This is a genomic window from Leifsonia psychrotolerans (genome assembly GCF_013410665.1).
GTDB classification, from domain to species: domain Bacteria; phylum Actinomycetota; class Actinomycetes; order Actinomycetales; family Microbacteriaceae; genus Cryobacterium; species Cryobacterium psychrotolerans_A.
This window is the reverse complement of the sequence record NZ_JACCFM010000001.1, coordinates 400027-515369: the sequence shown is the minus strand read 5'-3', so window position 1 is coordinate 515369 and position 115343 is coordinate 400027. Positions and strand designations below refer to the sequence as shown.

Annotated in this window: 95 protein-coding genes and 1 pseudogene (1 of these 96 running past the window's edge); 37 read left to right on the top strand and 59 right to left on the bottom strand. The window is 64.3% G+C overall.

Going from position 1 to position 115343, the window contains the following annotated elements; genetic code table 11:
• The 4 genes from HNR05_RS02300 to HNR05_RS02285 form a co-directional block, all read right to left on the bottom strand.
• A protein-coding gene (locus HNR05_RS02300) for a choice-of-anchor Q domain-containing protein (RefSeq protein ID WP_179580464.1) crosses the window boundary here: on the bottom strand, window positions 1-1457 show its 5' portion. It extends 142 nt beyond the left edge of the window; only the first 1457 of its 1599 coding nucleotides appear in the window; its start codon is at window positions 1455-1457; its stop codon lies beyond the left edge, outside the window.
• A 182-nt stretch (window positions 1458-1639) separates the two neighbouring features.
• Window positions 1640-3244 (bottom strand): choice-of-anchor Q domain-containing protein, encoded by a 1605-nt coding sequence (locus HNR05_RS02295; RefSeq protein WP_179577554.1) that lies wholly within the window; start codon window positions 3242-3244, stop codon window positions 1640-1642.
• A 220-nt stretch (window positions 3245-3464) separates the two neighbouring features.
• A complete protein-coding gene (locus HNR05_RS02290; RefSeq protein WP_179577553.1) occupies window positions 3465-5372 on the bottom strand; it encodes an FAD-dependent monooxygenase in 1908 nt (635 codons plus the stop codon).
• A gap of 205 nt (window positions 5373-5577) precedes the next feature.
• The gene (locus tag HNR05_RS02285) at window positions 5578-6570 is read right to left on the bottom strand and encodes a substrate-binding domain-containing protein (RefSeq protein ID WP_179577552.1); all 993 of its coding nucleotides are present in this window, start codon (window positions 6568-6570) and stop codon (window positions 5578-5580) included.
• A 190-nt stretch (window positions 6571-6760) separates the two neighbouring features.
• Between HNR05_RS02285 and HNR05_RS02280 the strand changes: the two genes are divergently transcribed.
• Genes HNR05_RS02280 through HNR05_RS02265 form a run of 4 tightly spaced genes read left to right on the top strand, consistent with a single transcriptional unit; the run spans window position 6761 to window position 11150 of the window.
• Window positions 6761-8440 carry an amidohydrolase family protein gene (locus HNR05_RS02280; protein ID WP_218868788.1) on the top strand — a complete coding sequence of 560 codons (1680 nt, stop codon included), beginning with the start codon at window positions 6761-6763 and terminating at the stop codon, window positions 8438-8440.
• A gap of 46 nt (window positions 8441-8486) precedes the next feature.
• Complete coding sequence (locus HNR05_RS02275; protein ID WP_179577551.1) at window positions 8487-9392, top strand: ABC transporter substrate-binding protein; 906 nt, start codon at window positions 8487-8489, stop codon at window positions 9390-9392.
• An 11-nt stretch (window positions 9393-9403) separates the two neighbouring features.
• Window positions 9404-10390, top strand: a complete 987-nt coding sequence (locus HNR05_RS02270) for an amino acid ABC transporter permease (RefSeq protein WP_179577550.1) — start codon at window positions 9404-9406, stop codon at window positions 10388-10390.
• Window positions 10383-11150 carry an amino acid ABC transporter ATP-binding protein gene (locus tag HNR05_RS02265; protein ID WP_281369781.1) on the top strand — a complete coding sequence of 256 codons (768 nt, stop codon included), beginning with the start codon at window positions 10383-10385 and terminating at the stop codon, window positions 11148-11150. Before HNR05_RS02270 ends, HNR05_RS02265 begins: the two co-directional genes overlap by 8 nt.
• A gap of 134 nt (window positions 11151-11284) precedes the next feature.
• Here HNR05_RS02265 and HNR05_RS02260 read toward each other — a convergent pair whose 3' ends face one another.
• The 4 genes from HNR05_RS02260 to ectB form a co-directional block, all read right to left on the bottom strand.
• A complete protein-coding gene (locus HNR05_RS02260) occupies window positions 11285-12874 on the bottom strand; it encodes an HNH endonuclease signature motif containing protein (RefSeq protein ID WP_179577549.1) in 1590 nt (529 codons plus the stop codon).
• 82 nt (window positions 12875-12956) lie between these two features.
• Window positions 12957-13883 carry a pseudouridine synthase gene (locus tag HNR05_RS02255; protein ID WP_179577548.1) on the bottom strand — a complete coding sequence of 309 codons (927 nt, stop codon included), beginning with the start codon at window positions 13881-13883 and terminating at the stop codon, window positions 12957-12959.
• A gap of 18 nt (window positions 13884-13901) precedes the next feature.
• Window positions 13902-15383: a leucyl aminopeptidase gene (locus HNR05_RS02250; protein WP_179577547.1), complete on the bottom strand. Its 1482-nt coding sequence runs from the start codon at window positions 15381-15383 to the stop codon at window positions 13902-13904.
• 25 nt (window positions 15384-15408) lie between these two features.
• A complete protein-coding gene (gene ectB, locus HNR05_RS02245) occupies window positions 15409-16674 on the bottom strand; it encodes a diaminobutyrate--2-oxoglutarate transaminase (RefSeq protein ID WP_179577546.1) in 1266 nt (421 codons plus the stop codon).
• A gap of 277 nt (window positions 16675-16951) precedes the next feature.
• Between ectB and HNR05_RS02240 the strand changes: the two genes are divergently transcribed.
• Window positions 16952-18484 (top strand): DHA2 family efflux MFS transporter permease subunit, encoded by a 1533-nt coding sequence (locus HNR05_RS02240; RefSeq protein WP_179577545.1) that lies wholly within the window; start codon window positions 16952-16954, stop codon window positions 18482-18484.
• A gap of 282 nt (window positions 18485-18766) precedes the next feature.
• Here HNR05_RS02240 and arfB read toward each other — a convergent pair whose 3' ends face one another.
• From arfB to rimK, 5 genes are all read right to left on the bottom strand, one after another.
• A complete protein-coding gene (arfB, locus tag HNR05_RS02235; RefSeq protein ID WP_179577544.1) occupies window positions 18767-19189 on the bottom strand; it encodes an alternative ribosome rescue aminoacyl-tRNA hydrolase ArfB in 423 nt (140 codons plus the stop codon).
• A 49-nt stretch (window positions 19190-19238) separates the two neighbouring features.
• Entirely contained in the window at window positions 19239-20009 is a 771-nt protein-coding gene (locus HNR05_RS02230) for a hypothetical protein (protein WP_179577543.1), read from the bottom strand.
• A 65-nt stretch (window positions 20010-20074) separates the two neighbouring features.
• Window positions 20075-21724, bottom strand: a complete 1650-nt coding sequence (locus HNR05_RS02225) for a DHA2 family efflux MFS transporter permease subunit (RefSeq protein WP_179577542.1) — start codon at window positions 21722-21724, stop codon at window positions 20075-20077.
• Between the two features lie 147 nt (window positions 21725-21871).
• Window positions 21872-22231, bottom strand: coding sequence for a hypothetical protein (locus tag HNR05_RS02220; RefSeq protein WP_179577541.1), 360 nt, complete (start codon window positions 22229-22231; stop codon window positions 21872-21874).
• 39 nt (window positions 22232-22270) lie between these two features.
• The gene (gene rimK / locus HNR05_RS02215; protein ID WP_179577540.1) at window positions 22271-23461 is read right to left on the bottom strand and encodes a 30S ribosomal protein S6--L-glutamate ligase; all 1191 of its coding nucleotides are present in this window, start codon (window positions 23459-23461) and stop codon (window positions 22271-22273) included.
• 25 nt (window positions 23462-23486) lie between these two features.
• On the opposite strand from rimK, the gene HNR05_RS02210 reads away from it, so the two are divergent.
• Together HNR05_RS02210 and HNR05_RS02205 are read left to right on the top strand one after the other, a co-directional pair.
• Entirely contained in the window at window positions 23487-23984 is a 498-nt protein-coding gene (locus HNR05_RS02210; protein ID WP_179577539.1) for a putative ATP-dependent zinc protease, read from the top strand.
• 134 nt (window positions 23985-24118) lie between these two features.
• Window positions 24119-24547, top strand: a complete 429-nt coding sequence (locus HNR05_RS02205) for a pyridoxamine 5'-phosphate oxidase family protein (protein WP_179577538.1) — start codon at window positions 24119-24121, stop codon at window positions 24545-24547.
• Window positions 24548-24553: 6 nt separating this feature from the next.
• Here the strand turns inward: HNR05_RS02205 and HNR05_RS02200 are convergent, their stop codons facing one another.
• Window positions 24554-25411: a universal stress protein gene (locus HNR05_RS02200; RefSeq protein WP_179577537.1), complete on the bottom strand. Its 858-nt coding sequence runs from the start codon at window positions 25409-25411 to the stop codon at window positions 24554-24556.
• Between the two features lie 158 nt (window positions 25412-25569).
• Between HNR05_RS02200 and HNR05_RS02195 the strand changes: the two genes are divergently transcribed.
• The gene (locus HNR05_RS02195) at window positions 25570-27309 is read left to right on the top strand and encodes a sensor histidine kinase (RefSeq protein WP_179577536.1); all 1740 of its coding nucleotides are present in this window, start codon (window positions 25570-25572) and stop codon (window positions 27307-27309) included.
• Entirely contained in the window at window positions 27306-27971 is a 666-nt protein-coding gene (locus tag HNR05_RS02190; protein WP_179577535.1) for a response regulator, read from the top strand. The genes HNR05_RS02195 and HNR05_RS02190 overlap by 4 nt, the downstream gene beginning before the upstream one ends.
• On the opposite strand, the gene HNR05_RS02185 is transcribed toward HNR05_RS02190, so the two are convergent.
• The gene (locus HNR05_RS02185) at window positions 27968-28492 is read right to left on the bottom strand and encodes a universal stress protein (protein WP_179577534.1); all 525 of its coding nucleotides are present in this window, start codon (window positions 28490-28492) and stop codon (window positions 27968-27970) included. The genes HNR05_RS02190 and HNR05_RS02185 overlap by 4 nt on opposite strands.
• Window positions 28493-28590: 98 nt before the next feature.
• Between HNR05_RS02185 and HNR05_RS02180 the strand changes: the two genes are divergently transcribed.
• Window positions 28591-29127, top strand: a complete 537-nt coding sequence (locus HNR05_RS02180) for a nucleoside 2-deoxyribosyltransferase (RefSeq protein ID WP_179577533.1) — start codon at window positions 28591-28593, stop codon at window positions 29125-29127.
• 44 nt (window positions 29128-29171) lie between these two features.
• Here HNR05_RS02180 and HNR05_RS02175 read toward each other — a convergent pair whose 3' ends face one another.
• The 6 genes from HNR05_RS02175 to HNR05_RS02150 form a co-directional block, all read right to left on the bottom strand.
• Window positions 29172-31520, bottom strand: coding sequence for a cellulase family glycosylhydrolase (locus tag HNR05_RS02175; RefSeq protein ID WP_179577532.1), 2349 nt, complete (start codon window positions 31518-31520; stop codon window positions 29172-29174).
• A gap of 138 nt (window positions 31521-31658) precedes the next feature.
• Window positions 31659-31868: a DUF8691 family protein gene (locus tag HNR05_RS02170; protein WP_179577531.1), complete on the bottom strand. Its 210-nt coding sequence runs from the start codon at window positions 31866-31868 to the stop codon at window positions 31659-31661.
• A 131-nt stretch (window positions 31869-31999) separates the two neighbouring features.
• Window positions 32000-34558, bottom strand: coding sequence for a LuxR C-terminal-related transcriptional regulator (locus HNR05_RS02165; protein ID WP_179577530.1), 2559 nt, complete (start codon window positions 34556-34558; stop codon window positions 32000-32002).
• A 96-nt stretch (window positions 34559-34654) separates the two neighbouring features.
• Complete coding sequence (locus HNR05_RS02160) at window positions 34655-35857, bottom strand: hypothetical protein (RefSeq protein WP_179577529.1); 1203 nt, start codon at window positions 35855-35857, stop codon at window positions 34655-34657.
• A 63-nt stretch (window positions 35858-35920) separates the two neighbouring features.
• Window positions 35921-36352, bottom strand: a complete 432-nt coding sequence (locus HNR05_RS02155) for a DUF6325 family protein (RefSeq protein WP_179577528.1) — start codon at window positions 36350-36352, stop codon at window positions 35921-35923.
• A gap of 102 nt (window positions 36353-36454) precedes the next feature.
• The gene (locus HNR05_RS02150; protein WP_179577527.1) at window positions 36455-37042 is read right to left on the bottom strand and encodes a MarR family winged helix-turn-helix transcriptional regulator; all 588 of its coding nucleotides are present in this window, start codon (window positions 37040-37042) and stop codon (window positions 36455-36457) included.
• Between the two features lie 126 nt (window positions 37043-37168).
• Here HNR05_RS02150 and HNR05_RS17865 point away from each other — a divergent pair.
• Window positions 37169-37345, top strand: a pseudogene (locus HNR05_RS17865) (NAD-binding protein); the annotation flags it as partial.
• Window positions 37346-37484: 139 nt separating this feature from the next.
• Here HNR05_RS17865 and HNR05_RS02140 read toward each other — a convergent pair.
• Window positions 37485-40943 (bottom strand): family 78 glycoside hydrolase catalytic domain, encoded by a 3459-nt coding sequence (locus tag HNR05_RS02140; RefSeq protein WP_179577525.1) that lies wholly within the window; start codon window positions 40941-40943, stop codon window positions 37485-37487.
• A gap of 198 nt (window positions 40944-41141) precedes the next feature.
• Between HNR05_RS02140 and HNR05_RS02135 the strand changes: the two genes are divergently transcribed.
• Complete coding sequence (locus tag HNR05_RS02135) at window positions 41142-41351, top strand: hypothetical protein (RefSeq protein WP_179577524.1); 210 nt, start codon at window positions 41142-41144, stop codon at window positions 41349-41351.
• A gap of 435 nt (window positions 41352-41786) precedes the next feature.
• On the opposite strand, the gene HNR05_RS02130 is transcribed toward HNR05_RS02135, so the two are convergent.
• On the bottom strand, window positions 41787-42800 hold the full coding sequence (locus tag HNR05_RS02130) for a LysR family transcriptional regulator (protein WP_179577523.1): 1014 nt from the start codon (window positions 42798-42800) through the stop codon (window positions 41787-41789).
• 77 nt (window positions 42801-42877) lie between these two features.
• Here HNR05_RS02130 and HNR05_RS02125 point away from each other — a divergent pair, with 77 nt between their 5' ends.
• Window positions 42878-44617 (top strand): L-aspartate oxidase, encoded by a 1740-nt coding sequence (locus HNR05_RS02125; protein ID WP_179577522.1) that lies wholly within the window; start codon window positions 42878-42880, stop codon window positions 44615-44617.
• Between the two features lie 81 nt (window positions 44618-44698).
• Here HNR05_RS02125 and HNR05_RS02120 read toward each other — a convergent pair whose 3' ends face one another.
• A complete protein-coding gene (locus HNR05_RS02120) occupies window positions 44699-46048 on the bottom strand; it encodes a flavin monoamine oxidase family protein (RefSeq protein ID WP_179577521.1) in 1350 nt (449 codons plus the stop codon).
• A 324-nt stretch (window positions 46049-46372) separates the two neighbouring features.
• Here HNR05_RS02120 and HNR05_RS02115 point away from each other — a divergent pair, with 324 nt between their 5' ends.
• Genes HNR05_RS02115 through HNR05_RS02105 form a run of 3 tightly spaced genes read left to right on the top strand, consistent with a single transcriptional unit; the run spans window position 46373 to window position 49955 of the window.
• Complete coding sequence (locus HNR05_RS02115) at window positions 46373-46753, top strand: ArsR/SmtB family transcription factor (RefSeq protein ID WP_179577520.1); 381 nt, start codon at window positions 46373-46375, stop codon at window positions 46751-46753.
• Window positions 46750-48429 carry a SulP family inorganic anion transporter gene (locus tag HNR05_RS02110; protein WP_179577519.1) on the top strand — a complete coding sequence of 560 codons (1680 nt, stop codon included), beginning with the start codon at window positions 46750-46752 and terminating at the stop codon, window positions 48427-48429. The genes HNR05_RS02115 and HNR05_RS02110 overlap by 4 nt, the downstream gene beginning before the upstream one ends.
• Window positions 48426-49955: a multicopper oxidase family protein gene (locus HNR05_RS02105; protein ID WP_179577518.1), complete on the top strand. Its 1530-nt coding sequence runs from the start codon at window positions 48426-48428 to the stop codon at window positions 49953-49955. Before HNR05_RS02110 ends, HNR05_RS02105 begins: the two co-directional genes overlap by 4 nt.
• A 224-nt stretch (window positions 49956-50179) precedes the next feature.
• On the opposite strand, the gene HNR05_RS02100 is transcribed toward HNR05_RS02105, so the two are convergent.
• The 7 genes from HNR05_RS02100 to HNR05_RS02070 all read right to left on the bottom strand — a co-directional run bounded on the left by HNR05_RS02100 (window position 50180) and on the right by HNR05_RS02070 (window position 57924).
• Window positions 50180-51667 (bottom strand): chlorohydrolase family protein, encoded by a 1488-nt coding sequence (locus tag HNR05_RS02100; RefSeq protein WP_179577517.1) that lies wholly within the window; start codon window positions 51665-51667, stop codon window positions 50180-50182.
• Window positions 51664-52485, bottom strand: a complete 822-nt coding sequence (locus tag HNR05_RS02095) for an ATP-binding cassette domain-containing protein (RefSeq protein ID WP_179577516.1) — start codon at window positions 52483-52485, stop codon at window positions 51664-51666. Before HNR05_RS02095 ends, HNR05_RS02100 begins: the two co-directional genes overlap by 4 nt.
• Entirely contained in the window at window positions 52482-53339 is an 858-nt protein-coding gene (locus HNR05_RS02090) for an ABC transporter ATP-binding protein (protein WP_179577515.1), read from the bottom strand. Before HNR05_RS02090 ends, HNR05_RS02095 begins: the two co-directional genes overlap by 4 nt.
• Complete coding sequence (locus HNR05_RS02085) at window positions 53339-54220, bottom strand: ABC transporter permease (protein WP_218868787.1); 882 nt, start codon at window positions 54218-54220, stop codon at window positions 53339-53341. Before HNR05_RS02085 ends, HNR05_RS02090 begins: the two co-directional genes overlap by 1 nt.
• A complete protein-coding gene (locus tag HNR05_RS02080) occupies window positions 54217-55167 on the bottom strand; it encodes an ABC transporter permease (RefSeq protein ID WP_179577514.1) in 951 nt (316 codons plus the stop codon). Before HNR05_RS02080 ends, HNR05_RS02085 begins: the two co-directional genes overlap by 4 nt.
• 3 nt (window positions 55168-55170) lie before the next feature.
• On the bottom strand, window positions 55171-56808 hold the full coding sequence (locus tag HNR05_RS02075) for an ABC transporter substrate-binding protein (protein WP_179577513.1): 1638 nt from the start codon (window positions 56806-56808) through the stop codon (window positions 55171-55173).
• Window positions 56809-56871: 63 nt separating this feature from the next.
• Window positions 56872-57924: an amidohydrolase family protein gene (locus tag HNR05_RS02070; RefSeq protein ID WP_343062423.1), complete on the bottom strand. Its 1053-nt coding sequence runs from the start codon at window positions 57922-57924 to the stop codon at window positions 56872-56874.
• Window positions 57925-58017: 93 nt separating this feature from the next.
• On the opposite strand from HNR05_RS02070, the gene HNR05_RS02065 reads away from it, so the two are divergent.
• Entirely contained in the window at window positions 58018-58704 is a 687-nt protein-coding gene (locus HNR05_RS02065; RefSeq protein ID WP_179577511.1) for a FadR/GntR family transcriptional regulator, read from the top strand.
• Complete coding sequence (locus HNR05_RS02060) at window positions 58691-59908, top strand: MFS transporter (RefSeq protein ID WP_179577510.1); 1218 nt, start codon at window positions 58691-58693, stop codon at window positions 59906-59908. Before HNR05_RS02065 ends, HNR05_RS02060 begins: the two co-directional genes overlap by 14 nt.
• A 212-nt stretch (window positions 59909-60120) precedes the next feature.
• On the opposite strand, the gene HNR05_RS02055 is transcribed toward HNR05_RS02060, so the two are convergent.
• Window positions 60121-60561 carry a hypothetical protein gene (locus tag HNR05_RS02055; protein WP_179577509.1) on the bottom strand — a complete coding sequence of 147 codons (441 nt, stop codon included), beginning with the start codon at window positions 60559-60561 and terminating at the stop codon, window positions 60121-60123.
• A gap of 519 nt (window positions 60562-61080) precedes the next feature.
• On the opposite strand from HNR05_RS02055, the gene HNR05_RS02050 reads away from it, so the two are divergent.
• The 3 genes from HNR05_RS02050 to HNR05_RS02040 all read left to right on the top strand — a co-directional run bounded on the left by HNR05_RS02050 (window position 61081) and on the right by HNR05_RS02040 (window position 64123).
• Window positions 61081-61404 (top strand): PNPOx family protein, encoded by a 324-nt coding sequence (locus tag HNR05_RS02050; protein WP_179577508.1) that lies wholly within the window; start codon window positions 61081-61083, stop codon window positions 61402-61404.
• Between the two features lie 237 nt (window positions 61405-61641).
• Complete coding sequence (locus HNR05_RS02045; RefSeq protein WP_179577507.1) at window positions 61642-63018, top strand: NAD-dependent succinate-semialdehyde dehydrogenase; 1377 nt, start codon at window positions 61642-61644, stop codon at window positions 63016-63018.
• Between the two features lie 58 nt (window positions 63019-63076).
• Window positions 63077-64123 (top strand): ketopantoate reductase family protein, encoded by a 1047-nt coding sequence (locus tag HNR05_RS02040; protein WP_179577506.1) that lies wholly within the window; start codon window positions 63077-63079, stop codon window positions 64121-64123.
• 103 nt (window positions 64124-64226) lie between these two features.
• On the opposite strand, the gene HNR05_RS02035 is transcribed toward HNR05_RS02040, so the two are convergent.
• From HNR05_RS02035 to HNR05_RS02015, 5 genes are all read right to left on the bottom strand, one after another.
• Window positions 64227-66686 carry a plasma-membrane proton-efflux P-type ATPase gene (locus HNR05_RS02035; protein ID WP_179577505.1) on the bottom strand — a complete coding sequence of 820 codons (2460 nt, stop codon included), beginning with the start codon at window positions 66684-66686 and terminating at the stop codon, window positions 64227-64229.
• Window positions 66687-66698: 12 nt separating this feature from the next.
• Complete coding sequence (locus tag HNR05_RS02030; protein WP_179577504.1) at window positions 66699-69089, bottom strand: phosphoketolase family protein; 2391 nt, start codon at window positions 69087-69089, stop codon at window positions 66699-66701.
• A gap of 107 nt (window positions 69090-69196) precedes the next feature.
• Window positions 69197-71572: a glycoside hydrolase family 65 protein gene (locus tag HNR05_RS02025; protein WP_179577503.1), complete on the bottom strand. Its 2376-nt coding sequence runs from the start codon at window positions 71570-71572 to the stop codon at window positions 69197-69199.
• Window positions 71569-72366 carry an HAD family hydrolase gene (locus HNR05_RS02020; RefSeq protein WP_179577502.1) on the bottom strand — a complete coding sequence of 266 codons (798 nt, stop codon included), beginning with the start codon at window positions 72364-72366 and terminating at the stop codon, window positions 71569-71571. The genes HNR05_RS02025 and HNR05_RS02020 overlap by 4 nt, the downstream gene beginning before the upstream one ends.
• Before the next feature lie 157 nt (window positions 72367-72523).
• The gene (locus tag HNR05_RS02015; protein ID WP_179577501.1) at window positions 72524-73948 is read right to left on the bottom strand and encodes a cryptochrome/photolyase family protein; all 1425 of its coding nucleotides are present in this window, start codon (window positions 73946-73948) and stop codon (window positions 72524-72526) included.
• A 177-nt stretch (window positions 73949-74125) separates the two neighbouring features.
• Here HNR05_RS02015 and HNR05_RS02010 point away from each other — a divergent pair, with 177 nt between their 5' ends.
• The 6 genes from HNR05_RS02010 (at window position 74126) to HNR05_RS01985 (ending at window position 78184) form a co-directional block, all read left to right on the top strand.
• The gene (locus HNR05_RS02010; RefSeq protein ID WP_218868786.1) at window positions 74126-75451 is read left to right on the top strand and encodes a DUF2254 family protein; all 1326 of its coding nucleotides are present in this window, start codon (window positions 74126-74128) and stop codon (window positions 75449-75451) included.
• Window positions 75452-75504: 53 nt separating this feature from the next.
• On the top strand, window positions 75505-75738 hold the full coding sequence (locus HNR05_RS02005; RefSeq protein ID WP_179577499.1) for a hypothetical protein: 234 nt from the start codon (window positions 75505-75507) through the stop codon (window positions 75736-75738).
• Between the two features lie 127 nt (window positions 75739-75865).
• Window positions 75866-76219 (top strand): PadR family transcriptional regulator, encoded by a 354-nt coding sequence (locus tag HNR05_RS02000; RefSeq protein WP_179577498.1) that lies wholly within the window; start codon window positions 75866-75868, stop codon window positions 76217-76219.
• A 2-nt stretch (window positions 76220-76221) separates the two neighbouring features.
• Window positions 76222-76590: a DUF1048 domain-containing protein gene (locus tag HNR05_RS01995; RefSeq protein WP_179577497.1), complete on the top strand. Its 369-nt coding sequence runs from the start codon at window positions 76222-76224 to the stop codon at window positions 76588-76590.
• Window positions 76587-77423 (top strand): ABC transporter ATP-binding protein, encoded by an 837-nt coding sequence (locus HNR05_RS01990; RefSeq protein WP_179577496.1) that lies wholly within the window; start codon window positions 76587-76589, stop codon window positions 77421-77423. The genes HNR05_RS01995 and HNR05_RS01990 overlap by 4 nt, the downstream gene beginning before the upstream one ends.
• Entirely contained in the window at window positions 77420-78184 is a 765-nt protein-coding gene (locus HNR05_RS01985) for an ABC transporter permease (RefSeq protein WP_179577495.1), read from the top strand. The genes HNR05_RS01990 and HNR05_RS01985 overlap by 4 nt, the downstream gene beginning before the upstream one ends.
• 54 nt (window positions 78185-78238) lie before the next feature.
• On the opposite strand, the gene HNR05_RS01980 is transcribed toward HNR05_RS01985, so the two are convergent.
• The gene (locus HNR05_RS01980; RefSeq protein WP_179577494.1) at window positions 78239-78910 is read right to left on the bottom strand and encodes a GAP family protein; all 672 of its coding nucleotides are present in this window, start codon (window positions 78908-78910) and stop codon (window positions 78239-78241) included.
• 165 nt (window positions 78911-79075) lie between these two features.
• On the opposite strand from HNR05_RS01980, the gene HNR05_RS01975 reads away from it, so the two are divergent.
• Together HNR05_RS01975 and HNR05_RS01970 are read left to right on the top strand one after the other, a co-directional pair.
• Window positions 79076-79339, top strand: a complete 264-nt coding sequence (locus HNR05_RS01975) for a hypothetical protein (RefSeq protein ID WP_179577493.1) — start codon at window positions 79076-79078, stop codon at window positions 79337-79339.
• Between the two features lie 253 nt (window positions 79340-79592).
• Window positions 79593-81767 carry a beta-glucosidase gene (locus HNR05_RS01970; protein WP_179577492.1) on the top strand — a complete coding sequence of 725 codons (2175 nt, stop codon included), beginning with the start codon at window positions 79593-79595 and terminating at the stop codon, window positions 81765-81767.
• Window positions 81768-81789: 22 nt separating this feature from the next.
• On the opposite strand, the gene HNR05_RS01965 is transcribed toward HNR05_RS01970, so the two are convergent.
• The 6 genes from HNR05_RS01965 to HNR05_RS01940 all read right to left on the bottom strand — a co-directional run bounded on the left by HNR05_RS01965 (window position 81790) and on the right by HNR05_RS01940 (window position 89267).
• Window positions 81790-83268, bottom strand: a complete 1479-nt coding sequence (locus tag HNR05_RS01965) for an MGDG synthase family glycosyltransferase (protein WP_179577491.1) — start codon at window positions 83266-83268, stop codon at window positions 81790-81792.
• 63 nt (window positions 83269-83331) lie between these two features.
• Window positions 83332-84042 (bottom strand): class F sortase, encoded by a 711-nt coding sequence (locus HNR05_RS01960; protein ID WP_179577490.1) that lies wholly within the window; start codon window positions 84040-84042, stop codon window positions 83332-83334.
• Between the two features lie 10 nt (window positions 84043-84052).
• Window positions 84053-84997, bottom strand: coding sequence for a DUF4397 domain-containing protein (locus tag HNR05_RS01955; protein ID WP_179577489.1), 945 nt, complete (start codon window positions 84995-84997; stop codon window positions 84053-84055).
• A gap of 14 nt (window positions 84998-85011) precedes the next feature.
• Window positions 85012-85887, bottom strand: coding sequence for an isocitrate lyase/PEP mutase family protein (locus HNR05_RS01950; protein ID WP_218868952.1), 876 nt, complete (start codon window positions 85885-85887; stop codon window positions 85012-85014).
• 273 nt (window positions 85888-86160) lie between these two features.
• A complete protein-coding gene (locus tag HNR05_RS01945) occupies window positions 86161-87897 on the bottom strand; it encodes an HNH endonuclease signature motif containing protein (protein ID WP_179577487.1) in 1737 nt (578 codons plus the stop codon).
• A gap of 992 nt (window positions 87898-88889) precedes the next feature.
• A complete protein-coding gene (locus HNR05_RS01940; RefSeq protein WP_179577486.1) occupies window positions 88890-89267 on the bottom strand; it encodes a VOC family protein in 378 nt (125 codons plus the stop codon).
• 164 nt (window positions 89268-89431) lie between these two features.
• On the opposite strand from HNR05_RS01940, the gene HNR05_RS01935 reads away from it, so the two are divergent.
• From HNR05_RS01935 to HNR05_RS01910, 6 genes are all read left to right on the top strand, one after another.
• Complete coding sequence (locus HNR05_RS01935; protein WP_179577485.1) at window positions 89432-89830, top strand: VOC family protein; 399 nt, start codon at window positions 89432-89434, stop codon at window positions 89828-89830.
• A complete protein-coding gene (locus HNR05_RS01930; protein WP_179577484.1) occupies window positions 89827-90198 on the top strand; it encodes a DUF1801 domain-containing protein in 372 nt (123 codons plus the stop codon). Before HNR05_RS01935 ends, HNR05_RS01930 begins: the two co-directional genes overlap by 4 nt.
• A 74-nt stretch (window positions 90199-90272) precedes the next feature.
• Window positions 90273-90836, top strand: coding sequence for a dihydrofolate reductase family protein (locus HNR05_RS01925; RefSeq protein WP_179577483.1), 564 nt, complete (start codon window positions 90273-90275; stop codon window positions 90834-90836).
• 91 nt (window positions 90837-90927) lie between these two features.
• A complete protein-coding gene (locus HNR05_RS01920) occupies window positions 90928-93339 on the top strand; it encodes a heavy metal translocating P-type ATPase (protein ID WP_179577482.1) in 2412 nt (803 codons plus the stop codon).
• A gap of 72 nt (window positions 93340-93411) precedes the next feature.
• Entirely contained in the window at window positions 93412-94335 is a 924-nt protein-coding gene (locus HNR05_RS01915) for a DMT family protein (protein WP_179577481.1), read from the top strand.
• A gap of 150 nt (window positions 94336-94485) precedes the next feature.
• Window positions 94486-94935 (top strand): iron chaperone, encoded by a 450-nt coding sequence (locus tag HNR05_RS01910; protein WP_179577480.1) that lies wholly within the window; start codon window positions 94486-94488, stop codon window positions 94933-94935.
• 7 nt (window positions 94936-94942) lie between these two features.
• On the opposite strand, the gene HNR05_RS01905 is transcribed toward HNR05_RS01910, so the two are convergent.
• Window positions 94943-96655 (bottom strand): AarF/UbiB family protein, encoded by a 1713-nt coding sequence (locus HNR05_RS01905; protein WP_179577479.1) that lies wholly within the window; start codon window positions 96653-96655, stop codon window positions 94943-94945.
• Between the two features lie 4 nt (window positions 96656-96659).
• A complete protein-coding gene (locus HNR05_RS01900) occupies window positions 96660-97205 on the bottom strand; it encodes a PadR family transcriptional regulator (protein WP_179577478.1) in 546 nt (181 codons plus the stop codon).
• Between the two features lie 95 nt (window positions 97206-97300).
• Here HNR05_RS01900 and HNR05_RS01895 point away from each other — a divergent pair, with 95 nt between their 5' ends.
• Complete coding sequence (locus HNR05_RS01895; protein WP_179577477.1) at window positions 97301-97894, top strand: heme-binding protein; 594 nt, start codon at window positions 97301-97303, stop codon at window positions 97892-97894.
• A 523-nt stretch (window positions 97895-98417) separates the two neighbouring features.
• On the opposite strand, the gene HNR05_RS01890 is transcribed toward HNR05_RS01895, so the two are convergent.
• The 5 genes from HNR05_RS01890 to HNR05_RS01865 all read right to left on the bottom strand — a co-directional run bounded on the left by HNR05_RS01890 (window position 98418) and on the right by HNR05_RS01865 (window position 102949).
• Window positions 98418-98876 carry an SDR family NAD(P)-dependent oxidoreductase gene (locus HNR05_RS01890; protein ID WP_179577476.1) on the bottom strand — a complete coding sequence of 153 codons (459 nt, stop codon included), beginning with the start codon at window positions 98874-98876 and terminating at the stop codon, window positions 98418-98420.
• 175 nt (window positions 98877-99051) lie between these two features.
• Window positions 99052-100053, bottom strand: a complete 1002-nt coding sequence (locus HNR05_RS01880) for an FHA domain-containing protein (protein WP_179577474.1) — start codon at window positions 100051-100053, stop codon at window positions 99052-99054.
• Window positions 100054-100055: 2 nt separating this feature from the next.
• Complete coding sequence (locus HNR05_RS01875) at window positions 100056-100334, bottom strand: hypothetical protein (protein ID WP_425485067.1); 279 nt, start codon at window positions 100332-100334, stop codon at window positions 100056-100058.
• Between the two features lie 125 nt (window positions 100335-100459).
• Window positions 100460-101041: a DinB family protein gene (locus tag HNR05_RS01870; protein WP_179577473.1), complete on the bottom strand. Its 582-nt coding sequence runs from the start codon at window positions 101039-101041 to the stop codon at window positions 100460-100462.
• Window positions 101042-101248: 207 nt separating this feature from the next.
• Complete coding sequence (locus HNR05_RS01865) at window positions 101249-102949, bottom strand: HNH endonuclease signature motif containing protein (RefSeq protein WP_179577472.1); 1701 nt, start codon at window positions 102947-102949, stop codon at window positions 101249-101251.
• A gap of 901 nt (window positions 102950-103850) precedes the next feature.
• Between HNR05_RS01865 and HNR05_RS01860 the strand changes: the two genes are divergently transcribed.
• Window positions 103851-105149 (top strand): S1C family serine protease, encoded by a 1299-nt coding sequence (locus tag HNR05_RS01860; RefSeq protein WP_179577471.1) that lies wholly within the window; start codon window positions 103851-103853, stop codon window positions 105147-105149.
• A gap of 64 nt (window positions 105150-105213) precedes the next feature.
• Here the strand turns inward: HNR05_RS01860 and HNR05_RS01855 are convergent, their stop codons facing one another.
• The 8 genes from HNR05_RS01855 to HNR05_RS01820 form a co-directional block, all read right to left on the bottom strand.
• A complete protein-coding gene (locus HNR05_RS01855) occupies window positions 105214-105990 on the bottom strand; it encodes a PspA/IM30 family protein (protein ID WP_179577470.1) in 777 nt (258 codons plus the stop codon).
• A complete protein-coding gene (locus HNR05_RS01850; protein ID WP_179577469.1) occupies window positions 105987-106598 on the bottom strand; it encodes a hypothetical protein in 612 nt (203 codons plus the stop codon). The genes HNR05_RS01855 and HNR05_RS01850 overlap by 4 nt, the downstream gene beginning before the upstream one ends.
• Before the next feature lie 177 nt (window positions 106599-106775).
• Window positions 106776-108233 carry an amidohydrolase gene (locus tag HNR05_RS01845; RefSeq protein WP_343062421.1) on the bottom strand — a complete coding sequence of 486 codons (1458 nt, stop codon included), beginning with the start codon at window positions 108231-108233 and terminating at the stop codon, window positions 106776-106778.
• Window positions 108230-109918: an amidohydrolase gene (locus HNR05_RS01840; RefSeq protein WP_179577468.1), complete on the bottom strand. Its 1689-nt coding sequence runs from the start codon at window positions 109916-109918 to the stop codon at window positions 108230-108232. Before HNR05_RS01840 ends, HNR05_RS01845 begins: the two co-directional genes overlap by 4 nt.
• Window positions 109915-111642, bottom strand: a complete 1728-nt coding sequence (locus HNR05_RS01835) for a dipeptide ABC transporter ATP-binding protein (RefSeq protein ID WP_179577467.1) — start codon at window positions 111640-111642, stop codon at window positions 109915-109917. The genes HNR05_RS01840 and HNR05_RS01835 overlap by 4 nt, the downstream gene beginning before the upstream one ends.
• Entirely contained in the window at window positions 111639-112625 is a 987-nt protein-coding gene (locus tag HNR05_RS01830) for an ABC transporter permease (RefSeq protein ID WP_218868784.1), read from the bottom strand. Before HNR05_RS01830 ends, HNR05_RS01835 begins: the two co-directional genes overlap by 4 nt.
• Before the next feature lie 5 nt (window positions 112626-112630).
• Entirely contained in the window at window positions 112631-113581 is a 951-nt protein-coding gene (locus HNR05_RS01825; RefSeq protein WP_179577466.1) for an ABC transporter permease, read from the bottom strand.
• Window positions 113582-113664: 83 nt separating this feature from the next.
• Window positions 113665-115299, bottom strand: coding sequence for an ABC transporter substrate-binding protein (locus HNR05_RS01820; protein WP_179577465.1), 1635 nt, complete (start codon window positions 115297-115299; stop codon window positions 113665-113667).
• Window positions 115300-115343 lie beyond the last annotated feature (44 nt).

The following is a 115343-nucleotide window of genomic DNA, read 5'->3' as shown; positions in this document are numbered from 1 at the left end:
ACGATAGCCTGAACCTCAACCGAGCCGACGTCGACGCCAGCGCCGACGACACGAGCACTGCCACGCTGGTCAGTCGTCAGACCCGCCAGAGTTGCCGCATTACCGGCATCGATCGCCGGACTCGTCGCCGCAGGAAGATGCGTCAACGTGCGACCACCATTGTCCGTGAGAGCGCCCAACTGAGCATCCGCACCAAACAACGAGTTCGTCACATCGATCGACGGATCAACGCTGGTGGCAGCCTGACCGAACAACGACGACGAGATCGTCGACGGCTGGACCGGCATCGGCGACCCAGCCGCCACCGGCGCCGAAGATGCCGACGATTCCGACGGCGCCGACGCGTCGGCAGCGAACGTCGAGCCTGCCTGCACCTCGGTGACCATCGCGTCAAGCGCACCGGTGGGAATCCACTCATCACCAAACGCGAAATCCGTGGGTACTGCCGCTGAACTCCTGTTGCCACTCAGAATCGATGAATCGATGCTGAACTCGGGTACATCCAAAATCACGGCGGGCGAGTCGGCGTCAGCGCTGCCGTTGCCGGTCACCGTCGAGTGCAGGATCGTTGCCGTCTCGGTGTCGGAAACCAGAAGTGCGCTCCCGAACGCCCCTGCAACGTTGCCCGAGAAGGTCGACTGCATGAGCTCGACCGACAGGCCGGCAATCCCGAAGTAGCCGCCACCGATACCGTCGGTGGTGTTGTTCGAGATCGTCGAATTAACAATTCGAACGTCTGTGACATAGGGAGCGATGACTCCTGCTCCAGCAGACACGGCGGAGTTTCCGTCGATCGTTGACGAATCAATGCTGAGCTCGCGAAGCCCTCCAGCATAGACTGCACCGCCGAACTCGCCACCCTTATTGTTCGAGAAAACTGAGTTCACGATCGAAGCTGTTCCGGCCATATTGCCGGCGACGGCCACCGCTCCGGCCAGCGGCACGGTGTTCTCGACCACGACATCAGACAGCGTGAAAGCCGGTGCAACGGAGTCGTCGCCGTTCAAGAAGGCGACTATTGCTCCGCTCCCTCCCGAGATCGTCAGTCCGCTGATCGAAAAGGAATTGCCAAATTCAACCGACGTGAAGGTCATGGAATAGCCCTCGAACGACTGCTGCTCGACTTCCGGCACTGTAGCGCCCATGATTGTCAGCTCAGACGATCCCGGTCCAACGATCGAGACGCCTCCCCGGGTGACCGTCGGCAACGGCGATTCGAGCGTGATCGTTCCCGTGACCGCGAACGTGATTTCGTCGGCACCCGGAGTCGCCTCTGCGGCGATGAACGCCGAGCGTAGCGTGCCCGGCGTTTCGGTGTCGGCAAGCGACGTGACACTCACCGCCGTCACTGCCGGAACAGCCGAAGCCGGTGTGGCAACGGCCACACCGCTGCAGACCAGGGCACCGGCAAACGCCGACGCCGCCCAACGCACAGAAACCTGCGATTGCTTCTTCATTAAGATCCTTTTTCTGTTCTGATCGGCTTTTCACAACAATCGTGAACTCTCACGAAGACCGCGCACGACGTGTGATTCCTCGAGTGGCTCTCTACGGCACGTGCACTTACGTGCACGTGCACTTACTTCATGTGCACATACTTCATGTGCACTTACTTCATGTGCACTTACTTCATGTGCACTTACTTCATGTGCGCGCGCCGACGGCGCACGCCGAGTGCAGCGATACCGGCGAGCATCAACGCCCCAACAGCGAGCAGGATGCCGCTCGCATCCATTCCGGTCTCAGCCAACTCGGCCTTCGGGGCGCCCGCGGGGGTCACGATAGCCTGAACCTCAACCGAGCCGACGTCGACGCCAGCGCCGACGACACGAGCACTGCCACGCTGGTCAGTCGTCAGACCCGCCAGAGTTGCCGCATTACCGGCATCGATCGCCGGACTCGTCGCCGCAGGAAGATGCGTCAACGTGCGACCACCATTGTCCGTGAGAGCGCCCAACTGAGCATCCGCACCAAACAACGAGTTCGTCACATCGATCGACGGATCAACGCTGGTGGCAGCCTGACCGAACAACGACGACGAGATCGTCGACGGCTGGACCGGCATCGGCGACCCAGCCGCCACCGGCGCCGAAGATGCCGACGATTCCGACGGCGCCGACGCGTCGGCAGCGAACGTCGAGCCTGCCTGCACCTCGGTGACCATCGCGTCAAGCGCACCGGTGGGAATCCACTCATCACCAAACGCGAAATCCGTGGGTACTGCCGCTGAACTCCTGTTGCCACTCAGAATCGATGAATCGATGCTGAACTGGGGTACGTTCAGGATGACTGCGGGCGAGGAAGCGGTTGCACTGCCATTGGCGGTCACCGTCGAATGTTGGATCGTGGCCGTCTCAGTATCGACCACGAAAATTGCGCTCCCGAATTCTTCTGCAACATTGCCAGAGAAGGTCGACTGAACGAACTCCACCGACGTGCCGCCTGCACTGAAGTAACCGGCAGCGGCGTTGGGGGTGGTGTTGTTCGAGAACGTTGTATTGACAACCCGCACCGCGTCGACCTCCCACGCATAGAGCCCAGTTCCACCGTTCACAGCCGTGTTTCCGTCGATTGTTGTCGAATCGACCGTGAACGTGCTCAGACCTGCGGCAAAGACTGCCCCGCCGATGCTGCCACCCCTGTTGTTCGAGAACACTGAATTCACGATCGAAGCGGTTCCGGCCATATTGCCAGCAACGGCCAATGCACCCCCAACGTAGGGCACGGTGTTCTCGATCACGACATCAGACAGAGTGAAAGTCGGCACGGCGGACTCATCGCCGTTCAAGAGCGCGGCGATTGCGCCGCTCCCTCCCGAAATCGTCAGCCCGCTGATCACAACGGATGCGCCACTGGTGTCCGACAAGAAAGTCATCGAATAGGGCTCGATTGACCCCGGTTCGTCTTCGTTCACCGGCACTGTAGCGCCCATGATTGTCAGCTCAGACGATCCCGGTCCAACGATCGAGACGCCTCCCCGGGTGACCGTCGGCAACGGCGATTCGAGCGTGATCGTTCCCGTGACCGCGAACGTGATTTCGTCGGCACCCGGAGTCGCCTCTGCGGCGATGAACGCCGAGCGTAGCGTGCCCGGCGTTTCGGTGTCGGCAAGCGACGTGACACTCACTGCCGTCGCCGCCGGAACAGCCGACGCCGGTGCCGCAACGGCCACACCGCTGCAGACCAGCGCACAGGCAAAAGTTGATGCCCCCCAACGGGTGACACTGGACGATGACTTCTGCATCGAATTCCTTTTCTGCCCTGATCGGCGCTTTACCGACATCCGCTCGTGCACTCTAGCGGCAAACTCTCGCTCGCACGAAATCACCGGGGTGGCGTATTCTGCACCACATCCGACGACGCACACCGACACCCGCACCTGAACATTGCCGAGGACGGCCCGACGGAGCGAAGTTTCGGCACGCAGAGTTTCGAAATGATCTCATGAGGCCCCGGCCTCAGTTTCACGCTACCGCTGTGACCCCTGCCGGCAGCAACAGCTGACGGAAGAATGCAGCGAGTTCTTCGGTCGCGTCCAGGGGCAGCACATTCGCCACGTACTGGTCGGGGCGCACCACGACGACAACGCCGCCACGGTCGAGACCACGCAGTTCGAAGATGTCCTGCGCCGGGTGCGTGGCGTACTGCTTCTCGTAGTCGGTCAGCCCAAACGGACCGGTCTTGGGCATGAACACGGCAGGCACCCGGCCGAGGTCAACACCCGTGTGATCCTGCTGGTACACCACCTTGACGTCGAAGATGCTGTCGATATCGCTGCCGGCCGGTGTGTGCACGAGCAGAGGCGAGTCGGGCGAGGTCTGCAGCCAGGTGGCCCAGTCGGTGAGAGCGGAGGGCTCACCGGCGGCCGCGGCATCCGCGAAGGCATACAGGCGCCAGCGCCCGTCGGCTCGGTGGTGGTGCCCAAGCTGCACGGTGTTGGTGTCGGAGACGCGCTCAACCATGGCCGATTTGAAGCGCTTACCGATTGGGAACCCCGTGGCGAGCGCCTGGTGAGTCGTTTCTCCGATGAGCATCGACGGCTGATACTGCGTCATGAAGCCGGCTGGGAACTCGGCCGTACGGGTGTAAAAGTCCTCGAGTTCGGTGGGGTCGCCGAGATCCTCCGGCTTGGTCGCCATCAGGGTCGACCACTGCCTGTCGAAGTCGATGAGGTTCTTGGCGACGGGCTGACGCTCGGCCGAGTAGGTGCCGAGTAGGCTCTCGGGGCTGCGACCAGCGAGAACGTAGCCCAGCTTCCAGCCGAGATTGAAGCCGTCCTGCATCGACACGTTCATCCCTTGACCGGCCTTGGCACTGTGCGTGTGGCAGGCGTCACCGGTGATGAAAACGCGCGGCGTACGCAACCCAATCTCGTCGGGCAGCACGTCGTCAAAACGGTCGGTGAGACGGTGACCCACCTCGTACACGCTGTGCCAGGCGACGTTTTTCACGTCGAGCGTGTAGGGGTGCATGATGTCGTTGGCCTTGGCGATGATCTGTTCGATCGTGGTCTTGCGCACTTCACCGTTGTTGTCGACAGCCACCTCACCGAGGTCGACGTACATGCGAAACAGCTGGCCGCCCTCACGGGGAATGAGCAGGATGTTGCCACCGGCATCCGACTGGATTGCACATTTGGTACGGATGTCGGGGAAGTCGGTGACGGCGAGCACGTCCATGACGCCCCAGGCGTGGTTCGCCTTGTCACCGGAGAGTGTGCAGCCGATCGCGTCGCGCACGCCGCTGCGGGCACCGTCGGCGCCCACGACGTACTTTGCGTGGACGACCTTCTCTTGGCCTGCGAGCTCGCCGGTCGTGTGCACGAGCGTCACAGTGACGGGGTACTCACCGCTCTTGGTATTTTCGAGGCTGCGGAACTCAAATCCGTAGTCGGGCACCATTCGAGTGGGCGAAAATGCCATGTACTCGGTGAAATAGTCGAGAACGCGCGCCTGGTTGACAATGAGGTGCGGAAATTCGCTGATTCCGCTGGGGTCATCGACGGCACGCGCCGTGCGCACGATGTTGGCCGGGGCATTGACGTCGGGCTTCCAGAACGCCATCTCGGTGATGTGGTACGCCTCGGCGGTGATGCGCTCGGCGAATCCGAAGGCCTGGAAGGTTTCGACGCTCCGGGCCTGGATGCCGTCGGCTTGCCCGATCTCGAGGCGTTCGCCGCGGCGTTCGATGATGCGGGTCGTCACGTTGGGGAACATTGAGAGCTGGGCTGCGGTAATGACGCCGGCCGGCCCGGTACCAACAATGAGCACATCGACGTTCTCGGGCAGTTCTGCGGGGCGGTCGATGCCAACCCCCGCAACCGGCTGCACGCGTGGGTCGGTTGATACGTATCCGTGGTGGTGAAACTGCACGGCATTCCTCACTTCTCTGTGGGCGATCAGACGCCATCGTCGATAGTTGTTCGATAATTGAACATCTAATTCAACTATCGCTCGTTAGATCATATATCTTCCTGAGCCCAGGGTCGCAACTTACTGGCGCGCTCGACGGCGCCGCCGCATCGGTCGGCCGAGGAACGCCCATCGATCAGTGTTCACAACCTCGCGGCTGGTCTAACTAGCCTGACTCACGAACCGTCAGCGCTGCGTCAAAAACGCGCCTGACCGTCGTTTCAGGTCGCGGCTGATCGAGCAGCTCAAGCAAAAGACCCGCGCATGCCGCGCCGAAGGCTCGCGGTTGCAGGTCGACGGCGGTGATCGGTGGCGTATGAAACTCCATGATCGGGCTGTCGACACCGGAAATAAGCTTGATGGTCTCCCCCGGCCGATGCCCGAGGGTGCGAAGAATTCCGGCGACCCGCACGGTCACGCCGTCCGCCCCGACAAAAATGGCGTCGCATCCGCTTTCGGGATTAACCCACCGCCCCAGTGATTGGGCAAACTTACGGTTCGAATCATGAATGTCAATCATGATCACTCGCGGCATAACGCCGCTGTCGTCACACCAGTGCAGATAGGCCGATTCGAGCTCACGCGACCAGGTCGAGACCCGCTCCACAAGAAGAAGCCCAGGCCTCCGCGCACCCTGAGCGAGAAAACGGTCGAAGACCTCCCGCGTGGTTCGGTCGTTGGGAGATTCAACGATGCCCCAGGGAGAGGGAAAGCCGGGCGACGGTGGGTCGCCCGTAACGACGGGCAGATCCTGACCCAGAATTGCGGCGACACCGAGGTCGTCGGAGTGCGGCTCCATCAAGATAAACCCGTCGACCGGCGGGAACGATTCGATGCGGGCACTCTTGCGCGTGGTCGGCACAATGAGAAGTGAGAGGTCGTCGGCATGCAGACGTTCGGCAACCCCGAGTGTCGTCTCGGTGTAGTAGCCATAGTGCACGGCAGATTCCGGGAGGTAGAGTCCGATCGCACCGGTTCTCGACTGGCGCAGCGCGCGCCCGAGACGATTGAAACGGTAGCCCGCCTCCTCGGCGATCGCGACAACGCGCGCACGGGTCTTCTCCGACACACCCTTTTTGCCGTTCAGGGCGAGCGAAACCGCCGCGGTGGAGACACCGGCAAGTTCGGCAATATCGGCGATCGTCGTTGTCGTCGTCACGCGCCGCCCTTCACCTCTTCTGCATCTCGACCAATTCCTCGAGACCCCGATGACTCGCAGGATCCGAGATTTGATTCTCTGCGGTTTCTGATTGTATAGTCCAACATTAATCGATTAAGTCTTAATCGATTAAGTTCTCGTTGGAGTTTACCGCGACGATGACGTTTTGATCCATCGACGATGAGGTTGCGTGACGCAGTTGAGTGAGCTTGACCTGGTGTTCCTGAACGGCGACGTCTTCGACGGCGTTTCCGAAGCGCCCGTCCGCATGGATGTCGGCGTCGCCGGTGGCGTCATCGCCACGCTCGACAGCACCGAAATTCGCGACGGCATCACCGATGCCACCCGAGTGGTCGATCTGAGTGGGCGACTGCTCCTGCCGGGATTCGTCGACGCCCACGTGCACCCGGTAGAAGCGGGGCTTGAACTTCTCAACTGCGATCTCTCGACCGGGTGGACACGCGAGGACTACCTCTCGATCATCCGAAGCTACGCCGACGCGAACCCGGACCGTTACTGGATCGTGGGCGGTGGCTGGCAGCAGGCCGCATTCCATCGCGGCGCACCGGATGCCGTCGACCTCGACGCGATTTCGAGCGACCGCCCGATCATCATGTCGAACCGTGACCACCACAGCGCCTGGGTCAATTCGGTCGTGCTGCGCATGATCGGCATTGACAAGGACTATCCCGACCCGGTCGATGGCCGGATCGAGCGCGACTCTGCCGGCAACCCCACGGGAACGCTGCATGAAGGCGCCCGAATGCTGGCGCTTCGCCTCGCCCCCCAGCCGACCATCGATGAGAAGTATTCCGGGCTGCTTGAAGCCCAACGTGCTCTGCACTCCTTCGGCATCACCGGTTGGCACGACGCGTTGATCGGTGATTACGGAAACCACAGCGCCGAGATTGTCGACGCGTATCAGCGTGGAATCGACCGCGGTGAACTTCACGCCCGAGTGAACGGAGCCATCTGGTGGGACCGCGACACCGATGAGGCTCAGATCCAACACATCCTCGCCCTCCGTGAGAGGTATCAGCACGAGCTGTTTCGTGTGACGACCGTCAAAGTCATGCAAGACGGTGTGATCGAGAACCAGACGGCCGCGATGATTGATTCGTATGTCGATCCCGATGACACGGATGCCCCGGCGAGCCATGGCATCTCGTTCATCTCACCTGAGCGCCTGAACGCCTACGTCACCCGCCTCGACGCTCTCGGGCTTCAAGTGCACTTCCACGCCATCGGCGACCGCGGTGTGCGGGAGTCTCTCGATGCCGTGGCGGCCGCGCGAGCGGCCAACGGACACTCCGGAATTGTCCACCACATTGCGCACCTGCAGGTGATCCACCCCGATGACAACCCCCGCTTCGCCGCGCTCGACGTGGCAGCCAATATTCAACCGCTCTGGGCATCCAACGACCCTCAAATGGTCAAACTCAATCTGCCCCTCATCGGCGAGGAACGCAGTGCCTGGCAGTATCCGTTCGCCACGCTCCTCGGAACCGGCGCCACGATCTGCGCCGGTTCCGACTGGCCGGTGACCAGCCCCGACCCGTGGCTGGGAATCCACGTTGCCGTGAACCGAACCGTTCCGTCCGAGCACCCGGACTACAACCCTGAGGTCTTCATTCCGGGCGAGCGCATCCCCCTCGCCGCCGCACTTCGCGCGTACACGAGTTCGGCAGCCCGCATCAACGGCCGAGCCCACGAGAGCGGCTCAATCGCCGTCGGCTTCCACGCCGACCTCGTCGTCGTCGACCGCAACCCGTTCGACCACCCCGCGGACAGAATCGCAGCCACCCGAACCGTCGAAACCTACTTCGGTGGCCAGAGCGTCTACGCCGCGAAAGACTGCCCGTCCGAATAGCTTCATCCCTCGTCCAGCAATCACGCTTCAAAGGAGACAGCACAACATGAAACGAATCGTCCTCACCAGCCTCACAGCAACCGCCATGATCGCACTGCTTGCCGGATGCTCCTCCGCCGGGACCGGTACCGCCACCAGCGCAGACCGTCAAACCGCAATCGATGTGAGCACCATCTCCAAGGATGACGCCGCTGCCAAGCTCCTGCCGGAATCCATCGTCTCGGCCGGCAAGCTCGTCGTCGGCGTCGACCCTACCTATGCGCCGAACGAGTTCAAAGACAAAGACGGCAACCCGATCGGCTGGGAAATCGACATGATCGATGCCGCAGCAGCCAAACTGGGCCTGACAACCGATTACCGCGTGGCGAAGTTTGACAACATCGTGCCGAGCATCCTCGGCGAGAAGTACGACCTGGGCCTTGGCGGCTACTACGACACCAAAAAGCGCCAGGAGCAGCTCGACATGGTCGACTTCTTCCGCGCCGGCAACCAGTTTGCGTCACCGGTCGACAAGCCCATCGCCAACGAACTCGACGTCTGCGGGCTGAAGGTCGCCGCCCAAAACGGCGGCTCGGCTCCGCTCGTCTACCTGCCCCAGCTCAACGAGCAGTGCGCGGCAGCAGGCAAGAAGGCGATCGAGATCCTGGGCTACGACACTCAGGATGACGCCACGGCGTCGGTCTCACTCGGTCGCGCCGATGCGATGGTCGCTGACTCCCCCGTCGTCGGCTACGCCGTCAAGCTCAGTAAGGGCAAGCTCGTCACCTCCGACGTCTACGGTTCGCTGCTCTCTGGCGCACCGGTCATGAAGGACCGTGGAACGTTCGCCGTCGCACTGCAGAGCGCCCTGCAGCAGATGCTTGCCGACGGCACCTACACGAAGATCGTGACGTACTGGGGCGTCGAAGGCGGCGCCATCGACGAGATCCAGATCAACGGTTCGACGGAATAACACCACTCACAATGAAATCAACTTCTCCCTCGGCCCGGCGACCGGGTATCCACCCGGTCACCGGTGCCCCGGCGATCCACTCGATTCACGTCAGGCACCCCTGGCGCACCGTCGCCGCCATCGTCATCCTTCTCGCCCTCGCCCTTTTCGTGATCGACGCGAGCGGGCGAAGCGCCTACGACTGGGCGGCCTTTGCCGAGTACCTCTTCGACCCGCGAATCATTCAGGCTGCCGGTGTGACGCTCGTTCTCACCATCGCTTCGATGATCATCGCCATTCTTCTGGGCGTTCTCCTCGCGGTAATGCGCCAGAGCCCCAACCCCATTTTCACGGCAGCCTCGGGCGTTTTCATCTGGCTATTCCGGGGCACGCCGGTCTATGTTCAACTGGTGTTCTGGGGTCTGCTCTCGACGATCTACAAGACCATTGAGGTCGGGCTCCCGTTCCAGGATCCGTGGCTCGTCATTGAAAGCATCGATGCGGTTGACGTGTTCTGGATTGCCGTCTTCGGTTTGGCACTCAACGAGGCCGCCTACATGGCCGAGATTGTGCGCGCCGGACTCCTGTCGGTCGACACCGGTCAGCTTGAAGCATCCACCGCACTCGGGCTGACCTGGGCGCAAACTATGCGCAAGATCGTGATCCCCCAGGCCATGCGCATCATCATTCCGCCCACCGGCAACGAAGTGATCTCGATGCTCAAGACCACATCACTCGTCACGGCCGTACCATTCAGCCTCGACCTGTACACCCGATCACGAGATATTTCGGCGGAGACCCTCAACCCGATCCCGCTGCTGCTTGTCGCATCCGTCTGGTATCTGGCATTCACCTCCCTCCTCATGATCGGACAGTACTTTCTCGAGCGTCGGTTTGCGCGCGGCTTCGATCAGCGCAGTGCCCCGGTGACGAATACTCGGGTTGCCATGCTCGACCATGATGCCGAGCTGCTGCCCACCGGAACGATCTCCACAGGGAAAGAGAAGAACAATGAGTGACCAACTCATGGTGCAGGCCGACGGCGTGCACAAGGCCTATGGCACGAACCATGTGCTGAAGGGCGTTTCCCTCGAGGTCAAGCGCGGTGAAGTCGTCTGCGTGATCGGGCCGTCAGGGTCGGGCAAGTCCACGTTCCTGCGCTGTATCAACAACCTCGAGCGCATCGAAGGCGGGCGCATTCTCGTCGACGGCGAGGTCATCGGATACCGCGAACACGGTTCCAAACTCTACGAGCTCAAGCCGAACGAAGCCGCAGCCCAGCGCCGCGACATAGGCATGGTGTTCCAGCGGTTCAACCTCTTTCCGCACTTGTCTGTCGTGGAGAACATCACCTGTGCCCCGCAGCTCGTGGGCAAGAAGAGGGGCCGCAACGCGACCGCGCGTGCACTTGAGTTGCTCGACCGGGTCGGCCTGGCCGACAAGGCCAACGCCTACCCCGGCCAGCTTTCCGGCGGTCAGCAGCAGCGCGTGGCAATCGCCCGCGCGCTCGCGATGGATCCGAAGCTCATGCTCTTCGACGAGCCGACATCGGCTCTCGACCCTGAGCTCGTCGGCGAGGTTCTTGAGGTCATGAAGGAACTGGCGCAGAGCGGCATGACCATGGTCGTGGTGACCCACGAGATCGGGTTCGCCCGCGAGGTCGGCGATTCGCTGGTCTTCATGGATGGCGGAGTGGTCGTCGAATCCGGTGATCCAGCTGAAATGATCGCAAACCCACAGCACGCGCGCACCCAAGAGTTTCTCTCGCGGGTGCGATAAACCCTGCTCTGCGTTGTTGGCTCGCTGCACAGCCGTCTCACTGCACAGCCGTCTCACTGCACAGTCGTCTCACTGCATAGCCGTCTCACTGCACAGCCGAGGCAACAACGCGGCAGGTCAGTCGCTGCAGCGCGTCAGTCGCGGCGGTGGGTGTCGGTGCGGTGGCGGTTGGCGTCGCGCCAGGTGCGGCTCGGGTCGATCCAGGCCGGGGCCTTCACTTGCGGGCGGCCGTTGACCATCAAGATCTCCCAGCCGGACGTTTCGATGGTGTGATGATGTCGCCAACACAGCGCCACACCATTGTCGACTTCAGTGACGCCGCCTTTACTCCAGGGGATCACGTGATGAAACTCGAGCCATTGTGTGGGGGCATCACAGCCGGGAACGCCGCAGCCGCCGTCGCGGGCGAGGATCGCCCGGCGTTGGGCACGGTTGAACAGTCGTTGCGGATCGGTCAGCGTCAGCACCTCACCGTTCGGACCGAACAGAACCGTTTGGGTGCCTCCGGCACACATCATCTGATCCACCGTGCGAAGCGAGATGGGGGCGTCGACACCATCGATCCAGCCGACACCGCGACCGGCTTCAATATCATTCACGTTCACATGCACCACCACGGTCGGCGGTGCGCCACCAATGCTGGGGGTGTTATCGGCCTGTGCCAGCTGGGTGAACATGCCGCGCAGAATATCGGCCCGCTTCTCACCAGCCGTGCGAGTGTCGACGTCATCGAACTCATGCCCGGCCGACCCGGGAAGAGGAGCCTCGGCTGAGGCTGAACCCTGACCGTGGTCGTCATGGTCATGGTCGTCGTCCAGGTCTTGTCCGTCTAGCTCGGCGCTGTCTTCGCGTGCCTGGTCGCGGGCTTGTTCGGCGGCGGTCGGGAACGCGGGGGTTTTGCGGGCGGCAATGAACGCGTCGAAGGTGAGGTTCATGATTCCATACAGATCAGGAGTCACACCGCCCCGCACCGGGTAGATTCCGTCTTTGAAGCGGCCGAAACTGATCGTGCTCGTCGCCTCACCCTCGACCTCATTCGGTGCCACCCCGTCGGGGTCCAGCGCCGCCTGCCACTGCAACATCTGCACCCGCAGTGAGTCCGCCGAGAAGGCAAAGCCCGCGCCCGGCTCACCCTCATTCTCGGCCGTAATCGTGCCCGTCGCCGCAGACACCAGAGCGCGTTCCGCAGCCGCAAGATCATCGGGGGCAACACGCGGGGAGATCTCGGCCAGACCAGACATGATCACCTCCGCCGCATCCACCCCCAGCAAGCCCGAAGCGACCGCGGCACCCACCGTGGGGAACAGTGCGGGGATGATCGTTCCGACGTGCTGCGTGTCCCGCATCCGCAAGCCCAGCGCGCTACGCCGTTTCGCTTCACGGCCAGAAATGCGGGTAACCCGGGTGATCAGGTCGACGCCACTCGTGCAGCCCCGCTTCGCGGCGAGGGAGTCCCGGCCCAGCCACCGGCCGGAGCGTTCCTCGACCGTCGCCGCCACAGCCACCCGGCCGGCATCAACCAGCCGGCCGACGCCTTCGAACGCACCGAGCACCCCGAGCAGGTCGTCGTCGGTGAACGCCTCGGGGCTGACGGTGCCGAGCACTGCCAGAGAAGAGCGGGCCTGTTCGACCGCCGCCAGCACCATGGCCGCGGTCGGTGCCGACGCACCCGAGGCGGGTGTCGGCTCCGAGGCGGAGACTCGGGGTGGGGAGGTGATTGACATAGCTCCATTCTCCCAGAAAAAGAAGAGAAATACGAGCTTTTCTCATAATTCGAAGAGGGCTAATCGTACTTCATTTCGACAACTATTCGACCTCACTGTGTAACGGCAGACTGCGAACGCTCTCAAAATTGCGCGCTCCCCCGTCGATCGGATCAGTGAACGCCACCGCACTCGCCAGCAATTGCAGCGGTGTCGTGAAGTCATTCACCGACACCTGCTGAACAACCGGGTACAGCGGGTCACCACTGATCGGGATCCCCAGGCCGAGCATGTGCATGCGCAGTTGGTGGGTGCGACCGGTGCGGGGCGACAGCCGATAAATGCCGTTGTCACCCACCACGGATTCCAGTTCGATCAGTGACTCGGCGTTGGCCCGAGCGCCAGGCACGACGTCAGCCTGCATCTGGCCGCGCTGTTTGGCCAGGTGGTTAAGCACCGTCACGGGCAGCTCGAGGTCGGCGCGCAACGCTGCGAGCGCGTGATAGGTCTTGCCGACCTCACCGCGCTGGAACATGGATTGATATGCCCCGCGCCAACGCTTCTCGGTCGCCAGGATTAGGACACCCGACGTGACCCGGTCAAGCCGATGCAGCGGCGACAGCTCGGGCAGGCCGAGCTCGGCCCGGAGCCGCACGACGACGCTTTGCTGCACGTGCCGGCCGCGCGGAATGGTCGACAGAAAAGCCGGCTTATCGATCACGACGATGCGCTCATCCCGGTGCACCACGTGAATATGCCCCGGAACGAATATCTCCTCTGAGAGATCGCGATGGAACCAGACAAAGGTGTGTGGTTGATAGGGATCGGCGCCGACCACCGACGCGCCGGATTCGTAGACGAAGCGTTCCTCGGCCAGAAACCCCGGCACATCGATGAACTCGCGGAGTCGCTCGTGCAGCCAGTCCCCCATCGTCGACCAAGGGAACGGATTCGCATGGTCGAGGTCAGGGGTGCGCAACCAGGCGGCATCCAGCCCGAGGCGCTGTGGAAGTGGGGAGCGTGGGGGCACCACCCGATCGTACGCGGGTTAGCGCGCGGCGAGCCGCTCCGCGACCCCGATCAGGGTGCGTACCGAGGCCGCGGTGCCACCCGTGCTCACGACGCCGAAGCCGGCGCCGTTGTTGGTGCCGGTGCCCGCGATGTCGAGGTGCGCCCACGGTATCTTCACGTCGCTCCCCGCCTGATTGCCCACGAACTCCTGCAGGAAAACGCCGGCCACAAGCATGCCCGCATCGCGCACACTCGGGTTGAGGTTCGCGATGTCAGCGAAACGCGAGTCGAGGAGTCCCAGCAACTCCTTCGGAAGTGGCATCGGCCAGTGTGCCTCACCGGCCGCATCCCCGGCGGCGACGACGTCGGCGACCAACGCGCTCTCGCCCATGACCGCAGTGGTGCGACGTCCGAGCGCCACAATCGCGGCTCCGGTGAGAGTGGCTACATCGATGATGGCGTCGGGATTCTCTTCACTCGCGAGCGACAATCCGTCGGCCATGACCAAGCGACCCTCGGCATCGGTGTTGAGCACCTCCACGGTGGTGCCGTTGCGCATGGTGAGCACGTCGTTCGGGCGGATGGCGGTGCTCGAAACCAGGTTCTCAGCCACGCACAGGAATGTGGTGATGCGCACGTTCAGGCCGAGGCGGGCGGCGGCCAAGGTCACCGCGAGCACGGTGGCGGCACCGGCCATGTCGTGGTGCATCGTGAGCATGGAGTCGGCCGGCTTGAGTGAGTATCCGCCGGTGTCGTACGTGATGCCCTTGCCCACAAAAGCCAGATGAGTGCTGGCCCCGGCCGGCGCATAGCTGACCTTGATCAGTCGGGGCTTGCGCGATGAGCCCTGCCCGACGCCGAGAATGCCGCCGCAGTTCTCTGCGGCCAGCCTCGACTCGTCCCACACCTCAACTTCAACCGGCAGACCAGAAGCGGCCTTCACCGCCGCATCCGCCAAGGTCTGCGGGAACAGCTCGGCTCCCGGGGTGTTGACGAGATCTTTGACCAGGCTCACGGAGTCGGCCAGCACGGTGACGCGCTCCTGCTCGGCGGCGGACACCGTCACCGGGCTGACGATCGTGATCTGCGTGGCCGGTCGGGCCGCATTCATTTTGACCGTGCCAAAAAATGTCGTGAAGGTATACCCCCCGAGAGTGGCGCCGAGCAGCGCTGCGGCGGTGTCAGCCTCATTCTCGAGCCCCAGATCGATCGTCAGAGACGTCGCCCCGGTCAATTGCCGGACGACGGATGCCGCTGCATCACGCACGGCATCGGTCGATGCCACGGCTCCGAGTCCAATCACGGCGATGCTGCCGAACTCACTTTTCGGCGAGGGCAGACGCAGCAGTTGGTCGGCTCGGGCGGCGAAATCCAACAGAGCCAGCTGTGCCGAGATCTCGGGGTGCTCGGTGCCAGCAACGAGACGGGCGCCATCGGGACCGCTCACCGCGCCCAGAACGAGAATGTCAGCGGGGGACGCAGCGCTCGTGGCGCGGAGTGAAACAGTGGAGGAAGACATGGGCGATATCCGATCTGTCGGGTGACTAGGACTTCGCGATCGCTGCGTCGAAGCTCGCTGCGAGAATGTCGAGGCCGCGGGTCAGAGTGGCGTCATCGATGATGAGCGCCGGCAGCATCTTCAGTACTTCGTCCGAGGGGCCAGCGGTCTCAACGATCAGGCCGCGGCTGAAGGCTTCCTTCGAGACGGTGCGTGCGAGCTCTGGCATGGCGGTGCTGGCAAACCCGAAGATGAAGCCGCGGCCGCGCACCTCAAGTTCGGCCTGCGGGTACTTCGCGGCAATCGCCTCGAGGCGTTCCCGAACATGGGCTTCCTTGCGGTGCACGTCGGTCGTGAGTGCGTCATCCGCCCAGTAGGTCTCGAGGGCCGTGGTCGCACAGACGAACGCCATGTTGTTGCCGCGGAACGTGCCGCTGTGGGCGCCGGGCTTCCAAATGTCGAGGTCGCGCTTCATGAGCACGAGCGACATTGGCAAGCCGTAGCCCGAGAGCGACTTCGACAGGGTCACGATGTCGGGCACGATCCCGGATGCTTCGAAGCTGAAGAACTCGCCGGAACGGCCAGCACCCGCCTGAATGTCGTCGACGATGAGCAGGATGCCGTGCCGCGTGCAGAGCTCACGCAGAGCGCGCAGCCAGGTGGAGCTGGCGACATTGACGCCGCCCTCGGCCTGGATCGTCTCGAGGATGACCGCGGCGGGAAGTTCGAGGCCGCTGCTCTGATCGGACAGCATCTGCTCGAGGTAGGCGATCGTGTCGAGCTCGGGCCCGAAGTAGCCCTCGAACGGCATGAACACGACGTTGTCGAGTGTGTAGCCCGCCGCCTGGCGGAAGTGCTGGTTCGCGGTTGCGGCAAGCGATCCGCCACTCACGCCGTGAAAGGCCCGGGTGAACGCGACGACGGTCGAGCGACCGGTCGACAGGCGAGCGATCTTGAGGGCCGCTTCAACCGCGTTGGTACCGGTGGGGCCGGTGAACTGCAGTTTGTAGTCCAGTCCACGCGGTTCGAGGATCACCCGCTTCATCGTCTCCAGGAAGCGCTTCTTCGCGACCGTGGCCATGTCGAGCGAGTGCGAGATCGAGTCGTTCTCAATGTATTCGATGAGGGCCGTCTTCATGATCGGGTTGTTATGCCCGTAGTTGAGTGCGCCGGCCCCGCTGAAGAAGTCGATGTACTCGGTGCCGTCCTGATCGATCATGATCGAGCCGATCGCACGGTCGAAGATGACGGGGAACGACCTGATGTATCCCCTGACTTCGGACTCAATGTCAGAAAAGATGTCCAGATCCATGTCACACATCCTCTCGTGTTGCAGACGCCTGAGGCGTGGTGTGAGAGGTGCGAGAAGCGAAATTGGGCATGTCTCATGGTAATCGACCGAGCGTGAGTGTCCCCTCCACGGGGGCGGAACCGAGCGCCACCGCTGGCAGCAGTGCGGCCGGCTTTCGACGCACGCACCAGCGAAACCGTGCGAATGCATCTTTCTGTGAGCTTTGCCATGTTTTGCCAGGCTCAGTCACGGTGTCAGCCAACCTTGAAACCCGACGGCCAGGACTAGTGTCACCCCCATGCCTCAGACTCTTTCAGATTCTTCGAGCGTCCCCGTTGTCTCCCCCGCCTATTCTCGTCGCTGGTGGACCCTGACCGTCGTCGCCCTGGCGCAGCTCATGGTCGTGCTCGACTCGACAGTGGTGAACATCGCGTTGCCGTCAGCTCAGGCCGATCTCGGCTTCACCAACGCCGAGCGCCAGTGGATCGTGACCGCCTACTCCCTTGCCTTCGGAAGCCTGCTACTGCTCGGCGGCCGCCTCTCCGATTTGGTCGGGCGCAAGCGGATGTTCCTCATTGGCTTGGTCGGTTTCGCTCTCGCCTCCGCTGTCGGTGGCGCCGCGGGAAGCTTCGGGATGCTCGTGGCGGCCCGCGCGGTGCAAGGCATGTTCGGTGCGATGCTCGCCCCCACCGCTCTGGCCGTGTTGACGACGACGTTCACGATTCCCAAGGAACGCTCCCGTGCCTTCGGCGTGTTCGGAGCGATCGCGGGCGCCGGGGGCGCCGTCGGCTTGCTGCTCGGCGGCTATTTGACCGAGTACCTCAACTGGCGGTGGAGCCTGTACATCAATGTCATCATCGCGGTCGTGGCCGTGATCGGCGCAACCATCTTCGTGAGGAATGCCCAGCGCTCCGGACCCCGGCCGAAATTGGATCTGCCGGGAACCGTCTTGGTCTCGGGTGCCTTGTTCGCTGTGGTCTACGGCTTTTCCAATGCCGAAACCGATGGGTGGAGCTCGCCGCTCACCTGGGGGATGCTCGCTGCCGCGGGTGTGCTGCTCATCGCCTTCGTGCTCTGGCAGCGGCGGGCCACCCACCCGCTGCTTCCGCTCGCGATCGTGCTGGACCGCAACCGAGGAGCGGCCTACATCTCGGTGCTGATCGCCGGGGCCGGCATGTTCGGGATCTTCCTCTTCGTCACCTACTATCTGCAGACATCCTTGCGCTTCACGCCGGTGCAGACCGGACTCGCGTTTTTGCCGATGATCGCCGCGCTGGTGCTCGCGGCCCAGCTGTCGACCAACGTGTTCGTGCCGCGGTTCGGGCCAAAGGTCATGGTTCCTCTGGGTATGGCGCTGGCCGCAATCGGCATGGTCACTCTCACCACGCTCACCCTGAAGAGCACCTACGCTGCCGACATCCTGCTGCCCCTGCTGATCATCGGTTTCGGCATGGGCTCGATCATGCCCGCCTCGATCCAGACGGCGACACTCGGCGTCGACCGCCGATTCGCCGGGGTCGCCTCGGCCATGGTCAATACCAGCCAGCAGGTCGGCGGCTCGATCGGAACCGCCCTGCTCAACACACTGGCCGCGACAGCCGCGACGTCGTACATCGCAGCGCACGTGCCACCCACTGCGGCCGTCGCCGCCGAAGCAGCGATTCATAGCTACGCCACCGTGTACTGGTGGGGTGCCGGCTTCTTCGCGTTCGGTGCGGTGTGTGCGGCCGTACTCTTTCGGCGAGTCGGCCAGGGCCTGTCGGTCGCGCACTCACGCGTTGCCGCTCCCGTTTCCGAGAGTGACGCGAGTGGATCGGTCGTCGCCCGATAGCCGCCGCCGAGGTGTGCGAGAATCCGCCGATCGGGCATGTGGAGATCACGCGGCCACGTCTCGAGGCTGGCTCACGGGGTCTCGACACGCTCGACCAACGGGATGGGCTCGACCAACGGGGTGAGCTCGACCAACGGAGTGAGCTCGACCAACGGGGTGAGCTCGACCAACGGGGTGACGCCCACATGCGCGGCGAAGACATTCTGCTCGAACTCGGCGAAGAAGCCGCCCCAGGCTGATCGGACTCCCGCGACGGATGTCGTGAGGCGCGACCCGCACTCGTTAGTCGGCTGACGGACGCTGCCGGTTCTGCTTCGTCGCTGATCGTTGCCCCTTCGCGGCCAGGCGTCGCCGGTTCGAGCCCCGCGTCGGCCGCGTCGGCCGACGCTGGGGCGCATCCGGGGCAAGCCCGGCGGCGACCAGCTCGGCCAGTTTCGCCAACGCGACCTCGCGGTTACGTAGCTGAGAGCGCTGCTCGGAGGCAGTCACAGTGACTACCCCGGCGACAAGCCGACGCCCCAGCCGGCCGAGCAACCTCTGCCGCTGTTCGTCGGAGAGCGCCGTCGTCTCGGCAACGTTCCAGGAGAGTTCGACCCGACTATCGGAGGTGTTGACGTGCTGTCCACCCGGCCCGGAGGACCGCGAAAACCGCCAGCCGAGTTCCCGTGCGGGAATCGTGAGCGCGGGCGACACCTCCAGATCCATCCGACAAGCGTCGCACGGATTCGCCCGAGCGTGGCCTCCTGATCGAGGTTTAGACGGCGTCGATGCCGCCCAAGCGGGCGAGCACTGCGGTGAGCAGGGTGCCCTCGGCATCAGGGATCACGTGGTGGTTCAGGTAGATCCCTTCCAGCCAGGAGAGCACCTCGTCGGCGGGCATCCCGACCGCGGTCCAGTCGATCCCCGGAAGCGCCTTGGTCCGGGGCAGTTCCGTCACGGAGTCGAGCCAGGCCTCGGCGATCGGCTGGTCGGGCTCAGCTGTGAGGGGGGTCCAGAGCAGGGCGATCGGGTGGTCCTCCCCCTCGATGTGCTCGTGCGTGACCGTGCCGGCGCCGAGCCACGGCAGAGTCATCAGCTCACCCTCGACCTCGACCTCGATGAGATCGAGTTGGGTGGGTTCCTCCACTTCGCAGACGTAGAGGTCGTATCCCTCGTCGTGCCAGGCCGCGGCCTCGGCGATATCGTCGAGGATGCGCGGCATCAGCAACTGAAAATCGGCACCGATCTGGCCCGCCCAGGTGAGCAAAAGCTCGGTTTCATCGGCCGGCCAGGGGCTGACGGTCGTGTCTCCACCGCCGAGGTGGTGGTAGTGATGTTCAATCTGGCCGTCGTGCAATTCGAAGTGGACTTGCCCGTCGTCGACGGTGACGATGAGCGTGTTGAGCTCGTCGGCGTCATCCCAATCGACGAAAAGGTCGACAGCGGCGAAGCGCTCGGGCAGGGTCAGCTTGGCTGCATTCTTCGGTCCCAGGTTCAGCACAGCGCGAAGCCGTCGGTTCGGCAGGCGCAAGCTCAGATCAGTCATGCCCCCATTCTATTTTCAGCCAGTCCCTCCCGACGACCGCTCCCCAACTCAGTGCAGAGACCGAGTCAGGGCCGCCCGCGCGACTTCGACCGCAAACGCAGCGCAAAGACGAAGCCGAGCGCGAGAAAACCGGTGGCCGCGAAGAGCGACGCGCGGGACGCATCCGCGAGACCGTCCGAGAGAGCGGACGCGACGGCCGGCCCCGATTCGCCGAGCTGAGAGTTCTTGCCCTCACCCCGAATCTGAGCGATCGTGCCGCCGGCCGAAAGCTCGGTCGTCTGGGCGAGCTGCTGCGCTACAGCCGGCTGCAGTCCCGGAACCTCATCGAGGTGCGCAGGGAGCGACGTCGCCAGCCCCGCGGCGAGCACCGCACCGATGAGCGCCGTGCCGAGCGCAGCCCCGACCTGCCGAACGGTGCTCTGCGTGGCCGACCCCTGACCGGACTGTTCGGCCGGGATGTCGGCCAGCACGGTGCCCGTCAACTGAGCGGAGGCCAACCCGAGACCCAGTCCGTAGACGACCAACAGCAGGGCGAGAATCCACGGTGCACCGTTTGCGCCGAGAAACAGTGCTGTCGCTGTCACGCCGACCACCTCGATGCCGAGGCCGAGGAGCACCACGTTGGGCGCCCCCATCCGCTCGGAGAGATGCCGGGCCATTGAACCGGATGCGAACGCACCCACCCCCATCGCAGCGAGCACGAGTCCGGCTCCCAGCGTGGTGAGCCCCATTGCGTTCACAATGAACAACGGCAGCACGAACAACAACCCGAACTCCCCGATCGCTACACAGAGCGCCGTCAGATTGCCCCAGGTGAAGGTCGGCACGGCGAACAGCTTGAGGTCGAGAATGGCGGACCGGCCGTTGTGACCGCGGTGCCGTTCCCACAGAACGAACAGCACGATGCTCACGACGCCGATGAAACCCGCCACCGGCACCGGGGAGAGCGGCGCGGTCACAGGCCAGACCCAGCCGAAAATCGTGAACTCGGCGGTCGGGGCCCACCACCCGAGCGTGCGGCCCTCGATCATGGCAAAGACGAGCCCGCCGAAGCCGATGGCGCTGAGCAGCAGTCCATCCACATCGAGCCCGCGCGAGGTGATCACGGCGCGCGTTTCGGTCACAGTGAGGAAGGCGCCAACGAGGATGATCGCGCCGAGGGGCAGGTTGACGATGAAGATCCACTGCCAACTGAACGCGGTGGTCAGCCAACCGCCGATCAGAGGTCCGAACGCGGCCATGCCCGAAATGATGGCGCCCCAGATGCCGAACGCGACGGCCCGGTCGCGGCCACGGAAGGTGGCGTTCACCGTCGACAGCGTGGTCGGCAGAATGAGCGCGCCGCCCACGCCTTGGACCACTCGGGCCAGGATCAGTGCGCCGGCACTGCCGGAGAGCGCGGCCAGCAGGCTGCCGACCATGAAGATGAGGATGCCGACCACCAACATCCGTCGTCGGCCGAGCCGGTCACCCAGACGACCCGCAGTCAGAAGCAGGGCGGCGAACACGACCGAGTAGATTCCGTTGATCCACTGCGCATCGCTGAGGGTGAGTTTCAGATCGTCGATGAGAACGGGCAGGGCGACCCCGACGATGGTGCCGTCAAGCACGATCATCGACAGTGCGGAGGCCAGTACGCCCAAGCCGATCCACCGGCGACGACCCGACTGCGGCTTCGTTCCCGCTCCGACGATGTCGCTCGATACGTGGACCATAAGATGCCTTCCCTCCACCCGGAACGCCGGGCTGTCACCCTTAATCCTACGAATCGTCGAAACCCCCAGCATCGATCAAAGGTTTGAAGCGCGGGCGCGACAGCTCAGCATGGGCGCTCACCCAGGCCCGCCCGACAGCTTCGGTGATCAGGCGGGTGGCCCGAGCATCACGGCGAGCAGCGCCGCAGCGCCCCCGACAATGAACACGAGGGTGCCGAGCTGCATGGTGCGGGTCTTGTTGCGGTTGGCGACGCGCACCGAGACTTCGAGGATCGGGCAGCCGGACCAGCCGAGCAGCCCAATGCCGAGCGTGACGAGTCCCGAGCCGACCCACCACAGCGCACCCAGCCCAGCGGGAAGGCCAGCGGGCCTCCACCCGGATGCCAGCAGGGGGCCGACCACGAGGGCAACCGCGCCGACAGCGACTGCGAACCACACGGTTCCCGTGCGCATGATGCGTTCAAGGTTCTCTTCCGGGCCCATCATGTCGTGATGCGGAGTAGTCATTGTTCGCTTCTTCGATGTGTGAGTCGAAACCTGATCTGATCAGCCTTCGGGAATAGGCTCCGAGGGCAGCTTACGCACGCGCGCACGACGGCGCCGACGCTCGGGCACCATCGAACGCATCTCATCGAGCTTGCCGAAGCAGAGCAGTCGATCGTTGGCCTCCAACAGAAGATCCGCCTTGGGATTGGGCATGACCGTCGCGCCGCGGTGCAACGTCAGAACCGTGATGTCACGTTCGCCCAGCCCCGAGTCCACCAGTCGCTTTCCCACAAAATCGGCATTGCCATAGACGATGATTTCGGCCACGCCGTATCCCGTCGAAACGCTGAGTCGCTGGCGCACGTCAATCTCGGGGAACCCCACCTGATCGGCGATGTAGTCGATGATCGCCCCGGCCACGTCGAGCCCCGTGGCCCGCTCGATTCCCTCGAGACCCGGTGAGGAGTTGACCTCCATCACCAGCGGGCCGTCGTTGCCCTCGAGCATGTCGACACCGGCGACACGCAGCCCCATGATCTGTGCGGCGCGTACCGCGGCCCGGGTGTACTCCGGCGTCAGCTCGACGGGCTCGACGGTGCCGCCGCGGTGCACATTCGATCGAAACTCGTCGCCACTTGCGACCCGGCGCATCGCAGCCACCACGCGGTCTCCCACGACGAGGGCACGGATGTCGCGCCCGCGGCTCTCCTTGATGAAGCTCTGAATCAAGACGTTCTGTTTGGTCGAATGCAGCGTCTCGATGATCGCCTCGGCGACCTTCACCTCGGGGGCGAGAATCACACCGATCCCCTGGGTTCCCTCAAGCAATTTGATGACCACGGGTGCTCCGCCGACACGCTCGATGGCCAGGCGAACATCCGCTCTGCTGTGCACGAAGGCCGTAGCGGGCATCGCGATGTCGTGCCGAGACAAGATTTGGCTGGCGCGCAGTTTGTCGCGCGCATTCGTGATGCCGTTTGCAGTGTTGGGCGTGTAGACGTCCATCTGCTCAAACTGTCGCACGACGGCGGTACCGAAATAGGTGATTGAGTTGCCGATTCGCGGCAGAATCGCGTCGTAGTCCGAGAGTAGTCGGCCGCGATACTGCAGATCGGGCTCAGGTCCCGACAGGTCGATTGCGAATCGCAGCGTGTTTAACACCTTCACCCGGTGACCGCGTTGAAGCGCGGCAGCCCGCAGCCTCTGTGTTGAATATGCCTGTGGGGCGCGCGAGAGGATAGCGAGCTTCATCGAAAGACCCTGCCAAGATGATGGAGTGAGTGAACCTGTCTATTCAAGCACCATCGCGGGCTGGCGTGAGTGGGTCGGCCTGCCCGGCATCGGCGTGCCGTGGATTAAAGCCAAATTCGACACCGGCGCCCGCAGCTCGGCGTTGCACGCGTTCGATATCGACGAGTTCGTCGGCGCGGGTGAATCGGAGGGCGAAGTCGCCGACTGGGTGCGTTTTCGGGTGCGTCCCTGGCAGCATTCCGAACTCGATGTGACAGTGGTCGAATGCCCCGTGCACGATCGCCGCGTCGTGCGTAGCTCCTCCGGGCATAGCGAGGAGCGCATCGTCGTGCTTCTCGACATCGAACTGTTCGGGCGCGTCGTCACCGCCGAAACGACATTGAGCAACCGCGACCAGATGGGCTTTCGGATGCTCATCGGTCGCGAGGCCTTGAGCCAGGGCTTTCTCGTCGACTCAGGCGCGTCATTTCTCGGTGGCCGGGCTCCCAAATCGGTGCGCCGCCACAATCGTGGGCGGGGCTGAAGCCGTCGGCACTCTCCTGTTTGGGACCGCTGCCGGTATCGAATGACTTTTGGCCCTGGCGCCGCGGGCAAGAGTGGCGTTGAATCGCGCTATCGCACAGTTACGATCAGCACGTCACCGAGAGGAGCTCCACGATGGAACACGATGAAGGTCCCGTACACACCCTGACCGAAGCCGAGTGTTGGGATTTCCTCACCGCGAACTCACTCGGACGCATCGCCACACATGTTCACGATGTGGTGGATATTGTTCCGGTGAACTTTTATGCGGACGGCTCATCCATCCTCTTCCGCACGGCTCCGGGCAGCAAACTTCTCGAATTGACGATCAACGACAACGTCGCCTTCGAGATCGATGGCTATGACGACCAGATGGGCTGGGGTGTTGTCGTCAAGGGCACGGCCCACGCGCTCGACAAGCAGTCGGACATCGCGGCTGCAGAAGCCTCGCCGCTGCATCCCTGGATTCCGACGCTGAAACAGGTTTATGTGCGCATTACACCCACCCACATCACCGGGATGCGTTTCGAGCGCGGGCCAGAACCGGAGCCCGATCCGTACTAAGGCGGTTCAGTCGATGTCGTCCGGGTGAACCACGATTGTCGGCACAGCCAGGTTCAGGAGCACATCGTGGGCGACCGACCCGAGGATGAACTGCTGGGTCCCGGGTCGCCGTGAACGTCCAACGACGAGCAGGGCTGCGGCGCTCGAGGCATCGACAAGGGCCTCCGCTGCCGGACGGTGGACGACACGAGTTCTCACTTCGAGGTCTGCGTGTTCGTGCTTCGCCATCTGTGCGGCTTCCTCGAGCAATCTCCCTGCGTCTCGTTCGAGAGTGGCATCTCGTTCCTGCTCGAGTTCCTGCAGTGTCTCGGGAAGTTTCGGAGCGTTCCATGTCCGGATGAGCGTCAGGGTCTGGCGTGTGCGTCGGGCCTCCGCAGCAGCGAATCTGAGTGCAACGCGGCCTGCCGCAGAACCGTCGACTCCGACGACCACGCCGTGGGCATCCGCCAACCAACCCTGCGGAATGATGGCGACCGGGCTGCGCGCTCCAGCCGCCAATTGCAGACTGCGTGAGCCGAAAACTTTGCCATGAATGTACCCGGTCTTGTGCGTACCAACGACGGTGAGTCCACCGTCGCCGGAAACCTCGATCAGCTCCCACACCGGGCTGCCTCGAACAAGCCGGCCGACGACGTCGAGATCGGGTGCCAACGACCGGGCATACGCGACCGACCTGTCGAGCATGTCGCGAGCGGCTTGGTTGAGCTCATCTGCCAGTCGCGTGCCAATCATCCCCCACTCATCATCAACGACATGCAGCAGAACGACGGCCTGGTTGCCCACTTCGGCTCGCGCCAGAGCCCAGCGCAACGCTGCGCGACCTGCCTCGGTACCGTCAATTCCAATCACAATCGTCTTCGTCATGGCATTGTTCTCGTCCCCGTTCCACCGACCTTACGATTCATGCTCTGCCGCACGTTCGCAGGCGACTAGTGCCATAAGTCCTGCGCACTCCGAGAGGGATACACTCCCCACAAGACGGCGCAGAGCAGAGCGTGCCGACCACGGCGAAAGAGTGGTTCATGAATGACGATGAAACGCTAATTTTTCCTGACGCGCCGCGTGCCGAGCTGGATCGTGTCTTGGGGGAGCTCGTCGACGTTGCAGGTGGAGTTCTCGAGACGCAGGGCCGGTTGCGTGCGTTGCTGCGCGCGAACCATGCCATCGTGCAGCACCTTGAGCTGCCGATTGTGTTGCGCCGCATCGTCGACGTCGCCGTCGAGCTCGTCGGCGCAGACTATGGCGCGCTGGGGGTCATCGCGCCCGACGGTGGCTTCGAACAATTCATCTCTGTCGGGATGTCCCCCCGCGATGCCGAGGCGATCGGTCATCGTCCCGAGGGCCACGGGTTGCTGGGCGCTGTCATTGACGATCCGCGGCCGATTCGATTGTCTCACCTCGCCGACGACCCTCGTTCGGCGGGAGTCCCCGATGGGCATCCAGCGATGGACAGCTTTCTCGGCGTGCCCATTCGCATCCGTGACACGGTGTTCGGCTCTCTGTATCTCACCAATTCGCGATCGGGCACCTTCAGCGCCGATGACGAACAACTCATCATCTCGCTGGCCCGCACCGCAGGTTTCGCAATAGATAATGCCCGACTTTTCGCCGACTCCACACGACGCCAGGCCTGGACAACGGCGGCGTCCGAGATCACGGCGGCGCTGCTCGCCTCTGAAGACAGCATGCCCCTCGGCCTGCTTGCGGCGCGTGTATTAGAGCTGGCGGAAGCCGAGGTGGTCTACCTCGTACTCCCCACGGACGACCCGGCAGAGCTCATCGTCGACACCGCGCGCGGCGTGGGTGAAGAGTCGATGGAAGGTCTCCGTTTTCCGCTGGCGGGGTCGATCGCAGCGAGCGTCTTGGAGGGGCATCAGCCCCGACTGTTCGGTGAGAGGGCAGCGAATGACGCAGTCCCCGGTTCCCCCGTTCGCCTCGGGCCAACCATGGTTGTGCCGCTTCTCGCGGCGAGTCGGGTGTTGGGCGCCCTCGTCGTCTCACGCGCATCCAACAGTGCTCCGTTCGTCGCGGATGACCTGGAGCTCGCCGCCGACTTCGCGGGCCGCGCGAGCGTGGGCATGGAACTGGCGAACGCGAGGGTTGACCGTCAGCGGATGCTGGTGCTCGAAGACCACAGCCGCATCGCCAGAGATCTGCACGATCACGTCATCCAACAGCTTTTCGCCACGGGGCTCGACCTGCACAGCACCCTCGGCGGTCTGCCGCCTGGTCCGGTCGCGACACGCATCGCGACAGCCGTCGGCACTCTCGACTCAGCGATTGCGCACATTCGAACCGCGATCTACACACTGGCCCACCACTACAGCGACACGGGTGGAACACTGCGCACACGCCTTGTCGACGTGGTCGACGAGCTGAGAACGGCACTCCCGCACGCGCCACAGCTGGTCTTCTCAGGTCCAGTCGATCTCATGGTTGATGGCGATCTCGCATACGACGTGCTCGCCGTTGTTCGGGAGTCACTCGCCAACGTCGTCAGGCACGCGCATGCACAACAGGTCACCGTGTCGATCTCCGTCGCCGAGGGGCAGGTGCACGTCGACGTGACTGACGACGGAGTCGGGCTCACCCACCCGGTGAATCTGAGCGGACTGGCCAACCTCGAAGCTCGGGCGTTGACGCGCGCAGGGCGATTCTCCGCCACATCCGCCAACGGAGAAACTCGAATTCACTGGAATGCTCCGCTCAGCGCCGCAACCGAGTCGGAGTCGGAGTCGGAGTCGGAGTCGGAGTCGTCATGAGTACCACCGTCCGGGTCTTCTTGGTTGACGACCACGAAATCGTCCGGCGCGGAGTCGCGGACTTGATCGGGGCGGCAACCGATATTGAGGTCGTCGGCGAAGCCGGAACCGTGGCGCAGGCACGGACCCGTATCCGCGCCACACGTCCGGATGTCGTGCTGTTGGACGTGCGGTTGCCCGACGGCAATGGAATCGACATCTGCCGGGACCTGCACTCGTCGAACCCCCGCATCCGCTGCCTCATTCTCACCGCGTACGACGATGACGACGCAATCTATGCGGCGGTGATCGCCGGCGCATCCGGCTATATCCAGAAGGATGTGCGGAGCAGCAGCCTGGTCGACAGCATTCGTCGCGTGGCGGACGGACACACTCTCATCGATTCGCAGTACAGAGATCGGGTCGTTGAGCGATTGCGCTCCCCGTCGTTGGGGGACCCGCGGCTCGCGACGTTAAGCACGCGGGAGCGTGCCGTGCTCACGCTGGTCGCGGATGGGCTCACAAATCGGGAAATTGGCGAGCGGCTCTCCCTGGCCGAGAAGACCGTCAAGAACTATGTGTCGGGCGTCCTCAGCAAACTCGGCCTGCAGCACCGAACCCAAGCCGCGGCGCTGCACTGGGAATCCAAAATCGCCACCCAACCGCCGAAAGCAATGCGCTAGGTTTCCTCGGTGTGCTCGGGAGCATGAGTCACGGCGGCGTCCCCATGAACGACGAGTACCGCACAGCGCGCGTGTTCGGCGACTGTCGCGCTCACCGAGCCGAGAATCAGACCCACGAAGCCGCCGCGCCCTCGACTGCCCACGATGAGCATGTCTGCTCCCGTGCTCTGCTTGATCAGCGCCGGTGCGACCGGGCCTGGGCGGGTGATGGTGCGTACGGAGGGCGGCGGATCGTCTCCGAAGACGGTGGCGATCACATCCGTCAATATCTTGTCGGCATCATTCTCGGGCGGCCAGACCTCGGACGAGTAGAAGGAACCGGGGCTTATCGCCGGATACGGCCAGACCGCCACAACCTCAAGGTTCACGTTCAGGGCGGAGGCGAGGCGGGCACCCCACCGCACGGCGGCAATCGACGATTCCGATCCGTCAACACCGACCACGATCCACGCACCGGGCGGGCGGGCAGGCAGGTCGGCACCGGATTTGGGCACGTCCAGGGGATGAGATTTCTCAGACATGGATTCAGCTTCGCCAGCCGAGGTGCCCCGCACTAGGGCCAAAGGTCACAGAGACGACGTCGTCCACGCGTGGCATGCCATCGATGAGAAGGTTAGACATGGCCACAACTCCAAGAATTTACCTTGCCGGATTCGACGTCTTCTACCCCGACGCCCACGAGCGTGCCCTCACGATGAAGGCCATGTGCCAAGCCCTGGGTCTCGAGGGCGTGTTCCCGGCCGATGTCGAGATCGACCCGACGGGGCTGACGGACGCCGAATTCGCGACCGCTATCTTCACTCGCGATGTCCAGCTCATCGACGACTGCGATATTGTCGCCGCCAACCTCAATGCGTTCCGGGGTGTCGAACCTGACTCGGGGACCTGCTTCGAAATGGGATACGGGTATGCCAGAGGCAAGGCCCTCTACGCCTACACTGCGGGACCCTCGACCATCGTGGAACGGGTCCGCGCTTTCGCTGGGGAGGTCCGAACGAACGCGCAGGGAATCCCGGTCGACGACGACGGCCTGCACATCGAGAACTTTGGCTCGCCCGTCAATCTCATGCTGTCGATTCCGTCCACGGTGACACACGGCACATTCGAGGACTGCCTACAGGTGATTGCCCGCGACTTCAGAACGCTGCAGAGCTAGTGCTGTCCATGCCCCGGTAGAACGAGGCGCGGCGAGAACGGCGGCTACCCCGCGGTCGACAGCGTGTAGGGCCCGGCGACGCAGCCGGTCACGGTCCAGCCGCCGTCCACCGCCGTGGCCTCGACCTTCGTGATGCCCGTTGATGTCACATCCGGTTTCGCTGCGCCGGGAATCCACACCGCCAGGCCGCATCCGCTCGCCGGGGTGATGCCTTCAAGCCTGACGGATGCGCCGTGCGCTTCGAGCGCGGTGAGCCGGCCGGGCGCCGACCGGGGGTAGGCCCGACTCAGAATCCTCAGCAGGTCGGTCTTCGGCGGCGCGTCACCACCGGTTTCGCAGTCCTGCATCATGAGCGCATTCCCGACCGGGCCGATGCCGTTCTGTGGGTCACCGCAGGCCTGCTTCCAGACCCAGTAGGCGCTGCCGAGCCGGTGGGCATCCTCGGTGTTTGCGTACCGGTTCAGCCGGGCGAGTACGTCGACGTCCTCGCCCCAATAGCCATACTCCCCTGACCAGAGCGGCGCTCCGTACTCATCGGCGACGCGCTGGCCGAGCATGAATTGTCTTTCCAGCGCAACCATCGGGGGGATGCCGAGATCGCGATCCATGGTGATCGACTCGGCATACAGATGCGGGGAGAAGACGATGTTGCGATCGCCGGTGAAGTCGTGGGTGGGTCCGGTGTCGACGCCGAGGCCCGACCAGAAAATGCTCGGTTCGACGAACACGATCTGGGGAGCTCCGGCGGCACGGATCTGTGCGATCGCCGTGGCGTAAAACCCACCGAGCTGATGTGAGGTGGTCACGGGTGCGCTCTCGCCGAATCCCGGTTCGTTCAAGAGATCAAAACCGGCAACCATCGGCTCGTCACGGAACGTGCCGGCGAGTACGCCCCAGGTCTCGGCGAGCGCGGTCTGGATGTCATCGGTGTTGAAGTAGAAGTTCTGGAACGCGCGGTTGCCGGCCGGCGAAATGTCGCGACCGGTGAATTGACAGCGCGGGGCGCCGTCCGTGATCGTCGCCCACTCCGGCGCACCGTCGTAGCCCCACATCGGCTCGGTACCGGGTCGGCACGTGCTGTCCTGTCCGGTCGGGCCGTTCCACCAGCCATCCTGATGCATGTCGAACACGGTGTAGATGCCATTGCGCTTCGCCCACTCGACCGCATCACTGATCTGCGCCAGATAGGCCGGGTCCAGGGTGCCACGCTCGGGTTCGAGTGCCGACCAGGATAGGTTCAGACGCACCACGTTGAAGCCGTAGGACGCCATGTCGGCGAAATCCGTCTCGGTCAGCGGCCGGGTCGCGGGCACACCGGCAGTCGGTTGGTAGAAGTCGACGAGCTGGTTGACGTTCACCCCGCGCAGCAGCACCTGATTGCCCGTCCCATCGACGATGACCGACTTCTCGGCCCGCAGAAACCCGGTCGGCGGGTTCTGGGCCGCACCGGATGCCGCGGTGGCGGCATCCGGGCCGGGAAGGAGCAGGGTCGTGCCCAAGGCGAGCACCACGACGAATGCGGCGACGAGCCGCGGCGTTTGGGGAGCCCGACCGGCCCGTAGTCGGTCGGTGGCGACGGTACCGAGGCCGACGATCCAGCCGACGCAGGCCCCGAAGGCGAGCCCGTCGGCGACCGCAGTGTAGGCAACAATGAGGGGCCAGATGTCCCCGCTGAAACCGCCGTCAATCACCGAGCCGATGACCGCTTGGACCAGGCCGACGAGGCCGCCGGCGATGAGTCCGGCCAGCCAGCCGCCCACAACTCCGGGAACGCGGGCACGCATCCAGAGCAGGCAGAGTGCTGTTGTTGCGGCAACGAGAACCAGGGCGATGATCACCGACAGGATGCCCCGGTCCGGCCGTGCCGTCGGAATGCCGGGGGCGTACGCTGCGCCACTCCACCAGAGGCCCGCGAGCAGCGGGGCGAGTGCAGCGAAAAGCACTGCGGGCGGCCAGACCGAGCCGGCTGCGTGCGAAGCCGCTCTCGTCGGGGCCGCCGCAGGGCCCCCCAGGCAGCGGGTGACACCGGCGACGATGAGCGCGGCCGGCACCGCTTTGGCGACCACGAATCCGGCCGCGTATCCGGCCGCGGCCAGATCCCAGGTCATGACGAGGGCTGTCACGGCTTGCGCCAGCAGAACGGCGAGGAGCACGCCGGCGGTGAGCGTCCAGAAGCGTTCTGCCGCCCGAACCGCGACCCACCAGACCACGACGAGCAGCACCGGCACGAACACCAGATATGGCGCAAACGACCATAATCCCGCGGCGAACGACAGCCCGGCACCCGACCAGCCGACGAGGGCGAGCAGCCCGGTGGGGTCTGCGATGGCCTGGATCACGACGAGGGCCAGCATGGTCGACAGGGCAACGGCAGGACGTCGAACCAATTTCATGACACTCCGTCGTGACAAGCGGGTGCTCGCGGGCAGTGGGTACAGCTTCGGGCGCGACGGCGCAGCTGTCAAATCAGGCTGCGATCTGGGGTCTTTCGGTGAACGGTCACTCCGGGAGGAGCGTGACGACACACGCGCTCACGACGACTCGTGACGCACATGGACCTCGGCGATTTCGAGCCCCATGTCGGCGATTCGGGCGAGAATCCCCTGCAACTCGGACTGATCATTGAGCATCCCCGTGAGCAGCGTCGTCGATGGCGCGATCGGCAGCGCGTCGAACTCCGGGAACGCCGCCGCCAGGGTGGGCGACAGCGCATAGGGAAGACGTATTTCGTACCGTTTCATGAGCGACCTCCTCCTGCTGCTGCGGGCGATTCGTTCATCCTCGCCCCATCCGGGTGCAGAGTCATCACCTCCCGCGGGTGACCCGCCACTCACACACCGACCACGCTGCACCGCAGACGGTGAGAGACCGGCTAGAGCAGCCCGAGTATCTGAGCGGTGGAGACCGCGTCGCTGCGATCAGTGACCCCAAGCTTCTGATAGATGCTGCGCATATGGGTCTTGACCGTGTTCACACTCAAGGTCTGCTTGCGCGCAATCTCGGCGACGCTTTGATGAACCGGGAGCTCGTTGAGGATGTCGTGTTCACGCTGCGTCAGCGGCACACCAGGAGAACTCTGTTCAGGCTGCGCCGGCAGGAGCGAGTGAACAGCCGCCTGCACCTGAGCGGCGAATGAGTCCAGCGGGCCGAACCGGCCACTTCGCACGGTCAGAAGGGTCGCACCTTCACCCCCGCGTGCTGCGAACGGCTGAAGGACATCGAAGCGCTGCGCCAGACGCACGGCGTGGGTCAGCCGTATATCGGCTTCGCTGTGGCTCCCCCGCAGTTCCGCCGCGTGAGCGAGCAGGATCCAGGCGCCGATCGGGGCACCGGCATGCCAGGAGCGCGCCGTGTTGTGCAGCGCGGCGAGAAGAGATTCCTCTGCGGCGTCGCCCCGACGAGTGGGAAGAGCGAGGGCGAGGCGCACGGTCTCCGACTCCACCGAGTCGTCTCCCAGCAGAGCATAGACATCGGCCGCACGTTCCTGTGCTTCGGCTCGGCCATCGAGCGTGAGATGCAGGCTGACCAGACGCAGTGCGACAACGGCGAAAAGTTGTGGATAGTGAACCCCGTGATCGCGCATCAGACGATCCATGGTCTCAAGAGCCGGCCGCGGGTTCGCCTCTGAATCCAATCGGGCACCGGTTCGCGCGGCGATAGCCGGTACCCGCGCGCCGGGGGTGAGGCGATGCGCATCGGCGGCGATGAGCGCATCCAGCTCCTCGGTCTGCATGGCTTCACAGCGCCGATACGACCTCACCGCAGATATGATTGTGGCGGACGAACGCACCCGGCCGGGCTGGGTGCGCGGATGTGCCGAGAGTTGCACAATCACCTGATCTTCAATCGCGGCCGCCAACTCCCAGCGACCCGACAGTGTTGCCAGCGGTGCGGCACACGACGCGGCCATCAGGCTCAGCCACCCGAACCCCGCCCGATCGGCGCTGATCCCCACCTCACGCAGCCGGAGGAGCGCGTCGGCCGGCGCACCCACTCGTCCAATACACCACGCCTCGGCCACTTCAGCAAGCAAGTCCAGCGCCAGGCTTTTTCGACGCAGCGCCACGATGTCAGCCGACCGCAGGCGCCGCAGGCGCGCCTCGTACGAATGGTGAGTTGTGCCCACGAGGCAATGCAGCGCAAGGGCGACGGCCAACCAAGGCTCCTGTGTCGGCGTGCCCGCCGTGTCGTGGGCCAGCGCCTCTTCGAAGAGATGCGTTGCTCGCGTTGAATCAGCAAAGAATGGCGCCTCGAACAAGAGCTGTGTCGCCACGAGCGCAAGGGGGGCGGCGGACGTGGGAAGGGCCGCCATGGCGCGGTCGATCAGGTCCGTTTCACCCGCCAGCATGAGTTCTAAGCCGAATCGGTCCAGGGCGCTCTGGATGTTGTGTCCTCGGCCCGAGGCGAGTGCTTCTTCCAGTGCGTGCGCGCCATCCTCCCGAGCGTAGAACCAGGTAAATGCCTTCGTATGGGCAGCGGCGAAGTCATGCACATTCTTCCGGCGCGCGTCCGCCTGTAAAAAGCTGAGCAGAACCGGGTGATAGTGGTAACCCTCTGAATCTTCGATCATCAGCGAGTTGCGTTGGCAGATTTCGTGCAGCAACTCCCCCGCGTTGGGCAGGCCGGATACGTATGAGGCCAGCTCCAGCGGAACGTCACTCCTGATCGCCGTCGTCGCGAGCACGAATCTCTCGTCGACGCTCAAACTCTCGAGAACTTCGCTCACCAGATAGTCCGCGACCGCCCGGTGATCTCCGTCGAAGCCGAGGACGGCCGCGCGTGCGTCCGCGCTCTCCTTCAGCCAGGGCACCGCGAGTGCCACCGCGATTGCCCAGCCCTCCGTGCGGCGCAGAAGCACGTCGAGCACGACATCGTCCAGGCACACGCTATGACATTCGGTCAGGGCATTCAATTCCACGCGGGTGAAGGCGAGATCGGCGGTGCGCAGTACCGCGAGTCCCCCGGCCGTATTCAGTGGCGCATGCGTGCCGACCGGTTGATAGCGCCCGGCGATGATCACCCCGGCCACCGATGGCAGCACATTCAGGAGAGCGGTCACTGCGGCTTTTGCTGCGCGCCCGGCAAGAAGATGGATGTCGTCGACCATCACGATTGAGCGCGAGGCGTCTGTCTGCCCCGGCCGGTCTCGATCGGATGCGGCAAGGCCGCTCAGTATGTCGGGCACCCGCTCGAGTGACTCACCCGAGATCATGACGACCGAGAACCCGCCGTCGGTGAGCAGACGCGCCCACTGTCCGAGCAGGGTCGTCTTTCCCGAACCCGCGGCGCTCCAGATTGTCATCAGGTGCGACGAGCCGGCAACGAGCGTGCCGAGCGTTGCGTCGAGTCGTGGCCGCGCGACGACTCGACCAACGCACGGAGCACGGCCGGACGATGAAACGACAGCGTGCAGTTGCGTGTGTTCGTTCATTCTGCATCGACCTCCACGTAGGGTTGCGACGTCAAACGACTCGGGTGCCACGAACACTACACTCGCGTATCGCGCCACTCGCCTGGACCGACACGGTCAGACAACAGAGACCGGTGTTTCAGCGTCGGAATCTCGGGGCACTTCGATCACCGGACGCTGCAGCAGTTCCAGAATCGCTACCACCAGGACGGCGATAATCAGAGTCCAGATGATCACGCCGGCGGTCAGCGGGCGCAGGAAGAGGATGGCCACGGCCGCGGCGACGGCCACCACGACGCGCAGCAACACACGCTGGCGATACAGCCATTCCCCGGTACGTCCCGTACTGATTCCCTGCCGTTCCGCGGCTTCGCGGGTGATCCTCGCCCCCGACGTGAAGAACGTTCTCAGGCGCCGTGGCGTGCGGAACGGCCCCGCAAACCACGCCACGACGGCAACGGCGAGGGCGAGCACAAAGATGGCTAGGCCAAGCGTCTGAATGATTTCCACCACAGTCGAGTAGGCCAAGCCGGCCACATCACTCGGCAGAACCGTGGGGCTGACGGATGCGATGAAGACCCCGTCACCGATGAAGAGGGCCGCCAGGGTGATCGCCATGGCCAGCGCCAAAGCACTGGCCGCCCCGATCAACGCTCTCACCTTGCGCCGGGCTACAAGAATGCCCGCGAGCAGGAAGAGGAGTGAGACCCAGGGCAGCCAGGCACCGGCCCCGACCGCCACCCCGTAGACGAGCTGGATGGTGGGAACCGCATCCGATTGGGCGATGACGATCGTTCGGTTCACCTCTGGAATCTGGCTTGCGAAGCCGATCCCCTGCGCGACGAGTGCCTTCTTGACGGCTGCGATCACCGGCGAGAGTTGGATGCCGATGCTGCCGTCGCCCGCGATCTGCACTGCGGCATGCGGGTCGTTACGCATGGCTGCGATCAGTTGACTGTGCGAGATCCGCAGGGCGTCACGCCAGACGGCTGCGAAGGCATCGGAGGCGATGAAGGTGCTGACCCCGCTGCGGATCAGACTCTGAATGCCCGCGGCTGCCGGTCCTTTCATCGCGTCGAGCGCCCGGGTGGCCACCGGTCCGGTGCCGAGCGAGGTGATGCCGTCGATGACCTCCGCGGTCAACTGGGGCACGTCGAGATGCTGATTGATGACCGCGACGGTTTGGTCGGTGACGAACCTCTGAACGGCCGGCTCGTCGGCAAGCGGGGCATACGAGGCAACGAACCGGTCGGTGTCGGTGAGTTCGATTTTTGCCCAGGAGGCGACGACGGCCACCGGGGCGAGGAAAGCGCCGATCACGATCAAGACTGTCGCCAACACCGTCCAGGGCCAGTCACGTGGGCTGCATCATATGTCCTGTCGTCAGTCGATCTCGGGAACGGTGGCGAGGATCTCCTCGACCACCTCTGGGGGAACTCGAACGTTGTCGAGCATCTCTCCGCCGGCCGCCAGGACCGCGTCGCGTAACGCCGTGGCCCAGGTGTGCTCAAACACCAAGATCGCCGCTGAACTGTTCGGCGTGAGTCCGTCGGTCAATTCGGCGACATCTTCGTCGGAGATCAATCCTTCGACCCGGTTGATGATGCTCTGAAAAGACGACACGGCGCTCCCAGCGCCGAGTTCCTCGAACTCGACGAATTTTGTGCTGCCGTCCGCTTCCTTCTGAACGAAGAGCCCGTCGATGATCGTGATCGTCTCGTCTTTTACCAGCCGCTCCAACTCGGGCACGATCGCCCCCGTGAAGTTGTTCTCAGGAAAGCCAATGACGAGAATTTCAACCGGTCCGAGTGGCATGCGAACTCCTTTGACTCACCACCCCAACGGTGGCGTTGCCCCGAACTTAACGCGAGGCCACAACGCGCGCAAGGATCAACATCAGGTGAATCGGCGCTCAGATCAGGCGCTTCCGGCCGTCCCGGCCTGGGCCCACTCTGCATCGGCCAGTGAGAGCTGCCCGGTCATGTCGTCAAGAAAACGAATCACGGTCTCCAACTCGGACGACGTGAGGTTCGCGGCTGCGAGAAATCGTTTCGACTGCTGTCGCCCGACGGTGTTCATGGCCGCCGTATGCGTTTCAGGCGTAATCGAGATCGCTAACGCGCGCCGATCGGTGGGATGGGGGTGACGGATGATGTGCCCGGCTCGCTCAAGCCTGTCGAGCAGTTTGGTGGTCGATGCGGTCGAGATTTTCAAATGCGTGGCGATGGCGCCCGGCGTAGCGATCACTCCCCGATTGCCAGAAACGATGAGGTAGTGAAGCGCACGCATATCGGTTTGGTTGAGCTTCATGTACTTCAGCGAAGCCTCGGAGAGTTGCTGCTCAGCCTCACGCAATCTGCCGAGCGCAGCCATCAGCTCGCTGATCTGGCGCACCTGAGTGGGATCCATGGCGGAACGATCGACCAGCTGACCCGTGGGATCGCTGGAATCGACGTCGTAGATGCTCGAGGAAACCGACTCGTGGTTTTCATCGATAGCTGCCATGGCAGCATTTTAGCTCAGTTGGCTATATTCAATTCGACTATCTTCATCATCATCTATTTGCTAACCAGGCTAGGGAAACCGTGATTCTCTGAAGGGTCGAAAGCGAACACCGAATGAGCATCCACTGTCGGGGCCGGGGCGATCGGCATGGAGTTCGCGTACGTCCTGAAGAACTACGGGCTCGATGTCACAATCATTGAGCTTTGGGATCGTGCGCTTACGAACAAAGAAACCGAGGTATCGAAGGAGATCACGCGCCAGTACAAGAAACTGGGCATCGACATCCTCACTTCCACGACGGTGGGCACGATGTGTGCGTGTCGAAGTTGCCGTTCAGCGCCAACGGCAACGCCCAGGGCAGATGATCAATCTGTAGCCCCCGGCGCGCGCCGCACGCTTCCGACCTGGTGCATCGGAAGCGTGCGACGATTCAACTCATGTCTCAGCGCGGCATCCGAACGCGTCGGCGACGACGGACCAGCGTCATGCCCACCGCCATGATCAGGAGTACTCCGCCCAGAAGCACAGTCGACACGTGTGCGCCGGTATTGGCCAGGCTGCTTTCGTCGGGCTCTGCACTGCCGGTCCCGGTCCCGGTCCCGTTCCCGGTCCCGTTCCCGTTCCCGTTCCCGTTCCCGTTCCCGTTCCCGTTGCCGTTCCCGTTCCCGTCGCCGCCCGATCCCGGCTCCTCAGGAATCTCCGCCGCCGGTCCCGCGACAAAGGTATACGTGCCAGAACCCACGGCGAACCGTGAGAACCCGTCACTCACGCCGCGTGCCGTCGCCGCCGGAGTCGAACTCACCGCGTCGCCCGCGTTCACCGGGACGTTGACTTCAGCGGTTGCTCCGACCGGCACGGTCACGGTCAGGGTGAACAACTCACCCGCGCGCACCCATTCGGACGAGACCTCACCCCAGGGCGAGTGAACGTTTGCCGCGGCCGTAGTGAGCTGGCTGGCGAGGGCGGGCTGGAACCGGATTTCCCTGTATCCCGGCGCGGTCGCCGTGATCCCTGCGACCTGCTGATAAAGCCAGTCATCGACAGTGCCCAGGAACGCGTGGTCGAGTGAACGTGACTGCGCACCCCATTCCTCCCACATCGTGGTCGCACCGAGCTCCTCGAACCAGTAGCCCCAACCCGGGTAGGTGGGGTTCGTCGCGACGCTATACGCGAGATCGGCGTAGCCGTTCTCCGTGAGCGTCGGCAGCAGGTCCTTCGTGCCGATCGCGCCGGTGCTGAGGTGATTACCACGATCTCTCACGTCTGTGACGAGGTTCGCCAGGACCCTGCCGCGCTGGTCATCCGGCACGATCCCCAAGCTCAGCGGCAGGATGTTGGACGTCTGCCGGTATCCGGCAGCAACATTATCGAAGTACGCCCCGACGGCAGGATCGTAGAAGGTCGAGTTGAAGGCGTCGCCGATCCGGTCAGCGAATTCTTGGAAGTGCGTCGCATCCGCGTCGTGGCCGAGCTCGGTGGCGATCTGCGCCATCAGGGTGGCGGTCTTATAGAGGTAGGCCGTCGCTGGTAGCCGGGTTCCGGCGGCCGGGCCGGGGGTCGGGTCGAGCCAGTCCCCGTAGCTGAACCCGGTGTACACATTTCCGGTCTGCGCGAGTTCCTGCTCGTAGTGATTCATCCACTTCTTCATGCCGTCGTAGTTGTCAGAAAGCACACGCGTGTTCCCGTAATACCAGTACAGGTTCCAACTCATCAGTACATAGCTGGAGGTCCAGAGGGGGTCGTTGACCTGCTTGCCTCCGACGGTCGCCGGCACGGTATTGCCGAGGGTCCCGTCGGCGTTCTGGTCGTCCCGGTGTGAACGGATCCAACTCTCATAGAAGTTCTGCATGTTGAATGTGGCGATGGCAGAATCGGCCGAGAGAAAGGCGTCCGCAGTGTACGCGCGCTTTTCATACATCGGAGTATCAGTCGGAATCGAGTGCAGGTTATTCAGCAGAGTGTTCGCCTGTGCCCGGTGATACCGGTTCAAGAGATCATTCGAGCTCGAGAACCCACCTGTTCGCTCAACGGCACTATGCACCCGCTTGCCCGTGACATCCGTCACCGCGACACCGGTCGGCGCTTTCACCTGCACGTATCGAAAACCGGCGTAGCTGTAACTCGGCTGATACGACTCGGCGCCACCACCCTTGAGCGTGTAGTTATAGGACTGAATGTTGAAAAATCCGCCGTTGTTGAACACGGTGCCGTCTGCATTCAGTTTCTCACCATAGGTCATCTGCACGAGGGCGCCTGCGGGGCCCTCGAAGGCGACGTTTGACCACCCGGCGGTGGGCTCGCCGAAGTCGTAGACCGCAACGCCAGCGGCGGGTGTGGTCACCGCGACGTGCGAAAGAGTATCGGTTTCGGTGATGGCGGGGAATGCCTGCGACCGGAGCCGCCCGCCGGGCGCCACAACCGAAACCGCCGGACGCCAGGACGAGTCATCGAATCCAGGAGCGTTCCAGCCGGCGTGTTCAAGTCGCGCGTCGTAGTTCTCACCCGTCCACACGGACTCGCTCGTTGTCGGGCCGTCTTCGGCGTTCCAGCTTCGGTCACTGACCACCCTGTGCGTCGTGCCGTCCGTGTAGGTGATGTCGAGCTCAAGCTTGAGCTTGGTGTCGTCATGCCAGGATGAACTCGTCCACTCGTCGGGGAAGGTCTGACCGAAATACCCGCGTCCGAGGCTGACCCCCATGACGTTCTCGCCGTTTTGCAGCGCCTCGGTCACGTCATAGCTTGTATACAGAATCGTCTTGTCATAGACGGTGAAGCCCGGGTCAAGCTCGTGGTCACCGACGCGCTCACCGTTCAGGTAGAGCTTGTAATAGCCGAGACCGGTGACATAGGTGCGCGCCTTAGCGATCTCCTTTCCAATCGAAAAGCTGGTGCGCAGGAGTGCTTCCGGTGGTGTCGACGCGTTGACGTTCCTACCCCACGGCCAACCTCCGTACGGGGCTCCGACGACCGCGGCGCTCCAGCTGGAATCATCGAAACTCGGCGCCGTCCAGCCCGGTGTGAGTGTGGCCGTCGATCGCCACGTTCCATCCGTTGTGATCTCGACGGTGTCCGCGTTGGACAGTGTGATGATCAGCTTTCCCACCAGTCCGGCAAAGCCGGCTCCGGCATTGGTCACCCGTGCGGCGAGCACGTTGTTTCCCGGATGCAGCTCCTGTGACAGATCTGCGATTCTCGAGGTTCGCCAGGCCTCCCCGGAGTTTGGAGAGCTCAGTGCCTCTGTTCCGTTCACGGAGAACGAGAAATAATCGTCGGCCGACATCTGCATCTGCGCGGAGACGATCGTGACGCCAGCAGGAAGGTCGAAGTCCGTGCGGAAGAAGCGATCTTCGCCCACAGCGCTTCCATTCGCGCCACTGTTGTCGCCCCAGATCCATCCGGCGCCATCCAGCGTCGTTGTGGGGCTTCGCCGGGGCGAACCGATCCACTCTCCAGCGAAATCATCGTCGTCGAGAAACGCGGTCTCGAAGGTCGCAGTCTCGCTCCAGGCCGAGACACTGCCGGCCTGATCCCACACTCGCACCCGCCAGTCATACGCGCTGCGTGAGTCAAGTTTCTCGCCCGGAAGAGGAATTTCGAAGCTGGTCGAGGACTCGACCCGACCGCTGTCCCAGATATCTGGTGACTGCGCGTCAGCTGAGAAGACTTCGATCTCATAGGCCGACTGCGCCATCCCGTGGTTGTCAGACGAGACTTCCCACCCCAAGTGCGGGGTCACCTCATCGATCCCGAGCGGATTCGTCTGATGCTCAACGGTCAGTGCGCCGACGCGGAGCGGAGAAGGGTCGTGTGGTGCTGCGACAGCGCTGAGTGCGGGGACTCCCGCGAGAACTGTGAGTGCGCCCGTAACAAGCGCCGCGTACTTCACCTGGTTTATGCGCATTTTTGCGCCTTCCTGCTGGCGCGAACACGCCGGCATCCTCAATGGGGTGCCGAATTGAATCGTTACAATTAGGCGTTGCGAAGAACTTAGCAGCACAGATCGAACACGCGCAACGGCACGTTCGGGCAGACTCACCCCGAGCGGTCAAGCCGGTGTGACCCCGCACACGTCGAACCGCGGGCGCGCTATGTTGTCAGCATGTCCACGTCATCGCAACGATCGATTCGGCCCCGCACCATCAGCGCGCTGCTTGCGGGCTTCATCGCGGGGTTCATCTGGATGGCCATCACGGTCTCGATCGGCGGCTTTACAACGGCCACCATCGTCGTCGGTGGAATCGCCTTCGTCGTGACGGTTGCGATCATCACATTTGTCATCGATCTGGCTGTTTCGCGCTCCATGAAGTGACGCTGAACCGGCGGCTCGTGCGAATTCACCCCGCCGGCTCGGCCTCGAGCAGGGCAACCAACGCCGATTCAGGAGAGGCGCGTCTACTGCCGTCGTGCCGTGCAGCGTGCGGAAGTCCTTCGCCGTGAAGTCTCCTCCGGTGCGTTTGCGCACAAAATCGTTGATCTCGGCGGCCGTGAGAGTGCGCCAGCAGTCGACATCGCGCCACTCCTGCAACCGGGCGTCCGGTCCGCGTTTCAGACGCGTCCGAACAAAGCGAGAAAGATCTGCATCATCGAGCGCGCTCTGCCACCATTGGCCCGACTTCGCCGGACATTCCAAGGCAACACCGGTGCCGTTGACGGATGCGTGAGCCCACTGGAGCGTGGTCACGGTAGCTGAAGCCCCGACCCGAACGCACCCGTGCATGACCCGCACCCGAGGTATCACTTCGCCTTAATCGACCCATCGCGTCCTCCCTGGTGGATTCCATTCTGTGCCGGCGACGATGCCTGAAACAACGTGCCGCTCCGTCGCCCGCACAATCAAGCCGTCCATCGTGGTGGTGGCCGACGAAAGGATGTCGGCTGTGTCGATGATCATGTCGTGCATCGCCTGGGCGGCCCGGGTCAGGGTCACATCGCGACGATGGGCGAGGCTGACCGAGCGCGTCAGGCGCGGCGAGTTGAGCCTGACGGAACGCACGCCCGGCCGATCCGTCAGCACCATGGCTGGAACGACGGCAACTCCCAGACCGCGTTCGACGCAGCGCAGAACCGCATCCATCTCGGCGCCCTCGAGCACAATCCGCGGCGACAACGACGCGTCGCGGAAGGCCTGCATCGTTGCGGCGCGCAGGTCGTAGCTCTCGTGGAAGGTGATCTGTGGCAGTGCGGCCAGCTGTGCGAGCGTGAGCGACGTCCGGGTTCCGAACAGGGGGCTCTGGGCCGCCGAGATCACGACGAGCTCTTCAGTCACGAGTGGAATCCGTTGCAGACTCGCAGACGAACTGACGCCCTCCTCCGACGCGGTAATCAGGGCCAGGTCAAGCTCTCCCCCGGCCAGGTCATCGAGGAGACCCCGGGAGCCGCCCTCGGTCAGGTGCAGATCAATACCGGGGTAGGCCGCATGGAACGAGGCCAATACCTCGGCGACCAGGCTGATGCACAGCGTGGGGGTGGCACCGAGGCGCACCCGCCCCCTTTTCAGGCCGGCCAACTCCTGCATCTCATGACGCACAGTCTCGGCATCCGCCAGCATTCTCGTGGCCAGCGGAAGGAGCGATTCGCCGGCAGCCGTCAGCGTGATGTTGCCTCGAACCCTGTGAAAGAGCTGCGCGCCGAGGTCGGATTCCAGTGTGGCAATCTGACGGCTGAGTGAGGGTTGTGCCAGGTGCAGCTGCGTGGCGGCACGGGTGAAATGGCCGGTGCGGGCAACTTCAACGAAACCCTGCAGCTGTTCAAGATTCATTTCAATAGCCTAAACGTATTGAATCTACTCATATCATTCATTGGACTAATCGACAGGCGATTCTTAGCGTTGACGTCATGACTACTGCACCACGAAACGAAAAGCAGATTTCCACGACTGTACTCGTCATTGGAACCGGCGGATCTGGCCTGCGAGCGGCGATCGAACTGGCCGAAATGGGCGTCGACGTTCTGGCCGTCGGCAAACGCCCACGCAACGATGCGCACACCTCGCTCGCCGCCGGCGGCATCAATGCCGCGCTTGGCACGATGGATGCAGAAGACTCCTGGCAGCAGCACGCGGCCGACACCATCACCGAAAGCTACAATCTCGCGAACCCGCGCACCGTTGAGATCGTCGCGCGCGGTGCCGAGCAGGGCATCCGCGATCTGGAACGGTACGGCATGGCGTTCGCGCGAGAAGAGGACGGGCGCATCTCGCAGCGGTTCTTCGGCGCCCATACCTTTCGCCGCACCGCATTCGCCGGCGACTACACCGGCCTGGAGATCCAGCGCACACTCGTAAATCGGGCCGCACAGCTGAACGTTCCTATTCTCGACGAGGTCTACATCACGCGCCTTCTTGTGCGCGACAATCAGGTGTACGGCGCCTACGGCTTCGATCTCAACACCGGCACGCGCACTCTCATTCATGCGGATGCCGTCATCCTGGCGGCGGGGGGACACACCCGCATCTGGCGGCGCACGTCATCGCGGCGCGACGAGAACACCGGGGATTCGTTCCGCCTGGCCGTGGATGCGGGTGCCCGCCTGCGGGACCCTGAGCTCGTACAATTCCACCCGTCCGGAATCATCGAACCCGAAAACGTCGCCGGAACCCTGATCTCTGAGGCCGCCCGGGGTGAGGGCGGCATCCTGCGAAACGCGCTCGGCGAACGGTTCATGAAGAGCTACGACCCGGTGCGTATGGAGCTCTCCACCCGCGACCGCGTGGCGCTCGCGGCGTACACCGAGATCAAGGAGGGCCGCGGCACCGAAAACGGCGGCGTCTGGCTCGACGTGTCGCACCTGCCGCGCGAGGTCATCATGAATCGCCTCCCCCGCGTCTACCAAACGATGATGGAACTGCAGATGCTCGACATCACCCAGGAGCCGATCGAGATCGCGCCGACCGCGCACTACTCGATGGGTGGCGTCTGGGTGCGCCCCGAGGACCACAGCACGGATGTGAACGGGCTCTACGCCATCGGCGAGGCATCCAGCGGACTGCACGGTGCCAACCGCCTGGGTGGTAACTCGCTCATCGAGCTGCTGGTCTTCGGCCGGATCGTGGCGCGCGCCGCCGCGACCTATTCCGCTTCGTTGGAGTCCCAACCTCGCTCGGCCGCGGCACTCGCCCAGGCTCGAGCCGAAATCGATGATCTGCTCGTCGCCGACGGCCCCGAGAATGTACGCGCGCTGCAGCGAGCCATCCGCACCCTGATGACCGAGCATGCCGGTGTGGTGCGCGACGAGGCGGGCTTGACGGCCGGCCTGGCCGCACTCGACGACATCGAGCAGCGCATGGGCCAGGTGGGAATCCACCCCGACATCGCGGGATACCAAGACCTCGCGCACGCCTTCGACCTGAAGGCCTCGGCGCTGGCGGCCCGGGCCACCCTCGAGGCCGCCGTGGAACGCCGCGAGACCCGCGGATGCCACAACCGCAGCGATTACCCGAACATGGATCCGTCACTGCAGGTGAACCTCGTCTGGTCACCCTCGTCGGGTGTGACGCGAGAAGCGATCCCTCCCGTGCCCGATGAGATCGCAGCACTGATCACGGAGGTCTCGACGGTGGGCAAACTGGTGGAGTAGAGCACGACGCACACGCGGCTACTGGTCATCCCTCGGGATCGCCAACCCTTCGGCCCACGTCAGCTCGCGGTCAGCTCGCGGTCAGCTCGCGGTCAGCTTGGTGGGGAGCGTATCCGGCAACCCGGCGAACGACAGCTCCCGGCCGAGGATATTCTGAGCCGCGCGGTGCCCTGAGCGCAGCGCGGCCGTGACCGTCGCGGGATCCTCCGTCCACGTCGCCTCACCGGCAAAGTGCAGCACACCGTCGACCGGAGTGGCCAACAGGTCGTGGTCTTCGGGGCTCGATCCGGGCTTCATGTACGCGTACGACCCGCGGGAATACGGGTCATTCTGCCAGTCCGTGATCAGCACACGGTCGGGGCGCTCGACTCGCTCCCCGTAGAGCCCGCGCAAGGCCTGCAGCACGGACTCTGCGATCCGGGCGTCGTCCCACCCACGCGTTTCGATGGCGCTCGGTCCCGCTGCAAAGGTGAGCAGGGTCGGCACTCCGTGCAGGTCGGTCAGGTCGTACCAGGAGTGCCACCACGTGCCGGCTTCGCCCTGCTGACGAATCGCGTAGACATCCGTGTCCCAAAACCGGGTCGGAAAACGCAGGAATACCTTTTCGAAGTTGTTCATCTCGAAACCGTCGATGGCGCCGGCCAGCCACTCGGGCAACGCGGGATCAAAACTCAGGTCACCCGACTGCACGACGCCGATCGGAACCGTGACCACCACTCGGTTCGCCGTGAACTCCCCCTGCCCACACCCGACGGTGACTCCGTCACCTGACCATGCAACGCGCGTGACCACATGCTCGAGTCTCACGTCGAGCCCCATGGCCAAATGTTCCGCGAGCCGGTCGAAGCCGTCGGGGAAGATAACCTCGTCCCCCTCCACGGTGTCGTCATCGAGGCCATGCGCATCCAGAAGCCTGGCCTCGACGCCGTATTGCTCTTCGGAGCGGTGTCGCACGAACTCCCGCACGCGCTCGGCGCGGTCGGCATCCCAGCCGAGCGTGGCCAGTGTGACGGTGATGGCATCCTCGTAGGAACTACCGAGTTCGGCTGCGGCGATCGAGACGGCGAGGTGCCGGTCGAAGTCACGGATGTCGTCGGCGAAACGGGCAACGTCCTCGTCGCTCAGACGGCGCCCGGTCGGTCCGTAATACGCGATGGGACGCCCATCGGGCTGGTAACTGCCCACCGTAAATTCCACAGTGGGCATCCCGAACGCGGCCACCACCTCGGTCAACGGGTTGCCGTCAATCCCGTGAATCCATGAGGCCCCGCGGTCGGCGATGAATCCGTCCGAACGCGCGGTGACGGTGCGGCCACCGATACGGTCACGGGCCTCGAGTACGACGACACTCTGGCCGGACTGCGCGAGCAGCCGAGCCGCAGTCAGCCCAGAAACGCCCGCTCCGATGACGACGGTGTCAAAAATCTCCATGGGATCAGGCTAGCAACCGGTTGCAGGGTCTCGACACGCTCGACCAACGGGATGGAGCAGGGTCTCGACACGCTCGACCAACGGGATGGAGCAGGGTCTCGACACGCTCGACCAACGGATGGAGCAGGGCCTCGACACGCTCGACCAACGGGATGGAGCAGGGTCTCAACACGCTCGACCAACGGGACAGCTCGACCAACGGACCGTGACCGTGACCGTGACCGTCGAGATCCCGAGACTGCACGAGTATCATATTGATATGACGGATTTATCAAGTCAGCATTTCCGGCTGGCCCGGCTCTCCACGTCCCACGGACGACTCCAATGAGGGGCGTCGACGCGCAACGCCCGCTCTACGAGATCAAGGCAAATCTCTTCAAGGGTCTCGCGCATCCGTATCGAATTCGGCTGCTTGAAATCCTCACCGGTGCTGATGAGGCTTCGGTGTCGGACATGATCTCTCAGACCGGCCTTGAGGCCTCGCATTTGTCGCAGCATCTCGCTGTGCTGCGCCGGTATGGCTTGGTCGTGTCCGAACGGCGCGCGAGCGTTGTGTACTACAGGCTGGCATTCCCGCAGGTAGCGGAGCTGCTCCGGGTCGCTCGACAGTTGCTGACCGAGGTTCTCAACTCCGCGCAGACACAACTCACCGCGGTCGAGGCCCTTCCCGCACTGACCGCCGCACCGAGTGTGAGCGCCGAATGAGTCGCACGTGGACGTCGGTGCGGTCGTTGCTGCCCGGCCGCGCGGACTACCGAGTACTCCGCACGAGCTGGCGCAGCGACCTCCTTGCGGGCATCACAGTCGGCATCGTCGCTTTACCGCTGGCCCTCGCATTCGGCGTGAGTTCCGGCGCCGGAGCGGCAGCGGGCCTCATCACCGCGATCGTCGCGGGCCTGGTCGCGGCAGTGTTCGGCGGCTCGAACGTGCAGGTGTCGGGGCCGACGGGCGCGATGGTCGTGGTGCTCGCCCCGATCGTGGTCAGCCATGGTGTCGGAGCCGTCGTGGTGGTCAGCGTTTTAGCGGGCGTCATCGTGCTGCTCGGTGGCCTCCTGCGCCTGGGCCGAACCGTGAGTTACCTCCCGTGGCCGGTGATCGAGGGGTTCACGGTCGGCATCGGTGTGATCATCTTTCTGCAGCAGATTCCTGCCGCAGTCGGCGCAAGCGCCACCGGCCGCAGCACGAATTCCGCGGTCGCCGCCATCGAGTCCGTTGCCGCCGCGGACTGGCCGGCCGCGCTTCTCCCGATAGCCGCCGTTGTGGCTGTGGCCGTCGTGATGCTGTCGCTCGGGCGGGTCAGCGGTCGTCTTCCGGCGTCGTTCATCGCGATCGTGGTGGTCACACTTGCCTCGCTCGTCTTCGCCCTCCCACTGGCCACGATTGGAGCCCTCCCCCATTCGCTCCCGCTCCCCGCCTTCCCGGTGGTCGAGATGGGCAGCCTGGCCAGCCTGGTCGGCCCCGCATTCGCGGTGGCAGCTCTGGCCGCCATTGAATCGCTGCTCTCGGCCCGGGTCGCCGCGTCGATGGCCGACACCGGACCCTACAACCCCGATCGAGAGCTCGTCGGCCAGGGCCTCGCCTCCATCGCCTCCGGATTCTTCGGCGGCATGCCCGCCACCGGCGCCATCGCCCGCACCGCGGTCAACGTGCGCTCCGGCGCCCGAACCCGCGCCTCCGCGATCGTGCATTCACTGGCCCTCCTGGCGGTCGTCTACCTGGCCGCGAATGTCGTCGCGGTGATTCCACTCGCGGCACTCAGTGGCGTGCTGATAGTGACCGCGGCGCGAATGATCTCTCCGACGATGATCAAACAGGTGCTGCGGTCGACACGGTCGGATGCCATCGTGTTCGTCGTCACGGCACTCATCACGGTGAGCTTCGACCTCATCATCGCCGTCGGCATCGGCATTGGGGTGGCCGCGTTCTTTGCCCTGCGCGCCTTGAGCACCGCCAGCGGTGTGCGGCGGGAGGAGTTGCCCGGCGATCCGGCGGTCGGCGATGAGCGGATCGCCCTGTTCCGCATCGACGGCTCCCTGTTTTTCGGCGCGGCCGAACGTCTCCTCGACCGCATCAGCAGCCACCGTGGAATCGAGGTGGTGATCGTGCGGCTCTCCCAGCTGCAGCTCGTTGACGCGACCGGCGCACACACCCTCGCCGAACTCGTCACCGCCTTGGAACGCCGGGGCGTCACGGTGCTCATCAAGGGCATCCGCCCCGAGCATCTGCAGCTGCTCGACCGACTCGGCGTAATCGGCTCGCTCCGCCACCCCAACCATCTCTTCGCCGAGCTCGACCCCGCGATTGCCCACGCCCGCTCACACATTGCCCGTTCCCACACTGCCCGTTCCTCCGTGCCCCGGGTCGGCGACGCAACCGCATGAGAAACGATGCCGACAGCACCCCCACGCCGCCAGCGGATGGTCCGCCGCCGATTCGCCTCAGCCGACGGACGCTGCTGCTCGGGGTGGGTGGGATCGTCACTTTGGGCGCGGGTGGCTATTGGATCACCGAGGGGCGATCGGTGGAGGACGGCTTCTCGTTTGACACTCCTCTACGCATCCCCCCGGAGCTGGGCTCGGAGCTCATCGACGGCGAACGGGTCTTCCGCCTCAGCGCGCAGTCCGGTGAAACGGAACTCGTGCCCGCTGTCGCGTTCGCAACACTGGGATTCAACGGCGCCTATCTTGCCCCCACCATCCGGGCCGTCCGCGGAGAACGAGTGCGCGTCCACGTCACCAACGAACTGGACATGCCCACCACCGCACACTGGCACGGCATGATCCTTCCGGCACGCCAGGACGGCACCCCCCACCAGACCATCAGGCCCGGAAACACCTGGACGGCCGCGTGGCAGATCAATCAACCGCCCGCGACCCTCTGGTACCACCCTCACCCGCATGGGCAGACGGAGTTACAGATCAGTCGAGGCATGGCCGGACTTTTCCTCATCGACCCCGCGGAGCCGACCCCAGGGTTGCCCTCGAACTACGGAGTGGACGACATCCCGCTGATCATCCAAGACGTCACAATTCAGCCTGGCGGTGGGAAGCCGGGAACTCCGACCGGGTCACCGATCGGCCGGATTGGCAACACCGCGATCGTCAACGGCACCCACCGGCCGCAGTTCCATGCTTCCACGAACCTCGTCCGTTTCCGCATCCTCAACGCGTCGGCCGCCCGCTGCTACAACCTGACGCTGTCGACCGGCGAGCCCTTCCATCTCGTCGCCACGGACGGCGGTCTGCTTTCCGCACCGGTGACGCTCACAAATCTGCTCCTCTCCCCCGCCGAGCGAGCCGAAATCCTCGTGGAGGTGCGACAGGGCGCAGAGATCGTTGTGCGATCAGTGCCGCACGAGCTCGGCATGAGCAATCGCGACAACATCGTCTCCGGAGCCCACGACACAGTCGACCTCCTTCGCATCACCGGCGCCGCAGTGCTGGGCGGCCAGCGATCGCTTCCCCGCTCGCTTCCGTCCGACCCGCTGCCGCTGCCGGACAGCGCATCCGTTCGGCGAAACTTCGTGCTGGGCGACGTGACGATCAACGGGCAGACGATGGAGATGAACCGCATCGACACCCGCGTCACCGCCCAGACCACCGAACGCTGGATCGTCACGAACGCGTCGACACGCGCTCACAACTTCCACATTCACGGAACCCAATTCACGGTGCATGCACTGACCGGTTCCGCCTCAACCGTCACCATCCCCGGATGGAAGGACACAGTGTTCATTCCCCCGAAGAGCACAGCCGAGCTGGTCATTCCGTTCGGCGATCATGTCGACCCGACGACGCCTTACATGTATCACTGCCATCTGCTCTGGCACGAAGACCAAGGGATGATGGCTCAGTACACGCTGAATGAGACCCGAGGAATGCCCTCTTCGGCCACCAAAGAAGGGTGAGCCTCAGTCAGAGAGCGCTACGCAACCCACCAAAACGAAAGCTCGTGGCCGAGGATGCCCTGCGCCGCACAGTGGCCCGAGCGCAGTACTGTCGTCATCGTCGCCGAATCATCCGTCCAGGTCGCCTTCCCGCGAGATGCAGCACACCCGCGCCCCTTCAGGGCGAGAGGCTCTCTCGGCTGGACGTGGCCGATGTCGCCAATCGGATGTGCTCCCCGATCAGATCATTGCTCCCCCGGAGGAAAAAGCGGCGGGAAGAGGTCGGTCTCCCTACCGCCCAACGCGTCGCGTTCGGCATACGCGGCGCGTAGCTTGTCGAAGATGCGCTGCCCCGCCGCCGCCAGCGACGGGAGATCGACCCCGGGAATGACACCGTCGCGCATGACAACCCGGCCGTTGATCATGCTGAAGTGGGCGTCGCGCGCGGTGCCGGAGAGCACGAGCGTGCGCATCGGGTCGTCGATCACTCCCCCACGGAAGTCGTCGAGAGAGAACGCGACAAGGTCAGCGGTCGCCCCGTGGGCGATGCGCCCGAGATCGGCGCGGTGCAGCGCCTTCGCGCCACCCATCGTGGCGGCCTCGACGTATTGGGCGAGGTAACCCATGCTGAGGTCGCGATGCTGTGCTTTGGCAGTCTGCACCCCGGTGTCAATCGCGCGGATCAGGTCAGGCGGGAACGAGTCGGTGCCGAGCGCAATGTTCACGCCCTGGTCGAGGTATTGCGAGATCCGTTCAAGCAGGAATGCGTATCGAGCGTTCGTCAGTGGGCAGTGAACGATCGAAACGCCCGCGGCAGCAAGCCGCGCGATCTCACCCGTATCACGCCCCAGGACGTCGGGGTGCACATCAAGGTAGACCCCATGCGCGAGCACGAGGCGTTCATTCAGCAGGCCCACCCGCTCGAGAAGCTCAAGCGGGGTAGCATCGTGCTTCTCCCTGATGATCGCCCGCTCCGAGAGCTCCTGGGTCGCGTGCGCCCGTACGAGAACACCGCGCCGCGCGCTCTCCTTCGCGGTCGCCCGCAAAACATCCTCTGCCACGGTCTCGACCCTGCAGGGGGCCAGTATCCCGGAGACGAGGGGATCCTGCAGTGCGGCAGCGGTGTCCAGAAAACGCACGGCCTCGCGAAAACCGTCCCAACCGCGCGCCTCATCCTCGTGCATCTCGGCGGAACCGTCGGACCCGGTCGTGTGTACCGCGCTGCGATAGGACGGCCCGAGGAAGGTGCGCAAACCCAGTTCGCTCGCGGTCCGGGCAACGTCGAGCAGGTCGTCGTGAGTCTCGGCCCAGGCGCCGTGCACCTCGGTGGCGATCGGCATCGCCGAAGTGATGCCGTGCAGGATGAGTTGCACGAGCGAGTATCGCCGGAGTACGCTCCGCTCGTCCGCGGTGAGCACCTCGCGGGCGCCACCGGCCGCGTACGCGCTCGACCAGTTCAGTCGGGCCTCGTGATCTGGCGTCCACCACGAGTCGAGGTTCAAGTGGTCGATGTCACCGAGCGCATCAAGGTCAATCAGCCCGGGCATCAGCAGGCTGTTGCCGAGGTCGATGATCTCGGCGTCGGGCGACTCGTCGAGCAGCACCCGGCCGCCGTTGCCGGCCGCAACCGCTACGACAATGGGACCCTCGACGGCGACCGCGACATCGCGCAGCATGACGATCTGGCGCCCGTCGTGGGCGAGCGCGTACGCCGCCCGGATCAGCTGAGTCATGCGCTGAGCTTGTCTCGGCGCACCGGCTTCCAGCCCGGGCCGGGAACCGCTGCGCGCAAGGCTCTTGTGTACCCGTGCTGAGGGTTTGCCAGCAACTCGGCGGTAGCGCCGGAGTCGACGACCCGACCCTGCTCCATCACGATCATGCGGTCGGAGATCTGATTCACCACAGCGAGGTCGTGAGAGATAAACAGGTAGCTCACCTTCTGCGCGGCGCGGATGTCACTGAGCAGGTTCAGAATCTGAGCCTGAATTGACACATCGAGCGCGGCAACCGCCTCATCGAGCACGATGACCTCAGGCTTCGCCGCGAGCGCGCGCGCGATAGCGACCCGCTGACGCTGCCCGCCCGAGAGTTCACGCGGGAAGCGCTGAAAGAATTTGGAGTCGAGTCCGACACTCTCCAGAATTTCATGCGCCTCCATCTGGATCTGGCGGGGCGTCTGAGAGGGTGCGGCATGTAGACGCACATTCGAGGAGATCACGTCACCGATCCGCTGGCGCCCATTGAGTGAGGAGTAGGGATCCTGAAACACGTATTGCACCTCGCGAGCCCAGCGGCGCCGATCCGAGAGCTTGTGTACCCCCTGGGTGCGCGAGTTGCCGTGCACGGTGATCGTGCCGCCGCTGACGGATTCGAGGCCCACGAGCATGCGCGCAACGGTCGTTTTGCCGGATCCGGACTCACCCACGATCGCCAGGCACTCGTTCGGGAAGAGCTCAAACGAGACGTCATCCACCGCGACGACCGGGCTACGGCCGGCGCTGGGAAATTCCTTACGCAGTCCGCGCGCGGTGATGATGGCTTCGTGGGTCACAGTGCGGCCTCAGCTTTCAGCGCTTGGTGCATCTCGATGGAATAGTTCAGCTCGGGGAGCCGGTCGGCGCGGATGTCGATGCTCGGTCGCGCGCCCATCAGTTCCTTCGTGTAAGGGTGGGTCGGCGCGGCGTAGACATGCGCGCCCTGCTCTACGATCTCACCCGCGTACATCACGGCTAGTCGGTCACAGCAGGCCTGGGCCAACTCGAGGTTGTGCGTGATGAACAGCAGAGAGAGGCCGCGCGCCTGACGCTGCTCTTCAAGAATGGCCATCACATCGGACTGCGCCGTGACGTCGAGCGCAGTGGTCGGTTCGTCCGCGAGGATGAGCCGGGGTTCGGCGAGCAGCACACTCGCGATGAGTACCCGTTGCAACAGTCCGCCCGAGAGCTCGTGAGGGTACTGGGTGAGCCGCCGTTCGGGGTGGCGCACACCGACTTCGTCGAGCAACGCGACTGCGCGTTTCTCGACCTCGTCGCGGGGCAGGCCGCGGTTGCGCACGAGTGCCTCCGTCAGGAAGTCGCCGACCGTGTGCACCGGGTTCACGTGAGCCCGAGGGTCTTGAAAGATCATGCCGACATCCGCCGACCGGTACTCGCGCAGCCGCGAGCGCGACATCTTGTACACGGACTCACCAGCGAACTGCACATCGCCGCTCACCCGAAAGTTCGTCTCGAGCATGCGCATGATCGCGCGGGTGGTGAGCGACTTGCCGGATCCGGACTCGCCCACGAGACCGAGGGCCTCCCCAGGCTGCAATTCAAGTGAGATGCCGTTCAAGAGAGGGAGCGTCCGGTCCCGGGTGACGAGGGTCGCCCGCAGATCGTCGATGCGCAGGATCGGTTTGGTCATCACACAGTCCTTACGTTGGATGCGAGCTTGTCGCCGATCGCCGTGATGCACCACACAATGAGCACGATTCCGGCGCTTGCGACGATTGCCTCAGTGGGCTGGCCTCGCAACAGTGAGTCGAAGCCGCTCTTCACCATCAGGCCGAGGTCGGCCGTCGGCGGCTGCACGCCGAGCCCGAGGAATGACACTGCGGCGAGGTCGATCACGGCGAAGCCGAGCGATGAGACGGCCTGGGCCACAATGATCGGCTGCACGTTCGGCAGGATCTGCTTGGCCGTGATGGAGATGCCCGACTGGCCCTGCAGCCAGGCCGCCTGCACATAAGGCATCTGCCGCTCGCGAAGCGCCGCTCCACGCACGACGCGGGCGACGTAGGGCACGAAGCCGATCGAGAGACCGACCACGACGGTGGTGAGGTTCGGGCCGAAAATCGCGACGGCGATGAGGCCAAAAACGATACCGGGGACGGAGAAGAGCACGTCGAGCACCCAGGAGATCATCATGTCGATCTTGCCGCCGTGCCAGGCTGCAACGAGCGCGAGCGCAGTCCCGAACACTGTCGCGATGAGGATGACCAAAGTGGGCCCGGCCAGCGTGACTCGTGCGCCCCACATCGCACGCGAGAGAATGTCTCGGCCCAGCGCGTCGGCTCCAAGCAGGTGCGTCGCGCTCGGCCCCGTCAGGGATGCTGACAAGTCGGGTTGGTTCGGCGGGTAGGGCGCAATCCACGGCGCCAACAGAGCGGCGAGGGCGATCAGGGACAGCACCACTGCGGACACCATGCCGGATCCACCCAGCCGACGGGAGAGCATGCTCGGCCAGGTGGGAGCGGCCGGCGCCGGTTTCGCGAGCGCAATTCGCATGGTCGTGGGTATGGTCATTGTTTGCTCCCCAGTGAGATCCGCGGATCGATGAGCGTATAGAGGAAGTCGACGATGGCGTTGACAACGACAAAGGCAATCACGAGCACCAGGATCACGGCCTGCACGACCGCAAAATCACGCTGCATAATCGCACGCACCAGAAGCGAGCCCAACCCGTCGAGCGCGAACACGTTCTCGATCACGACGGCGCCTGCAATGAGCGTCGCGACAGTGAGCCCCATGACGGTGGTGATCGGAATCAGCGCATTGCGCAGGACATGGCGACGCACGGTGACGCTCCCGCTCAACCCGCGCGCGACGGCGGTCTGCACGTGCTCCCGACCGGTCTCCTCCAACACCGAGGCGCGTGTGATCCGGGCCAGGTACGCGGCGCTCGCAACGGCGAGCGCAACCGCCGGCAGGAGAAGATGGTGGAGAGTATCTAAGCCTCCACTACCGCTTCCGTTCGTCGGAAACCAGCCCAGACCAACTGAGAAGACGCTGATCAGCGCGATACCGACCACAAACACCGGCGTCGACAGGCCGAGAGTCGCGACCACGTTGACAATCTGATCAGCCCAGCCACCCTTCAGCGCTGCAATCAGGCCCAGGCCAATGCCGATGACGGCGATCATGAGCGTCGACAGCCCGACGAGGGCTGCCGTGGTGCCGAGGCGGCTCACGATCAGGTCGGAGACACCCTGGCGGTAGACGATCGAGTTACCCAGGTCACCGCGAACGATGTCACCCAACCAACTGAAATAGCGCACGAAGAGGGGATCATCCAGGTGGTACTGCGCGGTGACCGCTGCGATCTGCTCGGGGGTCCCGCCCCGGGGCCCGAGCACGAATGCCAGCGGACTTCCCGGAGCGAGGTAGAGCAGCCCGAACACAACGAAGGACGTGACCAGGAGCACAAGCGCTAATCCGCCCGCGCGTCGCAGGATGTAGGACGACAGGGACATGGGTTACTCGACGCCGCCGATGGTGGCGGCCCAGGGATAAGACAGGTAGGCCACCGACGCCGTAGCGCCCGAGATCCGGTCGTTCTGCACGAGGATCGTCGGCAGGTAGTTCAGCGGCATCCAGGGCAAATCATTCGTGACCTGTTTCTGGATTTCCACGGTGAGCTGTGCGCGCTCCGCCGGGTCAATCGTCTGCCGTGCCGTCTCGATCTCGGCACTCACGGCATCGTAACCGTCGAAGTTGCTGGCTCCGCCGGTCGCAAAGACGTTGTAGACATCGAGAGGATCGGCCATGTTGCCGTACCAGGTGGTGAAGAAGGCGTCCACGCCCTTCCGCGCGGCCGGGTCGAAGTAGAGGTTGCCGTACTGCTCAACCGGGATAACCTTGGTCTCAATCTTCAGACCGATGGCCGCGCCTGCCGCCTGCAGCAGGTTAGCGGTCTGCTCGTGCACGGCAGAGCTGCCCTGGATCGCGATGGTGATTGTCTGGCTCAGGTCACCGGCATCGGCGAGTAACTTCGCGCTTGCGGCGGGATCTGGATCTGTACTGAACTCCTGCCACGCGGGCTCAAAGATGTCAGCTTGGGTGTCCCAGTAGTCGGGGCCGGCCAGGGTCGATGCGGGAAGCGCAGCGCCCTGGAATACGACGTCGGCGACCGCGGTGCGGTCAATCGAGGCAAGCAGTGCATTGCGCACGTCGGGATTGGCAAATAGACCCTCGGTCGCAGCCGAGGCTAGGGTCCAGAACACAAACGATTTGCCATAGGTGGTCGTCACGGTGTCACTGCTTTCGAGCTGCGAGAGGCCGGCCGGGGGCAGGTAGAAGAACTGGCCATCGACATCGCCTGACCGCAGCGCGTTGACGGCGGTGGACTCATCCGCGATTGCCGTGAAAGTGAGCTTCTCAACCTTCGGCATGAGCGTCTCATCCCAGTAGCCGGCGTTCTTCGTCAGCACGATCGACTTGCCGGCATTCCACTGGTCGAGTTTGAACGGGCCCGTGCATTGCACGCTCGCGGTCGGTGTTCCGAAGCTCTCCCCGGCGGCCTCGGCGGCGGCCTGCTGAACAATCGCGCCAGCGGCACTCGACATGCCCTGCTCGAAGAGTGCGTCGGGTTGACTCAGGTGCACGGTGACCTCGTTTGCTCCGGTCACCTCGGCCGACTCCAGATAGGTGAAGTATTCGGAGTAGTACGACGAGGCCCCGGCGCCAGCCTGGCGGGTCAGCGAGTAAACGACGTCGGCGGGGGTGAGTGGTGTGCCGTTCCAGAACGTCACGCCGTCCTGCAGTGTGTAGACATAAGTCGTGTCGTCAGGCTGCGCGACGCTCGCGGCGAGTCCCGGCCCGGTCGACAGGTCGGGATTCATCCGCAGCAGGCTGTCGCACAGGTTTGCGATGACCGTGTTCTCGGCGTAGTTGAAGGAATGCTGCGGGTCGAGCGACAGGGGCTCGTAGGGCAGATTCCAGGTGATCTCGTCGACCGCGGCCGTGCCGGGCACCGTGGTGGAGGAGAGGTTACTGAGGTCAACGTTGAGCTTGCCGGTACCGGCGTCGTTGGCGTTGCCGCCGCCGGTGCACGCAGTCAGCACCAGGGCCGCCGATGCGGCGACTCCCAGCAGGGCGAGAGGTCGTCGAGTCATGGAAACTCCTTCGTTTCAGATGAGATGCGGTGCGAGTGAGGGGTGAAGAACGTGCGGCCGGGTCTATCCGGTGTAGTTGACTCCGCGCCGGATCACCCGACGGGGCGCGGGCCGATCGACGACGAGCTGCGCGATCGAGTTCGCCTCGAACTCGAGGCGCGTGTCGAAACCCGGGCCAGCCCACCTCGCCAGATCGGGCACGCCCAGCAGTTCGCCACCCGCGGTCGAGGCGAGCCGGTAGCAGCGTTCGAGATCGGCGTCGGTGAGAGCGCCGGTGCGGTAACCGAGCAGGTGGGCACGGTCGACCATGCTGCCGGTGCCGAACGGGCTCCACGAATCACGTACCCCGTCGGAGCCGAGCGCCAGGCGCACGCCGTGCTGTTCGAATAGGTCGAGGTCGGGCACCGGGTCGGGGCCGAGCGCGCACGTGGTCAGCCAGACGCCGGCCTCAGCGACGCGGTCGAGCGTCTCACGTAGCCGCGGCAGGCTCGTGTCGCAGGCCGCGAAGGCGTGGCCGATTGTCACCCGCCCCTGCATACCGAGGCCCACGGTGCGGCGGGCGATCTCACGGATCTGCATCAGGCCGACGTCTCCCCCGTCGTGCAGGTGGATGTCGACATCGCGGCCGGCCTCCCCCGCAAGCCCGAACACCGCATCCAAATGACCCTCGACATCCCCGTCGACGCCCGCAGGATCTATGCCGCCCACGAGATCTGCGCCGACGTTGAGCGACTCCCGCATCATCTCGAGCGTGCCCGAGTTGGTAAGCAGACCAAACTGCGGGAAGGCGACGATCTGCACCGTAAGGAACGGCGCGAGTCTGTCAGCTGCCGCACGCACGGCGACGACGTTGTCGACACCAATGTGGCTCGCGACGTCGACGTGGGCACGCATCGCGAGCGTGCCATTCGCCACGGCGTTTGAAAGCAGAGCGTGCGCGCGCTCTTCGGTGCTCGTGTCGAACTCGGCGTCGCGGTCATTTTGGATGAGCTCAGCCAGCGTCTGCGCGGGCTTCCGCGACTGCCACGGTGTTCCCCACGTGGTTTTGTCGGGGTGGATGTGCGCGTCGACGAGCGCGGGTGCGGCAAGGGACGGACCAGATACTGGCGTAGTCACGACGGTGTGGCTCTCTTTCGCAGGCAAACCCGAATGTCGGGTCATATGACATATGATAATCACATAGGCATTCCGAATTCAAACGAGGTTTCCATGCAACCAGTTCGCCGCAGGTCCCTGGTCGACGATGTGGTCGAACAGATCCGGGCTGAGATCAGCTCGGGAGTCTGGGCAGTCGGTGACCGAATCCCCAGCGAATACGAACTGATCGAAAGGCTCGGGGTGAGCCGCCCCTCAGTGCGGGAGTCCGTCCGCGCCCTCGTGCAGCTCGGCCTGCTCGAGACCCGCCAGGGCGACGGAACGTATGTCGTTGCCGACGACGCCACGCAGGTGGCACTGCGCCGCGCCATCGGAACCGCGGACAGCCATGAGGTCATCCAGGTGCGCCGCGCGCTCGACGCGCTTGCCGCCCAACTTGCCGCCGTGCACCGCAGTGACGCCGACATCGACGCCCTGCAGGAGCACCTCGAGAGTCGCCAGCTCGCGATCCGCAGCGGTGACAGTGAGCAGTTCATCACCCACGATATCGCCTTCCATGTGGGCGTTGCGAAGGCGTCGGGCAACAGCTTGCTCGCCGACCTTTATGCCAGCTTCGACGCATCGCTTCGCACCTCGGTCGCTGATAATTCGTGCCTCAGTCGCAACGCCGACCCCGACCGGGCCGACTTGCACAATGCGCTTTACCGAGCCGTCGCCGCCCAGCAACCCGACCAGGCTGTCGCCGCCGCGCTCGGCCTTCTCGACCAGCAAGCACAATCTCTGCTCAATGGGCAGGAGTAGCCGCCCGGGAGCCCTGATCGCCGCCGGCGTGATGGTGGTCGTCATCGGACTGTGCGTGCGCTTTCCGATCACCTCCATTTCCCCCCTTCTAATTCCCCTCGGGGCCAGCTACAGCATTAATGCGACAGGGCTCGCCGTGCTCAGCGCCACCCCGGTCTTATTGTTTGGCCTCACCTCACCTCTTGCGCCGCTACTCGTGCGCAAGGTCGGGCTCGAGCGTGCGCTGCTCGTTCTCCTCATCTCGCTCGCCGCCGCGGGACTTCTGCGGCCACTGAGCACCCCTCTGCTCTTTGTCGGCACCGTCGTCGTCGGCGCTTCGATCGCACTGCTCGGGATACTCACTCCCCAGCTGATCCGACATTTTCTCGACCGGCGCGCGGGATTTTGGACCGGCATCTACACCACAGCGTTCGGCATCAGCGCCGCTGCCGGCGCTGCGCTCACGGTCCCCTTCTTTCACGCGATCGGCGATCAGGCGCCCCCCTCACTCATCGCGTGGGGTGTGCCCCTCTTCGCCGCAGCCTTGATCGGCGCGATTCTGTTGCCACGCCTGCGCGCTGCATCCCCGGCCGGCACGCACGCCGCGGGTGTGACCGCCGTCCCGATTAGGCAAGCGCCGGGCCTCTGGGCCGTTACCGGGTTCTTCGGCTGCCAGGCCCTGATCTACTTCTCGCTGACGTCGTGGCTACCGACCGTCTACACCGACCGCGGGCTTGCTCCGGCCGAGGCCGGATTGTTGCTCGCGCTGATGAGCGTCGCAGGCCTTCCCGCCTCCCTGCTCGCACCCATGCTCGCCTCGAAGCCAAGGCTCCGCACCCCCCTCATCGTCGGCTTGTCGATCGTGTCGAGCGTCGGCCTGATGGGCGTCGCGTTCGGCCCGACGACACTCGCCCCGATCATGGTGTGCCTGCTCGGCATCGCACAAAGCGCCGCGTTCGGAATCTCGATCGGCCTCATCATCTTCACCGCACCGAGCGTCGCCCAGACATCTGCGTTCTCGGCGTTCAGCCAGGGCGTTGGCTACACCTTCGCCGCGATCGGCCCGCTCACGATGGGATTGCTAGCCGCGGCTGGCGTGCCCTGGTCGATCATCGTCGCCTTCCTCATTGTCGCTGTATTCGGGGAGGCATCCTTTGGGGTCGCCGCGTCGCGTGCGTCGAAGTCGCACGCGCTCGCTCCCACTCTCGCCCGCCTCGAGGCCTAACCCAGCGCTCGGTCGGGCTCGTGACTGGCCAGTGTGCTAGCCATGAGTGAAACAAAATTGCTCTGTGCATTCGGTGTCGAAGCGGAGATGCTCCAGATCCTCCTTACTCGACTTCGGGTAAGTGGTCCCGAGAATGACTCCTTCCTTTGAGTCGAAACAGTTGGAGAAGGTGCGCGGTGACACCATGCTGGCTTCACAAATCATCTCGACAGTCACCTACTCGCAGCCGTGCTCGAGCACCGAGCCATTGCCGTGGTTTCAATGGCGACTTGGGCGACCGCACACATTTTGGCGCGCAGCGCGGGCGAAGTTCCGGCAAAAATGATGAGGAGCATCACCACGACGACGATGATTGCAATGGATGCCGGTGCGAACTGCATTATGTGCGAGCCGGGCAAACCAGACAAACCAGACAAACCGGTATGGTCCAGCACATTGCTGATGAATGTGCCGACGCCGACGGCGAAAGCGTTGAGCACTCCGATGATTCGTTTGAAGACGCTTTTGAATGTCCCGAGCTGACCCGCCACGGTCAGCGCACTGTAGCGCTTGTCCAAGAGCGTGGTCTGCAACGCTTGGACTTGCTCAGCGGTCAAACTCGAATCGAACTGTGCGGTTGCCACCGAGTAGCCCACAACGACCGAAGCCGGCATTCCCTCGTTCTATACCTGATTTATCTCCGAGGTCAGGTGCTGTTTCAGCCCGGCGCTGCTGCCCAGCAACGTTTCATTCTGAATGCCTGCAACAGAGGTCCGCACGGTGCTGGGAGCACCCTCGTAGTTCGTCACGCCGATCGAAACTGTCGCTCCGGGTACGTTGATGATCAGCACGTGGTTGCAGGGACGTCGAACTCGCTGTAGTCAAGCGAGACCATCAGAAGCGGCTCGATTCCCTTGATCCCGGGGGCGCTGCGATTGTGTCGAGATCCGGCTGGGTGAGCGCAGCGGTCGCGCGTCCGGGAGCCCAAACCCGTCGCGTGCTTTCGCTTCGGTCGACTCGAACTTCTTCGGCCCAGCATCCAGGGTCGGTGCCGTTTCGGCTGCCTTCGACTGCCTTTCTCCTTATTCACAGCAAAGAGGATGCCTTCGACTACCGCGCCCGTCGCGTAATCCAGGCTTCGCGTCGGCTCATGCGCAAAGATCACTCTCGGGTTGTTCACCAGAGCACGAACGATGACGGCGCGCAGATTATGGCTGCCCGGGAGGTTCCCACAGTATCAGCAGTGGAATCAGAAGACCGTCGAGGAGTTCCGAGCGAACCGCACCGTGTCGGCAGCCAGTTTCGGCCCAGGCCTCGTGCTCCTGCATCACATCGGGGCGAAAAGCGGTGAGGCCCGCGTCAGCGCCTCGAAATCAGGAGCACCCGATAAGCCGGCCTGGTACTACAACCCGCTGCCGCATCCCGACGCCTCCATCGCAACACCGAACGACGGCGTGGTCGCGGTGCAGGCCGTCGAACGACAACTCCCGGTCAATCTGTTCAGACCGACAGGGTAAATCCGTCAGAGTGAGCGGCGTTTGCCTGCTTCCCGCCCGTCGTGTCGCGCTGAGCGCCAAAAGACCCGAGAATGTACGAAGGAACGGTTATCGAGCAGGGGGCTTCCACGCCAACCTCGACGCCTCGTTCCGCCCAGCGACTACAGCCGCACAGAGCGACAGAGCACCGGACACAGTGTCGTGGTCGTCGCCTGAGCTTGGCTGAGTCGTTATTGCCTATCTGGAGGAAAGATATAAATGTCCAAGTACCGGGTGCAGAATCCTGCCACGGGCGAGGTTCTCGAGACGTTCGAGGCCGCGACCGATGCGCAGATCGAAGAGGCGCTTGCGAGCGCCAATGCCGTGTACCGAGAGTGGCGGGAGCGGAGCGTGCAGGAGCGCGCCGCTGTCGTGAAGCGGGTGGCCGAGCTTTTCGTGGAGCGCAAGGATGAGCTCGCACGTCTCATTGCAGTTGAAATGGGTAAGTCGATCGCCGAGTCGATCGACGAGGTCGAATTCGCAGCGTCGATCATCGACTATTACGCCGTGCACGGCCCGAGCCTGATCACCGACTACGAGATCCCAAGCACGGTCTCCGGCAAGGCGTACATCGAGCACCGCCCGGTGGGCACCCTGCTCGGCGTGATGCCGTGGAACTTCCCGTACTACCAGGTCGCACGTTTCGCGGCACCGAACCTGGTGCTCGGAAACACGATCCTGCTCAAGCACGCCGACATCTGCGCGGGCTCCGCCCTCGCGATCCAGGACATCATGGAGGAGGCGGGCGTGCCCGTCGGCGGCTACCAGAACGTCTTCGCGTCACACGATCAGATTGCGACGATGATCGCGGACCCGCGTGTGCAGGGTGTCTCGCTGACCGGCTCCGAGCGTGCCGGCGCGATCATCGGCGCGCAAGCCGGAAAGAACCTGAAGAAGTGCGTGCTCGAGCTGGGCGGCATCGACCCGATGGTCGTGCTTGATTCTGATGATGTTGCGGCGGTTGCGAAGCAGGCGTGGGACTTCCGCGTCTACAACGTCGGCCAGGTCTGCAACTCGAACAAGCGCCTCATCGTGATGGATGACATCTACGACGAGTTCGTTGCCGAACTCACGAAGCTGGCCACGGGCTTGGTGCCGGGCGACCAGCTCAACCTCGCTGACGGCGAGTTCGTGCCGATGTCGTCGCGTGCGGCTGCCGAGACCGTGCATGCCCAGGTGCAGAAGGCCATCTCCGAAGGTGCAACCCTCGTAGCGGGTGGCGTGCTCTCGGACGGGCCGAGCGCTCACTACTCGCCGGCCGTGCTCACCGGGGTGCCGCGCGACTCGGTGTCATACGGTCAGGAGATCTTTGGACCGGTTGCGACCGTGTACAAGGTGTCAAGTGACGAGGAAGCGCTGGAGCTCGCCAACGACTGCGCGCTGGGTCTCGGCGGTTCGGTGTTCTCGACCGATGTGGCTCGTGCGACCCGTGTCGCCGCGGGCCTCGAGGTCGGCATGGCACACGTCAACACGATTGCCGCAGAGGCTGCTGAGCTGCCCTTCGGTGGCGTGAAGCAGTCCGGCTTCGGCCGCGAGATGGGCCCGATCGGCATCGGAGAGTTCGCCAACAAGCGACTCTTCTTCGTCGCCGAGTAGTCTCACTCTCCGCAGTAGCACTTCGAGGGCCGCAGGAGTAACCTGCGGCCCTCGGTGCATGTCCGCGTCTCCACACTGGCTGCAGGAGCAACGGGTGGAGAATGGCGGTGACGACATTTCGGCTGATCGGGCTGTTCCGACGCCAGACGACACAGCCGTTGTGCCGGGCACGACTGGTTTCGTTCCTGGAGGCGATGTGAGGATACTGATATTCGGAGCTGGCGTGATCGGCCGCATTTACGCGACTCGACTGCTCTCAGCCGGGCACGACGTATCGATACTCAGCCGTGGAGCGGCCCTTGACGAAATTCGAACTCAGGGGATCCGCCTGGTGCGTGGGGGCGTTGAAGACCTTCGGGGGTTCCCCCGCGTCGTCGAGGCCGCGGCAGAAGCGGGGCGCACTGATCTGGTTTTCGTCGCCGTGCGCCTTGACCAAGTCGACGCGGCGCTCCGTTCTCTGGGGGCCCTGGATGCCGATGCAGTCGCCAGCCTGATCAACCTTCCGCTCGGCACAGACCGTTTGCTGAAAACGATTGGCGCGGACAGGTTCGTGCCCGCGTTCCCTGGCGTCGCCGGTCGGCTCGACGACCAAGGAACGGTGCATTACGTCCAGGTAGTTCAACAACCCACCATCGTCGGTCCGGGGCGAGCCAGCGACACGGTCGTTTCAGCATTGAAGTCCGCAGGGTTCCCCGTCGCGATGCCGAAAGACATGGATGCGTGGCTGGCAACCCACGCGATCTTCATCTCGGCGTTCGAATCGGCACTTGCGGCCGTTTCGGGTGATTCCCATGCTCTCGCGTCGGACAGCCATGCTGTCCGTGGACTTGTGCTGGCCGTCCGTGAGGGTTTCACCGCGCTGCGCAGCCGCGGCGTCTCGATCACCCCGGCCGCGTTGCGAATCATCTTTCAGACAATGCCGGCGCAGTTCGCGACGCACTACTGGAGCCGCCAACTGGATGGCGAGCTGGGTCGACTGGCACTCGCACCGCACACAATCGCGTCCCGGCACAGCGAACTGCCGGTCCTGCAACGCGATGTTCGATCCCTGTTGGGAGGTGCTGTCCCACCCCGATTGGAGCGCCTCTTCACAGATTCCCGGTGACCCGCACACACATCGAAGTGCGGCTCCAGGTCTCCGATTGGCTCCCTTTCCCGACCATGAGCTGCGGGGGCTCGACGGCGGGCTAACCCCCCGGCGTCGTCGCCTACAGTGCGGCTCGGGCATCGGCGGCGTGCTTTCGCGGGGGGTCGAAGATGCGGTAGGCGACCAGCTTGACACGGTCGTTGATGAGGGCCCAGACCACCGCGTACCCCCAGACGAACGCGACCCATCCCCCGGGGAGCGGGGTCATGAGGATCCCGAACAGGGCGAAGCAGGTGGCGATCGCTTGGGTACCGAAGACCGCGATCACGAGGATGCGGGCCGGGCGCTGGGACCAGAATGGCCCCCGGGTGCGGGTCAGGAAGATCGTCAAATGCCCGGCGACGGAGAGCATCAGGTACATCATCGTCTGCAACTGCGGGCGCCCGAGGTGAAAGACCTCCTCGCCGAGGTAGAACAAGCCGAACGCCGCAATCGGCCCCATGATCCCGAGCACGGTAGAGATGCTCAGCACCAGGCGCATGTTCCATTTCTCCGGGCTCTTTTTGTAGCGCACGTTGTCATACGCGATCGAGAGGATCGCCGCGTCGTTCATCAACGCCAGGATCACGATCATGATCGCGGTCAAGGGGTAGAAGTTGAAGATCAGGATCGCCGCGGTCATGAACAACAACACCCGCAACGTTTCCGCGATGCGGTAGATGGCGTAGCTGTTCATCCGCTGGAAGATCCTGCGGCTCTCTTTGATCGCATCAATGATCACCGATAGTCCCGGCGTCATGAGCACGATCGCGGCCGCCGCGCGTGCGGCATCGGTGGCACCGGACACCGCAATGCCGCAGTCGGCTTCCTTCAGCGCGGGCGCGTCGTTGACGCCGTCCCCTGTCATACCCACGATATGACCGCTCTTTTGCAGAACGTCGACGATGTGGAACTTGTGTTCGGGGAACACTTGCGCGAAGCCGTCTGCCGTCTCAATCGAGCCGATCGTCTCGGTTGACTCTGTCGTGTGGGAGTCACCGAGGTCGGCCGCGTCGAGGATGTTGGTGCCCATGCCGAGCTTCTTCGCGGTTTCCTTCGCGATCGCTAGCTGGTCCCCGGTCACCATTTTCACCGCAACGCCCATCCGGCCGGCCTCGGCGATCGTCGCTTGCGCATCCTCACGGGGCGGGTCGAAAAGCGGCAGCACGCCTTGGAACTTCCACTCGCCGTCCTCGTCAGCCCGGGCGACGCCGAGGGAGCGGAAGCCCCGTGCGGCGAACTCGCCGACCGCCTTGTCGATGGACGGTTTGAGCGTTGCCGCATCCGTACACATGGCCTGGATCACTTGCGGGGCGCCCTTGGCTACCCGGAACGCTGCGCCGTGCGTGGGAGTGACTCTCGCTTCGGTTCGTTTGTGAACCGGGTCGAATGGTTGAAAATCCGTGACCTGGTAGTCGCTCAGGTTCTGCTCCACGCTGACACCGCCGAGCACCGCAAGGTCGATGGTGTCTTTGTCTTCGGCCCGCGAGGCCAACGCCGCGTCGAGAACAACTCGGCTGGCATCCACCCCGCTCACGGCATAGGGGTCACCGAGCGTCAGCTTGTTCTGCGTGAGAGTTCCGGTCTTGTCTGAGCAGAGGATGTCCACCCCAGCGAGTTCCTCGATCGCCGACAGTCGAGTCACGATCGCTTGCTTCTTCGCCAACAGGCGCGCCCCGACCGCCATCGTCACCGACAGAACGGTCGGCATCGCCACCGGGATGGCAGCCACCAAAAGGACCAACGCAAATTGAATCGTCGTGAGGATCGGATCCCCTCGGAAGGTGGCAACGGCGACGATCAACGCGACCATCACGACCGCGAGGATGATCAGAAAGTTGCCAATCTTCAACACGGCACGCTGGAAATGGCTGACACTACGGGCTTCCTGCACGAGACGTGCGGTCGCCCCGAAATACGTACCCGCCCCGGTGGCATAGACCAGGCCGTCGGTCTCGCCCTGACGCATGATCGACCCCGAATAGGCGGCGTCACCGGCTTTCAGAGTCACCGGCAGCGATTCACCGGTTAACGCCGACTGGTCGACTTCCACCGGGTCCCCGGCGAGCAGGCGTACGTCCGCCGGAACGATATCTCCGAGCCGAACCCGGATCACGTCTCCGGGCACCAAGTCACGTGCGGGATGTTCAGCCCAGGTTCCGTCACGTTTGACCGTGGCCGTGATCGCAAGCTGGGCCTTCAGCGCGGCCACAGCGTTGCCCGCCTGACGCTCCTCAGTGAACCCCACCACGGCGTTGGCCAGCAACAAAACCAGAATGATGAAGAAGTCCGGCCAATGCCCCACCACCGCCGACAGGATCACCGCCGCCTCGATCATCCACGGAATCGGGCCCCAGAAGTAGCCCAAGAACTTCAGGATCGCGTTTGCTTTCTTTTCTGCGATCTCGTTCGGACCATACCGTGCCAGAGCCGCAGTCGCGTCGGCCTGGGTGATTCCGTTCGGCGAGGAGCCCAGCTTCTTCTCAAGCTCGGCGAGAGGGAGTTTTTTATCGCCGTCATCGTCGCTCTGTGGGCTAGACATTGCGCTGTTGGATCACGGTGTCCCCCATCGCCAGTTGAGGATTTCGGGCAGGTCCTGACCGTGCGTGTTGATATACACGTTGTGCTCGATCAATTTGTCGGCGACCATCTGCTTCAGATAGCTCCCCCGGGCGCCTAATCCAGGGACCCGGTCGACGACATCCTGCACCAGATGGAATCGGTCCAGACGGTTCTGCACCCGCATGTCGAACGGGGTGGTGATCGTGCCCTCCTCGTCGTAGCCGCGCACGTGGATGTTGCGGTTTGTTCGACGATAGGTGAGCCGGTGTACGAGCCAGGGGTACCCATGGAAGGCGAACACGATCGGTTTGTCGGCGGTAAACAGGGAGTCGAAGTCGATGTCGCTCAGCCCGTGCGGGTGCTCGGCGGCCGGCTGCAGTTTCATCAGATCCACCACATTGATCACCCGCACCTTTACCTCCGGCAGGTGCTCCCGCAGGATTGAGACCGCGGCCAGCGCCTCGAGGGTGGGCGTGTCGCCGCAGCAGGCCAGCACCACGTCTGGTTCAGTTCCTTGATCGCTGCTGGCCCATTCCCAGATTCCGATTCCTTCGGTGCAGTGCACGACCGCCTGGTCAATGCTCAACCATTGCGGCATCGGATGCTTGCCGGCCACGATCACATTCACGTAGTTTCGGCTGCGCAGGCAGTGATCAGCCACCGACAGCAAGCAGTTCGCGTCCGGCGGCAGATACACCCGCACGATGTCGGCCTTCTTGTTCACCACATGATCTAAAAATCCGGGATCCTGGTGGGTGAACCCGTTGTGGTCCTGCTGCCAGACATGGGAAGACAACACATAGTTCAACGAGGAAATCTTGCGCCGCCAGGGCAGTTGCGAGGTGACCTTCAACCATTTCGCGTGCTGGTTGAACATGGAGTCGACGATGTGAATGAATGCCTCATAGCAGTTGAACAGGCCGTGCCGGCCGGTCAGCAGATAGCCCTCCAGCCAGCCCTCGGACTGATGTTCGCTGAGCATCGAGTCCAACACCCGCCCCGACGGTGCCAAGGATTCATCATTCGGGGCCGTGCGAGCGTCCCATTGGCGATCGGTCACCTCGAACACCGCGCCCAGCATGTTGGAGAGGGTCTCGTCGGGGCCAAAGATCCGAAAATTGCGGCTCTCATGGTTCACGGCGATGATGTCGCGCAGGAACTGCCCGAGCACCGTCATGTCCGACGCCTGGGCCGCGCCCGGCGAGACCACCTCGACGGCGTGATGCTGAAAGTCCGGCATCCTCAGGTCCTGCAGCAAAACACCCCCGTTGGTATGCGGATTGGCTCCCATCCGCCGCTGGCCTCGCGGCGCCAGCGCGGCTAACTCGGGAACCAGCCGACCGGTGTCATCAAAGAGTTCCTCGGGCCGGTAGCTTCTCATCCAGGTCTCCAAGTGCGCCACGTGCTCCGGATGATCCGAATTCACGAGCAACGGCACTTGGTGGGAGCGGAATGTGCCCTCCACCTGCAGCCCGTCGACGACCTTCGGCCCGGTCCACCCTTTCGGGGATCGCAACACGATTACCGGCCAGCGGGGCCGGGTCGCGGTGCCCCCTGCGCGTGCGTCCGATTGGGCATGGCGAATCTTCTCAATCGCAGCATCGACAGCTGCGGCCATCAGCTGGTGCATCGCTTCTGGAACGTCGCCTTCGACGAAGAGCGGATCCCAGCCGCAGCCTCGCAGGAATTGCTCCAGCTCCTCATGTTCGATGCGAGCCAAGATCGTGGGGTTGCTGATCTTGTAGCCGTTCAGGTGAAGGATCGGCAGCACCGCCCCATCGCTTACCGGATCCAAGAACTTGTTCGACTGCCACGACGTCGCAAGCGGTCCCGTCTCGGCTTCACCGTCTCCGATCACGCACGCCACGATCAGATCCGGGTTGTCGAAGACCGCCCCGAACGCATGACTGAGCGAGTACCCCAGTTCGCCGCCCTCGTGAATCGACCCGGGGGTGGTCGGTGCGACATGGCTGGAAATCCCCCCGGGGAACGAGAACTGGGTGAAAAGCCGCTTCATCCCGGCCTCATCCTGGCTGACATCAGGGTAGATCTCGCTGTAACTACCCTCCAGATAGGTATTCCCGACGAGTGCGGGGCCACCGTGCCCCGGCCCGGCCACGTAGAACATATCGAGGTCGTAGGTCGTGATTGCCCGGTTGAGATGCACGTAGATGAAGTTCTGCCCGGGCGTCGTCCCCCAATGCCCCACCACCAACGGCTTCACATCTGCGAGCGTCAACGGTTTGCGCAACAACGGGTTGTCGTACAGATAGATCTGACCCACCGACAGATAATTTGCGGCCCGCCAATACGCGTCCATCAGATGAAGCTGCTGGGCCGATAACGGCTTCGTGCTCGCGGGAGTGAGGGTGGAATCAGTCATAACAAATTCCTTTGTTGGCGCGAATAGAATGCGCTGCCAGGACCGGAGCAACACCCCACGGTACGTACGCGAATCGTGTCGTGTCAACCACGATCGGCAAGCTTGCGCTATCGGCCCGGAGCCGGACGGAATCCTCCGGTGTCGTGCGCGGGAGAACGATGGGCCGGCTGAACCGGCCTCATGCCGGCTGCGGTGGCCACACGAATCGGCCGGCTCTGCGGCGCGTGCGCGGATACCGACAGCAGGGTGTCATAGTGGCGAAGCTGCAGCGACGGTCCGCTCGTGCGGTGATACGTTGCCTGGGTGCGCGTCACCTCAACCCGGAGCGTGCCGCCAGCCAGGTGCACACCGAAACTCATCCGGGACACGCCGTGCGGTAATCGGGGCGCGAAGGCCAAACCACTTTCGTCGTGCCGCATTCCGCCATACCCGGCGACGAGAACACTCCAGATGCCAGCCAGAGATGCGATATGCAATCCGTCGCGGGTGTTGTGTTCGGTGTCATTCAAATCCAGGAATGCGGATTCAGTGAGGTAGTCGTGCGCGAGATCGAACTGGCCAACCTCAGCGGCAATCACCGCTTGCACGCTGGACGACAGCGACGAGTCGCGCACGGTCAACGCCTCATAGTAGGCGAAGTTTTGGGCTTTCTGTTCGGCGGTGAAGGCGTCAGATCGCAGATGCATGGCCAGCACCAGGTCAGCTTGTTTGACCACTTGCTTGCGGTACAGATCGAAGTAGGGAAAGTGCAGCAGCAGCGGGTATTCGTCGGCGCCGGTGTTCTCGAAGTCCCATTTTTCGTGTCGGGTGAAGCCCTCAGACTGCGGGTGCACTCCGAGCGCGCGGTCGAAGGGGATGAACATCCGTACAGCCGCTCGGCGCCACGTCGCCGTCTCGTCGGCACCGATTTGCAGATCCGCGGCACGCTCCGGATATCGGGCGATGATGTCCGCGGCCGCGGTCAAGTTCCGCTGTGCCATCAGGTTGGTATAGACGTTGTTGTCGGCGACGGCGCTGTACTCGTCGGGGCCGGTCACTCCGTCGATGCGAAAGCTCCCGTCCCCGCTGAAATACCCGAGCGACGCCCACAAACGAGCAGTATGCACCAGCAGATCCAGCCCGATCGATCGTTCGAACGGCCGGTCTCCGGTGGCGTTCACATAGCGCAGCACGGCGTCGGCGATGTCCGCGTTGATGTGGAAGGCGGCGACTCCCGCCGGCCAATACCCGGAGCATTCCTCACCATGGATAGTGCGCCAAGGGAACGTCGCCCCGGCCAGACCCAGCTGTCTTGCGCGGGTGAGTGCCGCAGGCAGGGTGTCATGCCGCCACCGCAACGTGTTCGCGGCGGCGGCGGGAATCAAGTAGGTCAGGGCTGCCAGGACATAACTCTCCATGTCCCAGAATGCGTGCCCGTCATATCCCGGCCCGGTCAGTCCCTTCGCCGGGATGGCCACACCTTCGACCCGTGCGCCCGCCTGCATGGTGTGGAAGAGGGCAAATCGAGCCGCCTGCTGCAGGCGCACATCCCCATCGATTTGGATGTCGCAGCGCGCCCAGAATTCGTCGAGGTATCGGCGCTGTTCGGCGACAAGCTCGTCCCAGCCCGTGGCCATTGCTCCGGTGAGCGCGGCATCCGCGTGCCCCTGAACTGCCGGCAGTGATCGAGAATCAGACCAGGCGAATGCCACCATCTTGACCAGGCGAAGTTTCTGCCCCGGCTGCAGAACAGCCGATACGCTCACGCGGCCCAAATCCGGTGAAGACTCCGCCCGGGATTCGCTGCCCGGCGGGCCTTCCACGAGATGATCCATTGTGGCGGCGATCGTCAGCCGACTGCGCCGCGTGAGATGTGCCAGGCTGACCCGAAGCCCCTCGGCTCGATTCAGGACGCCGACGAGAACGTCGGTCAAGTGCCGGGCACCGCGAGGATCCGTCTCCTCCGCGGGAATCGGTTCGTTCGCGATCAACTCCGACTGCAACACCACCCGAGCTGGCGCATCCAGCACCTCGACTTCATACTCGACCGCCGCGACCGAACGTTGGGTGAATGAGATGATCCGACGGGAGGTGAGTTTCAGAGCACGGCCGGCCGGGGACACCCACTCCACCCTCCGGCTGAGCAGACCGCTCTGAAAGTCAAGACACAGCTCGTGCGAGCGCAGCACACCGGTGCGGATATCGAATGGTTCGTCATCGACCAGCAAACGGATCAACTTCCCGTTGGTCACATTGATCAGGCTTTGGCCGGACTCGGGATACCCGAAACCGGCTTCGGCGTAGGGAAGCGGATGCAACTCGAAGACCCCGCTCAGGTACGAGCCCGGGAGGCCGTGCGGTTCCCCCTCATCCAGGTTGCCGCGCCAGCCAAGATACCCGTTCGACAGGGCGAAAACCGACTCGAGTTGGGCCAGCACGTTCACATCCAGGGCCCCCGCGCGCAGGCACCAGGGCTCGGCCGTGAAATCCGGATGCTGGATCACTCGCGCATCAACAGCTCGGTGAGATCAGACACAACAATCGTCGCCCCATGCGCCCGCAACGCATCCGCCTGCCCCACCCGATCCACCCCGATGACCTGACCGAAACCGCCCGCTCGTCCGGCCTCGACCCCCGAAAGGGCGTCCTCGAAGACGACACAGCGCGCCGGTGCGAGTCCGAGTGCGCGGGCGGCGAACAGGTACATGTCCGGTGCGGGCTTGCCAGCCAAATGCTCCCGCAGCGCGGTCATCCCGTCCACCCGAACCTGAAACAGGCCCTCGATACCGGCCGCCTTCAACACCCTGTGGCAATTGGTGCTCGACGACACCACTGCACACCGGATGCCGACCCTGCCGATCGCCTGCAGATATTGAACCGACCCGGCATAGACCTGCACGCCGTTCTCGGTCAGAAGTTGCAGGACACGTTCGTTCTTTCGCGCTCCCAATCCCTGCACCGTCTCTGCGCTCGTCTCTGCGCTAGCGCCAGCATCCGCCCCCTCTCCCCGCGGGCTCCGTTCAGAAAGGACGATTCCGCGTGACGCCAGAAACGACCGGATCCCATCTTCACGGGGCTCACCGTCCACGTACTGGTCGTAGTCGGCGTGCGCATCGAAGGGCACAAACGGGGTGTTCGTACGATTCGAATACTCCTGCAAGAACCGATCGAATGTGTCTTTCCACGCGGCCGCGTGCACCGTTGCGGTGCGGGTCAACACCCCATCCAGATCAAAAAGGCATCCGTCAACGTCTGCGGAAAGTCCGACCGAGAGCGTGCGTCTCTGTTTCGCCCGCATGTACGCCCTCGCTCACTGAACTTCAACCGCCGACAGGGGTGGAGGAACACCATGAACATACGTCCAATAAACTGCCGGGTCAACGAAAACAGTCAACCCGCGGTGCGACAGTCCTCGGCACGCACGACCACCGGTCGCCGCTTGATCAGCACTGCTTTCAGGATGCCGGCGTGTTCGTGGACTGCTCCCGGAGACTCTGGTAGGCCGAGAGCGCAGCCCGCCTCGACGCGGCGAGGTCGACGACGGCGTCGGGGTAGTCCGGCGTGTCCCAGTCCGGCAGATGCCGGCGAATGTAAACCCCGTGCGGGTCGAACTTCTTCGCCTGCAACTCTGGGTTGAACACGCGAAAGTAGGGTGCCGCGTCAGCGCCCGATCCGGCCACCCATTGCCAGTTGAAGGGGTTGGCGGCGGCATCCGCGTCGACCAAGGTGTCCCAAAACCAGCGCTCACCCTCGCGCCAGTCAATCAGGAGGTTTTTCGTGAGAAAAGATGCCACCACCATCCGAACGCGGTTGTGCATTGTTCCGGTGTGCCAGAGTTCACGCATTCCGGCATCGACGAGGGGGACTCCGGTTCGGCCCTGCTGCCAAGCCTCGAGGGCATTCCGGTCAAGCGCGGGCCACGGAAATTTGTCGTAGTCAGCACGCCAGTTGCGCTCGGCGAGGTCGGGAAAGTGAAAGAGCACATGCCAGGAGAACTCCCGCCAGCCAACTTCGGTGAGGAATCGGGTTGCCCCCTCTGCGGCAAGCGCAGAGAGCCCCGCGCGAACTCGACCGACCTCGTGCCAGATCTGATGGGCGCTCAGCTCTCCCCACCGCAGATGCGGTGACAGGCGCGACGTGACCTGTCGGCCGGGAACGTCGCGTCCCTGCGCATACTCGTCAAGGTCGTCGCTGATGAAGCTGTGCAGACGCGCCCACGCGGCATCCTCCCCCGGAGTCCACGTATCACGGAGTCCCTGCGCCCAGTCGGGCCGAGTCGGCTGTAACGCCCAGTCCGCCAGTAACTCCGTGGCGACCACCGTGGGCGGGCCAGCCGCGCGACCGGGCACCGGCAGCGGATGGCGCGGCTCGGGACCGCCGCGGCAGGCCCGCCAGAACGGGGTGAACACCGAATACGGGGTGCCGGCTCCGGTGGCGATCGTCCACGGTTCAAACAGCAGCGAAGCCTGAAAACTCTCGGCCTGAATCCCGTCTTCTCTCAGGTGCGCCTTCAACTGCGTGTCGACCGCAATTTCACCGGCACCGTAGCGTCTGTTCCACAACACAGCCGTGGCTCCAGTCTCCGCCACCACCTCGGGAACGACGCGCAGCGCCGGCCCGCTCCGCAACACAAACGGAATCCCCAGTTCGGCCACGGAGAGCTGCAGCGACGCAAGGCTCTGGTGGAGCCACCACTTCGATGCTGCTCCCAACGGCCGGATGCCCGGGCTCACCTCGTCACGAACGTATAACGCAATGACCGGTGCACCCCGATCCACGGCCATCGTCAACGCGGGATTGTCGGCCACACGCAAATCGTCCCGGAACACGACCACCGTTGCCCCGCCGGAGGCGGCTGAAAGGCCGTCGTCTCTGCTCATTGTTCACCCTGTCGTCGCGCTTCAGTGCCCTGAAGTTTACAGGGGCCTGCAGCCGAGATGCCGCCGATGCCAGCCCGAAGCAGCCCCGCGACGACGGTATCTCCCCCTCCCAAGGACGGGTTTGTTAGGGTAAGACTTTCTCAACCATCGCTGTCGAACTGTTTGGGGGCTCGTGACGTGTTAACCCACAGTGTCGCACGTGATGCCTTTCGGGCGCAGCTGTGGCCGATCCCTGTCACCGGCGTGGTGCTGGCCGTCGTCGCCGGACTATTCCTGCCGCACCTTGACGCCGGCGTCGATGGAAACCTGCCCGGTTGGCTTGATGCGGTGGTGTTTTCGGGAGACCCGGATGCATCACGGACCGTTCTGGACGCGGTCGCGAGTTCACTCATCACCGTGACCGCTCTCACCTTTTCGCTCACCGTCGTGACACTGCAACTGGCAAGCAGCCAGTTCTCCCCGCGTTTGCTGCGCACCTTCACGCAGGATCTCTTTGTCCAAGCCACATTGGCGCTGTTTCTCGCGACGTTCACCTATTCGCTCACGGTGCTCCGGTCCGTGCGCTCGAGCGTTGATGGCGGCACCGCGGCGTTTGTTCCCCGAATCGCAGTCACGGTCTCTTTTCTTCTCGCCCTGGCCAGCGTCATCGTCCTGGTGCTCTTCCTCGCGCATCTGACCCGACAAATCCGCGTCGAGACAATGCTGCACAACGTTCATCTGGACGCGAGTCGCACGATCGCTGCGAACCTCATTCGACGTAGTGACGACAGCGTCGCCCCTCCCCCGACTCCGGCGCAGTCCACTCGGGTCTTTGCGACCGAATCCGGGTTTCTGCTCCGTGTCGACCAGCGCCAGCTCGTCGATCTTGCGGATGACGTCGACGCAGTCATCCGCATAGACCGTGAACCGGGTGATTTCCTCGTGACCGGAACTCCGCTCGCTACGTTCTGGCAGCCGGGCGGTGGGTGCCTGACCGAACCCGACGTCATCACGAGGGTGCGGGCGGGTGTGGGCGAAGCAGTTCACACGGGGCCTGAGCGCACCGCCGCTCAGGATGTCGGCCACGGCCTGCGACAACTCACTGACGTCGTCAATAAAGCGCTGTCACCGGGGATCAACGATCCCACGACGGCGGTGCACGCCCTGGGCCACATTTCAAGCCTGCTTGTTGAACTGACCAGGTATCAGCTAGGCCCCGTCACGCTCACCGGCGCGGGGAATGTGCCCCGCGTCATCCTGAACCGGCCGAGCTTCGAGGGCCACCTCGACGCGTCGATCACCCAGCCTCGGCGGTACGGGGCGTCGGATCCGGCAGTCGTCAACAGCCTGTTCCGACTGTGTGAAGATCTCGCCTGGAACAGCCCGCGCGAGCACTACCCGGTCATCGCCCATCAGCTCGAAAGGCTGCGAGCCTCGATCGCCGACGAGTCCTTTGATGACGTCGAGCGAAGCCGCTTCGCAAAGCTGCACGACACGGTAGTCGCCCTCCTCCGGCGGCCGTGACGAGCACCAGCGCCGCATCGTCTTGATTCGGGCCGCCATGGGATAATTGCATCGTGGATGCCTCGTTGCTTTCGATATTCTTGCCGATCGTGGTGGTGGGCATCATCGGCGGATTCGCCGCGTGGGTACTATGCGATGCCCGGTCCCACGAACATGACGACCGGCCAGTGGTTGCCACGTTCTTCGGATGGACGGTCGATCGCTCGAGCACCTGGGCCGCGCTCTGTCTCGTGCTTTTCGTGGCCGCGTTCCCTCTCTACCTCGTTGCCCGGCGCGAGAGCGACTGATCCTCTGGGTTCGGCTGCGGAGCATCCGCCCAACCGAATGTCACTATTCAGTCTTGCTCCCTACTGGTAGTCGGCGTTACTATCTAGTGGTAGTCGGTGTCACTAGATAGCTAAAGGAATGCAGTCCATGGGCAAGCAGCAGATGACCGAGATGCTCAAAGGAACGCTCGAAGGCATCGTGCTCACCATCCTGGCCGGGCAGCCGGCCTACGGGTACGAAATCACGGCCCAGCTGCGCGAGCAAGGCTTCGCCGACATCGTCGAGGGCACGGTCTACGCGTTGCTGGTCAGGATCGAGCAGCGCGGCTTTGTGGACGTGGCGAAGGTCCCCTCCGAGAAGGGGCCGCCACGCAAGGTCTACTCCGTGAACGCACGCGGCGTCGACTACCTCGATGAGTTTTGGAGAACCTGGGGCTTCCTTGCGGAACACATTGAACGGCTCCGACCTCACGCCGAATCCCCTCAGGAAGAAGGACAGTAACCATGGCAGCAAAGTGGCTCGAGGCTCTCACTGGATCGCTCGAGCAGAAGAAGCAGTATAAACAGCACAAGGCCCGCATCGACGCTCTCCCCGAGCCGTACGGAACTGCCGCGAAGGCGATGCACCGGTACTTCATGTACTACGGGGGCATGACCGACGGCGACACCCTCATCACGATGTTCGGCGATCTGGCCGACCTGTGGGAGCGCGCCGCGGTTGACGGGACTCCCGTGCGCGAGATCGTCGGCGACGACCCGGTCGATTTCGCCGAGACGTTCGTTCAGGCCTATGCCGGCAAGAAGTGGATCGACCCGGAGCGCGCGCGCCTGAACAAAGCGATCGGGGACGCTGAGCGAGAAGAACGGACATGACCAGGAAACCCGCAATCCGGGTGACGGGCATCGAAAAGTCGTTCAAGGACGTGGAGGTGCTGCGGGGCGTCGACTTCGACGTCGAGGCGGGGAGCATTTTCGCGCTGCTCGGCTCGAACGGTGCGGGCAAGACCACGCTGGTACGGATCCTGTCGACACTGTTGAAAGCCGACGCGGGCACCGCCACCGTCCACGGCTTCGACGTGGGCGCGCGTGCCAGTGACGTACGCGAATCGATCAGCCTCACCGGCCAATTCGCCGCTGTTGATGAGGTGCTTTCTGGACGAGAGAACCTCGTGCTGATCGCCAAATTGCGTCATCTCAAGGGCCCGGGTGCGATTGCCGAAGAGCTGCTCGCCCGGTTCTCCCTCGCCGACGCCGGCGACCGCAAGGCTGCAACATACTCGGGCGGTATGCGACGCAGGCTCGACATCGCGATGAGCCTGATCGGAAATCCCCCGATCATCTTCCTGGACGAACCGACCAACGGACTCGATCCCCAGGCGCGCATCGAGGTCTGGCAGACCGTCAAGAAGCTCGCCAGTCAGGGCACGACCGTGCTGCTCACCACGCAGTATCTCGACGAGGCGGAACAGCTCGCAGACCGCATCGCGATTCTGCACAGGGGCACGATCATCCAGAACGGAACCCTCGCCGAGCTCAAGAAGCTTCTCCCCGCTGCCCCGGTTGAATACGTCGAGAAGCAGCCCTCCCTCGAGGACGTCTTCCTCGCCCTCGTCGGTGACACTGGCGAGACTGACACGGGAGGGCCCGGCGCCATCACCGACGACGGCACCGAGAGCGACGTCCAGACACAAAAGGAAATCCAATGACCACCCACGTGCTCGGCGACACCACCGTGCTGACCGGCCGCTCACTGCGTCATATCCTGCGAAGCCCCGACACGATCATCACCACCGTGGTCACCCCCATCGCGCTCATGCTGTTGTTCGTGTACGTGCTCGGTGGCGCGATCCACACGGGATCGCGGCAGTCGTACGTCAACTACCTACTCCCCGGCATTCTGCTCATCACGATCGCGTCGGGCATCGCATACACCGCGTACCGACTGTTCCTCGACCTGCAGGGCGGGATCTTCGAACGCTTCCAGTCCATGCCGATCGCGAGGTCGAGCGCGCTCTGGGCACACGTGCTCACCTCGCTGGCCGCCAACCTGGTCTCCGTCGCGGTCGTCATCGGCGTCGCCCTGATCTTAGGGTTTCGCACTGGAGCATCCGTCGCCGCCTGGCTCGCCATTGCCGGAATACTGATCTTGTTCACCTTCGCGCTGACCTGGCTCGCCGTGATCGCCGGACTCTCGGCGAAGACGGTCGACGGGGCGAGCGCGTTCAGTTACCCGCTGATCTTCCTGCCGTTCATCAGCTCGGCCTTCGTGCCGACCAGCTCGATGCCCGGCCCGGTCGCCTGGTTCGCCGAATACCAGCCCGTCACCTCCATCGTGAACACCGTCCGAGCCTTGTTCGCGGTGCAGCCCGTCGGCAGTGACATCTGGGTCGCCCTCGCCTGGCTCGTCGGAATCCTTGTCGTGGCCTACGCCGTCGCGATCGCGCTGTACCGTCGAAGGATGAGCTGAGGCCTGCGCGGCTTCCGGTCGCTACCCCACCCCAACGCGCAGTTTCATGCCGCGTCAGAAGCTGCTGATGCCTTTTGCGATCACGACGACACCGATGATGAGAAGCAAGGTTGCCATCACTGTCGCGTTGTTGTTCAGCAACCAGATGTGCAGTTTCTGCAATGGGACGCGCATCTGCTGGGCTGCGAACAGGTTGCCGATGACAGGAATACCCACAGTCGAGGCTGCGATGAGTGCATAGATCACAGTTGCAATCGCATCGCTTCCGATCGACTGCGAGTCCGACCCCAGCGCGATGCCGGCCGAGGCCCCGATGAGTAGGTTCTTCGGGTTGAGTCCGGCAAGAAGGAATCCGATCACGAATCCCCGAAAAGCGGTCATCGAGTCGATGGCGCTCATCCATGCGGGCAGGGTCGGTTTGACGCCTTCCTTGGGTCTTCCGCGCCATTGACCGACAGCGAGGACGAGTAGCCCCAGACCCAGAACGAGCTTGATGATTCCGACGATCGGTTGCGATTGGCCCGCTGGACTTTGCGGGATCACACTCGACAGCGCAGTGAAGACGACGACGACCAGCACGACGCCGACAACCCAGCCGAGCAGAAATCCGACACTGGTGCCTTGTGCTTTCAGCGAGAGCAGCATCAAAATGGCGGCGATGATCGGAATCGGGCTGATCGCGATTCCCAACGCCAGCGGAAGCAATTCTCCAATCGCCGAACCCATGATGGTCCTCTCTGCGGCGAGGGCTTCACGGCCGGCCGCGGAACGTTCGGTCCGGTACCGATGTCCGTTGCTGAACCTATCGAACGCTCGAGAACACAACGTCACCCGATCCGGATGATCCGGCCCTCTTGATTTACCCGAGAACACCCGCTCCCCGACGGCTCGGTGGACCGCACGGTTGCGCTGAAGCTGACGGATTCACGCGTTCCCGGCCGACGACCGGCGGCCTACCTGGCCACGATGACGAGCAGCGGCTCAACCATCAGGAAGACCGATCTTCTGGACGGAGCCGACGCGGAAGTGCACAGCACAACCCGGGCTTGGAAAGGCCTCATCATCGGTGGAGTCGATCTTGACACGGCGGACGGCATCACGCTCACCGGCGACGCAGAAGCCGTGCACGCTCTGGTGGGCGCAACCAAGCTCTAAACCCGCTTCCCGCTTGGGACCTCGCCTCGTGGCGACCTCCCCCGTCGCGAACCGCGTCGGGCCGGGTGGCGGCGCTTTCGAGGCCGCACTTCCGCAGACGCGCGCGCAGGGTGAAGAATCAAAGCATGGAACGGCGACAGTACGGTGGGCTGCGCGAGCGCAGGTGCGATGGGCTGCGCGAGCGCAGGTGCGATGGGCTGCGCGAGCGCAGGTGCGATGGGACGCCGGACTCCGGCCACGGTCCAAGCATACGATGACGGCAGAGGACACGACGTTTGGCGAGTCAGTCCGGGCGGTCCGGGCGGGCGAGTTCGGCGCAGATGAGGCCGCCGACCGGCTGATCGACCGGATGACCGATGGGGAGCTCCTCGGACTGCTTGACGGCGATTCCCCCCGGCGATTGCTGCCGCTCATCCCGATATTGCTGAGTCGGCGACCGTTTGTGGCGGGCGCGGTCCCCCGGCTCGGAGTTCCGGGCATCCGGTTCAGCGACGGAGGCCGCGGCGTGGTGATCGGGGCTTCCACTGCCTTTCCAGTGACGATTGCGCGGGCCGCGACCTGGGATCCGGCACTGGAGGAGCGGGTCGGCCTCGCGATCGGCCTGGAGACCCGGGCACGAGGAGCGAACTACTCCGCCTCCGTCTGCGTCAACCTGCTTCGCCACCCCGCGTGGGGCCGGGCGCAGGAATGCTACGGGGAAGACCCGGTGCTCACCGGCCGAATGGGATCCGCCCTGACCCGTGGCGTACGGGTGCACGCAATGGCCTGCGTAAAGCACTTCGCGCTCAACTCGATGGAGAACGAGCGTTTCGAGGTGGATGTGCGGGTCGACGAGCACGCGCTGCACGAGGTATACCTGCCGCATTTCAAAGCGGTCGTGGACGCCGGTGCCGACTCCGTGATGAGTGCCTACAACCGGGTGCGGGGCGAATACATGGACGTCAATCGCGCCCTTCTCACCGACGTACTGCGGCACGAATGGGGTTTCTCGGGGTTCGTGACGAGCGACTGGGTGTTCGGCACTCACGACGCGGTCGCCAGCCTGCACGCCGGGATGGACGTGGAGATGCCCCTGCGACTGCTGCGCGCCCGCGACCTGCCGGCGGCGCTGCGCACGGGTGACGTGGCCCGCGCGACTGTGCTGCAGTCTGCACACCGCATCCTGCGCACCAGCGTGCTCCATGCCGCGACCCGTGAGGTGGCGACGCCGAGCGCCGCTCTCATCGCCTCCCCGTCGCACCGAGCGCTCGCCCACCAGGTCGCAGCGGAGTCGATCGTGCTCCTGAAGAACGAGACCGTCGGCGCGGCGCGGCTGCTGCCCCTGGATCCCGGCATCCGGCACCTCGCTGTGATCGGCCGGCTGGCGACACGGGCGAACCTCGGTGATCATGGCTCGTCACGCGTTCGGCCGCCCTCAACTGTCTCGCCACTGCAGGGGCTGCGCGAGGCGCTTCCCCGGATGCGGATCACGACCAACTCCGGTCGGAACGCACGCGTCGCAGCCGCGGTGGCGGCAGCGGCAGAAACGGCGATCATCGTCGTCGGCATGGACCACCATGACGAGGGCGAGTCGGTCGTCACCGGCGGCGTCGACGTGGGCGTGCTCGGACGGTCGCTCGGATCGGGTCTCCTCCGTCGGCCGCTCATCGGTCTCGCACACGTGGTGTCACGTTTCGTGCGAGGTGGCGACCGCAGCTCGCTCGACCTGCGACCCTCCGATGTGCGCCTCATCCGCGCGGTCACCGCCGCCAACCCTCGAACCGTTGTCGTGCTCATCGGCGGCAGCGCGATCCTGACGGAGGCGTGGCGAGACCGCGTGCCGGCCCTCCTCGTCGCGTGGTACGGCGGGATGGAGGGTGGGCGCGCGCTCGCCAGCGTGCTGACCGGCAGCGCGGAGCCCGGCGGACGGCTGCCATTCGTGCTGCCGACGGATGCCGCGCATTTGCCGGCGTTCGACAGCGCGGCGAAGTCCGTGGTCTACGACGACGCGTGGGGTCAACGCCGGCTCGACGGCGAGGGACATGCGCCCGCGTTCCCGTTCGGGTTCGGCCTCGGCTACACGACGATCGAGCACCGACTTCTCAGCCACAGGTTCGATGACACGGGCGGCAGCGCGGACGTGCTCGTGACGAACACCGGCGATCGAGAGGGCTCGACCGTAGTGCAGGTCTATGCTGCAGACCTGTCGCTCGACCTGCCGGTGGCTCAGCTGTTGGGCTTCCAGAAAACGACGCTGCAGCCGCACACTCCAGCGGTCGTGACGGTCACACTCGATGCCGGGCCGACCCTGCAGCGCGATCCGGCGACGCGTCGCTGGTCGCCCCGCCCGGGTGAGTGGGCCCTGCTCGCCGCCCAACACAGCCCGAGCAGCTGGGCGCATGCGCGTCCGCTGCGCCAGACCGCCGGCACGGATGCCGAGAGCGGATGACCGAGGCTGCGCGCGGCCTTCGTCACCCGGTCGGGGCCCCCTCGACAAGGACAGGGGGATCTGCTGCGAGCGCTTCCACGCGGACCGGAAGCGAGTGGTCGTCGAGCAGCACGCTGCGGAACAACCGGCGTGCCTCGCTTCGGAACGGTACTCGGGTCTCGTCGAGCCGCAGCACCAGATTCCCGTCGGAGTCGGCATACCGCTTCTGCAGATCGTCGAGCTCCTCGGCCCGCATCAGCGCAACCGTGCTCTCAGTGGCTCCGTCGATCAGTCTGACCAGGGAAGACGGGCCCGTCAGGTCGCTCGCGACCGTGCGGTTTTCGCTCGCGGAGAGGATCGTCTTTTGGGCGGCGCGGGTCACGACCAGAGGACGGGACGGCCCGCTCAGCAGTCTGCTCGGCACCTCCGCGGCTGCGTCGGGGCGCCCGATGCGCTGCGCCGCAGCCTGCATCCGCTGGAGGCGACCTGGCTCCCGTAGCAGTTCGTCGATCTTCCAGCCGATCGTCGCGACCGAGTTACATCGAATGGCCGCCCCCTGCTCCATCAGGTAGTCGCCGTTGCGTACCTCCTGCCCCGGGATGGGGTTCACGAGAACCATGGGCAGCCCGGCAGCCATGCACTCCGACGCCGACAGCCCGCCCGGTTTGCCCACGAACAGGTCGGCGCGGCGCAGCAACTGCGGCATCTCCGTCGTGAAGCCGAGCACGCGGTAGCGGTTGCCGGCAGGCGCCACCAGCTGCTCGATACGCTGCCGCAACGCATCATTGCGTCCGCACACGACCGTGGCCGTGAACGGAGAGCGCATGTGCAGCGTCTGCCGAACGACCGCGACGGCATAGTCGCCGCCGGACGCGCCAGCGGAGATCAGGAGCATCGGCGGAGCCTCGCTGTCGCGCACGGGCGTCTGCTCCGGTTGCGCCGCGATCGGGATGCCGGTGACCGCGACACGGTCGGCAGGCAGGCCCATCGCCGTCAGCTGCGCCTTCCCCTCGTCCCGTGCCACGAAAACAGCATGGAACGCGCTCGTCAGCCACAAGCCCTGGAAATCGTAGTCCGTCGTGACGACGGCGATCCTCGCGTCGATCACGCCCCGAAGAAGAAGTGACGCCATGAGCTGGGCGGGCAAGAAGTGCGTGCAGACGATCGCGGTCGGTCGGAATCGTTTGATCGCACCGACAACAGGATGGGCGTTTGCCCGTGTCCAGGGGTCAATCGGGCCGCGGCGCCGGAACGGCTGATCGCTGATGTCGTAGCCCCACTCGACCAACCACGGCACGTTCTCGACCAGGACGAAGTACCCCCTTCCCAGCAGGTCGCGGTACAGCACGCTACTCACCTGCAGCACGTCCAGCACCTGGACTTCATCGATGTCGGAGCGCGCGGCGCATGCATCCTTGACCGCCGCGGCGGCGCTATTGTGCCCCGATCCCACCCCCGCAGAGAGGATCAGCACCCGCTCCCCTGCATCAGCGTTGGGGCCTCGTTCCGGCATCCTGCGCATGAAGAGATGATAGCGGGCCGCGTCACGTCGCGCCCAAGACCGGTCGCGTCGGCAGGCGGGTCGTCAGTTTCGGCTCGCGGTGATCACCATGTTGTCGGTTGATTCGCTGCCGTCCGGATGCTCCAGACAGGTGATCACGACCAACTTCCCCGGCGTGTTCGCCCAGATGTCGGCGTCTGTGGCCAGCCCACCTTTCGGAATCACCGTCCACCCGGTGACGTGATAGGGAACCCCTGCGACGTCGATCGCCGAACCATCGGCCAACGCCGAGGTGCCCTCTTGAACGTTTGTCAGGTAATTACCCGGTCCGATACCCCCGCCCCGAATTGAGTGCATCACGACGAACACAGTCCCTTCCGCACCCTGGCTCAGTGGGACTCCCATATTCGTGATCCAGTACGCCGACTGGAACCCGGGTGGTGTGATCTGCCCGTCACTCGCGCTCACCGGGTCCAGCGGGATGTCCAAGCCAACGGCGGGTACCGAGAACCGGTCTCCACTCGCTTGGACGGGGTCAGGGACTGCCGTCGGCGTCGGGGATGCCGTTGGCGTAGGGGTCGGAGAGGGCGCACTGACAGGGTCCTGCGTGACGATCTTTCCGTCCATACTGTGCGCTGCCGACTGACTGGGAACGGGCACGTCGGCGTTGCTCTGAGACCAGACGGCCCCGGTGATTCCTGCGACCGTGAGGCACGCCGCAGCAACAGAGCCCAGAACCACCACAGGGATGGTGGGGCGTTTGCCCCACCATCCCTTCGGCTTGAATAGATTCAACGAATACTTCCTATGCACTCTCGCGCTGGCGCCGGTAGAGTCCGATCGCGAAGACCGCGCTGATCACACCGATCAGTCCGAAACCGCCAGCCAGCCACGGGGCCACAGATGCGCTCGACTGCGCTACTCCACCCGCGTTGACCGAGACACCCGGAACGGAGGCCGGGGGAACTGGAGCCGGCGGAACTGGGGTCGGAGTCGTAGTCGGGGGTGGAGTCGGCTCCGCCGCAAGACCGCTGATCGTCTGCACAACGAGGCCGAGCGTGGTCGGGTCGGCTGTCGCCGAACCGATGGCATAGACGATGGTCTCCGTACCGGCCGTGAGCGTCAGGGGCGCTGGACCGATCACGACTGTTGACGTACCCGCGAGAACGACGTCGGCACTGACGGTTCCCGGGGCCAACTCGGCCGAATCCTGCTGACCGTTGGTGAGATCGGCGAAGACAACGTTCTCGTTGGCGCGAACATCAACAGCAGGTGCCTCCGCCGTGTGCCGGACCACCAACCGCGCTTGACCGACGGGGATCGGACTCACATCGTTGAGAAAGGCGCTGAGCACTGGCATACCGGCCGCGTCGAGATTCGCGATCAGGCTGATGTTTTGGTCTGCTTCGACGGTTTCAGACTGATTGATGACCGGGTCAGTTTTGGTACCGGCCGCGAAGATCGTCACGTCGTACGTTCCTGCTGGTAGAGCAAGCGGGTCCGTGACGGTTCCCGGTTGGAAGTCAGCAAGCAGCGGGGCGCTCGCAGCCGTGGGGTCGTTCACATACACGTCAACAGGAGTGTCGGGAATTCCGTGAATCACCGTCACAGAAGCATCTCCGGGAGCCGCATTCGCGGCTCCCGCTGCAAAGGCAATCGATGAGCCAGCAATCAGAAAGCCACCGAGAACGAATGCACTCGTTCGGGCGAGGCTTCGTTGCCGCAACACGCCGTCTTTCTCATAATTCATTGGGGGTCCTTTAGTCAGGTCGACGGCTGACAATCGTCGTCGATCACGGGAAGCGTCACCGTATACCGACCCGGCAAACATGACAAGGTCTCAGCATTGGCGCAGGCAACGCTCTCTCGGAATGATTCGAGACGCGCCTGCATCTCCCAATACGAGGTCGCCATAGGCACCAGCCTGCCGTCCCTGAGCGCATTGACACTGTGTACTGCCGCGTCCACAGCCGCTCGGTACGGCAGTGAACCGGAACTCACTCTCCGCACGCCCAACTCGCCCAACTCCGCAACGGTCAAGGTGGGATGAGCCAGTACGTTGACCGGCACCCCGATCCCCGAGGTGATGCTCCGAATGTCTTCCGGAGAGGCAAGTCCGGGCACGAATACCCCGTCGGCCCCGGCGTCGACGTAGGTTCGGGCACGAAGCAGAACGGCATCCACAGTGGCTTGTTGCGCAAACCACAGATTGTCTACCCGAGCATTAATGAAGACATCCGGGCTGCTTCGCTTGACCGCGGCGACTGTGGCAGCCACGGCGGCTGAATCCGTCAGATGCCCATCAACGCTGTCCTCAATGTTGATACCGGCAACTCCGAGTGCCGCAAGTTGCGCCACAAAGCTCGCCACCTCAGCAGGGTCGTCCGAGTAGCCGTTCTCGATATCGGCCGTCACATGAACGTGCAGAGGGCGCATCCGCGCTACCAGAGCGAGGGTTGCTGCTTTGCTTGAACGGCCCCCGTCGGGCAGCCCTGCGCTGGCCGCGATTCCAAAACTGGTGGTTCCCACGGCGCGATAACCAGCCTCCGTAAAGGCGAGGGCCGATCCGACATCCCACGCGTTGGGCAGCAGAAGAGGTGAATTTAAGTGATGCAGTTGCCGAAAGGTCGCCACTTTCATTCCCATCCCGTGCAAGCCGAATAAGTGGATGAGCCCCAACCTACGCCCGCGTCGCGCACTCTTGTCCGGCGCCGTTTCCTGACGTTGTGATGACACCGCAATTGCAAGGCGGCATCCTCCACTGCGCAGTTCGGAGGATCTCGTTGGCTTCCCTCAGATCTCGCATTTTACGCTTCAGCATCCTGATTTCTCGGGCTCCTCGTCACACTCGAGTGCTTTCGTCAGAAAGCAAACGGCACAAAATCAGGGGCCGTTTAGGCTCATCGGTGCAGGCTATTCGCGGCGGTGGGTGTCGGTGCGGTGGCGGTTGGCGTCGCGCCAGGTGCGGCTCGGATCGATCCAGGCCGGGGCCTTCACGCGGGGCCGACCGTTGACCATCATGATCTCCCAGCCGGACGTTTCGATGGTGTGATGATGTCGCCAACACAACGCCACACCATTGTCGACCTCGGTGACGCCGCCTTTGCTCCAGGGGATCACGTGATGAAACTCGAGCCACTGTGCGGGAGCATCACAGCCGGGAACGCCGCAGCCGCCGTCGCGGGCGAGGATCGCCCGGCGTTGGGCACGGTTGAACAGTCGTTGCGGATCGGTCAGCGTGAGAACCTCACCGTTCTGGCCAAAGAGAACCGTTTGGGTGCCTCCGGCACACATCATCTGATCCACCGTGCGAAGCGAGATGGGGGCGTCGACGCCGTCGATCCAGCCGACACCGCGCCCGGCTTCAATATCGTTCACGTTCACATGCACCACCACCGTCGGCGGTGCACCACCAATGCTGGGAGTGTTATCGGCCTGGGCCAGCTGGGTGAACATGCCGCGCAGAATATCGGCCCGCTTCTCACCGGCGGTACGGGTGTCGACGTCATCGAACTCGTGCCCGGCCGACCCGGGAAGAGGAGCCTCGGCCGAGGCTAAACCCTGACCGTGGTCGTCATGGTCGTGGTCGTGGTCGTGGTCGTGGCCGTCGTGGTCGTGGTCGTGGTCGCGGTCGTGGTCATCGCGTTCGTGGTCACGGTCGTCGTACTCGCGGTCGCGCTCGTCGTTCAAGTCGTGTCCGTCGGGACCGTCGTGGGCATCCTGCTCGGCACGGTCGTCGTGCTCGGCACGGTCGTCGTGCTCGGCGCGGTTGTCGCGTGCCTGGTCGCGGGCTTGTTCGGCGGCGGTGGGGAACGCGGGGGTTTTGCGGGCGGCGATGAAGGCGTCGAAGGTGAGGTTCATGATTCCGTACAGATCGGGAGTCACACCGCCTCGCACCGGATACACACCGTCTTTGAAGCGGCCGAAACTGATCGTGCTCGTCGCCTCACCCTCGACCTCGTTCGGTGCCACCCCGTCGGGGTCCAGCGCCGCCTGCCACTGCAACATCTGCACCCGCATCGAGTCCGCCGAGAACGCAAAGCCCGCGCCCGGCTCACCCTCATTCTCGGCCGTGATCGTGCCCGTCGCCGCTCCCACCAGAGCGCGTTCCGCGGCCGCGAGGTCATCGGGGGCGACGCGCGGGGAGATCTCGGCCAGACCGGACATGATCACCTCCGCCGCATCCACCCCCAGCAACCCCGAAGCGACCGCGGCACCCACCGTGGGGAACAGCGCCGGGATGATCGTTCCGACGTGCTGCGTGTCCCGCATTCGCAGACCGAGGGCGCTACGCCGTTTCGCTTCACGGCCAGAAACCCGGGTGACCCGGGTGATCAGGTCGATGCCACTGGTGCAGCCCCGCTTTGCCGCCAGGGAGTCCCGACCCAGCCACCGGCCGGAGCGTTCCTCGACCGTCGCCGCCACAGCCACCCGTCCCGCATCGACCAGCCGGCCCACGCCTTCGAACGCACCGAGCACACCGAGGAGGTCGTCGTCAGTGAACCGGTCGGGGCTGACCAGGCCAAGCCCCGCCCACAGTGCCTGCGTCTGTTCGAGCACCGCCAGCACCATGGCCGCGGTCGGTGCCGACGTACCCGGGGCGGGTGTCGGCTCCGGGGCGGAGACGGGGGGTGGGGAGGTGATTGACATAGCTCTATTCTCCCAAAGAACGAACATGATTACGAGCTTTTCTCAGTATCGGTGCACAACTTCTCGAAGCTGTATCTGTGGAGGGATCGAGAACTAGTGGCCGGTCGAGATCCCGGCCAAGGCCTCGAGGGTGGCTCACGGGATCTCGACGAGCTCGATCAGCGGGGTGGCTCGATCGGCGGGAGGGGTGCGGGTCGATCACCGAACCGTGGGTCGAGCTTGTCGAGCCCACGGTCCATGGTCTCGAGGGTGGCTCACGGGATCTCGACGAGCTCGATCAACGGAAGGGTACGGACTCGATCGCCGAAGCGTCGGTCGAGCGTGTCGAGACCTCGTTCCCCGGTTTCGGGACTGGCTCACGGGATCTCGACGAGCTCGATCAACGGATGTGTGCGGCTCGATCACCGAACCGTGGGTCGAGCTTGTCGAGACCTCGTTCCTCGGTTTCGGGACTGGCGCGCGGGATCTCGACACGCTCGATCAACGGAAGGGTACGGGGGTCTATCACTGAACCGTGGGTCGAGCTTGTCGAGACCTCGCTCCCCGGTTTCGGGACTGGCTCACGGGATCTCGACGAGCTCGATCAACGGTGGGGTACGGACTCGAGGGTGGCTCACGGGATCTCGACACGCTCGATCAACGGAGGGGGCTCGATCAACGGTGGGGTACGGACTCGATTACCGAACCGTGGGTCGAGCTTGTCGAGACCTCGCTCCCCGGTTTCGGGACTGGCTCACGGGATCTCGACGGGCTCGATCAACGGTGGGGTACGGACTCGAGGGCGGCGCGCGGGATCTCGACACGCTCGATCAACGGAGGGGGCTCGATCAACGGTGGGGGCTCGATCTACGGAGGAGGCTGGATCTACGGTGGGGGCTGGATCTACGGAGGAGGTCGAGCAACGGACGGGGCGCGGCCGGTGCTCTCTGGACCCGCATTCGATCGGGATGCCGCCGCCGTGCAGTCCAGCGGTGGATCCGGACAGACAGTCTCTACGGCGCGGCAGCGCCGATCTGCTGCAGGGCCCATGAGTTTCCATCGGGGTCACTGAAATAGGCGTACAGCACTCCGCCCTGGTCTTGAATGGGGCTGACTTCGGCCCCACGACCCCGGAGTTCCTCCCGCACCGCCGCGATATCGTCGACCACCAAGTGCAATCCGTGCACGGTCCCCTCTGCGGGATCGCCTCCCATCCCCGTGCCGATCACGATCGAGCACGCCGACCCCGGTGGGGTGAGCTGCACGACGCGCATGCCGTTGTCGGGCTGCACATCATGGTCGAGCCCGAACCCGATGACCTCGGTGTAGAAAGCTGTGCTGCGATCGACGTCGGAGACGGGAATCGGCACAAGTTCGAGTCTCATCTTCATAGCCACTCGCCTTTCATCTTTCATTCTTCTGTGGGTCCTATGCCCACAGCTGACACCAGTATCGTCGACTCGGTCAAAGAGGTCGATAGACGTGATGGCAAGATCGACATTCATCGGTGCCAGGTGGAACGCTGGAGGCAGCACACCGACGGCTGGAGAACCACATGCATGTCATCCGCGTGACGATCGACCTCACCGTGCCCGACATCGAAGGCGCGAAAGCCTTCTATGAGGACTATCTCGGGCTTGATGCGCAGGATATGGGTCTGGACTGGCTCACCCGCTTCGTCGTACCCAGCTCCGGGGAGCATATCCAGCGTGTGTCCCAGGACGCGACTGCCTCCGAGAACCCGCTCCTCACAGTCACAGTGGACGACGTCGACGGCGCCTATGCTGCGGCCAGTGAACGCGGCTACGAGATCGTTCATCCGCTCACCACGGAGTCATGGGGTATTCGCCGATTCTTCGTCCGTGCACCCGACGGGACCGTGCTCAACAAGCACCTCCTGCATCCGTTGCTTTCGGATGGGGTGTCCAGCGTCGATCTGGACCCACACTCGTGACGTCGACAGTCGACCTCTATCTCGATAATCTGCCTGACCCGTGGTCACGCCACACCGCAGAAGCCGTCATCATCATGATCCGTGAATCCGGTGCGCTGGGCGAATTCATCAAGTGGGGTTCCCCGTACTTCAGCGTGAACGGACGCGCAGTTGTCAAAATCCATGCCGCCCATGACTGGATAGACGTCTTCTTCTACCGGGGTTCGGAGCTGCGCGATCCCAACGAACTGCTCGGCTCGGAGGGCAAAAGCAGCATGCGGAGAGTGCAGATTTTTCGCGACCAATCGGTTCCGGACGGCGTGCAGGACCTCATCCACCAAGCCATCGTTCATGCTGAGCGGAGCGGACATTCCCGGGATCACGAGTGAGCAGGCACAGCGACGACCGGGACAGGTCCTCCGCGGCGGGAGTACAGTAGGCCCGATATAGAGGAGGTCTTCTGATGCGCAGTGTGACCTATTCGATGGGCGTCTCACTCGACGGTTACATCGTCGGGCCACACGGAGACTTCGATTGGACAGAGCCTGACGAGGAGATCTTTCGCTTCGTCACCGACGAGGTTCGAGGCAGTGGCGTGCACCTCATGGGACGACGGCTGTACGAGACGATGCTGTACTGGGAGACCGCCGACCTCGATCACTCGCTCGACGCCTCAGAGCTCGAGTGGGCCGCGATCTGGAAGCCGCTGCCCAAGGTGGTCTTCTCTCGGACATTATCGGCGGTGCAGGGCACTGCCCGTCTGGCATCCGGTGGTCTGGCGGAGGAGATCGAGCGAGTGCGAGCGGAGCCCGGAACGGGCGACATTGCGATCGGCGGCGCCACTCTCGCAGCCGAGGCAGCGGCGTTAGGTCTGATCGACGAGTACCGGCCTCGGGTCTACCCGGTGCTGCTTGGCGGTGGCATTCCCTTCTTCCCCCAGCACGAGCGCCGAGTGGATCTCGAACTCGTCGAGACCCGAACCTTCACCTCGAACGTCGTCTCCCTTCGCTACCGCGTGGCACGCTAACCGCGCTCCGTCCCCCGTCGCGCCACTCAGGTGGACTTCACGCCTGAATAATCCCCTACGGAGGACTACCCCTGCGGGGTATTGTTGAGCTATGTCTAGCCGTCGTAACGATGTGCAGCCCGTGGTCACCGACCCCGTGTGTGGAATGAGGGCTGACCCGGCCAACGCTCTGAGCATCGAGCATGAGGGAACACGGTTCTTCTTCTGCTCCGATCACTGCCGATCGACGTTCGAAGCGAACCCCGACCTGTACATCGATCACGATCACGGCGACCATTCTGGCAGCGCTGCAGGAGGCAGTTCGACGCCGGCGGCCCCTGACGGTGCGGTGGAGTACACCTGTCCAATGCATCCGGAAATCCGCCGTCCGGGCCCGGGTGCCTGCCCGATCTGCGGCATGAGTTTGGAGCCGGTCACTGTGACGGCTATGGAGTCGGGGTCGAGTGCGGAGCTGGTGAATATGACCCGCCGCTTCTGGGTCGGGCTTGTCCTGACGGTTCCGGTGCTGGTGATCGAGATGGCCGGGCACCTCTTCGGCTGGGTCCATGAGTTGCTCCCGCCGACCGTGTCGGTGTGGGTGCAACTGGTGTTGGCGACGCCGGTGGTGTTGTGGGCCGGATGGCCGTTCTTTGTTCGTGGCTGGGCGTCGGTGCGAAGCCGCAATCTGAACATGTTCACCCTGATCGCGATCGGCACCGGCGTGGCCTGGCTCTACAGTGTCATCGCCACGGTTGCCCCCGGAATCTTCCCGGCCTCATTTCGCGGCATGGACGGGACGGTGGATGTCTACTTCGAATCGGCTGCGGTCATCACAGTCCTGGTTTTGCTGGGTCAGGTGCTCGAGTTACGTGCGCGGGAGAAGACCTCCGGTGCCATCAAGGCGTTGTTGGACCTCAGCCCCACGAGCGCCCGACGGCTGCGTGCGGATGGCACCGACGAGGAGATCGACTTGGCTCAGGTGCAGGTCGGGGATCGGCTGCGGGTCCGGCCCGGCGAGAAAGTGCCGGTCGACGGAACGGTTCAGGAGGGTCGCTCCTCGATCGACGAGTCTTTGGTGACGGGCGAATCGATGCCGGTCACCAAGTCCGCCGGTGACACGGTCATCGGCGGCACCATCAACCAGACCGGTGGCCTGGTGATGCAGGCCGAGAAGATCGGCCGGGACACGATGCTGGCCCGGATTGTGTCAATGGTCGCCGAGGCGCAGCGTTCCCAGGCGCCGATCCAGCGCCTGGCCGACCGGGTCGCCGGCGTGTTCGTGCCCGCGGTGCTCGGCGCTGCTGTGATCGCATTCGCGGTCTGGGCTTTGGTGGGGCCCGATCCGAAACTGGCGCACGCCCTGATTGTGGCGGTGACGGTGCTGATCATCGCGTGCCCGTGCGCGTTGGGCCTGGCCACCCCGATGTCGATCATGGTCGGAGTGGGCCGCGGCGCAAAAATGGGGGTGCTGATCAAGAACGCCGAGGCGTTGGAACGGATGGAGAAGGTCGACACCCTCGTTGTCGATAAGACTGGCACCCTCACCGAAGGCCGTCCCTCCCTCACCCGGATCATCACCGTCGGCAGCACTGAGCGCACCGCAGCCCCTCTCGCCGACGATCGGGCAACCGTCACGGAACGCACCGGCGCTGCCGAAGATGAGTTGCTGCGGCTGGCCGCCGGCGTCGAACGGGCGTCCGAGCATCCGCTGGCAGCTGCCATCACGGCTGCCGCGCACGAACGTGGCATCACTATTCCCGATGTGGCCGATTTCGACTCCCCCGCCGGACGCGGCGTGACCGGCACCGTCGAGGGCCACCAGGTTGCCCTGGGCAACGTGGACTTCCTGGCCTCGCTGGGCACCGATATGCGCACCCTCGATACGCAAGCCGATCAGCTGCGCGGCGAGGGCGCGACGGTGATCCACATGAGTATCGATGGGCACGCAGCCGGCCTGTTCGCCATCGCGGACCCGATCAAGGCCACCACGGCCGACGCGTTGGCCGCCCTGGCCGCTGACGGTATCCAGATCGTCATGCTGACCGGCGACAACCTCGCCACGGCGCAGGCCGTGGCCAAGCGGCTGGGCATCGACCGGGTTGAAGCGCAGGTGCTGCCGGAGCACAAGAGCGACATCGTAAAGGCTCTCCGGAGAGAAGGAAAGGTCGTGGCCATGGCCGGCGACGGCGTCAACGATGCCCCCGCCCTCGCCGCCGCCGATGTTGGGCTGGCCATGGGTTCCGGCACGGATGTCGCCATCGAAAGCGCCGGCATCACCCTGCTCGGCGGCGATTTGGTCGGGATTGTGCACGCGCGTCGGCTCTCACAGAAGACGATGCGCAACATCCGCCAGAACCTGACCTTCGCATTCATCTACAACGCAGCGGGGATCCCGATCGCGGCGGGAGTGCTCTACCCGTTCTTCGGAGTCCTGCTTTCGCCCATCATCGCCGCCGCGGCCATGTCGCTCTCCTCGGTCAGCGTCATCAGCAACGCTCTGCGCCTGCGCACCCAGAAGCTCTAACCCCTGCCCTCAGCCCAATGCCTGTGGTGTCATGCTTCTCGTCTAGAATCCAGCACGGAAGGGTATGACCGCATGAGTCTTGACGTAATCTCCCTGACACCGGTCCAGGCACTGGGAATCCCCGTCGCACTCGTCGGCTCGCTCTTCCTGGCTGCGGGAGCAGAATTCCAACAGCATGGCGTCGCGAAAGTCCACAACAGGGCAACGGGCGCGCCTCAACGATCGGGTTTGGCGCTCGGCCAGCTTCTCGCCCTGGCCCGGCGCCCGTCCTGGTTGATTGGAACGCTCATGCTCGGGCTGGCCATCGTGTTCCAACTCTTCAGCCTGTACCTGGCGCCCTTGACAGTCGTGCAACCGCTCGGCGCACTTGCCCTGGTGATCACCGCTGTCATCACCGCGCGGATCACCAAAACCCCGCTCAGCGCCACCTCGATTCGTGCCATTGTCTACTGCGTCGGCGGTGTCGGGCTCTTCGTGGCTGTTGCAGCCCTGACCACCACCACGGTTCCGATCACCGACGCCCAGCTGGGGATCGTGGTCATAATCCTGGCCTCTATTCTGGTGGCGCTCGGACTCGCGTTCGTTCTCATCCGCACGAGATTCACGCGAATGTTCTACGTTGTGGCCGCCGGAGTTCTCTTCGGTTTCGTCGCCACACTCGCCAAGGTCCTCATTACCCGAGTTCAGACCATCATCCACGGCGGACTCCACCTCACTCCCGCAGACTGGTTGACCGTCGCCTGCCTGCTCGGGCTGGTGACCGCGGGGATCCTGGGAACATATTTTGTTCAAATCGCCTATTCGTCCGGATCTCCCGAACTCGTTGTCGCGGGGCTGACGGTCATCGACCCACTCGTCGGGGTCACCATCGGAATCGTCGTACTCGGGGAGGCGACATCCGCACCACTGTGGGCCGGCGCGGTGTTCGTCATCGCCGGCCTCATCGCTGTCTACGGAGTGGTGCAACTCTCGAGACAGCACCCCCAGCCTGGCTAGCGGGAGAGATCTGCCTCTCAACTCAGTCTGATCAACGAGTTCCCGAGAGTAATCAGGATTCGAGAAACACAGAATGCTCGCGGCGCCTCACCTTTCAGAGAGAGGCGCCGGTAACGCCGTGCCCCGCCCGAATTGATGGGAGAACCACTCATGACCACCGAGAATGCCGCAGACGAAACCGCCGGATTCAGCGCCGCCGAACGCAGCGCCATGAAGCAGCGCGCTGTCGAACTTCGCGCCGAGGGCAAGACGGGCGTCAAGAAGGCCGACGGACTTCAGGCTGTGCTCGACAGCATCGCGAAAATGGAACCGGATGATCGCATGCTCGCCGAGCGCGTGCACGTGACGGTCACGGCCAACGCGCCGGATCTGTCCCCGAAGACCTGGTACGGGATGCCGGCCTATGCCAATGCAGACGGCAAGGTTGTCTTCTGCTTCAAGAACGCGGGAAAGTTCAGCACCCGCTACTCGACCCTCGAGTTCCAGGACGCCGCTCGCCTCGACGACGGCGAGATCTGGCCCGTCTCGTTCGCACTCGAAAAGTGGACCCCGCGCGTGGCGGCCCGGGTGACTGAATTGGTGAAGGCGGCGATCTCCTGAACTCGCGTCAGCGGCCGCGACTACCTGCAAACAGCGCATGCAACAGCGGCAGGATCGACGCGACCATCAGCACCGTGCCGAGCGCGACGTCATCGAGGTGAAACACGGCCCCCGCGATGAGCAACGCAGCAAATAGAACGGCCGAGATCACGCGTCGTGTGGTGCGCTCCAGCCGGGCAATCCGGTGCTCGAGGCGCGGGTTCTGCATGGAGACCGAGCCGTCCTCGATGCGGGTGATCAGCGCATCCACTCGCTTCGGTAAACGCCAAGCGAGACCGGCGACCTCGAGCGCCTGCTGCGCGAGATCCTTCACCACGTTGCCACTCTCGTCCCGCACCAACTGGGCCGCATACGGCTCGACCGAGTCCCACAGATTGAACTCGGGATCGAGTGCGCTGCACACCCCTGAGGTGAGTGACATTGCCCGAATGATGAGCAAGAAGTTCTCGGGAAGCTGGAATGGCAGCGAACGGATCACGTCACCGAATTGCACGGCGAAGTCACGAAACTCCCGCGGGTCGACCTCGCGCAACTCGGCGAAGCCCATGCCGCCGAACCGCGCGAAAAGCTGGACCATCGCCCGCTCGAGCTCAGTTGTCTCGGCCGAGGGCAGCAGTACTCCCAGGTCGCGGATCGCATCCACCAAGCCTGTTCCATCACGTGAGGCCGCCGCGATCAGAAGCTTCCGCAGGCCACTGCGCGTGGTGCTGGAGACCTCCCCCATCATGCCGAAGTCGATGAAGGTCAGCTTCCACGGAGGCCCACTTTCCCCGTCGGTGACCGGCGTCACAAAAATGTTGCCCGGGTGCGGATCGGCGTGGAAGAAGCCTGTGCTGAACAGTTGGTCGAACATGACCGCAGCGAAGACCGGCGCGACGTCCGACGGATCGATACCGACCGCCCGGAGAGCATCCGCATCCGTGATTTTGATCGCCGTGACGTCTTCGAGAGTGAGCACGCGCCGTGTCGTGCGCTCCCACACGACGGCCGGCACCGCCACTCGCTCGTCACCGGCGAATTCGGCTGCGAAGCGCTCGGCGCTCGTAGCCTCGTGTAGATAGTCGATCTCTTCGAGGCTGGTGAACGCAAACTCCTCGACGAGCGCAGGCATGTCGACACGGTCAGACACGAGTCGCACACGGCTCAGCCACCCGCCCACTTTGCGCAGCGCCGCCAGGTCGACGTCGACGATCTGGTCGATGCCCGGTCGCTGCACCTTGATCACGACGCCGTCCAACCCGGTGTCAGCGGCATCGATCGGTCCGAGTCTGGCCCGATGCGCCTGGCCGAGGGATGCTGCTGCCACCGGCGTCTCGTCAACCCAGGCGAACGCCCGTTCAAGCGGCACGCCCAATTCCGCCTCGGCGAGCGCACGCACGGCCGCGAATGGCACCGGCGGCACCTCGTCCTGCAGCCCCTCGAGTTCGTTCGTGATCTCAGGCGGCAGCACATCCAGCCGGGACGACATGAACTGACCGACCTTGATCATCAGCCCACCCAGCTCGACCGCCAGCACGTGGAAGCGCTGCGCGAAGCGTCGCATCCGCTTCGCCCGCGTGCGCTCGGCGACCTTCGCGAGCCCGATGCGTGGCAGGAGAAGTTCGAACCACCACGCCACCGCGAGTTGCCAGCCGGCGAAACGCAGGATGCGGCGGTAACGAGAGCGGGAACGACCAACGCCGGGTAACGAATCGTCTCGACCCTGACGGACCGACGGCACCCTGTCAGTCCTGAGCGAGGATCGAGTAGAGCCGTCGACGCGCGTCATCGAGCACGGTCACCGCCTGCTGGATCTGTGCCGGAGATCCCGTGCGATGCACTTGCGCTGCTGCCTGCGAGAGCTCGAGGCCGGCCTTGGGCAGAGCGGTGAAACCGGTGCTCTCAGAGGCGCCCGTGGTTTCCCAGGGGGCCGTCCCCCCTGCCTCGCCGGCTACCGCGCGACCCTCCTCGGTGAGTGAATAGGTCTTGCGGCCGTTCGACTCCTCAGCGCTGATGAGTCCCTCATCAGAGAGCAACTGCAGCGTTGGGTAGACCGACCCGGCGCTCGGCTTCCAGCTTCCGCCGCTGCGCTCCTCGATCTCGCGGATGATCTGGTATCCGTGCATCGGTTGTTCGGCGAGCAGCGCAAGCACCGACGCGCGCACGTCTCCTCGCCCCACTCGGGTACCCGAGCGTTTCTCGAAACCTGAGCGTAATTGCTCCATCATCTGCCACATGCCCTCGGCACGATTACCGGTGCCGAACGCTCCGGCGGGGAATGAATTGCCCATAATAACCTCCTTGGAGAATCGCGAACGATACTTAACGATATATCGCAACACGCTTCCGCGATAGGGGAAAGTCGGGATCGGGCTACTCTGAAGAGGTGACCGAGCAACAGCCGTACGATGTCGTGCACAGCTCTGACGTTTTCGAGTTGCGGCGATACCCCCAGCATGTGGTTGCCGAGGTCGTTGTCGACGGCCCCTTCGAGGACGCGGGCAACCGTGCCTTCCGTTACCTCTTCGCCTACATCAGTGGAGAGAACGAATCGAGCGAGAAAGTCGCGATGACGTCCCCCGTCGTGCAAACCGACTCATCCTCGAAGATTGCGATGACGTCCCCGGTTGTGCAGCAGCAGACGGACGACGGACCGGGCCCTGGATCAGAAGGCAGCTTCCTCGTCGGCTTTGTGCTGCCCGCGACGCTCACCATCGACTCGGCACCGCGCCCGAAGAACGCCCGGGTTCACCTGCGCATGATTCCCGAACACCTCGTCGCGGCGAGCCGTTACCGCGGTCGGTGGACAGAGCACGCCTACGACAGCCATCTTGCGGAACTGCGCTCGGCTCTCACGACGGCCAGACTCGTTCCGACCGGTGAACCGCGGTTCGCCCGATTCGACCCGCCTTTTCTTCCGGCCTTCCTCCGTCGCAACGAAGTGATGTTGGACGTCGACCGGAACGAGCCGGCGAGCTAGGCGCTGTTCGACTCGGTCGCTCTGTGGCACGATCAGCGACGGTCGGCGGTGGTCGAATCAGGTGAGTTCGTCTCCCCCGGGCTGAGCCTCATCCGCTCAAGCGTGGGCCACGGCTCAGAACGTATGGCGCACCTCGCGTTGCAGGTCGGGCGCCGCACGAGGTCTCGACACGCTCGACCAACGATTCGCTGATCGAGTCCCACAACCGCGGCGACTCGGTCAGCACGAGGCGCTTGGATTACCCCTCCGCAGCGGAGAGAGCCGGAAAGATGATCGGCATGCGACCGAACCTACTACCGGAGAGGCCGACAACCGGCGCGATTCCGTCCGTGCAGCGGGCGATGTGCCCACCGCTCCCTGAAACGCTAACGCAACAGTGTTAATTGGCGCTGGAAGAACAACTGCGACGGATCAATGTACCTGCTGAAGCGTCGGGAGGTAACGCACGCCCAGTTGCTCCCACATCTCTATTCTTCCCTGCCCGCATCCGATGCCCGGCAAATCCACAGGCTGAACCCTGTCGTCAGGGGGCGGTGTAGAGCACTTCGCGCTGTCGCTCACCGGTGTGAAGGTCCCAATACGTCTCGGCAATCAGATCCGGGTCAAAGAAACTGCCGGCCGCGACGATGCCACCGATGGTAACGGTTCCCACGGTGATCCCCTGGGGCGCCAGTTCGTCGGCCAGAGTGAATGCCAGGTTGCGCAGCCCGGCCTTTCCGATTGCCGCCAATGCTCGAGACGCCACGGGATTGAGCGCGAGCATGCCGCCTGTGAACAGGATCGAACCGGAACCACGCTCGGCCATGGCTGGGATGACCGCCTGCGCACAACGGAGTGCTCCGGCGACGTTCACGGTGAAGTCGCTCAGCAGATCGTCCACCGCCAGTTCCGAGGGGTTACTGATCGTAATCGCGCCTGCGTTATAGACCAGAACATCCGGAGTCCCGAACTCCGATTCGATCCGCGCGAAAGCTTCCGTCACACTCTCCCCACTGCAGCATCGGCAACAATCCCTCGGGCCTCGATCCCCTGCTGCCGCAACGCCGCCACGCTGGTGTCCAGCGCTTCCTGGCGTCGGGCCAGCAGAATTGCATCGAACCCGTTTCGTCCGAACTTTCTGGCGATGCCCGTGCGCACGAACACGTTCCCCCGAATACCTAGATCTCAGAATCATCCAGCGGCAGGGGATCTATGCCCGTCGCGGCTGCTTCTGCTGGCGGGACGGCCGGTGGCGCACTCGGCTGCGCCGTGCGCGGCAGGTTCTCGCTGTGCCGCCCCGGCTGCGGTCGTTGATACGCGAGCTCACCGCCCAATCGACCACCGTACGGACGACCATGGTCGGCGTACTCCTCGCGGAAGAATCCCATCCGCCACTGCATCATCTCGATCCGGGCGCCCGTGCGCAGTATTTGCTCTCCCTCGCTCTCGCCCGGGAGCGGCCGTGCCCCGCCCGCTACCTCACCCAGCGGATACAGCACATACTCGTCGTTGGCATCATGGCGGATCTCGGCGTGCAGAGGTTGCAAACCCTCCAGCTGCAGGTCGGCCGACGGGGACGAACCAATCGTCGTCACTCCCGGCAGCAGATCAAACTCGCGCGGCATCTGGCCGTTCCAGTTCTCGGAACCGACCACGAAGATGAGCCGCGGCCGCCCGGCACCCGGTGCATAGTGCGTCGTGGTGACGGTGCGCCGAATCCGACGATCGAAGGTGGGCACCAGCGGGAACAGGGTCGATGGCGGCAACGGCACCACCGTATTCTCGAGGCCGCCGGCTTTGCGGCGTTTCAGCAGCGGAGCCCACGCGTTCCGATGGCCGAGCCCAATGTGCGTGGAGCGGGTGAGGATGCGCTGGGTGAGTGGTGCTCGCTCGGCGCCGAGCCGAACGATCAAGCCGTCCGGGCCTGACAGCGAGATGGTCAATCCCCGCTCGGCCAGTGCTGCGGCCAGACGACGGAGCTCTTTGAGCTTGATCGTTCTGCCCTGCACGAACAGTTCGGGCTTGCTCGAGTAGATCTCGATCTCTAGTCCACTCGCCGTGATGGTGCCGGTCATTTCTTCAGCGGCGGAGGAGTCGGTGCCGGGCGTGGCGGAAGGCGTCCCGCCCGGTTCCACGAGGGAAAAGGCCAGGTCGATGTCCAGTCGGGTGGAAGGGCTCATCGCTACGGGGCGAGCGGTTCGGTGCCGGAGCCCTCGCTCGTGGTGACCCGCAGAGTTCCATTCAGCTTCCAGGTGGCGCGCGGGGCATCGGGACCGACATCACGCGGCACCTCGACGGTCATGTCGATGAAGCTGTAGTTGATCACGGCGCTCTTGCCGGTCAGATACGACCACATTTCTTTGCCCAGGTCGGTCCAGTCCGAGATGCTGCGCGCTTCGGGCGCGGCCGCATGGGTGGCAGCTGTGTTGGGTTCGGCTGCGGGGTTCTGGCTATCAGTCACGATTGGTTCCTTCTCACTTGTCTTCACGAATCGGCCAGTCGTTGAACGTCACGTCGGCCGAATGTAGCGCCACCATATCCGGGGGCGGCTCCTCCGGGAAGGCCCGTTTCGGGCCGTGTTCGGGCTTAGGGAACCCAGAATCCGACGGTACAGAGCAGCCGAGTCTCGTCGTCGGCGTCGGCCGGCGGTTCAATCGCAGGCGGGAACACACCAAACTCGCGCCATTGCTCCGCATGAGGCACGGCGTGCTCGTTCAGTCCCGCGATGAGCTCCGGCGAGAGGTGGAAGGGCAGCCCCAGATGCTTCGCGATCAGCCAGGCTTGAAAGGCGCGGTAGAGCGCCAGGTGCACGAATCCCTCCGCCGCCGGATAGTCGCCGTACTGAAAGCGGAAGGTCGCGCCCGGGTCCACGCCCGCGCTAACGGCAGCCGTCGCGATGTCGTTGAGCGCGTCGTACGCGGCGATCGGATCGTCGCCGAGCAGGTCACTGCCCAGCAAATTGTCGCCGTCGGCGCTCGACGTGCCGGCGAGCACTCCCGGGATCCAGGCCTCATCGTAGGCGTGCGCTCTCAGGATGTCGCGCATGGTCGGGCGGGGAGTTCGTGACCACTCCGCCGGTGCGGGCGTGTCGAGGTCGTCGGGGCTGACTCGGTCGATGACGCTCCGAAGAGCGGCATCCGAGGCGAGGAAAAGCTGATTGGTTTCCATTGTCGGATCATAGCCAGAGCGTGCGAGTCGTGTACTGGGCGCGAAACCCCTCGATCCCGAGTTCGGACAGCGGACTGCGCCGACCCCGTACCGCCACTGTTCGAGCGGATTCGGCCGACCGCTTCGCGTCCACTCGAAGCGAAAATGAGCATCGTTGCGGCGGCCTCAATCGCGGCGGCCCAGTCACGGCGGTTCAGTTGCGAAGGTTCAGTTGCGGCGGTGGGTGTCGGTGCGGTGGCGGTGGGCGTCGCGCCAGGTGCGGGTCGGGTCGATCCAGGCCGGGGCTTTGACCTGGGGTCGGCCGTTGACCATGAGGATCTCCCAGCCGGACGTTTCGATGGTGTGATGATGTCGCCAACACAACGCCACACCATTGTCGACTTCGGTGACGCCGCCTTTGCTCCAGGGGATCACGTGATGAAACTCGAGCCACTGCGTGGGTGCATCACAGCCCGGGATGCCGCAGCCGCCGTCGCGGGCGAGGATCGCCCGGCGTTGGGCACGGTTGAACAGTCGTTGCGGATCGGTCAGCGTCAGAACCTCACCGTTCGGACCGAACAGAACCGTTTGGGTGCCTCCGGCACACATCATCTGATCCACCGTGCGAAGCGAGATGGGGGCGTCGACGCCGTCGATCCAGCCGACACCGCGACCGGCTTCAATATCGTTCACGTTCACATGCACCACCACGGTCGGCGGTGCACCACCAATGCTGGGAGTGTTATCGGCCTGGGCCAGCTGGGTGAACATGCCGCGCAGAATATCGGCCCGCTTCTCCCCGGCGGTGCGGGTGTCGACGTCATCGAACTCGTGCCCGGCCGACCCGGGAAGAGGAGCCTCAGCTGAGGCTGAACCGTGGTCGTGGTCGTCATGGTCGTGGTCGTGGTCATCGCGTTCGTGGTCATCGCGTTCGTGGTCACGGTCGTCGTACTCGTACTCGTACTCGCGGTCGCGCTCGTCGTTCAAGTCGTGTCCGTCGGGACCGTCGTGGGCATCCTGCTCGGCGCGGTCGTCGTGCTCGGCGCGGTCGTCGCGTGCCTCATCGCGGGCTTGTTCGGCGGCGGTGGGGAACGCGGGGGTTTTGCGGGCGGCAATGAACGCGTCGAAGGTGAGGTTCATGATCCCGTACAGATCAGGAGTCACACCGCCCCGCACCGGATACACACCGTCTTTGAAGCGGCCGAAACTGATCGTGCTCGTCGCCTCACCCTCGACCTCGTTCGGTGCCACCCCGTCGGGGTCCAGCGCCGCCTGCCACTGCAACATCTGCACCCGCAGTGAGTCCGCCGAGAACGCAAAGCCCGCGCCCGGCTCACCCTCATTCTCGGCCGTGATCGTGCCCGTCGCCGCAGAAACCAGAGCGCGTTCCGCGGCCGCAAGATCATCGGGGGCGACGCGCGGGGAGATCTCGGCCAGACCGGACATGATCACCTCCGCCGCATCCACCCCCAGCAAGCCCGAAGCGACCGCGGCACCGACCGTGGGGAACAAGGCGGGGATGATCGTTCCGACGTGCTGCGTGTCCCGCATCCGCAGACCGAGCGCGCTACGCCGTTTCGCTTCACGGCCAGAAACCCGGGTGACCCGGGTGATCAGGTCGATGCCACTCGTGCAGCCCCGCTTCGCGGCCAGGGAGTCGCGGCCCAGCCACCGCCCGGAGCGTTCCTCGACCGTCGCCGCCACAGCCACCCGGCCCGCATCGACCAGCCGGCCGACGCCTTCGAACGCGCCGAGCACACCGAGCAGGTCGTCGTCAGTGAATCGGTCGGGGCTGACCGTTCCGAGCCCCGCCCACAGCGCCTGCGTCTGCTCGAGCACCGCCAGCACCATGGCCGCGGTCGGTGCCGCTGTACCCGGGGCGGGTGTCGGCTCCGGGGCGGAGACGGGGGGTGGGAGGGTGATTGACATAGCTCTATTCTCCCAAAGAACGAACATGATTACGAGCTTTTCTCAGTATCGGTGCATAACTTCTCGAAGCTGTATCTGTGGAGGGATCGAGAACTAGTGGCCCGTCGGAGACCTCGGCCATGGTCTCGAGGGTGGCTCACGGGATCTCGACGAGCTCGATCAGCGGAAGGGTGCGAAGTCAACTTCCGACCGTGGGTCGAGCGTGCCGAGACCTCGTTCCCCGGTTTCGGGACTGGCTCGCGGGATCTCGACGAGCTCGATCAACGGAAGGGTACGGACTCGATCACCGAACCGCGGGTCGAGGGTGTCGAGACCCCGGCCATGGTCTCGAGAGTGGCTCACGGGATCTCGACACGCTCGATCAGCGGAAGGGTGCGAAGTCAACTTCCGACCGTGGGTCGAGGGTGTCGAGACCCCGGACCCCGTTCTCGAGGGTGGCTCACGGGATCTCGACACGCTCGATCAGCGGAAGGGTGCGGACTCGATTACCGAACCGTGGGTCGAGGGTGTCGAGACCTCGTTCCTCGGTTTCGAGATTGGCTCACGGGATCTCGACGAGGTCGATCAACGGCGTGGGCTGGATCTGCGGAGGGGCGAGGGGTCGATTGCCGAACCGTGGGTCGAGCTTGTCGATACCCCGGGCCCCGGTCTCGAGGGTGGCTCATGGGATCTCGACAGGCTCGATCAACGGATCGGCTCGATCAACGGATCGGCTCCATCAACGGATCGACTCCATCAACGGATCGGCTCCATCAACGGATCGGCTCGATCCACGGATCGGCTCAGAGGGAACTCCGGAGAGTTCCCAAGCAACTCAAGACGCGCTCATAGGGTTCGCATAGTGTCGGGGAGTGTGCTCAGGGATTGTACGAAGCATCGAGAGCGCGAGAGGGTCAGAACGATGAACACAACGGATGATCTCAACAGCACCAGCACCAGCACCAACACCAACCCGAGGACGAGCATTCGACGCCACGGCAAGCTGATCGCCCTCTCAACCGCGGCCGCAGCCACCCTCGTGGTGGGCTCGGGGTTCGGGATCGCCACGGCCTTCGGAGCGTTCTCAACAACCACGAGCCCCTCGTCCACCAGCGCCTCTCGAGCCGCGAGCGTTCAGAACCAACCATTCAGCGGCCACGCGCAATCCGATTCCGGATACGCGCCCAATTATTCCGGTGGGTACGGTCAGTCCTCCTCGGGCTCGAGCACCGGTGGATCAGACAGCACCCCCACGGTCGCGGCCACCGCCACCCAACAGGTCGGCGTCGTCGACGTGACATCCCAGCTCACCTACGACAATGCTGAAGGTATGGGCACCGGCCTGGTGATCACGTCCAACGGCGAAATCCTCACCAATAACCACGTCGTGGCGGGAGCGACGAGCATCAGCGTCACGGTCGTCTCGACGGGTACGAGTTACACGGCATCCGTCATCGGAACGGATGCGACGGACGACATCGCGGTGCTGCAGCTCTCGGGGGTGTCGGGGTTGCTCACCGCAGCCGTCGACAGTTCGGCGGCAGCCTCGGTCGGAAGCGCGGTCACCGGGGTCGGTAACGCGGGCGGGGTGGGCGGGACGCCGTCGTCGGTCACCGGAACGGTCACCGCCCTCGACCAGACCATCACGACACAGGCGGAGGGGTCGGCGGCATCCGAGACCTTGACCGGGCTGATCGAATCCAGCGCCAACATCCAGGCTGGCGACTCGGGTGGCCCGCTCTATAACGCGAGCAACAGGATCATCGGGATCGACACCGCCGCTGCGACCGGTGGCAGTGCTGTGGCGGGCTATTCCATTCCCATCAAGACTGCGTTGGCGATCGCCGATCAGATCGAGTCGGGGCGGGCCTCGTCCCAGATCACGCTCGGCAACCCAGCATTCCTGGGGGTCGAGGTGATCGCGGCGACGGACGCCTCGGCATCCGGCGAGGGAAGCGGGTTCGGCGGCGGCGTGCCGATGTCGACCGTGCCGGGAGCCACAATCGGCGGTGTCATCGAGGGAACCGGGGCCGCGAACGCCGGCCTGTCCGTCGGCGACACCATTACGGCCGTGAACGGCACGACAATCACCTCGGCATCTGACCTGACTGCGGTGCTCGCCGGCTTCGCCCCCGGTCAGGACGTGACCCTCACCTGGGTGGATGCGTCGGGTGCCTCCGCCACGGCGACGGTCACACTGGGGGTGGGGCCGGCCGCCTAGGCTCCCCCACCTCACGGCGCCGCGCGGCCGTTCAGAGCCGCGCGGCCCGAGAATCGTCGCCGGTTCAGGCCGGCGGCGCCTGCCCAATGCTGAGCCAGCGGTCGGGGGCGTCGCCCGCCATGCCCGAGCTGCGGCCGCCGTCTGCCTTCTCTGACTTCAGTGCAGCGATGTGGCGCTCAATATCGGAGCGCGATGCCAGTTCGGACAGCTGGCGCTCGATGTCGGCATCCGGTTCCGCTGTGCGATCCTGGAGCGCGCCGCTGGACAGCAGATCGCCGGTCGCCTGCGCGCGGGCCTGCATCTGAGCGACACGATCCCGCGCGCGATCAAGGTTGGCTCCGACGTCGTCCATGTTGGCGCCGATGCCCGCAACGGCCTCATTCGCCCGCACCTGGGCCTCGGAGGCGCTGTAGGTGGCCTTCATCGTCTCTTTCTCGATCCGGAACGCAGCGATCTGCTCCGCCAGTCGGCGTTCCCGCTCCTGCAACGCAGCCGTCTGCTCCTGGAGCGAACCGTGTTGCACCTGCAGCTTCGTCACCTGGCTTTCCAGCGCGGCACGACGCTGAAGGGCAGCGCGAGCGAGATCCTCGCGCCCCTGCTCCATCGCCTCACGGGCCTGCTCGCCCAGGCGGCGATGGCGCGCGCCCATCTCCTCACCCTGCAGCTCGATGCGTTTCTTTGCTGTTGCCACCTCGGCGACGGCTTGGCGCACCTGGTGAAGCAGCTTCACCTGCTGCTCATAGCTGTCGTCGAGAGCGTCGCGTGGGTCCTCCATGCGTGTGAGTGCCTTGGCTGTCTTGGTCCGAAAGATCGTGCGCATCCGTGCGTTGGTGTCGCTCATGACTGGGCTCCTTTGGGCCGAAGGTGTGCGGGTGAGGGGTAGAGCGTGACGCTACGGTCGTAGCGGTGGAGGTTCGCCAGCTCAACCAGTCCGGCATGCAACGAGGCCACCTCCAGGTCAAGCTCGGCATGGAGGGCCGAGAGCACGTCGTCTGTGGGATCGCCGAGACCGGCGGCGACGGAGGCCCGCAGCTCACGGATCATGTCAGAGATCTGGTCGACGGCCACGCTCGCTGCGGAAAGCTCCTCGGCTAGCGCGCCGGAATCCGTCTCGCTCTCCATCAGACGCAACTGCGCCCGAAGTGTGGCCCCTTCGTTTTCAATCTGCCGGAACAGCCGGGGAAGGTCACCTCGGCGGCCATTGCTGCGAACGGCGAGGTCGATCGCTGCTCGTCCGCTGTCGAGGGACTCGTCGAGGCGCAGTCGAAGTACAAGAACCGTGCGTCGAGGACCCCAGCGCAGCTGCGCACGGCTGCGCAAAACGGCGGTGTTCACCGCGCGACTACGACGGATGCGGCGATACAGTGCTCGCACGATCAGAACGACCGTGACCAGCGAGACCACCGCGATGGCCGCGAAGGAAATCAGAATCCAGATCAGCACATCCATGGCTGACGCTTCCCGCTCCAACTGGCGTGCTTCGGGCCCATGAGTCGCACCTTCCGTGATGTCTCCGCCGCAGCCTCGGTGCCGCACACGCGATATAACTCAACATACGCGTGCGTGAGCGTCACCGAAAGAAGTCTCGCCAGATCCTCAGCGACGGCCCGCGCCGAAACCGACTGCTTAACGCAGCCCGTTCGCCGCGTGGGTGAGTCGTCCCGCAAGCAGAGTCGCCACGACCGGCATGTCGGCGAGCCCCGAGCCCGTGACGGCCAGCGGGTCGACGTCGAGCAGTACCAGATCAGCGGGGTCCCCGGCCGCCGGTCGAATCCGGCCGCGCATGGATGCGGCGAGCGCGACCTCGGGCGGGAGGCACTCGCTCGGCGTCCAGGGAGTATCACCGGGGCGGCACCGCGTGACGGCCGCGGAAATGGCCCGCCAGGGGTCGAGCGGGGCAACGGGCGCATCCGATCCGAAGAGAAGACGGGCTGCTACCGCATGCAACCGTGCCATGGGGAACGCGCGCTCGGCGCGGCCCGGCCAGACCGTTTCAACCGTCTCACGGTCATCGAGGAGATGCTCGGGTTGAACGCTCGCGGCCACGTTGAGCCGGGCGAAGCGTGCCATGTCCTCCACGCGGAGCAATTGCGCGTGCTCGATTCGGCCGCCACAGCCAGCCCGCTCGAACGCGTCGAGCGCAGCCGTGTTGGCCCGGTCGCCGATCGCGTGCACAGCCGCCGAAATGCCATAGTAATGCGCGTGCCGCAGCAGTGCTTCGAGCTCGGTGGCTGACACGAGTGAGCGACCGTGCCCGCCATCGGAGTAGGGCTCACAGCACCAGGCGGTGCGCGTGCCCAATGAGCCGTCCGTGACCACTTTCAGCGGGCCGACGCGCAGCAGACCACTCTCGCCGATCTCGTCGCCCGTTCTAAACCCGGCAGCAATGGCACGGTCGAGATGGTGAGGGTAGATCGCGGCCTCGACGCGCAGCAGGTTGAAACCCGCGGCGGTGCGTCTCTGCCAGTCGCCGATGTTCCACCGCATCTCGAAGTCGACAATGCCCACCACCCCCCGGGCCGCGGCAGCGCGGGCCGCCCCGGCCACGAGCGCGTCGAGCGACTGCTCATCAATACGATCCAGTTCGCGCACCAGGGCGAAACAGTCCTCCTCGACCACGTGCCCCTCCCCCGATACGGCAAAACCGTGCGCGCGCAACGCCGCTGAGTTCAACCAGGCCCCGTGCAGATCGGCGCCGATCAGCACGACGGGGATATCGCCACTCACCCGATCAAGTTGCTCGCGGGCGATGGGGCGGCCCCCGAAGCCACCCCCGCGCACACGCACCCCGACCAACTCTGAGACGCCGTCTTTCAGCGCTTGGGCGACCCGTTCAAGCACGAAATCGGCGCTGGTCTCTGCCCCGAGGTCCAGCCGGGTCGAGTGCTGTGCCCACTGACCCACGTGCACGTGCTCGTCCCAGAGGCCCGAGGTGATGACGCGGCCCGCACCATCGATCGACGCCTCACACGGCGGCGCACTTCCGGCGGGGAGCATCTCGGCGATGGTTCCATCGGAGGCGATCGTCAGATCGAGCAGTTCGATGCTCCCCGGCCAGCGCACCGAACGGATGAGTCGGATCACGCGAGGCTCGAATCCCGGTGGGCAACCTGCCCGTCGACCACGGTCAGGAGCACTCGGCTCTCGGCGAAGCGGTCGGGATCTGTGGAGAGCGGATCGTCGGCGAAGACCGCCAGGTCGGCACGTGCACCCGGGGCGACCACGCCTTCACCCGGATGCCCGATCGACGCCCAACCGTTGCGGGTGAGTGCCCGAAGAGTGCGCTCGGGCGAAAGCGCCTGGTGCGGATCGACGGCGGGCCGGTCGGAACCATGCCGGTGCCGTGTGACGTTCGCGGCGAAAATCTTACGGCCGTCAAACTCCTCGACCGGCCAGTCTGAGCCGAGCGCCACGATCGCACCGGACCGGTCCAGGTCGGCGATTCGCCAGCCGTTCGCCGCACGCTCCGAGTCGCGTCCGAGCAGTGTGGTCCACATATCGCAGCCGTCGGCGCGCTGCGCGAAGGCATGGATCGGCTGCATGCTTGCGGTGACGCCCAGTTCGGCAAAGCGCGGCACGAGCGCGTCGGGGATGGTCTCGACGTGCTCGATCCGATGACGGGTGTTGGCGGCGTGGGACGGAAGCGACTGCACCGCATCGAGCACAAACTCCACCGCTTTGTCCCCGATCGCATGGGTGGCCGTCGGCACGCCACTCTCAGCGAGGGCGTGGATGGCGTGGGTGAACTGTGCGCTCGGCGTCCAATACGGTTCGAGTCCGCCGCCGTGCGTGTCGGCTTCGAACAGCCACGCCGAGCCGTTGTCGATGCTGCCGTCGAGCATGAACTTCACTCCCTCGACGTGCCAGCGGCGCCCACTGACCCCTTGAAGGGCGATCATGCGGCGCAGTGTCTCGGCCCAGGGATCGCTCGCCCGCCACAGCGGGGAGACCCGCACACGCACCGGGAGTTCGCCGGACTCCTCGAGGGCACGCAGCACATCGAGGTCCCCTTCTTCCATGTTCATCTGATGCAGCGAGGTGTATCCGCTCGCAGCGAACTCGGCGAGCTTGTTCTGCACCGCTGTGACGCGTGCCTCAACGGGCATGCGCGGGTACAGATCGGTGACAAGACTCTCGGCATCCGATTCGATGAGGTACCCCGTGGGAGTGCCGTCGGCGTACACCTCGATCGACGAATTGTTGCCAAAGTCACGGGTTCCGTCGATGCCTGCACGTTCGAGCGCGCGCGGGCTCGCGATGATCGAGTGCCCGTCGAAGAGCAAAAGGTAACCCGGCCGGCCGCCGAAGGCCCGGGCGAACGGCTCGTTCGTGATCTCGTGGCCGACAAACATGTCGAACGAGAGGCCGAATCCGCGGATCCACTCCTCGGGCCCGCGTTCGGCCGCAAAGGCCGCAATACGTTCGGCGACCTCAGTGGTGGTTTCGCAGTCGTGCAGCATCAGGGCATTGTGACGCGACTCGGCGCCCGACAGAGGGTGCACATGTGCGTCGACGAAGCCCGCCGTGATCGTGGACTCGCCGAGGTCGATGATCTCGGCAGCGCTCGTGTTCCAGCCGTCGACATCCGCGCGGCGAGCAACCGCGACGATGTGTCGACCGCGGACGGCGACCGCGTCGAACGGGAGTGTTTCTCGGCCTGTCCCATCCGTCTCGGCAGCGTCAGCGGCCGAACCGAGTCCGGTGCGCACGCGCCCCGCGAGCAACACGAGATCCGGGCGGATCTCGGTGGACGGCGTTGGCAGCGTCATGCGGGGCTCTTCTCTGCGAGCAGGAGTGGGGCGGCGGCTGCCCGATCGGGGTGGGCGCGTCGACGTCGCTGCACGTCAGGGTCGGGCACGGGGACCGCTGCGATAAGTCTTTGGGTGTACGCGTGTTGGGGCGAGTGCAGCACCCGCGCCGTTTCACCAAGTTCAACAAGCTCCCCGCGATACAGCACGCCGACGCGATGAGCGAGAAGCTCGACCACCGCGAGGTCGTGGCTGATGAAGAGCGAGGCGAAGCCGAGTTCGCGCTGCAGGGAGCTGAAGATCTCGAGCACCCGCGCCTGAACCGAGACGTCGAGGGCTGAGGTCGGCTCGTCGGCGATCACCAGCTCGGGTTCGAGGGCGAGCGCGCGGGCCAAGCCGACGCGCTGGCGCTGACCGCCCGAGAGTTCAAACGGATAGCGGGCAGCGAATGCGGCCGGCAGTTCGACAGCGTCCAGCAGCTCCAGGGCACGCGCGCGGTGCGCCGCGGTGCCCCCGGGCATCCGATGAATGCGCATTGGCTCGGTAATGCACTGTTCGACGGTCATGAACGAGTTGAACGAGGCTGCAGGGTCTTGAAAAACGAAGCCGATGCGCTTGCGCATCCTGCTGAGCGCGCGGCCGCGCAAGCGACGCATGTCGGCACCGAACACCTCAAGGGTGCCGCCCGCGATGGGTTCGAGGCCACCGATGGCCCGCCCGATCGTGGATTTTCCCGAGCCTGACTCGCCCACCAGGCCGACGACCTCGCCCCGCCCGATCTCGAGATCGACACTGCGCACCGCCCGAACCGGGTTTTTTCCGGAAGCAGAGCGGTAGACGATGTCGAGCCCCTGGAGGCGCACGGCCGGTGAGGCGAGGGCAGCAGATGGTGCAGGTTCGGGCGTCGCAGAGAACGCCGTCCCCGCTGACGATTCGCCGAGACCGCGTCCGCTGCCCAATCGTGGAACGGCGGCAAGCAGCTGCCGCGTGTATTCCTCGCGTGGGGCCCGGAAGAGTTCATCAACGGGGGCAACTTCAACAAGGTCGCCGCGGTACATCACGGCGACCCGATCGGCGAGATCTGCGACGACACCCATGTTGTGGGTGATCAGCACGATCGACGCACCGAAGCTGTCACGGCACTCACGCAAAAGGTCGAGAATCTCAGCCTGCACGGTGACATCAAGTGCGGTTGTCGGCTCGTCGGCGATGATCACCGAGGGGCGAAGAGCCAGCGCCATGGCGATCATGATGCGCTGCTTTTGCCCGCCGGAGAACTGGTGCGGGTAGTCGTCGATGCGACGTTCGGCCTCGGGAAGCCCGACGGCCTGCACGATCTCGAGGGCGCGGCGGCGACGTTCGGTTCGATCGGTGACACCGTGAGCGCGCAAGCCTTCCTCGAGCTGCCAGCCCACCCGAAACACGGGGTTCAGTGCGGTTGACGGTTCTTGAAAGATCATCGCGGCCTCGCCCCCACGCATGCGACGTAGCTCCTGCGGACCGGCGGTCAGCACGTCGGATCCGGAGAGTAGGATCGCACCCTCCGTGCGCGTGCGAGCCGGCAACAGACCAAGCACAGCGCGGGCGGTCAGTGTCTTGCCGGATCCGGACTCGCCCACGATGGCGAGGATCTCCCCCGGCGCGAGCTCGAGGCTGACCCCGTTCACGGCGTTCACGACGCCCTGAGGGGTATCGATACGGAGGGAGAGTCCCTCAATCGACAGGGGTGATGGGGGGTTGGTCATCGGAGGTCCCTCCCGCGGAAACGGCTCGGTGTGACGGTCGCGGCGAGTCGGGCGAAGATGCCAGGCTTGCTGACGAGCGCCTGCGAGCGCTGATCGACCAGGTCGCGCAGGCCGTCGCCGATGAGGTTGAGTGCCAGCACGGTGACGATGAGGAACGCGCTCGTGATGAGGATCATCTGCGGTGCCTGCATGATCACGGACTTGCCGTCGTAGAGAATGTTTCCCCAGCTGGCGTGCGGTGCGGGCACGCCGGCGCCGAGAAAGCTCATTGCGGCTTCGGTGATGATCGATTCGGCGAAGGTGAAGGTCGCCTGCACGACAAGAACGGAAAGGGTGTTGGGCAGAATGTGTCGCCACATGATGTGCAGCATCCGACCCCCCTGCATGCGGCTGGCGGTCACGAATGTCTCGCTCATTGAGGCGAGGGCCCGCGAGCGCACCAGCCGAGCGATCCCCGGGGTGTAGACGATCGCGAGAGCAATGATGAGGTTTGTCACGCTCGGGCCGAGGGCGGCGGCGAGGGCCACGGCAAGCAGGATCGCCGGGATCGCCATCAGGCCGTCGCAGATACGCATGAGTATCGAGTCGAGCATGCGGTTGAAGACCGCCGCAACGCCGATCAGCGCTCCCAGCACGCCACTGACGAGTGCGACGACGAAGCCGACCAGAAGTGACGTCGAGGCCCCCGAGACGATTCGCGCGAAGAGGTCCCGGCCGAAGTTGTCAGTGCCGAAGAGGTGCTCCGCCGAGGGCGGTGCAAGCCGATTGACTGGATCGACCGCATAGGGATCGAGGTGCAGAAGCGGAGGCAGAACGTACGAGACCACGAGGATCACCAGAATGACGATCATCCCTGCCATGAGCCCGGTCGTGCCGAGCATGCGGTGCCAGAGAGAGGGACGGGAGGGCGCAGAGCGCTTCGAAAGCAGGGTCGGGCTCGGCAGCGATGTTGACTCCGTCGACGGAGCGTCGTTCTCAGTCATCTGTGTCAGGCCTTTCCGACGCGCACGCGCGGGTCGACGATGCCGTAGAGCAGATCGATCAGCAAATTGGTGAGCAAATACACGAGTGTGACGAACAGAATCACGCCCTGGATGATGGGATAGTCCCGTCGAGAGATCGCTGTCACGAGCAGCTGGCCGAGGCCGGGGATATTGAAAATGGTCTCCGTGACGGCTGCACCCGTGACGAGTGAGCCCAATGAGAGGCCGATAATCGTGAGAACCGGCAGGCTCGCATTCTTCAGTGTGTGGGTGAAGAGCAGGCGTCGTTCGGTGACGCCTCGGGAACGGGCCGAGTCGATGTAGTCAGCGCCGAGCACGTCGAGAACCGCGGCACGGGTGGTGCGGGTGATGAGCGCGGCGGTGATCGCGCCGAGAGCGACACCCGGCATGATGAGGGTGCGCATCCCCTCGACAAAATTGTCGACCGGATTGACATAGCCAGAGAGCGGCAGCCACCGCAGTGTCAGGCCGAACAACAGCATCATGCCGAGCGCGAGCACAAAGCTCGGGACCGTCATACCCACCAGCGTGAAGCCGAGTACCGAGTGGTCCAGGGCACCGCCACGGAAACGGGCGGCGAGCGTGCCGAACGGCACGGAGAGCAGGATCGCGACAATGATCGCGATGAAAGCGAGCTGCAGCGTCGGCACCGCATTGTCGCTGATGGCCGCCACCACGCTCTTGCGCAGAAAGTACGAATCCCCGAGGTCGCCCCGGAAGAGCCCGCCGACCCAGTTCAGATATTGGCTCACGATGGGCTGATCGAGGCCCATGCTCTCGCGCAGGGCCGCAACCTGATCATCAGCGGCCTTCTGCCCGAGGATACGGCGTGCGGGGTCACCCGGGGTGAGATGGATGAGGGCAAAAATCACCACTGAAACCACAAAGAGCACGGGCACCAGGCTGAGGAGCCGCTTGAGAATGAATGTGAGCATCGGGGTTCCGGGTCGGCAGAGTCTGACGGATGCGGTATCGGGCTGGGACGACGTTCGAGACGCCGGCCCGGCCCGTCAGCGGGTTAGGAGGACTTCGCCCAGCCCGCGTTCCACCACACGAAGTGCTCGCTGAACCAGGGCAGGTCGAGGCCCTTCTTCGCGGCGTAGACGTTGTGAGCATCACCGATGCGGCTCATCGGTCGCGTCTTCTCGATGTATGTCTGCATGTCGTCGTAGATCATGCTCGCATCTTCTTGGGTGGGGGCGGCCCGGAAGCGCGTCAGGAGTTCCTGCAGCTCGGGTCCGTCGAAGTAGCCGGCCCGACCGGGCAAGAAGCCGATGGTCTGCGTCGGGTCGACCTCGCTGCTGAACGGGAATACGACGAGGTCCCACTCGTCGCGCTGCTCACGCCATTTTTCGCTGAACGCACCCCATTCGTAGGCGTCGAGCGTGACATCCATACCGAGCCCCTTCAGCTGCTCGGCCACGACAACCGCGGAGTTGTAGGCCTCTGTGTAGTCCTTATTCGCCAGAAGCCTGACCGGCTGGCCAGTGTAGCCGCCGTCAGCCAGCATCTTCTTCGCCTTCTCGACGTCGTGCTGGTTGAAGTCAGCCTTGCCGATCTCGGTGTTCCAGATCGGCTCCTTCTCGCGGGTCATGTTGTGGTGCACGAGGTCGTAGAGGTCCGCCGAGCCCACGGCCCCGAGCATGATCGGATCACGGTCGAGGGCAGTGTTGACGGCCTGACGGTTCTCGACCTTCGAGAACAGGCTCGCCGGGTCGTCGCTATAAACGAGGTTGATCGGTCCGACGAGGTAGGTGCCCAGCACGAGGTTGGGGTCTTCCGTGAACTGGTCCAGGCTGTCGAAGGGCAACTCAGTCGTTGCATCGTATTGGCCGGACAGGATGCCCAGCGAGCGAGTTGAGGCGTCGGGCACGAAGCTGAAGATCACCTGATCGAGGGTGGCTTCCTTGGCGCCGGCGAAGCCGCTGGAGGCTTCGGCGCGGGGCTGATAGTCGTCCCACTTCTCGATCACGATCGACTGGTCGGCGTCCCAGCTCGCGATCTTGTATGGGCCGGTTCCGATGAAGTCAGCGAGGTCCTCGATCGGGTTGTCACCCACCTTCTCGATGACCTCCGACGGCAGGATCGCGGAATACGCGGTCGTGACGTTCGACAGGTAGAGCAGGTGGAGGAAGCTGGCGCTCGGCACGGTGAGCGTGACAGTGAGGTCGTCTACCTTGGTCCATTCAGCGCCGGCGAACGCTTCCTGTGCCGCGATCGACACTCGATCCCAGCGGTTCATGGATGCGACCACGTCATCGGCGTCGAGGTCGCTGCCGTCTTGGAACTTCACGCCCTTGCGGAGCATGAACGTGTACTCCAGGCCGTCCTCACTGCGCTCGAATGATTCGGCCAGCATCGGCTGCACGGCGAGATCGCTGTCGACCGTGACAAGCGTCTCGTAGACGGGCAGCGTGATTTCAGCCATGATCGAGTCGGTTGAGATCTGCGGGTCGAGGCTCTCGGGCTGTGCCGGGGAGACAACGTTGACGACACCGGTTGCCGCGCCTGAGCCGGCCTCGCCGGTTGACGAGCCGCAGCCGGTGAGAATGAGGGCGCCGGCCGCCAAGGCGGCGGTCGCGGCTGTCGCACGCCGGGCCAGAGCGCGACGACGCGGTGCTGCATCCCGGTGATCGTGGGAAAAACTGGGCATGTAGTGTGCCTTCCTTATCGGGTGGTCGGTGCTGAGCTGAGCAA

Excerpts from the sequence above, each read along its gene's own strand:
- HNR05_RS02165 (WP_179577530.1), bottom strand. The coding sequence starts at position 34,558 with ATGAACGAACACACGCAACTGCACGCTGTCGTTTCATCGTCCGGCCGT.
- HNR05_RS02260 (WP_179577549.1), bottom strand. The coding sequence starts at position 12,874 with ATGTCAATCACCTCCCCACCCCGAGTCTCCGCCTCGGAGCCGACACCC.
- HNR05_RS02155 (WP_179577528.1), bottom strand. The coding sequence starts at position 36,352 with ATGCCACTCGGACCGGTTGAAATTCTCGTCATTGGCTTTCCTGAGAAC.
- HNR05_RS02220 (WP_179577541.1), bottom strand. The coding sequence starts at position 22,231 with ATGACTACTCCGCATCACGACATGATGGGCCCGGAAGAGAACCTTGAA.
- HNR05_RS01855 (WP_179577470.1), bottom strand. The coding sequence starts at position 105,990 with ATGAGCGACACCAACGCACGGATGCGCACGATCTTTCGGACCAAGACA.
- HNR05_RS01965 (WP_179577491.1), bottom strand. The coding sequence starts at position 83,268 with ATGCGCAGGATGCCGGAACGAGGCCCCAACGCTGATGCAGGGGAGCGG.
- HNR05_RS02150 (WP_179577527.1), bottom strand. The coding sequence starts at position 37,042 with ATGGCAGCTATCGATGAAAACCACGAGTCGGTTTCCTCGAGCATCTAC.
- HNR05_RS01860 (WP_179577471.1), top strand. The coding sequence starts at position 103,851 with ATGAACACAACGGATGATCTCAACAGCACCAGCACCAGCACCAACACC.
- HNR05_RS02265 (WP_281369781.1), top strand. The coding sequence starts at position 10,383 with ATGAGTGACCAACTCATGGTGCAGGCCGACGGCGTGCACAAGGCCTAT.
- HNR05_RS02075 (WP_179577513.1), bottom strand. The coding sequence starts at position 56,808 with ATGACTCGACGACCTCTCGCCCTGCTGGGAGTCGCCGCATCGGCGGCC.
- HNR05_RS02020 (WP_179577502.1), bottom strand. The coding sequence starts at position 72,366 with ATGCGGGCGAAACAGAGACGCACGCTCTCGGTCGGACTTTCCGCAGAC.
- HNR05_RS02240 (WP_179577545.1), top strand. The coding sequence starts at position 16,952 with ATGCCTCAGACTCTTTCAGATTCTTCGAGCGTCCCCGTTGTCTCCCCC.
- HNR05_RS02130 (WP_179577523.1), bottom strand. The coding sequence starts at position 42,800 with ATGAATCTTGAACAGCTGCAGGGTTTCGTTGAAGTTGCCCGCACCGGC.
- rimK (WP_179577540.1), bottom strand. The coding sequence starts at position 23,461 with ATGAAGCTCGCTATCCTCTCGCGCGCCCCACAGGCATATTCAACACAG.
- arfB (WP_179577544.1), bottom strand. The coding sequence starts at position 19,189 with ATGGATCTGGAGGTGTCGCCCGCGCTCACGATTCCCGCACGGGAACTC.
- HNR05_RS01950 (WP_218868952.1), bottom strand. The coding sequence starts at position 85,887 with ATGAAAGTGGCGACCTTTCGGCAACTGCATCACTTAAATTCACCTCTT.
- HNR05_RS02080 (WP_179577514.1), bottom strand. The coding sequence starts at position 55,167 with ATGTCCCTGTCGTCCTACATCCTGCGACGCGCGGGCGGATTAGCGCTT.
- HNR05_RS01880 (WP_179577474.1), bottom strand. The coding sequence starts at position 100,053 with ATGAGCCCTTCCACCCGACTGGACATCGACCTGGCCTTTTCCCTCGTG.
- HNR05_RS01835 (WP_179577467.1), bottom strand. The coding sequence starts at position 111,642 with ATGACCAACCCCCCATCACCCCTGTCGATTGAGGGACTCTCCCTCCGT.
- HNR05_RS02110 (WP_179577519.1), top strand. The coding sequence starts at position 46,750 with ATGAGTCGCACGTGGACGTCGGTGCGGTCGTTGCTGCCCGGCCGCGCG.
- HNR05_RS02090 (WP_179577515.1), bottom strand. The coding sequence starts at position 53,339 with ATGACCAAACCGATCCTGCGCATCGACGATCTGCGGGCGACCCTCGTC.
- HNR05_RS01955 (WP_179577489.1), bottom strand. The coding sequence starts at position 84,997 with ATGAATTATGAGAAAGACGGCGTGTTGCGGCAACGAAGCCTCGCCCGA.
- HNR05_RS01840 (WP_179577468.1), bottom strand. The coding sequence starts at position 109,918 with ATGACGCTGCCAACGCCGTCCACCGAGATCCGCCCGGATCTCGTGTTG.
- HNR05_RS02270 (WP_179577550.1), top strand. The coding sequence starts at position 9,404 with ATGAAATCAACTTCTCCCTCGGCCCGGCGACCGGGTATCCACCCGGTC.
- HNR05_RS02140 (WP_179577525.1), bottom strand. The coding sequence starts at position 40,943 with ATGCGCATAAACCAGGTGAAGTACGCGGCGCTTGTTACGGGCGCACTC.
- HNR05_RS01910 (WP_179577480.1), top strand. The coding sequence starts at position 94,486 with ATGACCACCGAGAATGCCGCAGACGAAACCGCCGGATTCAGCGCCGCC.
- HNR05_RS01995 (WP_179577497.1), top strand. The coding sequence starts at position 76,222 with ATGGCAGCAAAGTGGCTCGAGGCTCTCACTGGATCGCTCGAGCAGAAG.
- HNR05_RS02045 (WP_179577507.1), top strand. The coding sequence starts at position 61,642 with ATGTCCAAGTACCGGGTGCAGAATCCTGCCACGGGCGAGGTTCTCGAG.
- ectB (WP_179577546.1), bottom strand. The coding sequence starts at position 16,674 with ATGGATCTGGACATCTTTTCTGACATTGAGTCCGAAGTCAGGGGATAC.
- HNR05_RS02085 (WP_218868787.1), bottom strand. The coding sequence starts at position 54,220 with ATGACCATACCCACGACCATGCGAATTGCGCTCGCGAAACCGGCGCCG.
- HNR05_RS01945 (WP_179577487.1), bottom strand. The coding sequence starts at position 87,897 with ATGTCAATCACCTCCCCACCCCCCGTCTCCGCCCCGGAGCCGACACCC.
- HNR05_RS01925 (WP_179577483.1), top strand. The coding sequence starts at position 90,273 with ATGCGCAGTGTGACCTATTCGATGGGCGTCTCACTCGACGGTTACATC.
- HNR05_RS02120 (WP_179577521.1), bottom strand. The coding sequence starts at position 46,048 with ATGGAGATTTTTGACACCGTCGTCATCGGAGCGGGCGTTTCTGGGCTG.
- HNR05_RS01970 (WP_179577492.1), top strand. The coding sequence starts at position 79,593 with ATGACGGCAGAGGACACGACGTTTGGCGAGTCAGTCCGGGCGGTCCGG.
- HNR05_RS01940 (WP_179577486.1), bottom strand. The coding sequence starts at position 89,267 with ATGAAGATGAGACTCGAACTTGTGCCGATTCCCGTCTCCGACGTCGAT.
- HNR05_RS01900 (WP_179577478.1), bottom strand. The coding sequence starts at position 97,205 with ATGGGCAATTCATTCCCCGCCGGAGCGTTCGGCACCGGTAATCGTGCC.
- HNR05_RS02225 (WP_179577542.1), bottom strand. The coding sequence starts at position 21,724 with ATGGTCCACGTATCGAGCGACATCGTCGGAGCGGGAACGAAGCCGCAG.
- HNR05_RS01990 (WP_179577496.1), top strand. The coding sequence starts at position 76,587 with ATGACCAGGAAACCCGCAATCCGGGTGACGGGCATCGAAAAGTCGTTC.
- HNR05_RS01865 (WP_179577472.1), bottom strand. The coding sequence starts at position 102,949 with ATGTCAATCACCCTCCCACCCCCCGTCTCCGCCCCGGAGCCGACACCC.
- HNR05_RS02015 (WP_179577501.1), bottom strand. The coding sequence starts at position 73,948 with ATGAGCAGAGACGACGGCCTTTCAGCCGCCTCCGGCGGGGCAACGGTG.
- HNR05_RS02060 (WP_179577510.1), top strand. The coding sequence starts at position 58,691 with ATGGGCAGGAGTAGCCGCCCGGGAGCCCTGATCGCCGCCGGCGTGATG.
- HNR05_RS02035 (WP_179577505.1), bottom strand. The coding sequence starts at position 66,686 with ATGTCTAGCCCACAGAGCGACGATGACGGCGATAAAAAACTCCCTCTC.
- HNR05_RS02125 (WP_179577522.1), top strand. The coding sequence starts at position 42,878 with ATGACTACTGCACCACGAAACGAAAAGCAGATTTCCACGACTGTACTC.
- HNR05_RS02030 (WP_179577504.1), bottom strand. The coding sequence starts at position 69,089 with ATGACTGATTCCACCCTCACTCCCGCGAGCACGAAGCCGTTATCGGCC.
- HNR05_RS01985 (WP_179577495.1), top strand. The coding sequence starts at position 77,420 with ATGACCACCCACGTGCTCGGCGACACCACCGTGCTGACCGGCCGCTCA.
- HNR05_RS01980 (WP_179577494.1), bottom strand. The coding sequence starts at position 78,910 with ATGGGTTCGGCGATTGGAGAATTGCTTCCGCTGGCGTTGGGAATCGCG.
- HNR05_RS02250 (WP_179577547.1), bottom strand. The coding sequence starts at position 15,383 with ATGTCTTCCTCCACTGTTTCACTCCGCGCCACGAGCGCTGCGTCCCCC.
- HNR05_RS02230 (WP_179577543.1), bottom strand. The coding sequence starts at position 20,009 with ATGACTGATCTGAGCTTGCGCCTGCCGAACCGACGGCTTCGCGCTGTG.
- HNR05_RS02040 (WP_179577506.1), top strand. The coding sequence starts at position 63,077 with ATGTCCGCGTCTCCACACTGGCTGCAGGAGCAACGGGTGGAGAATGGC.
- HNR05_RS02185 (WP_179577534.1), bottom strand. The coding sequence starts at position 28,492 with ATGTCTGAGAAATCTCATCCCCTGGACGTGCCCAAATCCGGTGCCGAC.
- HNR05_RS02055 (WP_179577509.1), bottom strand. The coding sequence starts at position 60,561 with ATGCCGGCTTCGGTCGTTGTGGGCTACTCGGTGGCAACCGCACAGTTC.
- HNR05_RS01920 (WP_179577482.1), top strand. The coding sequence starts at position 90,928 with ATGTCTAGCCGTCGTAACGATGTGCAGCCCGTGGTCACCGACCCCGTG.
- HNR05_RS02170 (WP_179577531.1), bottom strand. The coding sequence starts at position 31,868 with ATGAAACGGTACGAAATACGTCTTCCCTATGCGCTGTCGCCCACCCTG.
- HNR05_RS02100 (WP_179577517.1), bottom strand. The coding sequence starts at position 51,667 with ATGACTCAGCTGATCCGGGCGGCGTACGCGCTCGCCCACGACGGGCGC.
- HNR05_RS01830 (WP_218868784.1), bottom strand. The coding sequence starts at position 112,625 with ATGACTGAGAACGACGCTCCGTCGACGGAGTCAACATCGCTGCCGAGC.
- HNR05_RS02065 (WP_179577511.1), top strand. The coding sequence starts at position 58,018 with ATGCAACCAGTTCGCCGCAGGTCCCTGGTCGACGATGTGGTCGAACAG.
- HNR05_RS02105 (WP_179577518.1), top strand. The coding sequence starts at position 48,426 with ATGAGAAACGATGCCGACAGCACCCCCACGCCGCCAGCGGATGGTCCG.
- HNR05_RS02295 (WP_179577554.1), bottom strand. The coding sequence starts at position 3,244 with ATGCAGAAGTCATCGTCCAGTGTCACCCGTTGGGGGGCATCAACTTTT.
- HNR05_RS02135 (WP_179577524.1), top strand. The coding sequence starts at position 41,142 with ATGTCCACGTCATCGCAACGATCGATTCGGCCCCGCACCATCAGCGCG.
- HNR05_RS01935 (WP_179577485.1), top strand. The coding sequence starts at position 89,432 with ATGCATGTCATCCGCGTGACGATCGACCTCACCGTGCCCGACATCGAA.
- HNR05_RS02175 (WP_179577532.1), bottom strand. The coding sequence starts at position 31,520 with ATGAAATTGGTTCGACGTCCTGCCGTTGCCCTGTCGACCATGCTGGCC.
- HNR05_RS02275 (WP_179577551.1), top strand. The coding sequence starts at position 8,487 with ATGAAACGAATCGTCCTCACCAGCCTCACAGCAACCGCCATGATCGCA.
- HNR05_RS02200 (WP_179577537.1), bottom strand. The coding sequence starts at position 25,411 with ATGACGAAGACGATTGTGATTGGAATTGACGGTACCGAGGCAGGTCGC.
- HNR05_RS01870 (WP_179577473.1), bottom strand. The coding sequence starts at position 101,041 with ATGGAAACCAATCAGCTTTTCCTCGCCTCGGATGCCGCTCTTCGGAGC.
- HNR05_RS01915 (WP_179577481.1), top strand. The coding sequence starts at position 93,412 with ATGAGTCTTGACGTAATCTCCCTGACACCGGTCCAGGCACTGGGAATC.
- HNR05_RS02115 (WP_179577520.1), top strand. The coding sequence starts at position 46,373 with ATGAGGGGCGTCGACGCGCAACGCCCGCTCTACGAGATCAAGGCAAAT.
- HNR05_RS02180 (WP_179577533.1), top strand. The coding sequence starts at position 28,591 with ATGGCCACAACTCCAAGAATTTACCTTGCCGGATTCGACGTCTTCTAC.
- HNR05_RS01820 (WP_179577465.1), bottom strand. The coding sequence starts at position 115,299 with ATGCCCAGTTTTTCCCACGATCACCGGGATGCAGCACCGCGTCGTCGC.
- HNR05_RS02050 (WP_179577508.1), top strand. The coding sequence starts at position 61,081 with ATGACGGCGCGCAGATTATGGCTGCCCGGGAGGTTCCCACAGTATCAG.
- HNR05_RS01850 (WP_179577469.1), bottom strand. The coding sequence starts at position 106,598 with ATGGATGTGCTGATCTGGATTCTGATTTCCTTCGCGGCCATCGCGGTG.
- HNR05_RS02205 (WP_179577538.1), top strand. The coding sequence starts at position 24,119 with ATGGAACACGATGAAGGTCCCGTACACACCCTGACCGAAGCCGAGTGT.
- HNR05_RS02190 (WP_179577535.1), top strand. The coding sequence starts at position 27,306 with ATGAGTACCACCGTCCGGGTCTTCTTGGTTGACGACCACGAAATCGTC.
- HNR05_RS02195 (WP_179577536.1), top strand. The coding sequence starts at position 25,570 with ATGAATGACGATGAAACGCTAATTTTTCCTGACGCGCCGCGTGCCGAG.
- HNR05_RS01825 (WP_179577466.1), bottom strand. The coding sequence starts at position 113,581 with ATGCTCACATTCATTCTCAAGCGGCTCCTCAGCCTGGTGCCCGTGCTC.
- HNR05_RS02000 (WP_179577498.1), top strand. The coding sequence starts at position 75,866 with ATGGGCAAGCAGCAGATGACCGAGATGCTCAAAGGAACGCTCGAAGGC.